A 111,248-nucleotide genomic window follows, 5' to 3' on the forward strand; every position below is an offset into this window, starting at 1 on the left:
TTGAAAATGGCGCCGCCGGACTCGGCCTTCCACTCCCAGACCTTGTCGATGAACTGTTCGCGGGTGAGATCGCGGCGATGTATCTGCTTTTCCATCAGCTGGCGTTCGACCACCATCTGCGTGGCGATGCCGGCATGATCCATGCCGGGCTGCCACAGCACGTTTTTGCCGCGCATGCGCTCGAAGCGCACGAGTATGTCCTGCAGCGTGTTGTTGAGTGCATGGCCCATATGCAGCGAGCCGGTGACGTTGGGCGGCGGGATGACGATGGCGAAGGCCTCCGCCCCCTCCTCGGCGCCGGCGCCGGCGCGAAATGCGTCCGCCTCTTCCCAGATTTTGGCGATCCTGGGCTCGACGGTCTTGGCGTCGTAGGTCTTCTCAAGCATAGGAAAATGGTCCGCGCGGTCGGGAGTTTTGCTGACCCGGTGTAAATCGGAAGGTTTTGGCCAAGTCAACCGCGAGGGCTGCCTCAGTCCTTCAACGCAAATAGGCGGGGCCTTGGTCATTTCAACGGGAAGGCCATGCCTGCACCTTCATCGTCAGCGATCCCGACGGGAAGCTGATCGCATTCGCGACATCAGCCGGACGCTGGCCTGCAGCGAGAAAGCGCAGCCCGAAGGCGGCGCTTTAATCCGGAACGGGCTGTGGTGATGCCTATTGCGCGCCGCGCGCGACGCGCTCGATTTCTTCGCGTACCAGGCGCTCGACCAGCGTCGGCAGGTTGTTGTCCAGCCAGTCCTGCAACATCGGCCGCAGCATCTCCTCGGCCATCTCGTCGAAGGTCTTCTTGCTGCGGCTGGCGAAGGCGTCGGAGAGTTCGCCGAAGGCCGCTGCGACCTGCCGTCCCGTATGTTCCGAAACGATCGCCGGCCGAACCGGAGTTGCGTCGGCCGGGCGCGCGTGCTCGCTGCGCGAAGGATGAGCCTCGAAAGCCGGCTCGGCAGCGAGATCGTCTTCGAAAGCCTCGACCTCCGCGATTGCTGCCTGCCGATTTTCAGTCTCTGGCTGCCTGATCTCCGGCTGCCGTACTGTCTCAGCCGGTTTTGTCTGATTGCCAACCGCCGCGATTTCGCGGCGCCAATCCGTGACGATCGAGTCGGTGGTTTCCGCCTTTGCCCGCACTGCAGCTTCTGCCCTGACGGCGGGAGCAGGCTCGCTGGCTATCCTGGCGCTCACTTCCGCCAGGGTCATCGGAGCATGCGCGGGTGGCGCGGCGGTCGTGGCATTTGCCGCAATGGCAGGCTTCACTGGCGACGGCTCGGAGCGCGGCTCCAGCCGCGCAACCACCGGCTCGGCCAGTTGGGCCTGCACCTCAGCCAGCGTCACCGGCTTCTTGCTTTCGGTCGAGCTGTGCAATTCGCTGCGGAAGGCCTCGACATCCGAAATAGGCCCGGCGGCCACAAGATCCTGGCGCAACTCATCGGCGTCGCCCGGCAGCTTGCGGCCGGTGTCGCTGTCTTCGATGATCCTCCTGATGGAAGCCAGTATTTCTTCCATGGAAGGTTCGCGCTGTGCGCTGCTTGCCGTCGCCATCGTCACATCCGCCGCCCCCGCGCATGATCTCGAAAATCGATCTTCGATTTTCGAAGAGGATCAGGCGCAAAATCAAAGTTTCTACAGCGTCCTTTGCGCATCATCGGACGCGTGGCGCTGTAGTGACCCGTTCCTGGCTTCCTGTCCGGCAAAGCCGGATACGAATCATGGCGACAGCGTAGCCGACGGATCGCCATCCGAGAATCCCCAATCTCGGGAGACGCCGGATTTCAACAATTTAGGCTAAAAAAGACAAACGCCGCGCATCCATGGGAAGCGCGGCGTGAAATGCTTTCAACCCTGGCGGGATTTGAGCCGCTCGGGTGGGCTCAACGACCGTCCGGCGTACGCAGCCCGATCCACTTGTCCTTGACGGCTCTGTAGTGCTCTTCAGGCTTGTACTTCACCACATTCAACGCCAGGCGATCGGCCGACAGGCGGCCCATGGCCGACAGGATGGCGTAGCTCGCTACAACCACATCGCGCTCGGAGCTGGCGAGGTCGATCTTTGCCGAGATGACGGCGTTCTGGGCGTTCAACACGTCGAGCGTGGTGCGCTGTCCGACATTGCGCTCCTCGATGACGCCGTTGAGCGCCAATTGTGCGGCCGCGATCACCTGCCGGTTGGCGTCGACGCTTTCCCGCGCTGCGATGTATTGCGTCCATGCCGAGGTCACGGCCTGGCGCACCGAGTCACGGCTGACATCCACCTCGATGCGAGCTTGGCTGAGCGATTCCTTCGACTGACGAACGAGTGCGGAGGTGCGGCCGCCCGAATAGATCGGAACGGTCAGCGTCGCGCCGACGGTGGCCGCATTGGAGTCGCCGTCCGAATTCCCCGCGCCAGGTACGGTATTTTGATAGGCATGGGAAAGGCCGGCACTGGCAGTCAACTGCGGCAGCAACGCACCTTCCTGCGTCTTTACATCAAATCCCGCTGCATCGACGGAATGTAGGGCGGCCAGGATGGCCGGATGCTCGTTCGATGCAATACCGATCGCCGCCTCGAGACTCCTCGGCAACAGCTTCGCCAACGGCGACGCGGCCTTGAGCTTGCCCGGTTCGTCACCGACGATCTGATGATAGGTTGCCGCACTGGCCAGAGCCTGCGCACGGGCGGCACTCAACTGCGCCACCGCGGCCGAACGCGACGCGTCGGCCTGCGCCACATCGGTGCGCGTGCCCTCGCCGACCTCGAAGCGCGAGCGTGCCGCGCGTGCTTGCTCGGTCAGGAACTGAAGGTTCTGTTCGGTTAGCACCGCCACCTGGCGGTCGCGAATCACGTCCATATAGGCGCTCGCCGCGTTGAACAGCGTGTTCTCTTCGGTGTTGCGCAGGCCCTCGACCGAGGCCCTCACCTGTGCAGCGGCCGACGCGACTCTGTTCTTGGTCTGGAAGCCGTCGAACAGCGTCTGGTCAATCCGAACGCCGAAGCTGCCGGTGGTCAATGCCAGGCTCGCGTTCCTGCCGTTTAGGTGCCTGGAGGTGTAATCGATATCGGCCGAACCAGTGATCACCGGGCGATAGCCCGACTTGGCGATCGCCACGCCCTCATCGGTGACGCGCACGCCGGCACGGGCCGAATTCAGCGAGGAATTGTTCTGGTAGGCCTTGGAAAGCGCGCCGAGAATGGTTTCCGCCGAGGCGGCTATCGGCGAAAGCGCTGTCGCGGAAATGAGGACGGTAACAAACAGACTCTTGGCTAAGGACGGCACTTTATATCCCTCATTCGTTTTGCACGGGAACTACGCCACGCCAGCCCATCCCTAGGGATCGGCCAGCGCCGCGTCGATGTATCGTTCCCCCGCTGACAGCCTCCCGAACCCCGGTTAACCAATCAGCAACGATTGTTCAATCGCAAGCCAACATGACAGAGTCTTTGCTGCAAGGCAAAATCACTTAGAACTCGAAGGCATGAATGCGTTCAAATCCGGGTAGTGGCTTAATTGCCGCATTAAATGCCCGTCTTCCGGTTACAACCCCCCCTGCATTGAAAAAGAGCCGGGCTACGCCCGCATTGCCCTGCCCTTCCACAGCCACCAGCCGGCCGCCTTCGGCTAGCTGGTCAAGCAGCGCCGCAGGCACTTTCTCGACGCTGCCGCCGATGAGAATCACATTGTAGGGCGCCTTGGCGGCATGACCTTGCGGCAGTGGGCCGGTGACCACGGTGACGTTATCGCAGCCCTGCGCCGAAAGCGCCGCTTTGGCTGCTTCCGCCAGTGTGGTATCGCTTTCCAGCGCCACGACGGATTTGGCCAGCCTGGACAGCAGCGCCGCGGAATAACCGGTGCCGCAGCCGACATCGAGCACCGAATCGCCGGCGTCGATCTCGGCCAACTGCAAAAGCTTGGCCAGTGGCGACGGCTCCATGAGGTAGCGCGCACCGCTGCCATCGGCGCCGTCGGAGATGCGGATATCCTCGTCGATATAGGCGAGAGCCTGTTGGTCGGCCCCGACAAAGGCCTCGCGCGGCACGGCAAGCATGGCATCGAGCAATGCTGCGTCGGTCACATCGGTGGTGCGGACCTGGCCGTCGACCATCTTGACGCGAAGTTCGGAGAAATCAGCGCTCATGTCCTAACCAATCCGTCAAAAGCCAATGCGCTGAAATGCGCTTGTCGCGCCGACACTGCGGCGCATTCGACCTGAACTCAAGCCCCCGGCATGCGGGAGGTGAAGCGACTGGAGGCCTCGCCCGGAATCGAACCGGGGTGCAAGGATTTGCAGTCCTCTGCGTAACCACTCCGCCACGAGGCCTCATCGCTCCCGGCGAGCGAACTCAATATGGTGGCAGCGAAAGGTCGTCAAGCGTCCGCGCGGCATTCCGGCGCGCTTTCCTCATCAGCCTCCGCAACGTGGTTCCCGAGCGGTTTCAGCGCTTGGCGCACCGGCATATTGGCCGCTCGTCAAGCGTGCTGCGCGACCGGCGAAACTCGAACCCGCAGCTTTACGCAGCGGGAGCAAACCGGCTTCGCCGCATAATCGCACGCGGCTGGCACCGGCGGCTGCCGTTCTCGAGGGATCTTCGAGGGGGAAATCTGCGAGGGGCTGGAAAGCGAAGCGGCCGCTGAACCGGAACCCCGCACCATCGCTTTCAATTTGGCCGGCGACGCCGTTCCCACCAGACGACGAACCGGCGCCGCAGTCGGCGCACCGCGGCAAATTCGTAGGAAAGCACCAAAAGGCCGAGCGGAATCATCCAGAAGCCGAGAATCGGCAGGAAACCGAGAAGGCCGAAAAACACCAGCACGATACCGATGGCGATCCTCAGCCCGCGCGAGCGCGGCATGGTGAACTCGCGCCCGAACACCGAGATTTTCCGCGCCGGTGCCTGGTTTTCGTCTGCTGCAGTCATGTCGAAAGTCGATCCGGTTGCCTTCGATAAAGCCATATGCGCTAAAGGCTGCAATCGCCTTTCAGGTTCCGCCGACCAAGGTCCGACGGCGCCCAAGACGGCTCATATGTGGTGTCATCCGGCGATTGCCAGAAACCATTGGGTGAAAATGCGCTAAAAAATGCGAAATGCTTCTTTGCAAAGCCGAAAAGGGTTTGCTATAGGCTGCGCCACTCACATGAGAGCCTCTATTCCCCGGTAGCTCAGTGGTAGAGCAACCGGCTGTTAACCGGTTGGTCGCTGGTTCGAATCCGGCCCGGGGAGCCAATCTTCTCAAAGACTTAGTGATATTCGAGGCTCGGCAGATTTGCCGATTAAAGCGTCAGGGCAACGCCTGGGGCAACAACTCAATGCCTGTCCGCCGGGCAGAGGCCAATGACCGGTCATGTCTCAGAAGAATTCGGGCTCATTTATGCCGTTGCGGTCTGAGGCAATGCTGGCCGAGATCGGGAGAATTCTGGCGCTTTGGTCCTATGTTGAACAAAAGTTCGATTTGTTGGTCATGAGCGAGGGCGTGTTCAAAGGCGTGAGCTCGGGCAAGGTCGACGACCGGGTGTCCACAGCGATGAGGACCCGCATAGAAGACAAGGTGCGGGACGTTCGTGCCGCCTTGTCGCGGGGAAATCAAAGCGCGGGCTAACCGTCAGCATGGTCGAACGCACCTTTCAAATGATGAGCGATCTCAAAGAAACGCGCGACATGCTGGCGCATGGAGTTTTGAATTTTTCCCTGTCAGCAAACGGGCCAGTGGCGGACCGGATGCAAGTGCTGCACATGAGATTTAAGACACCCAAAAACATTCTAAATCCCGTCGAGAAAGAAATCGGCCTGGAGGCGCTTCGCAAAACCTCTGCCGAATTAGAGATACTTTTTTGGGCGTTTTTCGATCTCCACATGGGAACGAAGCCATTTGAAAAAGGCTCAGCATCATACGACGCAAGTCGGTCGCCACCCTCTACTCGCCCCAAGTAAAAGCCCGCCACCGTGCCAGCGGGCCCATATAAGCAGGGTGCTTAATTTCAGGCGCTTTCGCGCGCGCGTCCGCCACCTTCACCGCCGCCCCATATGAAGCCGGGCCAGTCACAGTCTACCGCGTCTTGCTCAAGCTCGTTACCGTCGTGCGGCTCGTCGTTGATGTCGCCGCCGTGCTCGTTCTCCTCCTCGCGCTCGCCGTCCTGGGCGTGCAATTCCAATTGGCTGCCATATCCCATCCGAGGCTTTCCTCGAGATCAGGATCCGGGCTCATGGCGTCGAGCAGGTCGATCAGTCGCTCTATCGTGGTTGCTATCCCCAGGCGGTCGTTTTCCGCCACGGTGAGGAAGATTGCCCCGTCTTCACGGCGCATTTCAGGTTGATGGATGGTCATGATGTAGGCTCTCTGGTTTCGGCTTCTCACGGCCGGTTGCCAGTGGACAGCACTGGCGCCGGGAGGGTGAGAACATGGCCAGAGACCATGCGCGAACGGCCTTTCCCTTTCGGGTCTTGTATAGCCGCCGCTCTCCCGGCATAGTGCTGCCGTTCGCTCCGACGGCTAAGTCGGCTCGTTCTACCCGTTGGCAATATCGATCCTTGGAGGGATCGCCCCGCCAACGCTCTGGGTGCAGATGGCCCGGCAGGGCCATTCGCGGGAGTTCTCACGCTCCGCCGGTGATGATGCGCCGACACCTTTAAAAACTCAAGCACACCCTTGCGGGGGCGAAGCTTGCGCGCGATGCTTCAGCCATGAAAGCGATGCTTTGTTTGTTGGTGATGGGTGCGACGATCTGCACCGCGGGCGCCGAAACTACTAAGCGGGAGGCGTTCGAAGCCTGCCTTGGCGCCGGGATCGACCGGTTCAAAGGCCTCTGCGAGCCGGCCGACCTACTGGCCAGGGCAATCCTCTTCGAGTGCAACCCGCAACTCACCGACCTCCTGATATCGATGCCGCTGGGGCCTAGCAATGATAGAGTCGCTTTGGCAGAGAAGCACCGGCGGGACAAAACCGAAGAGGTCTTAACCCTCTTGCTAGAGCACCGGCTACAACATCCCTGTCGGTAGCAACAGTCCGCGAAAAGGGGAATTATCCCATGGTCGATGATGTATATCTGCAAGCCTACCGAGACGGCGGCTTGAATGCCGTCAACGATCTTCTCAAGGAGCATTTCCCGACCGACCGCGATCGGGTGATGGTCATGGAGGGTCTTCAGGACACCGGCTATTGGGCGATCACCTGGCATGAGAAGAAACACCCGAACGGCGGAATGTACCGCGATTTCGGACGTGTGAAGGCGTACCTCGGCGACGGGGACGAATAGGATTATCCGGCCGCTTCATGCCCTTTGGCGCCGGCTCCTATCGGCCGATATGCCTTCGCAATTGCCTTAAAGGGGCAGTCCAACGCCAACTCTTCGAGCGCTTGAGCGCCTCCATCTCCATCTTCATAGCGTCCCTTTCAATCGCGAGAGCCTGTACTTCTACCGCAAGCGCCTCGGCTCGGCCGTCATCTGGGGCAGCGGGGGGAGGAGGTGGTGTGGGCGGCGAGTCGGGTGTAGCCAGGTTTTCGAGACGGTCGAGCGCAAGTCGGTTCACGGCGTCGGCTGCGGCTTCCCGAATGAGCGCGGTCCAGCCATCGGGATCGACACACATGATGTCCCAGAAGACCTTTTGTTCCAGGTGTCCTGTCGGAATGGCGACCCGTAGCGGCGCCGGAAACCAGATCGACGTCTCACACGCTTTGATGAAGCCCGTCAGCCTCGCGAATCCGGAGTCTCTGAGGTTTTTCCACTTAGCGGAGAAATGCAGGCACGTAGGAAGGCGAAGGTAGCGCACGGCGGCGAAGCCCTTTGTGAGCACGATCCGACGCCAGATCTCCCAGTCTCCCGCCCCGTTCACATCTTCTGGCCACACCGTCCGCTCTGCAAGAGCGCTGGCGCGATATACGACGCCTGAGGCCGCTATCGTGTTCCCTCTCGCCATGAATTGGCGCCGCTCTTCGGGAAAAAACAGGTTGGTAAGATCAGGACCGCAAATGCCGTCGGTCGAGACCCAGAGGACCTGGCCGTAGACAAGTGCCACCGACGGATCGACGAACTGGCCGCGCATGAGTGCAAGATGATCCGGCATCATCAGGTCATCGTCGGCGGCGAAGGCTATCAATTCCCCGCGTGACGATCGAAGCGCCAGATTTCGATTGGCATAGCCAAAGTGAGGCGCCTTGGGGAAATCAAACCAACGAATGCGCGGGTCGGAAAAGCTTTTCACGACCGCTTCGGTCTCCGGTGCTGCACCGTCGCCAACGACCAGAAGCTCGAACGATTGCTCCGTCTGCGCCAGCACCGACTGGATCGCATAGGCAAGAGAGTCGGGACGATTATGGGTCGGCATCAGAACGCTGAAGAGCGGCGGAGCGTCGTCTACCATCCCTTGAGGCCGCCAAAGTCGACCGGGATCAAATCGGTATCCAGCGGCAGCCGGTATTTGTCGGGATTGGCGTGGTCATATTGCATTGTAGGAAAATTGATTGCTCTAACGTCCCTCGCGCCGATGTTGTGGTCCGCGTGCCAGACGAATCTGGGGATGTTCATCAGGCGTGGTCGGGCTGAAGACAGAACAATCCGAAATACCTGTCCGCAGGTGCTCGACTCGGGCCTTGGGTCATACAGGACGACCTCCATCTCGCCATCGACAACGAAGTATCGATCCTCGTGAAGCTTATGCAGCGCCCAACCCTTCACCGTTCTCGGTCGTATGGTAAACATGTAGCAAAAAACAAGCGGATCGGGATGCCAATTCCAGCGAGGGTCGTAGACCTCGGTGACGCTTCCCCTGTCGTCGAGGTGAGCGGTCATGTCGTGAAACGTCACGCCGTCGGGGACCTTGCCGATCGGCTCGCCGGATCGAACCGTCTCCTGATCCTTCTGGGCCCCTGCCAATGTCTTATCGAGAATGCTCTGCGTCATAGGACTCATCCAATCTAACTAGCTTTGGCAGCGCTCCTCATGCCCTTCTTTTAACTGTCTTTCAACGGCAGCGTGGAAGGCCACGCAATCAAAGAGGACGGCACTGTAGCCAATTTCTCCGATTGGAGAGTGGAGCGGAACTGCCGTTTGACTTTCGGTTCGACGACATCACCCGGCTGCGCCAACCGCTACCGGCGTCTTGCTATACCGCAAGCGCAAGGCCCTTGCGCTTGCGGTAGCCGTCATAAACACGCTGGGTCACGCCCTTCATGGTCGGGCCGTCGGCAGGATGGTTGGAGTAGCCGCGTTCGTGCACCAGCACGAGGTCAAGGCTTTGCTTCTCGCTAGAAACAGCCATGCGAGTTCCTTTCCGCCAACTGGCGGGCTGGACGAAGCGCGCGCGAGCAAATATCAGACGGCCGGGCGGGGTATTACTTTGCGGAGGAAAGAGAAATATCGACAAAACCAGCATGTCGATAATTGAAATCGGGCCGTTCTTCAGCCCGATCGCTCCGAGGGCGGACGGCTGGGATACGACAATAGTGGACTTCCAGGACGGCGATGCTTTGCGCGAGATGGCCCGTGGTCACACGGCCGAAGTCATCCGCAACAAGGTTGACGAGATTGAAAATGTCGACATCGTCTGGACCGGCCAGCCCTTGGACGAAGCCGCCCTGGCCGTCCGGTCGGATGGTTTTGATTGCCTCATCGCCAGCCACGTGATCGAGCATACGCCGGACCTTATTCGCTTCCTGCAGCAATGCTCCCGCCTGTTGAAGCCGGACGGCATCATTTCGCTGGCCGTTCCCGATATGCGAAAATGCTTCGACCTGCTCAAGTCTCCCACCAGCCTGCGCGAAATTCTCACCGCCTACCGGGAAGGCCGCATCAGGCATTCACCGGAAGCGCTGTTTGAGGGGCGATGCTCGGCGGCGACACGCGGCGGAAAGTCGGCGTGGATCAAAGGCGATCACTCGCCGCTCGGCTACGCCCACAGCCTTGAAGCGGCATGGACGGAATATCAGGGCGACCTTAAAGGCGACATGTCCGACAGCAGGCCCTATGTCGACAACCACGCATGGTTCTTCACGCCGGCGATGTTCGAGCTGGCGATTTTCGAGTTGAACGCGCTCAAGCTTGTCAACTTTAAGATCGCCTTTCATCGAAGAGAATATCGGTTCGGAGTTCGTGGTGCAGCTGCGCCGCAGCGACACCCATGCGGCGCTTTCCAACGACGCCCTAAACGCCGTCCGCATCAAGCTCGCTCTGCGGCATCACGCGCAATTCGATGCCGAAGTCGGGCCGGATTATCGCGAAATCCAGCCGGTGAAGATCGAGCGGGAAATCGTCAAGGTGCCGGCCGCCAGAGACACCATCCCCACGCGGGAACTGCTTAGCCTGCTGGCAACACGCATCCGGCGCAGGGTCGGCCTGGACTAGTTGATCAGGCCGTGCGTCCGCAGAGCGTCTTCTAGCGTCTATTTCGGGTTCATCGGGAACCAGGCGTCGAGGTTTTCCCCGGCTGCCTTGCAAACCGGATGGCACGTTCCGGGTTCTCCCGGATCGCCTTCGAAATCGCGTCGACGCTTCGAATTTTGCCCTTCACTGGGGTCAGTGTGTCAGCACCGCCGAGCGCCTGGGCGAACATGTCGACAAGCTCCTGCCGGCGGCGCCACTCGCGCGTGCGGCGGTCCAGCATGCCTTGAGCAAGGCCGCCATACTTGCGGGCGATGTCAGGCGCTTGAGCGGGGTTGATGGCTAGCACTTTCGTTGCCTTTGCCTTGCCCCAGATGAATTATCGACGCAGACGATGCGGCAAGAATGGCTGGTTTGCAAGGGTTTCACGCGTGCGAACAACCGGTTTGAAGCCGGATGGGCGCTAGTGTGCGCTCTTTTCTGACGCTTAGCAGCGGGTGAGAAAAAGTCGCGTTCCGAGCAGGAGCATTGGGCGGTTTTCTCAGAACTCAGTTTCAATGCAAACAGGGGCAATGAGGAGCCTCGCGCGCGCGGCGTTTAGCGCTGACAGGAAGACGCGGGGCCTGAGGCCCCACACCCCCACTCGTTCCGCTTCGCGGACGGTTATGCTGCCGTTGGCGGCGGCGCTCCATGATTGGGCATGGAATGGTCGATAGTGCTGGCAACGGCTGCCGAGTATCGACGGATTTCCATATCGACTTGGCGGCAGGGAATACCGACAGCGCGAAGCTGGGCTCGCAGGCCTTTGACGTGCTCGCTCCAGAACTTGCGGCCGGCGATATAGTGGAGGGTGCAGAGTTCGTGGGCGGTGGCGCGGATAAGGACGGCGCGGCGATCGGCGGGGAATGCCACTATCTGGCCGGTCTTCCTTGCTGGCTGCTTGAAAAGGTCGAGTTGTGTCATGCGTCACCCGAGCAAGATGGCTGTATTAGCGGGACCACTGTGGTCTCGCCTGCGGAGGGGTGCGGGAAAGGTCCATGCGGGACCACTGTGGTCCAGGAGACCAGCGCCGGCATGCGGGACCACTGTGGTCCTCATGGCTCCTCACCTCTCGCTGTAAACTTTGGATTGAAGGGCGTCGGCAGCGCCAACCGAAGCGTCCGCACTTCGTTGATGCCACCACCCGGGATTTTGTGCCGCCACCGGCTCACGATGAACAGGCCGAGCCGCTCGTACAGGCCTATCTCGCGGGATGTCGTTTTGATTGAGCAGCCTCCTCCCATCTTGGCAAATTCGAAATTCGTGCCGCTGATGGTCCCGGCCTTCATGTTGAGGTGCTGTCGGACGAAGGCCAGCAACCGAAAGCTGATGTTCTCGGCGTGAACGATTTGCAGGGCGCAGTGGTGCCAGTCGGCGAAAGCCTCCTCGCATTCCTTGAACGTGGATCCCCACCTCATGTGGATGGCAGCGCTGCGCTGGATCTTCTTCCGCTAGCCGGTCCACCGCGGATTGCTGGCGTCGGCGCCGGGGATGAATGGGCTGGGCTGGACGGTCACGCATCCCCCCTCGGGGCCGGCAAGGCTGCAGTGATCAACTGCCGCTCGCGTGCCTGTATATCGCGGTCTTCATGGAACTGGTGAACGTCGAACAGGTCGATGATATGTGACCGCAAGATATGAGCGATGTTGTCGGGCGACAGCGCCTCGAGTTGGCATGTCTCACCCTCCCATCGCGCGGTGCGGCTGTCGGTCTTCTTGGGCGGCGGTAGGCAGCGAATAGCGAAACATTTGGTCAGCAGTCAGGGCGATGCGCTTGAGGTCGACTGTCACAGATTTGCCGCTCGGGTCATAGTCGCCCAGGTGCAGGATCACCGTCGGCTTTGCGATCTCGCATATTCGATCGGCCAGATCCTTCTTCGCGGTGAGACTGTCGAAGCCGCCTGAGGAATACGCTTGCACCGAGAATTCTCGGCTGACCTTGAAGAGCTGCGACAGCATGCCGCCGGCCTTGCACCAGACCTCGACGTGGAGGTTTTGATTGGCGAGCATGTTCCGATGGTAGTTTTCGCCGAGCACCGCACATGGCGCAGGAAATGGTTCTGGTCGTCAAAATGGTCCATGCGGTGCGTGACCACGCCATCGTCGCGGATCGCATTGAACGGGATCACCCGGCCGCGGCGCGCGTTGCCGATATGGTCGATCAGCTTCGAGTAAAACGACTCATCCTTCGGATAACCGTAGGCGCCGACCAGCCGATAAAAGACATGGCGGATCGTGAGCGGCCAGTGTTCCCGGTATTCGGTGAGAACCATGTCGACCGCATCGAGCAGCGCCAGCGTCTTGGTCTGCGGCTGGTAGTTGGCGATGTAGCCCTTCGGTCGGCCAGTTTTACGGCTAGGCGTAATTTCGCTCATGTGGCGCGGGCCCGCCGCAGGTTCGCTTCCCTGATCGCTTCGATCGCTTCAGCAGCGGTCAGGCCGAACGCCTGCTTCAGGTGGGGGATAATTGGCCGGCTGATGCGCTCCCGGCTGCCAGATCGCAGCCAGGCTGCAGCCTCATCGATAGCGGCGCTATGTTCGTGATCAGTGGTCATTAGGCCACCGCGTCTCGCTGGTCGACGCGGGCCTTCACCCAAGCATCTAACTCAGCCTCGACAAAGGCGCGCCGACGGGGCGAAAGGAACACCGGCTTAGGAAACCGGTGCTCCTTGATCATGCGGTCGATGTAATTTCGAGAGTACACGATCCCCTTGGAGGGGAGTTCACTGAAGGCGATAAGAGTTTGCATTGGAGTGCCTTACGTTGCTTACGAAGGCCTCCTAAGATATGCATTTTCTTCCGGACGGATACACCTAAATGTAGTGTTTCTTGGCGTTTAAATTGACGCGTCGTATTAGGCCTGGCCGACGGTGGCAAACGTCAGTGCTGACTCTCTTTGATCTTTTTCCGATATGCGATCACCTGCTTCTCGATAGTCTCTCGCTCCATCGGAGTGCCAAGGACCATCGACACGCCAGCCTCTATGAATTCATAGCGGGGCTGCCGGTGCTGGCCGATATTCTGATGTCCGATTGGGGAATTTTCATCGCTTGGCACCATAGCCGCACAAAACCCTGTACCGTCGCAATCCTCTCACGATGTTCGTTGGTCACCCGTCGGCCCTCAAGATAGCTGCGGTGCACACTGTCAAAAAGCTCGGCAAGATGTGCATGGACGCGCTTGGCGACGTCGATATCAGCTTGGGAAAACTCCGGCGGCATCAGAGCCGAAGCCAGTTCCTCGTCTGAATTGAGATGCCGAACGGGCATCTCGTCCCAAACTCCCTGATTGGTCACGACCTCAGGGTTGAGCCGGGGGGAGGTCATCCCGTCCGCCCACACGTCGAGGAGCCTGTCCGTCGTGATAATCGCTTCGCGATATTCAGCGAATCGGGAAGTGCGCTCGGCCACAAGTTTGGGGTCGAGACGTTCCGCCAATTCCTCGTAGCGGAAAACAATGTCCTGCAGACGCACCAGCAACCAGTCATCGTCGGGAGGGATGAAACCGCTTGAGGCAAGCAGTTCTGACAGCTTGTCGACCTGGCGCTGCGAAATGGTCGTGCCGGAAATCACACCCTTGATCGTCATTTGCCCACCTTCATAGCAACGACATTGCTGGCCGTCTCGCGGCCCGTCAGCGCCAGAAGGGCGCCCTCCCAACGCGTCAGGGCGTCTCGCTTCACCTTGAGGCGGTCAGACTGGTTGTACGTCCTGACGAGCGCCGTAGGCACATGCCCGATGACAGCCTCGGCAACCTCGTCCATCACGTCGAGCTCGGACAGCCGGGTGCGAACCGTCCGGCGGATGTCATGATTGACCCACGCCGGCAGCTTGGCCTCTTGATCGTCTTTCCGAAGCGCTGCGAGCATGGCGGCGTCAATCCGAAGCTTGACCTTATGGCCGATCGTCACCGGTCCCGCGCCGTCGAGAGAACAAAGCTTCTTCGGTGAGAGGCACAACGTGATCGCGGCCGGACTTGAAGCGCGCCGCCGGCACAGTCAGCGTCTTGCGGTCCACGTCGACTTCGGACCAAGACGCCTGGGCGATATCGTTGAGGCGCTGGCCGGTCAGCAGCAGCAGCCGATAGACGGCGCTGTAGACGTCGCCAGCGGCCGTGGCAGTCCAGAGCGCCCCAATCTCAGCATCGGTCAGGACGCGGTCCCTTGATCCCTTCTCGCCGATGGTGGTGCGCACCTTCTTTGCCCGGAAGGGTGAGGCGGTGATCAGGTCGTCATCGACACACCAGCCGAAGAACGTCCCGATCTTCTGGGCGATGTTGAGCGCCTGCCGCTGCGCGCCGCGCGCATAGATCGGTTCGACCACTTCCATGATGTCGGCATTGGTGAGGGTGGCGACGTCCCTGCCCTTCCACTTCGGCAGGCATTCCCGGTTGAGGTCGCGCTCGTCCTCGTCGGCCTTGCGGATGCCATCGCGGCGCCGGGCTTTGATGAACCGTTCAAGGATGGTTTCGAAAGACCGGTCACGGCTCTCTGTCGCTGCCCTCGCCGCCGCCTGCCGCTCCTCGTCAGCCTGGACCTTCGGGTCAATGCCGCGATCAATGAGCGCTGCCCACTGCCTCGCCTTGGTGCGTGCCGCTTCAAGCGACATGACGTCGTACTCTCCCAGCGCGCGGCGGCTGGCTGAGTTGCAACACCGAAACGGGCGATGTAGACAAAGCTGACTTGTCCGGCCTTAAGCTTTGAACCGTTGGACGGCTCCTTGTCGGTTACGCGGACGCCCATGCTCGGGACTTGGGCATCCATGATCACGTATCGCTTGCCAGGAGCAGCCGGCTTCAAAGCCTTCAGGCGGTTGTCGGTCAGGTTCTCGCGGGGCATTAGGGCTCTCCGGGGCAACGTCGGGGCAACAGGATGCAACTGCTGCCTATGTTGCCCTGTGTGCTCTAATGTGCAACAGGAAAGCTGAAACCGTTATGAAACAAGGGGTTTTTCAGGAGTGGAACAACCGGTATATGGCGCTGGTGGGCTATCCCGAGAGCGGCTGTTAACCGGTTGGTCTCTGGTTCGAATCCGGCCCCGGGAGCCACCGCCTTTTCTAAGCCGTGGTGCGATCTTGTACACTACAGCGCCATTGTCCGTGCACGTCGGTCCGCTTCGGTTCTGCCAGAACGGCTGGTAAACAGCTACGAAGCCGATCGAAGGCAGTTTTGTGGGCATCGCGCCCCTGCCCTCGCTCGAGGCAGCCTGATAACGCCCGATATCATCTATGAAAATACCAAATCGGGAGGACGTTGGTGCAAACCAAGAAGATCATCAATGACGGCAACCGCGCCGTCGACGAGATGCTGGAAGGCATCCTGGCAGCGCATCCCCGCCACCTTAAAGCCGTTGACGGCAGCCCGCGCTCGATCATCGCCCGCGATGGACCGCGCCAAGGCAAGGTAGGCCTCGTCATTGGTGGCGGCTCGGGCCACGAGCCGAGTTTTCTCGGCTTCGTCGGCAAGGGGCTGGCCGACGCGGCGGCCATCGGCAATGTCTTCGCCTCTCCGCCGCCCGACCCGATCCTCGAATGCGCCAAGGCGGCGAGCGGCGGCGCCGGTGTGCTGTTCATGTACGGCAACTATGCCGGCGACGTCATGAATTTCGACATGGCGGCCGAAATGGCAGCAATGGACGACATCGAGGTGCGCACGGTGCTGAGCACGGACGACGTCGCTTCCGCGCCCGTTGGCGACAGGCACAAGCGGCGCGGTGTCGCCGGCAACTTCTTCATCTTCAAGGCGGCAGGCGCTGCCTGCGACCGGATGTTGTCTTTCGATGAATGCGAACGCATTGCCGGGAAGGCCAACGACCACACATTCACCATGGGCGTCGCATTGGCGCCCTGTTCGTTGCCACAAACCCGCCGGCCGAATTTCGAAATCGGACCCGACGAGATGGAGATCGGCATGGGCATCCATGGTGAACCCGGCATCGCACGCGGAAAACTCAAAACGGCCGACGAGATCACTGACGAAATGCTGGACAGGATTCTGGCCGAGATGGCGCCGGCACGCGGCGAGAAGGTCGCCGTGCTGGTCAATTCGCTGGGTTCGACACCGCTGATGGAACTCTACATCATGAACCGGCGCGTGAAGCAGCGGCTTGACGATATCGGTGTATCCATTCACGCAAGCTGGGTCGGCAATTACTGCACCTCGCTCGAAATGGCCGGCGCTTCGATTACGCTGCACCACCTCGACGACGAGTTGCAAACGATGCTCGACCACCCTTGCGACTGCGCCATGTTTCGCGCCGGGTAAACTTGGCGAACGGCAAGGAACCAGAGATGACGACAATCGACACCACGCGCCTTGCCGCGATGTTCGCGGCCATCGCCGACGCTATGTCAGCCGACCGGGACCGGTTGTGCGCGCTCGACGGGGTGATCGGCGATGCCGACCACGGCATTGCGATGGAGCTTGGATTTTCCGCGGCACGCGATGCGGTGGCCGCATTGGATACCGGCACCACCGATCCGACCATCTTGCTGAACGCGGCGGCGAAGTCGTTCCTCAACGCCGTCGGCGCCTCCTCGGGCCCGCTCTATGCCACTGCGTTCATGCGCGGCGCGGCCGCCGTCAAGGGCAAGGCGACGCTCGACGACTCCGACGCGGTCGCTATGTTCCAAGCGATGGCCAGAGGCATTCAGGATCGCGGCAAGGCCGAGCCTGGTGAAAAGACGATGATCGATGCGTGGGCGCCGGCCGCGACGGCTGCGGGCGAGGCCCTGGCCGCCGGCAAGGGGCTGGCCGGCAGCCTCGCGGCTGCAGCCGAGGCGGCAAAGGCCGGCGCGGAGGCGACCAAGACGATGATCGCCACCAAGGGCCGGGCCTCCCGCCTCGGCGAACGCTCGCTTGGCCACATGGATCCAGGCGCGGCGTCCGCCGTAACCGTCATCGAGGCGATGCGGATCGCCTTGACCGGCTAGGTCGGGAGCGAATCCTCAGCGCTTCGCGTCGAGCTTGTCGACAGCCTGCACATTGGCGGCAGAGGGACCGTTCGGATCGAACTCCGAGGCCAGCCAGGCGTCGGCGATCGATTTGGCCAGTTCGGGGCCGATGACGCGCGCACCCATGGTGATGATCTGGGCATTGTTGGATTTCGCAGCGCGTTCCGCCGAATAGGTGTCGTGGGTTAGCGCGGCACGGATTCCGGGCACCTTGTTGGCCGAGATGCTGACGCCGATGCCGGTGCCGCAAAACAGGATGGCGCGGTCGTAATTGCCGTCGACAATTTCGTGGCCGACCGCAGCGGCAATATCGGCGTAGAATCCGGCCTGGCTGAGATCGACGACCTGCAGTTCTGGCTTGGTGGCGAGATGCTTGGCGATGACATCGAGCAGCGGCTTGCCGGCGCTGTCGGCTCCGAGTGCGATCTTCATGGCAATTAACTCCTTCGTTTTCGTGGTCAGCGCGCGATGGCGGCCGACGCCTTTTTGAGAATGTCGATATAGCCTTCCGCTTGCCATGCCGAGCGGCCGATGAACAGCCCATCGATATGCGGCTGGCCAATCAGTTCGGCCGCGTTGCCGGGATTGACGCTGCCGCCGTAGAGCACAAGCGGGGCGGTCGGCAACCGGGTTGCTGCGATCTGCTTGATCAGCGCCTGCTGCTTGTCGGCATAGTCGGCGCTGGCCGGAATGCCTTTCTCGCCGATCGCCCACACCGGTTCATAGGCAAAGAGTATCTCTGCCGACAACTCATTGTTTGCGAGACCCTGCAGCGCGCCCAAAACCTGCGCGGTCAGAATTGTGTCGGCGCGGCCGCCCTCGCGCTCCGCCAGCGTCTCGCCGACACAAATCAAGGGTACGAAGCCGTGCTTGACTGCCGCTGCGGTTTTCAGTCCCACGGTCTTGTCCGTTTCGCCAAAATGCTCACGACGCTCGCTATGGCCGAGTTCGATCAGGTCGAGCCCGCAATCCCTCAGCATCACCGGCGAAATCTCGCCCGTCCAGGCACCGGCATCGGCCCAATGCATGTTCTGGGCGCCAACCTTGACGCGGGTGTTGGCGAGCGCCGCCTTGACCTGCCGCACCGCGGTGAAGGGCGGAATGACGAAAGGCTGTATCGCCGGATCGAAGCCGGGCACGAAGGCAGCCAATGCCTCGGCGAACTGCAGCGCCTCCGCCAGCGTCTTGTTCATTTTCCAGCTCGTGCCGACCCAATATGGGGCCATTCTTCTCTCCTTCGATCCGAAATTCTGATGCGTGTTTCCGGCCAGCGCGCCGGCCTACGGGCCGGCGCTTTCCCTCAAGCGCGAGGCTTGAGACTGTCGCGGCCGCTGTCGATGTAAGGCGCCCAGAAATCCACCGACTCGCGGATCATGGCAATAACTTGATGATCGACCGGTTCCCTCTCCCGGAAGGAAAGTTCAAGGCAGATCTCATTGTCGGTTCCGCCACCCACCCGCACGGCGTCGAGCAGCTTCTGCGGGAGGATGCGGCCATCCTTGTTGTAGGCGGCGGTGAACGGCCAGTGTCCGCCCTTGTTCATCGACGACTGCTTGATGTGGATGATCGGCGATTGCAACGGGAACGCTTTCGCCCAGGCATAGGGATCAGTGTCGTCAGGATTGGGCGAGGTCACGTCGCCATGGTCGATGTCGACCATCATCTGCATCGGGATCGGCAGCTTGGCCGCATCGATGGCGCCCTGCAATTCGACGCAGCTTTCGATCGTGTGGCCAAACTCGCGGCCGACCGACATCGGTTCCCAGAAAAGGTAGGTCAGGCCCGCCGCCTTGGCGTGCTCGGCCACTTCGCGCCAGCATTCGAGCGCGATGTCGAGAAGCGCCGCGCGCCGCTGCGGATCGTCAAAATCCTTGTAGGTGAATATGGCGAACTGCGTGCCCATGCCCGACGCGCCGAGTTCGGCGGAGATGTCGGCGAAGGTCTTGAACCAATCGACATAATAGCGGCGCACATCCGCGTCCGGATGGCCGAAATGATTGAGCCGGCCATAGGGACCGGTCATACCCGAAGTGATCCGCACGCCGGTTCGCGCCAGGGCGCTGTTGAACAGGCGAACGAACTTGGCGATCGTTGCCGCCGGCCAGCCCGGATTGACGAATTCATGCGTCAGCTGCACGTCGCGGATGCCGATGCCATAGGCAATGGCGTCGATCAGATCGTCGGGATCGGCGAAGCGATTGACCAGCGGGTTGGTGTTCAGCGAAAGCGTGAAGGCCATCAGTTCACCGCCTCCATTGTCTTTGTGCACCAGTCTTCGAATGTTTTCCGCTCGGCCGCATTGATATGCAGCCCGTGTTTGGTCCGGCGTTCGAGAACGTCGGCGGCGGTCATCGCCCATTCGGTCTCGAACAGGAAGACAGCTTCGAGCTCATAGAAATCCGGGCCGAAACGCCGGCCGAGATCGGCTTCGCCTTTTACGCCTTTCAGCAAGGCGCGCGTGCGCGTGCCATAGCTGCGGGCATAGTGCTTCACCAGCGACGGGCTAAGCCACGAAAACTCGGCATGCAGATCGCCCAGGAACTGCTCGAAATCCGCATTCGGCAGGTCGCCTCCCGGCAGGGGAATTTTGGCCGTCCAGGCCTTCTTCATGGTCGGAAAGAAGGGCTGGATCTTTTCCAGCGCATGTTCGGACAGTTTGCGGAAGGTGGTGATCTTGCCGCCGAACACAGAAAGCAGCGGCGCGCCACCGTTCGGGGCGTCGAGTTCGAAGATGTAGTCGCGCGTCACCGCGCTTGGATTGTCGGCATTGTCGTCATAGAGCGGACGCACGCCCGAGAAGCTGTAGACCACGTCTTGCGCGGTGAGCTGTCGCTTGAAGTAGCGATTGACCACCTTGATCAGATAATCGATTTCGCTGGCCTCGGCCGCCACTTCTTCGGGCCGGCCCTCGTAGGGAATGTCCGTCGTGCCGATCAGCGCCAGATCGTTCTCATACGGGTTGACGAAGATCACCCGCTTGTCATTGTTCTGGATCAGATAGGCTTGCCGTCCATCCCAGAATTTCGGCACGACGATATGGCTGCCTTTCACCAGGCGAACGTTGCGGGCGGAATTCTGCCCGGCCACGCGGCTGACGATGTCATTCACCCACGGCCCGGCCGCGTTGACCAGCCCGCGTGCGCGGACCCTCGTCACAGCACCGGTGCGGCCATCCTGCATGTCGATCGACCACAGGCCGCCTTCGCGCCTGGCGGCAATACAGGCCGTGCGCGTGAAGACTTTTGCGCCACGCTGACTGGCGTCGAGCGCATTGAGCAACACCAGCCGTGCATCATCGACCCAGCAGTCCGAATATTCGAAGCCTCGTTTGAATTCATCCTTGATCGGCGCTCCTTCCGGCGCGGTTCTCAAATTCAGCGTCCTCGTTCCCGGCAGGCGCTTGCGGCCGCCAAGATGGTCGTAGAGAAACAGCCCGAGCCGGACCAGCCATGCCGGCCTGTCTTCGGGGCTGTGCGGCAGCACGAAGCGCATCGGCCAGATGATGTGCGGCGCCGCCTCAAGCAGCACCTCGCGCTCGATCAGCGCCTCGCGCACCAGCCGGAACTCGTAGTACTCGAGATAGCGCAGGCCCCCATGCACCAGCTTGCCGGAACGCGAGCTGGTGCCTTGCGCCAGATCGTCCTTCTCGCACAGGATGACCGACAGCCCGCGACCCGCGGCATCGCGCGCTATGCCGGCGCCGTTGACGCCACCGCCGATCACGAAGAGATCGACAATATCCGTTTCATCGCTCAAGACTTAGCTCCTGTGCGGTGCGCCATGCCTTTCCACACCGGCCGCAGCGCCTGGCGCGCCGCGACGAAGGATGGAAACAGCGCATCGTAGGTTTGGGAAAGCGCCTCGTCATAGGAGTCGCATTCGCCCAGAAGCGGCGTCACCCATTCGGTGCAGCAATCATCCATCGAGCGATAAAAGCCGAGCCCGACCGCGGCCATCATCGCCGCACCCGCGGCACCTGCTTCTTGGCGGCTGCTGGTTCTGACCTGCGCGCGGGTTGCCGCGGCGATAATACGGCGCAGCGACGGACTGCGCGCCGCGCCGCCGGACAGGCGGATCTCGCTGGGCATGCTGCCCATGGCCTGGTAGCAATCGCGGGCCGCGAAGGCCAATCCCTCGAGAACGGCGCGCGCCAGATCGCCAAAACCGTGCTTGACCGAGAGGCCGATGAAGCCCGCGCGTGCGTCGGGGTCAACGAACGGTCCGCGTTCGCCGGCGAGCGAGATATAGGGCTGATAGACCAGCGATCCCGGCTCCGATCCTTCGACCCAGACATCGAGCGCTTTCAGCAATTCGTCGCGCGAAGGCTTGGCGCCGCTGGCGGTCAGCACGTCGCGTGCCAGGCCAAGCAGCCAGTCGATGTTGAGCGTCGCCGCCATGTTGGATTGCAGCTGCGCATAGGCGCCAGGAACCGGCATGGCGATCGTGTAGCCTGATGCATTGTCGTTGAGGACGACATCGTCGGCTGTGCGCGCCAGGCGTGTGTGGATGCCGGTCGAGCCGATGACCGTGCAGCCGACATTGCCGCTTGGATCATAGAGGCCGGCGCCAAGCGCGGTGCTGACCATGTCGACGTAGCCCAGCACCACCGGCGTGCCCTCAAGCAGGCCGGTCTCATTTGCTGCCGACGCAGAAAGCGGATGATGGTCGGTCGTGCCTTCGAGCATGGGCGGCAGTAGGCGGCGGTGCGACGTCAGATCGAGAATGTCGAGCACCTCGTCGGAATAGCTGCGCGCGCGGAAATCGCCGAAGGTGAAGGTGCCTTCCGAGGGATCGGTGGCGCGCTCGCCGGTCATCTTGAAATAGAGCCAATCCTTGCAGTGAAAGGCAGTGGCGGCGCGCTCCAAAATTTCCGGGCTGTTCCGTTTTATCCAGCTGAGCTGAGCGCCCTGCTGGCAGGCGTTGAGCCCGGTGCCGGTGATCGCGAACCGCGTGCGATCCCGGGGATCGCCGCGCATCTCGTCCACCAGATGTCCGGCGCGCGCATCGAGCCAGAGCCAGGCGCGCCCGACCGGCATGCCGTCGCCATCGATCAGCCAGGTGCCGTCGCCCTGCCCGGTGACCGCGACGGCCGCGGTTCGCCGCGCGAGGTCTGGAATTTTCGTCGCCAGATCGAGAACGGTCAGCACCATGTCGCGCCAGGTCTGATTAAGGTCCTGCTCGGCGCCGCCGCCTTCCAGCGTGACGAAGCTGTTGGTCACCGACGCCATGGCAAGCTGCCGCCCCGACAGATCGAAAGCGACCGATTTGATCACGGACGTTCCCGCGTCGATCCCGATCAGCAGGTCTTTCATGCCGCACGTTCCGGATGGTTATGAAGGCAATTCACAAGGAGCAGTCTTTATTGTCTGGAGCCGTGGAAGAGCCAGGGAGTGTCCGCAAAGGACACCCCCTGAGCACGTTTTATTCCGACAGCACGAAGGGTGCGGTGTACTTGTCCACATTGTCCTTGGTGATGAGCAGGCAATCGAACAGCTGCTTCTCGCTGGTGGCGCCGGTAGCGCCCGACTTGATGAACGAGTCGGCCTGCTGCACAGCCTTGGCCGAGAAGATGGCCACCGGCTGAAGCACGGTGTACTGCAGTTCGCCGGACTTGATGGCCGCAACCGCATCCGGGGAACCGTCAAAGCCGCCGACCTTGATGCCGGCGAGCTTGCCGGCTTCCTTCAGCGCCGCAACCGCGCCAAGCGCCATTTCGTCGTTGCCGCTGATCACCGCGATGATGTCGGGATTGGCCTGCAGCATGCTCTGCATCTTGTCGTGTCCCTGGGTACGATCCCAGTTGGCGACCTGCGAAGCGGCCTTTTCGAGATCCGGATACTGGCTCAGCACAGTCGCGTAGCCGTTCGAGCGCGTGGCGGCGTTGTTGTCCGAGGGGGCGCCGAGCAGTTCGACATACTTGCCCTTTTCACCGACCGCCTGCACCCACTGCTGGGCGCCGAGAGCCGCACCCTGGGCGTTGTTGGAGACGAGCTGTCCCTTGGCAAGACCTTCCTGGTTGATCTCGGCATTGACGAGGAAAACCGGGATGTTGGCGGCAATCGCCTTCTTCACCGCGCCGACCGAACCATCGGCATTGGCCGGGTCGAGGATGATCGCCACCGACTTGTTGGTGATGGCGGTGTCGATCAGATTGCTTTCGGTATTGGTGTCGCCCTTGTGGGCGGCGACATTGGCCGTATAGCCAAGCTTTTCGGCTTCGGCCTTGGCAACGTTGCCTTCGGTCAGCCAGTAGGGGTTGGCCGGATCGTTGACGATGATCGAGATCAGGCCCGCGGCCGATGCGGCTGCGCTAAACCCGACCACCATCGCGGCGGCAAGCAAACTTCTAAGCACGATTTTCATGTACATTCCTCCAATGATTTTACGCGGTCTTGCTGCCAGTCAGCTGGCAGTCTTCCCTTGGGCAGGATTGGCCGGTTCGGCCTTCCCCCGTTTCTGAGAAGTCGGTTGGCCGCCCGTCGAAGCTGGAAGCTTGCTACGGCGGCGATACTGAACGGCATTGAGGAGCACGGCGAGCACGATGACGGCGCCGGTGAACACTGTCTGCCAGTAGGATGAGATGCCGATGATCACCAGACCGTCGGACAGGAAGCCGATGACGAAGGCTCCGAGCAGGGTGCCGCGAATGTTGCCGCGCCCGCCGGTGAGTGCGGCCCCGCCGATGACGACGGCGGCGATGGCCGTCAGTTCGTAAGTGGTGCCAGCGGTCGGTCCGGCCGAGGTCAACTGCGAGGACAGGATCAGGCCGGCAATGGCGGCACAGATGCCTGAAAGCACATAGACCGAAATCTGCACAGTCTTGACCGGAACGCCGGACAGTTCGGCGGCGCGCTCATTGCCGCCCGAGGCGTAGAGCCAGCGCCCGAACGCGGTGCGGTTCAACACGATGCTGCCGATCAGCGCGATGACCGCCAGCACCACCACGCCGGTCGGCACGCCGAACAGACGGTTGAAGCCAAGCGCGTCGAAACCGGTGTTGCCCAACTCCGGCTTGCCGCCGAGATTGTTGTAGGTCAGGCCGCTGGTCATCAGCAGTGCCAGGCCGCGCGCCATGTACATGACGCCGAGCGTGGCGACAAAGGCCGGAACCTTGAACCGCGCGATCAGCACGCCGTTGATCAGCCCGACAGCGGCGCCCAGCATGCAGGCCAGCACCGCGACCACCCAGACCGGCGGATAGAGAACGACGCCGAGCCAGGTCAGCGTCACGCCTTGCATCAGAAAACCGGCGACGACGCCGGCAAGCCCGAGCGTCGACCCCACCGACAGGTCGATGCCGCCATTGAGGATGACGAGCAGCATGCCGATGGCGAGAATCCCGAAGATGGCGACATGCGAGGCCATGGTCAGGAAATTCGCCACCGAGAGGTAATAGGGCGACAGGATCGAGAAGACGACAATGATGACGATCAGGGCAAAGAAGGCCCGGCCTTCGAGCAGCAGCTTGGCCACGTCGAAGCCCTCGCCGCCCGCATTGGGGCTGGACTGTTTGCTGGCCTGGCTGACATCGCTCATGGGTCGGGGCTCCGAAATTCTATGGTCAGGCGACCACGGCTTCGCCGGAGGCGGCCATGATCTGCTCTTTGGTGGCGTTGGCGCCGAATTCGGCTGAAATCTTGCCGCGCCGCATCACGACGATGCGATGGGCGATGCTGAGGCACTCATTGACCTCCGAAGTCGAGAAGACGACCGCCAAGCCTTGCGCGGCGCGCTCGCTGAGCAAGCGAAAGACTTCGGCCTTGGCGCCGACATCGATGCCGCGGCTCGGCTCGTCGAGAAGGATGACCTTGGGATCTGTCGTCAGCATCTTGCCGATGACGACCTTCTGCTGGTTGCCGCCCGACAGCGACCCGATCATGGCGTTGCCGCCCGCGGTCTTGATGGTCACCTTGCGGATCGAATCGTCGATCAGTGCGCGTTCCCTCGGCCGGGAGAGGAACAGGCCTTTCGCGAACGCCTCGATGCTGGCAAGCGACAGATTGCGGCCGACGGTCATGGTCTGAACCAGGCCATCGCGCTGGCGATCCTCGGGGACCAGAACCAGACCTCGGGCGATGCGCTGGGCAATGGTCAGCCCCGAAACGTCCTCACCCTCCAGCAGCGCCCGCCCGCCCGCCATGGGCACACGGCCGGCGACGGCCTCCAGCAATTCCGTGCGGCCCGCGCCCATCAGCCCATAGATGCAGACGATCTCGCCCGCTTTGACATCCAGCGACAGATGATCGACGACGTAGCCTGAACCCGAAGCGTCGGTGACGCTGACATCCTCGATCGAAAGCGCCACCGCGCCGAACTCGTGGCCGGTCGGCGGCGAGCCGAGATCGAAATTCTCGCCCACCATGTTGCGGACGATCCATTCGAGGTCGATGTCCTTGGCCTCGGCCGTTGCCGTGATCGCCCCGTCACGCAGCACGACGGCGTAGTCGGTGATCTGCAGCGCCTCTTCGAGGTGATGCGAGATGTAGACGATGGAGACACCGCGGCTGGTCAGATCGCGGATCACCTTGAACAGCACCTCCACCTCGGTCGCACTGAGTGCGGAGGTCGGCTCGTCCATGATCAGGATGCGGGAATCGACCGACAGCGCGCGTGCGATCTCGACGATCTGTTGCTGCCCCAGGCGCAGGTCCTCGACCAGGGTCATCGGATCGATGTCTTCTTCGAGGTCAGCCATCAGCGCCCGCGCCTGGCGCGCCTCCTCGGCGAAGTCGAGGCCGGTTCTGGTGCGCAGTTCGCGGCCCATGAAGATGTTGTCGCGAACGCTCAGATTCGGCGCCAGGCTGAGCTCCTGGTGGATGATCGAAATGCCGCGATCGCGCGCGTCCGAAGACGAGGCAAAGCTGACGAGATTGCCGTCGAGCACGATGTCGCCGGATGTCGGCGTCACCACGCCGGACAGGATCTTCATCAGCGTCGATTTGCCGGCGCCATTCTCTCCGAACAGGGTGGTGACCTTGCCGCGATGGATGTCGAAGTTGACGCCCTTGAGCGCGTGGACGCCGCCATACGACATGACGACATTGCGCGCCGAAAGCACGGCATCGCCAGTCGCGGGTTCTGTGCCGGCAGTCATTGTCATTTGACGTCCAGCCTCACCGGTGTGACCAGCCAGCTCTTCGGATTGACCAGCTTGAAGACGCCGACCACCGCTATTGTCTTGCCGGTCAAGGCACTGGTATCGACTTTCGCCAGCACCTCCTTCTTCATCTCGTTGTTCAGCGCCGAGCCGGCGTCCTGATACTCGATCTGGTTGGTGAACTGACCAAAGGTGATCTTGCCGGTGGCGTCGCGAAGCTCGGTTCCGTTGATCGCCGGCCCAGTCTGTACGCGGACGGTCAACGTGTCCGGCAAACCGTCGACGGCGACCTTGTAGATGCCCGATTTTCCCTCGCCGACGACGCCGGTGAACTTGACCGAGATGACCGGTCCGACTCCCGCCGGCACGCCATATTCCTTTTCGGCCGTCGCCCTGTCCTTGGCGATCGCCGTCGCCACCGTCGCGGCGTCGGCGGCACGCGCTTCGACATCGGCTTGCACCTTGGGGAATTCAGATTTGCCGTAGTCGGCGGCCGAAAACACGGCGTTGCGAACATCGCCGGCAGAGCCGATCTTGATCACCTTGGTGTCGAGCGCCATGGCGCCGAGCAGAACCAGAGCCGCGGCGCTGGCAAGGACCCGGCGCAGGTTGGGCGAAGCTTGCCGGGCGGTGGCAGCCTTCGCGCTCATGATGCAACCACCAGCGATTTTCCGTTGTCACGCATTCGAAGTTCCTCCGTTCACGCGGCGCTTCGCGGCCCCGGCTGCGTCGTCGAGCTCGACCAGCGCGCGGGCCGTGCATTCGTCGGTGATCAGGCCGCTGAGATAACGGCTTTCGAGTACTGCCTTGATGGCGCGCACCTTCACCTTGCCGCCGGCGACGGCAACGATCCTGCGGCCCTTCAACTGATCGCGCGGAAGCGCCAGTATTCTTTCCGACAGGGCCGTTTCGACCGGACGCCCCTTGTCGTCGAAGAAATGCGCCAGCAATTCACCGACGCCGCCGTCCCGCTTGACCTCATCGATTTCGGAAGGCTCGATCATGCCGGTGGCGACCAGCGACGCCTCCCGCTCGGCCGTGCCTATTCCGACGAACATCAGGTCGGACCGGCTGGCGAGAGCGAACACATCGCTGATGCCGCGTTGGCCAAGCAGCACTTCACGGTCCTCGGCGGTATTGGCGACAAAAGGCACCGGCATGACAAAGGCCTGCGCGCCTGTCCGCTCTGCCAGGCGATGCATGACGTCGTGCGGGTTGGCGGCGAATTTGCGCGTCACGCCGCCAAGCAGCGAGACGAAACGGATGTGAGCAGCAGTTGCGCGCGTCAGATATTCGACGCTGGCGGCAAGCGTGCGGCCATGGCCGACGCCGATCAGCATGTCTTCGCCGCGATCGATTTCGCGCTTCAGGAACTGGGCGCCTGCAATGCCCAGCCCCTTCAGCGGCAGTTCGTCCTGATCGAGATCGGGAACCACCTCGCAATAGTGGAGCCCATAGGCGGCGATCAGGCGCTGTTCCAGGTCGACGCATTCGGCGACGTCGCCGTCGATGAAGACCCTGACCAGACCTTCCTGGTTGGCCTTGGTGATCAGCCTATGCGCCTTTAGGCTGGTCAGGCCAAGCCGCTTGGCCACCTGGGCCTGGGTCAGACCACCGGCATAGTGCAGCCAGGCCGCGCGCGTGGCGAGGCTGGACTCATGGTCGCGGTTTGCGCTTCCGCCCGAATTCAAGCCATCCCCTCCCCAGGTGATAATATTATCTTTGTGTGCAAAAATTTTCATACCTTTGCATCGCTGTCAATCCTCCGCAGATGGTTGCCTCAGCCGATGTTCGGCAGCCAACGCGGGCCTATTAGAAGCTAAGCATATAATCCGACCATACGGCAGTGTTAATTTAACGTCAATTTGTGTTACCTCATCCAGGTGACGGCATGAACCCGTAGGGCGCGGCAAAATCCCAATCCGGGTGCAAAATGGGAAGGTTGATGCACACGGCGCAACAAGGGCAAATCGATCGGATTGCCTCAGGAAAAGCTAAGGTGTCGGCGATGGAGCGATCAGTCCAGCCGCATCAGGTTCCTGCCCTCGAGCTCGACAACAGCGGCTTCGACCTCCCGCGCCAGGCGCTCGGTGCTCCACCCCAACGCCCGCCCGGCGATCGCGGCAATCTCCTGCAGGTCGCGGCTCGTCAACGAGCCGCCTATCGCCAACGTGCTGCGGCGCATAACGACATCGGCCAGATGTTCGACGAATTCGTTGCGCACGATGTAGTCGATTTCCGCCTTGCCGTAGCCGTCCGAGTCCGGCAGACGACCCTCATCATCCGACCCATGCCTGGCGATCTCAACGGCTCTGGTCCCGTAGCGCGACAGCAATTGATCAAGGCGCCCTTCCCCGGCGCCTGTTGCCTGCTGTGCCTCGGCCAGCCAGTCCGCGCGGGCCGTGGCGTTGGCCGGGAAATCCCTCCCGCCGCCGATCGGCATGGCTCGCGTCGTCACCTTGCGGCTGCGCTGCAAGCGCTTGAGTACGGTATCAGTGACTTCCTCGGCAAAGCCGCGGAACGTCGTCCATTTGCCGCCGACCAGCGAAATGACTGCAAAGGGCCTGTTGCCGTCCGGCTCGGCAACGGGCGCCGAATGATCGCGGCTGATCAGTCCGGGCGTCGCTGCTTCAGACGTCGGCAGCGGCCGGATGCCGCTATAGGCGTAGACGATCTGGTCGCGCTCGAACGCCATGCCCGGCAGCAGCGTTCGCACGCTGTCGAGCAGATAGTCGACTTCTTCGGGTTCGCAGCGGACCGCGTCCGGATTGTCGGCCTTGATGTCGGTCGAGCCGACCAGCGCCAGGCCGAGATAGTCGTAGACCAGGCAGATGCGGCCGTCATCGGCCTCGAAATAGAGCATGCGCCCGGCGAGGCTTTTGACCAGTTCGTCATGCCTTAACAGGATATGCGAGCCCTTGGTGCCGCCGATCATCTTCGATGGAGCACCAAGCAGCGCGTTGACGTCGTCGATCCACGGACCGGCGGCGTTCACCACCAGCTTCGGCCGCACCGAAAAGGCCGCGCCGTTTTCCGGCTGGAATGTGAGCACGCCATTGGCTGAAGCCGCCAGTGTCGTGTAGTTGGCACCGGCAGACGCCGCGTGAGCCTGCAAGCCGTCGAGGATCAGTTCCAGCACCAGCCTTTCCGGGTGACTTATCTTGGCGTCGTAGTAGGTGCCGGTGGCGACGATCGCCGGATTGAGCGCCGGCATCTCAACAAGCGCCTGCCGCCGCCCGACCATGCGGTGGCGCGGCATGACCTGGTTTCGTGAACCGTAGAAATCGTAGATCATCAAGCCGATCTTGATCAGTATGGCGCCGCGGCTGCGCGGCGCGCTGGTCGAGCCGAACAGCGTTCGCAACGCCGCGAGCATGCCCTTGCTCCACGAGAAGATCGGGATGACGGTCGGCAGCGGGCTGACATAGTGCGGCGCGTTTTGAAGAAGCAGATTGCGTTCGAGCGTCGACTGCGCCACCAGCCCGAACTCGCCGGTCTCGAGATATTTCAACCCACCGTGGATGAGCCTCGACGGCGCGGCACTGGTGCCCGAGCCGAAATCCGCCTTTTCGACGATCAGGCAGCTGACACCTTGCGCGCACAGATCGCGAAACAGCCCAGCCCCGTTGATGCCGGCGCCAAGAATGACGACGTCGACTTCGCCGGTCCCGGCCATCGCGGCGAGACGCCCGGCGGGATTGTCCGCCCCGGCTCCATCTGCTGGGTTCATGGCGCCTTCGTCTTGACGATGCGCAACTTCACCCCCGCCCGTTCGAGGCTCTGCGCCTGCGCATCGCCCAGGCCCTCGGTCACCAGCACGGCGTCGAAACTGGTCAGATCGTCGAAGACATGCAGCGCGATCCGGTCGAATTTTGCGTGGTCGACCAAAAGGATGCGCTTCACGGAGGCGGTCATCATCGCCTGCTTGACCCGCACGACATTCGGATCCTGGATGAAAGCCGTGGTTCCGGTGACGGCCGAAGCCGAACAGATCAGCACATTGGCGCGCAACTGCGCCACGGCGTTCTCGCAGACGATGCCGATATAGGCATTGTAGGTGCCGTGATACTGGCCGCCGAGGCAGATGAAATCGATATCGTCGACATTGATCAATTGGCCCGCCGTCGAGACGCTGTTGGAAATGACGGTCAGCGGCTTGACGTCGAGCAGCAGCGTCGCGACCGCGTTTGCCGTCGATGAATCGTCCAGCATCACCACCTGGCCGGCCTCGATATAATCCAGTGCCGCCCGCGCCAGTGCATCCTTCTCGGCTCGATTGACGGTCACCCGGTAGCGGAAAGCGCTCTCGTAGAGGCCGGAAGGCTGGACCGTCACCGCACCGTGCAGCTTGCGCAGCACGCCCTGCTGCGCCAGCCGGTCGATATGCCGGTGGATGGTCATGCGCGACACGCCGAAATGCTCGACCAGATCATCGATGCGCACCTGGCCGAGCTTGATCACATAATCGGCGATCTCTTCGCGTCGTTCGTCGGCCTTGATCATGCGTTTACCCCCGCCAGCCTTTCGATATCAGGCCAATGCCACTTCAACTGCTCGGCTATGCGGCAGTAGAGCGAAAACCGCTCATTGAACACAGCACTGGAGGCGGGCACGGTTTGGTACGTCCGCGCCGTCATGCCGATCTGCCTGGCGCCCTCTTGCGGCGTCTTGAACAAGCCGACCGCAGCACCTGCGCAAAGCGCGGCACCGAGGGCCGCGGTCTCATCCGTCGAGGTGACGGTGACCGGGGCGTTCAGCACGTCGGCAAACATCTGGACGAAAGCAGGATTACGCGAGCCGCCCCCGGTCAGGCGGATCTCGCTGACGGCAAAGCCGTCGCGCAAGGCCTCGACATGGGTGCGGTGATTGAAGGCGATGCCTTCCAGAACCGCCTTCAGCATGTCGCCGCGATTGTGCCAGCCATGCAGGCCGACAAAGCTGCCGCTGGCCAAATCGCCATAGGGAGAGCCGAACAGATAGGGATGAAACAGGATGGTCGAAGGCTTCTTCAACGCCGCGTCGATCTCTCCCGCCAGCAATTCGTGGAGGGAGCCGCCATCCGTCCTGTCCTGCTCCGCGCGGCAAAACGTGTCGAGAAACCAGTCGTAGTTCGCGGTCGAGGCCGGCGAGATCGACATGTTGTTCCAACGGCCCGCGTCGATGGCGTTGCGGCAGAACCAACGCCGGTCGACGCGCGGTTGCGAAGAGACGACTTCATTGATGGAATAGGTGCCGGCGACGATGGCGAGCACGCCGTCTTCATGGCCGCCCATGCCAAGCGCCGAGGCGGCCACGTCGTGCAGGCCGCAGGCGACCGGTGTTCCCTTGCGAAGGCCGGTCCTTTCGGCGGCATCGGCTGTGACTTGACCGGCGATGTCAGCGGAATGCGCCACCGGCGGCAGCGCGTCGAACAGATCCTCCAACCCGAAGATGCGCAGCGCTTCAGGCGCATAGGCTTGCGTGCGAAAATCCGTGAATGAAGTGCTGGCCTCCGTGCGGTCGGTCCCGATCGTGCCGGTCAGGCAAAAGCGCAGCCAGTCCTTGCAGGCCAGCACATGGCCGATGCGGCCATAGCGATCAGGATCGTTCTGCTTAAGCCACGCCAGCAGCGCCGACGGCGCCGAAACATGCGGCGTCTGGCCCGTCGTCGCCAGCGCATCGGTGAAAACGGTACCGGCGGACCACCTTTCGACAATGTCGCCGGCGCGGCTGTCGAGCGACAGGATGCCTGATCCCAAAGGCTGACGATCATGATCGAGCAGATAGAGACCATCGCCATGCGCGGTCGCCGCCACCGCCTTGATGTCTTCCGCCGGCCTGCCGGAGAGCGCGATCGCCTCCTTGATGGCGTCGGCTGTTGCTTGCCACAGGCCTGACATGTCGCGCTCCACCCAGCGCGCGTGGGGCATCGATTGCGGCACCCGGCGACGCGCCACGGACAATTGCGTGCCGTCGGCATCGAAGATGACCGCCTTGGTGACCGTGAGGCCGTTATCGATTCCGAGCAGGCTGGGCATGATCACCGCCTCTTTCAGCATTGGCGATTGCTACAGGGCGATCCTGCAGTCTGATGCAAGGGCGAAACACATGGCGACAACCCCGATTGAGCAAGGGGGACAAACGGCAAAAGCACCTCGCCGCAACAAAGAACTCATATCTTTATGTGAATTTAACGTCAACATACGCGACAAAAAGGCTTCGGATGGATCTCGCGGTTGCCGGAGCGACGCGTTGTCAGCTGCTAAGGCCGTCGCGGATGGCGCTGAAATAGCGGTCGGTTCCGACCTGCCCGCCCTTGAGTGCCACCTCCAGCCCATCGATCGCCTTGACGCGCGAGTGAGCGACGCAAAGCGGCGAGCCCGGCGACGCCGGCAGCGGCATCCGCACGGTCAGCGCATCGACACCCATCTGGCCGAGCGCGTGGCTCGACGTGTCGCCGCCGGCAACGACCACGCGCTGCAACTTCTGCTCGATGGTCAGCGCGCGAAGCAGTTCGCCGAGGCCCCGCCCGAGCTTGTGGCGGGCGCCTTCCTGGCGGTCGATTTCGCCCCCCCTATCGGCCGCGGGTCCAAGGGCCGTGTAGAGAACGACGCTGCGCCCGGCTTCCAGACTGGCGCGACCGGCTGCCGTCGCGCGTGCGATCGCATCTCCGGAAGCTTCGGAGATCAGTTCGACGGGATCGACCTCGATGCCATCGAAGCCGTCGGTCAAAGCGTGCCGGATCTGTCGTTCGGTCGTCGGCGAACAACTGCCCGAGACGACCGCGATCCGGTCGGCGGCACCTGGCGGCGAAAATCCTGGCTCAGCTCTGACTGTCCCACTCGACACCCATTCGGCCAGCAGCGCATATTGGATTCCGGACGAGCCGACGACGAACGAACCGCCCGGCTTGCGGGCGCGCCATATCCCCTTGCCGGCAAGCGCCTGCGTCTCGAGGCTGTCGACATCGACAAGTACGATGTCGGTGCCCTCAGCGAGCAAGCGGTCGAAGGCTTCCGAGCGCGACACCGACTGCAACGTCGCGAGATCGACCAGCCCCGATGTGAGCTCCGTCTGCCGCGACAGATGGATCAGCAGGTCGGATTCATCCATCGGCGTCGTCGGGTGGCGGCTCATCACCGGATGGCGGTCGATGCGGAAATACTTTTCACGATAGGCCGCGAACAAATGACCGAAGGCGGTGTAACGCTTGAGCTGCGGCGCCCCAACCAGCAGCGGCACGCTGTCCTGAGCGAAAACCGAGCGGCCGATCTCGATGGCGCGACCGATGCTGCCGATGGTCGGGCTGGAATCGAAGGTCGAGCAGACCTTGTAGTGACAGATCGCGGCATTCAGCGTCTTCAGCCAGGCGAAGGCATCGCTCAGATGCGTGTCCATCCATTGTGGCGTCTCGCTGCGGCTGGTGCCGGCCAATCCAATGGCGCGGCAGTGGCTGAACTGCGCAAGCATGGCCGCGTCCGGCTGGCTCATAAATAGCACGGTCGGCACGCCGCCGAGTTCGAGCGCTTCCATGACGTCGGTCGAGCCGGTGAGGTCGTCGCCATAATAGCTGAGAAGCAGGTCTTGCATTGCTTCAGGCCGCTTTGCCGTCGCCGAATTTTTCGATCGACCGCGCCAGCTCCGGATGGCTCAAGGCGAAATCCGCCAGCGGAATGCCGTCGGCCGCCGCCTGCCAGGCTTGCTGCACGGCACGCACCCCGGCGCCCGGTCCATCCGGATGGCTGACGATGCCGCCGCCGCACAGATAGAGCAGATCGACCGTCCGGCCGGTCCGTTCATAGGTCTCGGGCGCTTGCCCGCCCCATTGGCCGGAGCCCGCCACAGGCAAGGCGCAATCCTCGGGCGCAAAAATCGGCGTCGTCACCGCCTTGAAGGACTCGACGAAAGACGCGTCCGGCTCCCAGTATTTCGATTGGATGCCGTTGATCTGGAACTGGTCGACGCCGAGCAGCCGCCAGAACTGTTGCCAGACCTTGAAGTTCATACCGAGGCCAGGATGGCGGGTGAGGATGTCCCAGCCGTTGCGATGAGCGTGAAGCACCAGGCTGGAGCGTTTTCTCAAAAAAGCCAGGCCACCGAAACCGACGGAGTTGATGTTGACCACCGCGCAATTTCCGCCGGCCTTGGCCACCAGATCGTGATTGCGCATCATCTCGTCCGGGTCGGCATGCGAGATGCCGAAGGCATACATCACCTTCTTGCCGGTCCTCTGCTCGTGGTCGAGGATCAGCGGCATGATTGCCTTTACCCGCTCCGCCAGCGGCGAATAGGCTGGGCTCATCAGCTTCTCATCGTCCTTGATGAAATCGACACCGGCGGCGATCAGCTCGCCCACCATCGCGGCGGTCTCGGGGGGCCGCAGCCCCAGCGCCGGCTTGACGATGGTGCCGATGATCGGCCGATCCGTGACACCTGTCAGCCTGCGGCTGCCGGCGACGCCGAATTGCGGACCTGGATGCGCGCCGCGGAATTGCTCCGGCAGCTTCATGTCGACAACGCGAATGCCGGTTAGGCCCTTGATCGAATAGGCGCCGCCGATGGCAATGGTCATCAGAGCCGACAGGTCGTGGCCGATGGCATCGAATGGAAAGGCGATGTCGACATCCGCGCGCTTGAACGGCCCGTTACCGGCCTCGGGAATGGAGGGGCGAAGTGCGTCCGGCAGGTGCCGAATGGCCAGGACACGCGCGGCCACCCGGGCTTTCAGTTCCTCGGTCTCGCCGGGCAGCGCGACGAAGGTTCCAGTCGACTGGTCGCTGGCGATCTTGGCTGCCAGCGTCTCGATGCTGCCTGATGTCTCGATGCGGTAGGTGAGCGTGATCATGGTTCGTTGTCTGAGGCCGCAGGGGGTTCGAAAAGAGTTCCTTGATCGTCGGATTCTGGTATAATGAGTACATAAGCTTTGCAAGCAATATCCTGTCTGGCGGCTATGGGCGATCGGGGCGACAGCCATTCCGGGAACAGCTGCGGCAGTGCTAGATAGACACAGGTCAAGGGAGTGATTCGCGACGATGAACCGTTCGGAGCCGATCGTCCGGCGCAAACTTTCCGACGAAGTGTTTTTGCGGCTGAAGCGCCTGATCACCAGCGGAGAATTGACGCCGGGCGACGACATGCCGTCGGAGCGCGAGTTGATGGAGCGCTTCGAGGTCGGCCGTCCCGCGATCCGCGAGGCGATGCAGGCGCTGAGCAATATGGGCCTCGTCGCGATCTCGCATGGGGAACGCGCCAAGGTGCTGCAACTGACCGCGAAGTCGATCATCAAGCAGGTCGATGGCGCAGCCAAGATCATCCTGTCGTCGTCGAAGGACACGCTGGAACACCTGAAAACCGCGCGCATCTTCTTCGAGCGCGGCATGGTCAGGGAAGCCGCCGAAAACGCCACCGCCGAGGACGTTCAGCGGCTACGCGCCACCGTTGCCGAACAGCGCGGTTTTCGCGGCGATTCCGAGGCCTTTATCTCCGCCGACATGAAGTTTCATACCCAGATCGCGGCGATCTCCAGCAACCCGATCTATGTCGCCGTGAGCGAAGCGATGCTCGGTTGGCTGAAGGAATATCACACCGAAATGCTGATCTGGACCGGCAAGGAACAGTTCACGCTGACCGAGCATGAAGAGATCATCGGCCGCATCGAGAAGAAGGATGCCGACGGCGCCGAGAAGGCGATGATCAAGCATCTCGAGCGCTCGCGCGCGCTTTATGTGATGAACTCCGGCAACTGATTCAGCCGATCCGCGTGATCGCGTAAGGGGTCATCACCAGTTGGCCTCGGCCAAACGCTGAGATGTCGACCGTCACGTCGTTCGCCGTCAGGTTCGCCAGCCACGCCACGGTCTTGCCCGAAGCGGAGCGGCCGGCCAGCGCCAGCACCTTCGTCTGATCGCTCGTCCTTGCCGCCACATGCGCAAGGCCGGCCAGTTCGCAAAGCCCCTTGATGGCACCGAAGATCGGCCGAGGCGATCCTTCCGCGACGGGTTCGCCGGATGCTGCGAGCACGCCGAAGGGCCCGGCGAAGCCGGACAGCGTGAGCAGTTCCAGCCCAGCCGGCGCCACGCGCGCGGCATAGCCGATCGCCCATGCGGCTGCGAAGAGGCCGGCATGGCGAGGGTCGCGATCGGCCATGGCGATGCGCTGTCCCCCGGGATTGCCCTTGGTCGCGCCGCCATAGGGGTTCTGGCGCATGGCGATCGTCGACGGACCGATGCGGTAAGGCTTTGCCCCGAAGATCGCCCGCGCCGACGCGGTGATGAAGGGCAGCGCCTCCAGTGACTGCATGACGCTGAGATCGTCGGCGGCGTGCACGATCGGGCACGTGCAGTGGGTGACGAAATCGAGCAGGCCCCCCGGCACGCGCTTGCGGTTGAGCTCGGTGAAATAGCTGAACATGCCGCCACCAAGCCGGATATCGGGAAAGGCGCGCCGCGCCGCGTCATAGACGTCTTCGAGCGGCGGACAGTCCGGCCACGCACTGCCCGGCGGTGTCGACTGCCGGTCAACCGAAGGCGAGACGGCAATGGCCGAAAGCTTCAACCCGGCTTGACGCACCATGTCGGCAACGCCTGACAGCTCGGCATCGAGGTCGCCCGCGCAGGCAACGACGCATTCCAGCGTCGTCTGCACCGGATAGGCGGCGGTGAGCCTTGCATAAGACTGCAATGCTTCGAGACCGTGGCCGCGCGTCGGATCGTAGTGGAAGACAAGTTGCTGCGGGCCGAGCTCGGTCAATGTCGAAAGATTTGCGAGCGCTGCTTCGACCTCATCCGGGTAGATGATCACGCCGAGATCCGGCAGCCTCTGCCCGGTCTCGCCGAGTTCGACGCTGACCGGTTCGGCGGCAGATGCTGCGGCCGGCATTCCCCCCTCGCCGGTGATGCGAAGGCTGACCGTCTGGCTTACAGTTTGGCCGGCCGGCAGCACATAGGGCCAAGGCAGCGCCAGTGGCCGCACATAGGTCTTGTAGGACGCGTCCGACCAGTTGCGCTGGTCCTCCATCTCGAAAGTGTCGCCCTCCATCCGGCATTCGGCAGTGATGCCCGGCCGGACCTCATGGGTGATCGCGCGCAAATCCTTGAAAGGCTGCCAGGGATCGATCAACAGCGGCAGTTTCGTCGCCACCACGCTGCCGTCGGTATGCTCGACCGTGACCGGGCTGCCGGCGAGGCCGGCGATCGGATGCAGGACGCAAAAACCGCAGCGATTGGTCTCGAAATCGCTTTCAGGGACCGCGCTGACGTCGAACACTAGGTGACCGTTGGCGGAGCCCTTGATCGTAGCGCGAAAGTCGAGCCGGCTTCCGCCCGGTGCTAAGCAAGTTGCGGAGTAGCTGACGGAGAAGCTGTCGGCGTCCTGATCGACGGCAAGGTCCGTCAGCGCCGGTTCATAGGTGCCCCAGTAGCGGTCGCGCACGATGTAGGCGATGGCGCGCAGCACTTCGATGCCGCCGTAACGGATGGTGCGCAGGCTGCCGTTGACAAAGTCGGCGCTGAGCAAGCCCGCACTCAGCCTAACCGGCTCGGCCTCGACCACGCGTGTGCCGTATAGGAGGAAGGCGTCGGCTGTCATGTCAGCAAGCCATCCAGGTGGACAGGTTCGTGGCTCGCGGCGCCCAGATAGGCCGCCTCGACCAGCGCGAATGTCTTGAGATTGTCGGCGCCCGAGGTCGCCGGCTCGGTTCCCTTTGCCAGGCAGTCGACCCAGTGCTGCTGGATGGCGACGACGCTCTCCTGGATGTTGTGCCATGGGCGCGATGCCCAGGCGAGTACGGGCGGCGAAACGTCGGTGATCTTCGTGCCGCTCCTGCCGGTGACGGTGAGCCGATATCCCTGCGCCAAGCGGATCGTGCCGTCGCTGCCGTCGATCTCGATCAGCGTTTCGGGAAACGGTTCGGTGGCGAGCTTCGTCGCGTAGCTACAGTCGACCACTGACGTCGCCCCGCTCTTGTGGTCCATCAGCATCGTCGCGACATCTTCGCCCGCGATGCCGGGGTTGATGCGCGCGGTTCGCGTCGTGATCGTCGACACGTCGCCCAGTAGAAAACGGGCGATGTCGAGACTGTGGATACCGAGGTCCTCGATGATGAAGCGCTTTCCCTTGGCGAGATAGGGCTGGCCGGAAAACACGTCATAGGCAGAGCGGAAGGAGATGCGCCCGAAGAACGGCGTGCCGATCTCGCCGCTGTCGAGCACGGCACGCACCGCCTGGATCGCCGACTGCCAGCGAAAATTCTCATGCACCATCAGCGGTACGCCGGCTTCCACGCAGGCCCTCACCATCGCCTTGGCGTCGGCAAGCGTCGGCGCGAACGGCTTTTGGCAAATCACCGGCACACGGTGCAGCGCCGCCATCTCGACCAGCGGACGATGGCTGGGAACGGTAGTGGCGATATCGACGAAGTCGAGGCTTTCGCTTGCAAACATCTCTGCCGCGTCGGTGTAGCGCTTCGCAATGCCGAACTGGTCGCCGATGATGCGCAGCCGCTCCGGGTCGCGGTCGCAAATGGCGACCATCGCGGCGCCTTCAATGTCGCGCCAGGCATGCATCTGGTTGATGGCAAAGAAGCCGCAGCCGATGAGCCCTCCCCGCAACTCCGCCATGCTCAGCCTGCCTTTGCCATCTGCATCAACGTCACCCGGCTCTGCAGCCGGCGCTGCGCCTGGTCGACGACGACGGCGACGATGATGACAAGGCCCTTGATCACCATCTGCCAGAAGGAACTCACGCCCATCATCACCAACCCGTCCGAAAGAATGCCGATGACGAAGGCGCCGACAATGGTGCCGCCGATCGTGCCGCGCCCACCTGACATCGAGGTGCCGCCGAGCACTGCCGCCGCGATGGCGTTGAGCTCGAAACTTTCGCCCGTTGCCGGGTGCGAGGCCATCAGTTCGGACGAGATGATCAAACCGACGATCGCCGCGCAAAAGCCGGAGAACATGTAGACGAACATTTTCACCACGTTGACACGAACGCCCGAAATTCGCGACGCCCGTTCATTGCCGCCGACGGCGAAGATGTGGCGGCCGAGCGGCGTGTATTTGGCGAGATATGCCGCCGCCAGCGCAACGACGATCAGGATCCAGATCGCCACCGGCAGGCCGAGCAGCCGCCCGGCGCCGAGGAAACCAAACCCGGTGGTGCCAAGCTCCGGCTTGCCGACGAGGTTGGGGAAGGTGCGGCCGTCCGACGACAGCAACGCCAGGCCCCGCGCGACATAGAGCACGCCGAGCGTGGCGATGAACGGCGCGACATTCAACCTGGTGATCAGCAATCCGTTGACGGCGCCGATCAATATGCCGACCGCCAGCGTGATCAGGGCGATCTCGACGACATTGAAATAGATTGTGTAGCCGAATTGCAGGTCGATTCCGTTCAGCACGAGGTAGCCGGCGACCATGCCGCACAGGCCGACGATCGAGCCGACCGACAGGTCGATGCCGCCGGTGATGATGACGAAGGTCATGCCCATAGCGAGGAAGGCGTTCAGCGCCACATGTTTCGACATCAGGATCAGGTTGGCGGTCGACAGGAAATTCGGCGCCGCGATCGAGAAGAAGATCAAGACGGCGATCAGCGCGATGAAGGTCCTCGCCTTCATCAGCGTCAGCAGCAGCGAGCCGCTCGAAACGGAGGAGACAGCCGCCTTGGCCGGGATGTCAGTCATGGGTTCTCCGTGTGCGGGGCCGGTCCGTGGCCAAGTGCCGAGGCGGCGACAAGGGCTGCCTCCGTCGCCTCGGCGCGATCGAACATGCCGGTCAGTTTTCCATTGCTCATCACCGCGATCCGGTCGGACAGCGCCATCACCTCATCGAGATCGGAGGTGGCGAACAGAATACCGAGCCCATCGCGCGACAGTTTGCGCATGGTGCGGAAGACGTCGGCCTTGGCGCCGACATCGATGCCGCGGCTGGGCTCGTCCATCAGCAGCACCTTCGGCCCGGTGAGCAGCGCCTTGCCGATTACCACCTTTTGCTGGTTGCCGCCCGACAGCGATGAGACCTCCTGCGCCGGGTCGGCGACCTTGATCGCCAGTTCCCGCACCATCTGCGTCACCGCCTGCTTCTCTTGGCCGCCGCGAATGTGAAACAGGCGGACAAAACGCGACAGGCTGGCCAGTGTCAGATTGCTGGCGACGGAGAGGATCGACACCAGCCCTTCGCGTTGGCGGTCTTCGGGGATCAGCGCCAGCCCGCGCCGGATACGCCGCGTCGTGTCGCGCTCCTTGACCTTTTTGCCGGCGATGAAGATCGCGCCGGTAGCCTGGCCATGGCGGCCCATGATGCAGTCGAACAGCTCGCTCCGCCCGGCGCCCATCAGGCCGTATATGCCGAGGATCTCGCCGGCGCGCAGCGACAGCGAGACGTGATCGACCGCCAGTCCGCCGGTCGCGCGCGGCAGGCAGATGTCCTCGGCGCGGAATATCTCTCCGCCGGGAACATGGCCGTCGGCCTTGGCGAAATCCTTGGCGTCGGAGCCGATCATCTGCCGCACGATCCACCGCGTGTCGACGTTTTTCATCTCTTCCTGGCCGGTGATGTGTCCATCGCGCAGCACCGTGATGTAGTCGCCAATGCGGATCAGCTCTTCCAGCCGGTGCGAGATGTAGACGATCGCCACGCCGCGCGCCTTGAGGTCGGCGATCACCTTGAACAGGATCTCGACTTCCGCCGCACTGAGCGCCGAGGTCGGCTCGTCCATGATCAGGATGCGCGCATCGAGCGAAACCGCCTTGGCGATCTCGACCAGCTGCTGCTGGCCGATGCGCAGATCCTCGACCAGCATGTCGGGCCTTATCCCGGCCTGCAGGCGTTCGAGAAATTGCGCCGCGCGACGCTCCTGCTCCTTGCGGTCGATCTTGCGGAACCGGTTGGTGATCTCGCGCGTGGCGAAGATGTTCTCGGCGACGGTCATATTGCCAAACAGGTTCAGCTCCTGGAACACCATGCCAATGCCGCGGTTCACCGCATCGCCCGATGACGAGAAGGAGACCTCCTCCCCTTCCAGGAGGATCCGGCCAAGCGTCGGCTGTTCGACGCCGGCGATGATCTTCATCAGCGTCGATTTGCCGGCGCCGTTTTCGCCGACCAGCACATTGACCGCGCCCTTGCGCACCTCGAAATTCGCGCGCTTGACCGCGACGGTGCCTGAATACACCTTGGAGACGTCCTCCAGTTTCAGGATGACATCGTGAGCAACCGCAGCGCTCATGGCTTCGGCCCGATTTCTGCCTCCGCCGGCGTCACCAGCGGCAGGTCCTGGCCGTTTTCGAGCGTATAGGCGCCGAGGACCTTGGCGGTCCGGCCCTCCAAGGCGTCACGCGGCAGTTTGGCAAGCACGGCCTTGACGGCATAGGCGTTGAACGCCTTGCCGAACTGGGCGAAGTCGATCTGGTTGGTAAAATCGTTGAACTGGATGAAATCGAGGCTGTCGCGCAGCGCGGTTCCGCGCATGGCCGGTCCGATCTGTACCCGCGCATCGGCCTTGCCGTCGCCGTCCACATCGATATCCATGGTCGCGGCCCGCGACTGCGTGTTGGCTGCGATGATCTTGCCCTCGACGCGAACCGCGAAGGTCCAGGGCGAATTCGCCTGCTTGTTCGGATTGCCATATTTGGCGCCGGCGGAAGCAGGATCGGTTTTCGCCAGAGCGTGGACCTGGGCAAACGGCCCGGCTTTCTGCTGGAGGTAAGGTACGACCTTCGCGGCCCAGATCTCCTCGACCATCCTGTCAGGATTGAAGCCGTTGCCGCTATCCCCCGAGGGAGTCGGCAAAATCTTACATGCGGTCAGGCTGATGCCGAGTATCACGGCAAGGATCGGCCAGGTCGGCTTGTTGTTCAGCATGATGGCTTGTTGAGCATGGTGATCAGTACCCACGGAAAATGGCGACGAGGGACGACCCTTGGGTCGCCCCTCGCTGTTCATGTCACGCCGGCTCAGTTGGTCAGCGCAAACGTTTCCAGCTTGGCAGCATTGTCGCCATTGACCAGGACGCAGTCCATCAACTGCTTTTCCTTGGCCGGCGACTTCTTGTTCTTGATGAAGTCGTTGGCCTGCTCGACCGCCATCTGCGCCTGCGCATAGGCCGGCTGCAGGACGGTTGCCTTGATGCCGCCCGCGGTGATGGAGTCGCGCACGTCATTGGATCCGTCGAAGCCGACGACGATGACGTCCTTGCGGTTTGCCGCGACCAGCGCCGCATAGGCGCCCATCGCCATCGTGTCATTGCCGGAGATGACGCCCTTGATATCCGGGTTGGCCTGCAGGATCGATTCCATCTTGGAATAGGCTTCCGTCTGGCTCCAGTTTGCCGATTGCTGGGCGACCATCTTCAGATCCGGATAATCGTCGATGACGTCATGATAGCCCTTCGAGCGAATGCCGGCATTGGTGTCGGATTCCTTGCCGACCAGTTCGACGAAATTGCCCTTCTCGCCCATCAGCTTGACGAACTCCTGCGCGCCGAGCTGGGCGCCCTGGTAGTTGTTGGAGACGATCTGCGCCACGGCGACGCCGGTGGCATTGATCTCGCGATCGATCAGGAACGACGGAACACCGGCGTCCTTGGCCTTCTGCACGGCAGCGACGGTGGCGTCGGCGCCGGCATTGTCGAGGATGATCGCCTTGGCGCCGCGACCGATCGCCGTGTCGATCAATTCGGACTGCTTGTTGGCGTCGTCATCATGGACGAGCACAAGCGCTTCGTAGCCGAGTTCCTTGGCCTTGGCTTCGGCGCCGACGGCTTCCGCCTTGAAGAACGGATTGTCGTGCGAGGGCGTGATGATGGCAATGAGCTCGGCCGCATAGGCGGGCGCCGCCGTGCCAAGCGCCAGCATGCCGGCAAAAGCCGCAAGTGTCATTCTGCGTGTGAGTTTCATGATGTCCTCCCGTTTGAAAAATTGCCTTGATCAATCAAGGCCTCTGCACTCGAATTCGTCGCGCAACGCGGGCCGCCGATCGGTTCAGGCTGAATGCCGGTGCCGGCTTCTCAAACGATCGCTGCTCCCCCGCCGTCCCTCCACTCGCCCAGGCTTCGTACTTCCCGCGAACCCTTGTCCAAGCCATCAACAGCTAAGCCAACTGGTATGATGAGTCAATCACTAATTGAGGTGACATGTGCCACTGAGCAAAAACATGTGGCTGTCATGGCGGGTGTGTCGAGCGATCGAGGCACTCCGGCCAGCGCCTGACTCGGCCTGCCTCAGGTAATGCGCCGAATGCTCGCGGCGATCTCTTCCGGCTCGAACACCCGCTTCCAGTCGTCGCGCATCAGCACCGGCTTGCCGAACTCGATCGCCTTGTTGCAAGCGTCGGAAAACACACCCTTGGTCTCGCCGAAAATGACGGCGCCGAGCACGTTCATGTGGCCGAGCAGGAAATCGAGCGCCGCCTGTTGGTCGACGCCACGCGCGACGACCTCGTCGACGGCTTCCTTCATGACGACAAGCAGTGATGCGCACACCGTCTCCGATAGACCGGGCTCCAGCAGCGCCATCTGCTCGACGGTGACACGGTGCGAGCGCATGACCGGCGCCCAGATGATTTTCGCGACCGCCTCGCCCTTGGCGTAATCCGCTTCCGGTCCCTGCATCAGCGCGCTGACCATATGCTGCTTGGCCTTGACGCCACCAAAATAGTCCTTCTTGGCCGCCATGTCGGTCTCGTCGTTGAAGATCGGCGGATGACAGGGATGGGTGACGAAATAGGTCAGGTCCGGCCGGTTGGGCAGATGGCCGGCGAAGGGTGCGGCCGCATCGAGCACTATCACCATTGTGCCTGGCGCCAGTTTGCTCTCGATATCAGCCGCCACCTTGCCGATATGCGTGTCGGGAACGGCCAGGATGACAATATCCGCCCCGTCGAGCGCCGCATCGGCACTGACCGCGTCGAAGCCCAGTCCGGTCTTCAGCCGCTCGCGGCCGGCCTCGCTGACCTCGACATGGCGTACCGTGTAGGGCGATCCGCGAAAATTGGTCGACAGGCGGTAACCCATTTTGCCGCCGGCACCGAACAGCGCAATCGTCGTCATCTATCCTTACTCCCGCATTAAACGACGGCCGCGCCGATCGTCATGTTATTAACTGGTATAATCACCTTACCACGAATTGAGGAGTTGAACAGGGCTTTGATGAGCGGCTATACGGGCCCGTTTGGCATTCCACTCGCACTTGGCGGGCCTATAGCTGCCTGGGTCCCTGGTCTTCTCAGCCCGAAAACTAGCCCTGCGCTGCGACTCCTGGTAGCGCCTTCAGGATCCAGTCACGCGCCGGCGCCCTTCTTCAACCAGGTGAAACCGGTAGCGATCGCGTATGAACTCGTTGAAAAATTGCCCCTTCGAGAAGGCGGCGCGGAACGCCGCATAGGTCTCGGGCTCGACCTCTTCATAGTCGTAGCGGGCTCCGCTCGGGACGAACCAGACCGAGAGGATTTTCGTCGACGGGTCGTAGTGGGTGTTGCGAATGGCAGTGGACGGCATGTCGAAAATCCTGCTTCGTCCCCAAATCTTTCGCCCCAAATCCTGCTTCGAACATGCGTAATGCCGCAACGATGCGGAGGTTCCGAGAGGGAGGCGCACCACAACGCCGACAATCTTGCCCGGGCGGCGAGGCTTCCTATCTCTCCGTCAGATGGCACAGACGAAATCCAGCACAACAGCATATGCCAGCCAGGGCGATCTCTTCGGCGCGGCCGACGCGTTGCCGGAAGGATTTTCTTACCGGCCTAGCCTGATCACAACGGACGAAGAGGCGGAACTGGTCCGTCACCTCAATGAACTGTCCTTCAAGCCGTTCGATTTCCATGGCCATATTGCCAACCGGCTGGTCGCCGGCTTCGGCTGGCGCTACGACTACGACCGGCGCCAGGTCGTCGAAGCGCCGCCCATCCCGAAATTCCTGCTGCCGCTTCGCGACAAGGTCGCGGATTTTGCCGGCAGGCAGGCCACGGAATTCGCCCAAGTGCTCATCAACGAGTATCGGCCGGGCGCGGGCATAGGTTGGCATCGCGACAAGCCGCATTTCGATCTCGTCGCCGGCGTCTCGCTGCTGGCGTCCTGCAGCTTTCGGCTGCGCCGCAAAAACGGCTCGAAATGGAATCGCGAGACGATTGAGGTTCAGCCGAGATCTGTCTATCTCATGAATGGCCCAGCGCGCCACGAATGGGAGCACAGCATTCCGCCGGTCGCCGGGCACCGCTATTCGATCACGCTGCGCACTCTTAAATAGGCGATACTCCAAGCCACGCAGCAGCCGCTCTGGAAGGCCGAGCGCAGTTGTGCTTCGATTGCATATGAGCGTGGATCGCAGCAGAGTTTTGGTTACCCGCGTGGCGCTCTTTCTGTGGGCATGCCTGTCCTGCGTTCTGGCTCTGCAGTGGCTCGTCGACCTTGGCATGGTCGGCTTTCCCGACGGATACATAACGCCCTATGCCCGAGCAACGAGCACGCTGTTGCATGTCCTTGTCTGGGCATGCCTGGCTCAAAGTCTCTACTTCGCTTGCCGAGCCTTGTTTGGCAAACGCTTCGAGCCTGCTCCTCTCTTCCTGCAAATCCTGATCGCCGCCGCACTGACTGTCGTGCCGGCATTCATCGTAAAACACTGTCCGCGGTCTCAGGTATGCAGCAACATCTATGAAGCGCTCACGAATACGATGATGGACGACGGCACCGGCGGATGACGTTGTGTCTCCAGTAACTGACGAGAGTTAGAACTTTGGCGTCGCGCCGCGCGGTGGCGGTAAAACCTGGAGGAACCATGCGAAAGATCCTGGCATCGATGCTGCTGTTCGCGGCAGCGCTATCGGCAAACCCCGCTCGGGCGCTGGACAGTACCATCCCGCCGGTTGTCGTCACACCGCTTGCCGATCGCAGCCAGACGGCGTCCGGCCAGCCGATCGTGCTGCCGCAGAAAAATGTCCAGGTCCTGGTTTCAACCTATGACATTGCGGTCGGTGCCACTCTGCCGGTGCACAAGCACCCGTTTGCCCGCTACGCCTATGTCGAAGCCGGGACACTCAAAGTGACGAATGTCGAGACCGGCAACAGCAACACCTACAAGACGGGCGATTTCATCATCGAGATGATCGGCCAGTGGCACCAGGCCACCAACATCGGCGACGGCCCGGTCAAGCTGCTGGTCATCGACCAGGTCGAACAAGGCGCCAAGAACACGGTGCTGCGCCAGTAATTGCGGATCGGCCGGGTTGCCGGGCTGGCCCAAGCAGCGACTGGCTGTTCCGGCTTCCCCACCAACCGAGCCGATGCTAGGGCTGGCCGTCATGCAATCATGAAGGATCGCCCCTTGGCCGGAAATGCTCGCCCCCTGATCGAAATCTGCGTCGAAGGCATCGATGGACTGCTGGCTGCGCAGGCCGCCGGCGCCGACCGGGTCGAGCTCTGCGCCAGCCTGGTCGAAGGCGGCATCACGCCCAGCCTCGGCACGGTGCGCGCCGCACTCGAGAGCGCGACAATTCCCTTCCATGTCATCGTGCGGCCGCGCGGCGGCGATTTCCTCTACAGCGAGGCCGAATACAGCTCGATGCTCGCCGATGTCGCAGCGCTTCGTGACCTCGGCGTCGCCGGCGTCGTTGTCGGTTGCCTCAATGCCGACGGCACCATCGATGAAACCCGCATGGGCGCGCTGGTCCATGCCGCCGGTCCGCTCGCCGTCACCTGCCACCGCGCCTTCGACATGACCCGCGACCCGGCCGAGGCGCTGGAAGCGCTGATCCGCTGCAAGGTCGGCCGCGTGCTGACCAGCGGCCAGAGGGACACCGCGGTGGAAGGCGCCGGCCTGTTGGCGGATCTCGTCCGCCAGGCCGACGGCCGCATCATCATCCTCGGCTGCGGCGCGCTGGACCCCGAAAACATCGCCGGGGTGCTGGCATCAACCGGGCTGACGGAACTGCATTTCGCCGCGCTCAAGGACGTACCGAGCGCCATGGCCTACCGCAACCCGCAAGTCGGCATGGGCGGCGGCGATCTGGACCGCGAATACCGCACCACAGTCACCGATGGGGCGCTGGTTGCCGCGACGATTGCGGCGGCCAGAGCATGATGAGCGAAGCCGTGACTGGGCCGTCGCCGATCAGCCGTGTCTCGCCTCAGGACGAAGCGGCCATCCTCGCACTCAACAATGAGCACGCCGCCGAACTGTCATGGCTCGAGCCCGAACGGCTGTCTTTCCTGCTTGGCGAAGCGTTTTACGTCAGGCGCATCGGCACGCTCGAAGCCTTCATCATGACCTTCGACCAGAATGCGGCCTACGACAGCCCGAATTTCCTCTGGTTCCGCGAGCGCTATCCACGCTTCGTCTATGTCGACCGCGTCGTCGTCGCGGCGCAAGCGCGCGGCCGCGGCCATGCCCGCCGGCTCTACGAGGATCTGTTCGGGGAAGTCGCACGCGCGGGCCACAGCATCGTCACCTGCGAGGTCAATGTCGAACCGCCCAATCCGGCTTCGGACGCCTTCCATGCGGCGCTTGGCTTTGCCGAGGTCGGTGACGCGGTGATCCATGGCGGCAAGAAGGCGGTGCGCTACTACCTCAAGGAGATCGCCGGCTGATGGGTCGCCGGCTGATGATCGGCAAGCAGATCGCCACGGCGGCATAAGATTAGGAGTCCGTAGCCCTCACCAATTCCGGTTCAGCCAGGCCCGCGCGGGCTTCTCGACCAGATAGTAGCTGCATAATGCACAGGCGAAGACAGCCGCCAGCATCGGGATCGGCGCACTGCCCTGCTCGGCGACGAATTTGTAGAAGGGCTGTTGCCAGAGATAGAGCGAGTACGACCACAGCCCGATCATCACCATCGGCCTGGATGAAAGCAGGCCGGTCAGATGCCAGTTGCTGGTGTCCAGCGTATTGACGGCAAGCGCCAGCAAGGGCACCGCCAGGAGATAGTGGACCGGCGTCGGCACCGGATCGAGGAACAGCAGAATGGCGGCGGCCGCCGACACCAGACTGACATAGGGACCCTTCAGGAATGCCGGCAGCCGGTCATCGTGCCTGAGCAGGCAGATCGATGCCGACAGCAGGATCGAGGCGATATGCACGTCGGTGCGCCAATAGCTGTGCTCGTAATCCATGCCGAGCACCCAGTACGAAATGGCGCCATTGGCCATCGCCAGCAGCGACAGCGTCACCAGCAGCCGCACGACATTGCCCCGCCCGGTCACCGCCACGCTGATCAGCGCCAGGATGATGTAGGCGTGCTCTTCCACGCATAGCGACCAGATGTGGTCGAGCGCGCCGGCGCGGGTGATGAGAATTCCGGCATAGTTGTAGGTGAATGTCAGCGCCGTCAGCGCCGCCTTCCATTTGAAGGCGATAAAGGTGCCGGAGAGCCCGATCATGGCTGATGTCACGAACACCAGCAGCGCGGGATAGATGCGCGAAAAGCGGCGCTTGAAGAATTTTTTCAGCGGAAAGCGTTCGATGAACAGTATCTCGCCCATCAGCCGGCCTGAGAGCACGAAGAAGAACTCGACGCCGAGCACGCCGAGATTGATCCCGGGAACGGGGAAGAAATGGCCGATCAGCACCAGTGCGATCGAAAGCCCGCGCCAGCCATCGAGATAGGCCAGTCTTGCTCTGGCTGCTTTGTCGGCTGTGGCCCGCGGCAGGGCAACAGACGCTGCGGAGATGTCGGCCATGCCGATCCTCTACGACGCAAGATCTTGGCGCAGCTCACACCGCCGCGCGCAGAATCCACCCCGTGTTCCGCCTAGCTATACATATTGCAGTGCAATATCAGATTGTGCAAGTGCGAGAATGGGGCTGGGCAGTCCCTTGGGAAGTATGCGCCTGTTCTTGCACGGGAATTACCTAAACAACGGATTTGCGCGTGGCAGCGAACCCGCAAGGACTGGGCAGTTACAGCCCGCCGCAGACGAACAAAGGGGCCGCGATGGCCCCTTTCCTTGTCAGTAGCTTTATGATGTCAAGCGTTGGCGGCGTTCACCGCGCGCTTGGCCATCACGGCGATCAAATTGGCGCGGTATTCGGCCGAAGCGTGGAGGTCGGTCATCAAATTCTTCGCCGGCACTTTCACGCCGTCGAGCGCCGATGCGGCAAAATTCTTCGCCAGTGCTGCTTCGATCTCCTTCGAGCGGAACACACCGTCATCGCCGGCGCCGGTAACGGCAACGCTGACCCCGTCCTTGCCCTTTGCCACGAACACGCCGACGATCGCATAGCGCGAGGCCGGGTTGCGGAATTTTTCGTAAGCAGCCTTGGCCGGCGCGGTAAAACTCACCGAGGTGATGATCTCGCCTTCTTTCAGCGCCGTTTCGAACAGCCCGGTGAAGAATTTCGCGGCTGAAATCTCGCGCTTGTTGGTGACGATGGTGGCGCCCAGCGCCAAGAGCGCCGCCGGATAATCGGCGGCTGGGTCGTTGTTGGCGACCGAGCCGCCGATCGTGCCCTTGTGGCGCACCGCCGGATCGCCAATCAGCGACGCAAGGTGGGCAAGCGCCGGACAGGCCTTCCGCAGCTTCTCGTCATTGGCGACGTCGTAATGGGTTGTGGCGGCGCCGATGGTGACGGTCTTGCCCGACACCTTGACGCCTTGCAGCTCCTTGATCCGCGACAGGTCGATCAGGTCGGACGGTGCGGCGAGCCGCGTCTTCATCGCCGGGATCAGCGTCATGCCGCCTGACAAAAGCCTGGCGTCGCCGCTCTTCACCAGCTTGGCGGCGTCGGCGACCGAGGCGGCGCGGTGGTAGTTGACTGCGTACATGTGATCCTCCCCTGAAGTGGTTAGGCAGTAGTGAGTAGGGAATAGGGACGCTGTCATCTCCGGCGATGCCCATTCCCTACTCACTACTCCCTACTCACTCATTTCTTCGCCCGTATCGCCGCCCACACCGTCGACGGCGAGGCCGGCATGGCGATGTCCACAATCCCCAAAGCGTCGGTGATGGCGTTGATGACCGCTGGCGGCGAGCCGATGGCGCCGGCCTCGCCACAGCCCTTGATGCCGAGCGGATTGCTCGGACACGGCGTGTTCGAGGTCGACACCTTGAATGACGGCAGGTCGTCCGCGCGCGGCATGGTGTAGTCCATGTAGCTCGCCGTCAGCAGCTGCCCGCTATCGTCATAGTGCGCGCCTTCCAGCAGCGCCTGGCCGATGCCCTGGGCGATGCCGCCATGCACCTGACCCTCGACGATCATCGGGTTGATGATGTTGCCGAAATCGTCCGCCGCGACGAACTGGACGATCTCGGTCGTGCCGGTTTCCGGATCGATCTCGACCTCGCAGATGTAGCAGCCCGCCGGGAAAGTGAAGTTCGCCGGATCGTAGAAGGCTGTTTCCTTCAGTCCCGGCTCCATGCCTGCCGGCAGATTGTGAGCGGTGTAGGCGGCAAGCGCCACCTGGAACCAGGGCAGGCTCTTGTCGGTGCCGGCAACCTTGACCTCGCCATTCTCGATGACGATGTCGCCCTCGTCGGCCTCGAGCAGATGGGCGGCGATTTTCTTGGCCTTGGCCTCGACCTTGTCGAGCGCCTTGGCAATTGCCGACATCCCGACCGCGCCCGAGCGCGAGCCGTAGGTGCCCATACCCATCTGCACCTTGTCGGTATCTCCATGGACGATCGAGACCGAGTCCAGTGGCACGCCAAAACGCTGGTTGACGAGTTGCGCGAAGGTCGTCTCATGGCCCTGGCCGTGGCTGTGCGAGCCGGTCAGCACCTCGATCGTGCCGACGGCATTGACCCGCACTTCGGCGGATTCCCACAGACCGACGCCGGCGCCGAGCGAACCGACCGCCGCCGACGGCGCGATGCCGCAGGCCTCGATATAGCAGCTCATGCCGATGCCGCGCAGTCTGCCCTGGCTGCCGGCCGCCGCTTTGCGCTTGGCAAAGCCGGCATAGTCGGACGCCTGTGTCGCCGCATCGAGTGAAGCTCCATAGTCGCCGGCGTCATAGTTCATGATGACCGGCGTCTGATGCGGAAACTCGGTGATGAAATTGGCGCGCCGCAACTCCGCCGGCGAGACCCCAAGTTCACGCGCGGCCGTCTCCATTGTCCGTTCGAGCAGATACGTGGCTTCCGGCCGCCCTGCCCCGCGATAGGCGTCGACGGGTGCCGTGTTGGTGTAGACGGTGCGCACATTGGCGTGGATCGTCGGGATGTTGTACTGGCCCGACAGCAGCGTCGCGTAGAGATAGGTCGGCACGCAAGACGAGAACAGCGACATGTAGGCGCCGAGATTGGCGATGGTGTCTACCTTGAAGCCGGTGATCTTGTTGTTCTTGTCGAACGCCATTTCGACTGTCGAGACATGGTCGCGGCCATGCGCGTCGGTGAGAAAGCTTTCGGTACGGTCGGCAACCCATTTGACCGGGACGCCGGTCTTCTTCGACGCCCAAAGGCAGACGATCTCTTCGGGATAGATGTAGATCTTCGAGCCGAAGCCGCCGCCGACATCGGGCGCAATGACGCGCAGCTTGTTTTCCGGAGCGACATTGTAGAAGGCGCTCATCACTAGCCGCGCGACATGCGGGTTCTGCGACGTCGTCCAGCAGGTAAAATGGTCCTCGGCCTTGTCGTAATGGCCAAGGGCCGCGCGCGGCTCCATGGCGTTGGGAACCAGCCGGTTGTTGACGATCTTCATGCGGGTGACATGGGCCGCCGCCTGGATCGCCGCGTCGGTCGCCTTGGCGTCGCCGATCTCCCAGTCGAAGATCAGATTGTCCTCGGCATCGGCATGGACCTGCGGCGCACCTTTTTGCAGCGCCTTGGTGGCATCGACCACCGCCTTCAATTCCTTGTAGGTGATCTCGACCGCTTCGGCCGCGTCGCGGGCCTGGCCCTTGGTTTCCGCCACCACGATGACGACCGCATCGCCGACATAGCGCACCTTGTCGACCGCCAGCGGCGACCACGCGCCCATCTTCATCGGCGAGCCGTCCTTGGAATGGATCATCCAGCCGCAGATCAGGTTGCCGATGCCGTCGGCCTTGAGCTCCTTGCCGGTCAAGACGCCGATGACGCCGGGCATCGCCTGCGCTCGTCTGACGTCGATCTTCCTGATCTGAGCATGCGCGTGCGGGCTGCGCACGAAAGCGGCATGCTTCATGCCGGGAACCACCATGTCGTCGACATAGCGGCCGGCGCCGGTGATGAAGCGTTTGTCTTCCTTGCGCACGACCCGAGCGCCGATACCTTCAATGCCCATAGGAATTCCTCCGGAATAGCGAATAGTGAGTGGCGAATAGTGATTAGTGAGTAGGGAATTGTGCTCGGAGCGGTTCGGCTAAACCGACTACTCGCTACTCCCTATTCGCTACTCGCTTCTTTCTTACGCTGCCTGTTTCGCCCTGCCCTTCGGCACCTTCGCCATAGTCTGCGATGCGGCGAGGATCGCCTTGACGATGTTGTGGTAGCCGGTGCAGCGGCAGATGTTGCCTTCGAGCTCGGCGCGCACCGTCGCCTCATCGAGGCCTTCGGGATGGCGCGCGATCATGTCGGTCGCGGTCATGATCATGCCCGGCGTGCAGAAGCCACATTGCAGCCCATGATGTTCCTTGAACGCGGCCTGCATCGGATGCAGGTCGCCGCCATTGGCAAGCCCTTCGATCGTCACCACGGTCGACCCGGAGGCCTGCACGGCCAGCATCGAACAGGACTTCACCGCCTTGCCGTCGACATGCACGACGCAGGCGCCGCATTGAGAGGTGTCACAACCGACATGCGTTCCGGTGAGACCAAGATTTTCGCGCAGGAAATGAACCAGAAGCGTTCGGTCCTCGGCAGCGCCGCTGATCCGTTTTCCGTTCACGACAAACGAAACGTCCGACATGCATCCTCCCTGGGTATGACCTTGGTAGTCATGCTGCCGATGCGGCTTTGGCGCTCGGCCATGCGCTATTGGTACACTGCACAAAGCGCAAAAAACACACGGCGCTCATTGTACTTTCGGTCATGGAGAAAACGAAAATCATGGGCCTGTCCGCCCCATTGCCAAAGAGCGAATAGGGGGCAACAATGCCCTCGACGCCAGCTCGCCGAGAGACATAAAACGGGCGCGCGCAGGAAGCGTCGGAGGATATCGGGAGGAAGCCTCTGGCCAGTTCACGGACGAGCTATGCATCCGGTCTGTCGGCGCTCACCACCGACGAGCCCGACGCCGATGCATTCGCCCTGGCGGTCGCTGTCGAGGCCGCAGCCATCGATGCCGGCTTTGCCCTGCTGTTCTTCTCCCAGAGCTTGTTTGACGCGAGCGTCCTTTCGCAAGGGCTGAAGACCCACGCACCGACGCTGGCCTACGCCGCCTGCTCGACCGCCGGCGAGATCACCCCCCAGGGCCTGGAGGAAGGCCATGTGCTGGCGCTGCTCTTTCCCTCCGCGTCGTTTTCGGCGGTCAGCACCATGGTCGACAATCTCTCCTCGTCGGGAATGGACAGGATCACTGATGAAGTCGAGGGCTTGCGGCGCCTGCTGCGCGGACGCACCGGCAGTTGCCATGCCAAAAGCACCTTCGCGCTCTGCTTCATCGACGGCCTGTCCTTTGCCGAGGAAGCTGTAACCTCGGCCATCCATTGGGGGCTGGACGACATCCCGCTGATCGGCGGTTCGGCGGGCGACGATTTGAAATTCGAAACCACCAGGCTGATTTCGAACGGCAAGGTTGCGTCCGACAGCGCCATCATTGTGCTGATCGCCACCGAGATCCCGTTCCATGTCTTCAAGACCGACAATTTCATCCCAACCGACGAGAAGCTGGTGGTGACGGCATCCGATCCGGACCACCGCACCGTGCGCGAATTCAACGCCACCAACGCGGCTGAGGAATATGCAGCCTCGGTCGGCATCGTTGCGCAGAACCTGACGCCGATGAGCTTCGCCTCGCACCCGGTGGTGGTGAAAGTGGGCGGCGAATATTACTGCCGCTCGATCCAGAAGATGCATGCCGACGGTTCCCTGTCTTTCTTTTGCGCCATAGACGACGGCGTCGTGCTGTCCATCGCCCAGCCCAAGGACATGGTGGAATCCACGCGCGCCGCACTGCGCGACGTCGAGCAACGGCTCGGCGGCATCGACATGATCCTCGGCTTCGATTGCGTGCTGCGCCGGCTCGACGCCCGCAACCGCCAGGTGTTCCGCGACATTTCGGAGCTCTACCGGGTCAACAATGTCATCGGCTTCGGCACCTATGGCGAACAGTACCGTTCGATGCATCTGAACCAAACCTTCACCGGCATCGCCTTCGGCGAACGCCAGGCGGCGGAATAGCGCATGCCGCTAAGGGACATCAACGACGTCGACAGGCTGAAGAAGATCAACGCCGCTCTGGTCAGCCGCGTCGAGCGCTCGATGGACCAGCAGGGCAACGCCTTCTCGCTGTTCCAGACCGCAATTTCACTGGAAAACCGCGTGCGCATGCGCACCGAGGAACTGCACTCGACCTTGCGCCGGCTGGAACAGTCGAACATCGACCTCAGCGCCGCCAAGGAAAACGCCGAACTGGCAAACCTGTCCAAGACCAGGTTCCTGGCCGCCGCCAGCCATGACGTGCTGCAGCCGCTGAACGCCGCCCACCTCTCCGTCTCGGCGCTGGCCGAAGTGCAGACCAGCGACGAGGGCAAGAAACTTGTCCGTCAGGTCGAGCGCTCGCTGGAGACCATGGAAGACCTGTTGCGCACGCTGCTCGACATTTCCAAGCTCGATGCCGGCGTGGTCCAGCCCGACATCGGCGATGTCAATCTGGAGACGCTGTTTTCCTCGCTGCGATCGGATTTCCTGCCCGTGGCCGAGATGAAGGGGCTGGCGCTGAAGTTCCGCCCGGTCAGCGCCGTGGTGCGTTCGGACCGCACGCTCTTGCGCCGCATCCTGCAAAACATCCTGTCCAATGCGCTGCGCTATACCCCTTCGGGCGGCGTGCTTGTCGGCACAAGGCATCGCGGCGATAGCATCCGCATCGATGTCGCCGACACCGGCTGCGGCATTCCCGACGACCAGCGCGAGGCGGTGTTCGAGGAGTTCCATCGCGGCTCCGCCATTCCAGCCGACACCGGAATCTCCGGCGGCGGGCTGGGCCTGGGCCTTGCCATCGTGCGGCGCATGGCCGCCGCGCTCGGTCATCCCGTGACGTTCTCCTCGAGGGTTGGGCGCGGCACCATCTTCCACATCGACGTGCCGGTCGGCATCGGCGCCAGCGCCGACGCCATCGCCAGCCTTGCCGAAATGGAGCGGCCGCGCGGCTACGGCCTGTTCGGCACCAAGGTGCTGCTGGTCGAAAACGACGCCGACGTGCTGCAGGCAATGACGTTCCTGCTCGAGCGCTGGCAGTGCCTGGTGCGCGCCGCGACCTCGACCGAGGCTGCGGTCAGCCTGCTTGGCGACACCGACTGGGTGCCCGACATCGTCATTGCCGACCAGCATCTCGACGACGGCGACCTCGGCACCGCAACAATAGCCGAAGTGCGCGATTATCTCGGCCGCGCCGTGCCGGCGTTGATTGTCACCGCCGACGGATCGGAGGCCGTCGCCAAAGCCGCCCGCGCCGCCGGCATCGAACTGATGCGCAAGCCGCTGAAACCGGCGCAGCTAAGGGCGCTGCTGGCGCATTTGCTGGCTTGAGCCCCATACCCTCCCCTCGATGGGGAGGGTCGGCGCGCAGCGCCGGGGCGGGGTGTAGCGCCAAGCTCCCCCACCCCGCTCCGCTTCGCGGATCGACCCTCCCCACAAGGGGGAGGGTAAAGATCAAAACCCCGCCTGATCCCTGAACAACTCCGCATTGTCCAGCTTCGACACCTCGATCACCGCTTGCGTGCGGCTGTAGACGTTTAGTTTGCGCAGGATCTCCGAGACGTGCGCCTTCACCGTGGTCTCGCCGACCTGCAGCTCGTAGGCGATCTGCTTGTTGAGCAGGCCCTGGCGCAGCATCTGCAGCACGCGCAGCTGCTGCGGCGTCAGTTTGGCCAGCCGCTGCACCATATCGGCGCGGTCGGCGCTGTCGGCGTCGGGCGGCTGTCCCTCATATGTCTCCGGCACATAGATCGCGCCCTCCATCACCGAGCGGATTGCGGCCGCAAGATCGCTCTTGCGCGCCGATTTCGGGATGAAGCCGGCTGCACCATAGGAAAGCGCCTCGGAGATGATCTTCGGCTCCTCATAGCCCGAGACGACGACCACCGGCAGCCGGGGATGGCGGGTCCTGAGCTGCAGCAGCCCATCGAAGCCATGGACATCGGGCATGTTGAGATCGAGCAGCGCCAGATCGAACGGTTTTATCCCACCCAGGAGATCGAGCGCCTCGGCGATCGAGCGCGCCTCCACGGTGTCGACTTCCGGATAGGCCATCTGCACGGCGCTGTGCAGCGCCTCGCGAAACAGCGGATGGTCGTCGATGATCAGAAACCGGGCGCGATCGTTGATTGCGGTCATGGTGTTCGTTTCAGTTCTCCGTGGGCACGATACTCCCGCTGGTATGGCCAGCTTATTGGCAAATAGTCTATCGCCATCTTAACCCCCGGAGGCGAAGCCGACTTTATCCGACAATCAAGGCGCAGCCGATGCTTTTGCTGGCGCTGACGCCTTGCCCGGCCGTCCAAATCGGTCGAATGTGCCGGCAACAACCCAGGCAGAGACCCCGCATGACAGACTTCGTCCTTCCCTTGCCCGCAACACCATCGGTCGCCATACAAGGCTCTGCCGAGCGCTTTGCGGTGCGCCGCATCTTCTGCGTCGGCCGCAACTACGCCGCGCACGCCCGCGAACTCGGCAATGACGAGCGCGACCCGCCCTTCTTCTTCACCAAGCCGGCCGATGCGGTGGTCGATAGCGGCACCACGGTCCCCTACCCGCCTTTGACCAAAAACCTGCACCATGAGATCGAGCTGGTGGCGGCGATCGGCAAGGCCGGCTTCCGCATCCCCCGCGCTGAAGCCCTCGAGCATGTCTGGGGCTACGGCGTCGGCATCGACCTCACCCGCCGCGACCTGCAGGACGAGGCCAAGAAAGCGGCGCGGCCCTGGGACTGGTCGAAGGCCTTCGACCGATCGGCGCCCTGCGGCCCGTTGGTATCAGCCGCCAAATCCGGCCACACGCAAAAGGGCCGCATTTGGCTCGCCGTCGACGGCACGGTGAAACAGGAGGGCGACCTCGCCGAACTGATCTGGCCGATCGCCGATATCGTTTCGATCTGCAGCAGTGCGGTTGTACTACAACCGGGCGACCTGATCTTCACCGGCACGCCGGCCGGCGTCGGCGCGGTGGCGCCGGGTCAGACGATGACCGGCGGTGTCGACGGCATCGGCACCATCGAGATCACTGTCGGCCAAGATTCGATCGGCCAAAATTCCACCGACAAACCGTGATCCAATGAGCGACCTCGTCCTCCACAACTACTACCGCTCCTCCACCTCCTACCGCGTGCGCATCGCGCTCGAGATGAAGGGGCTGGGCTACGACTACGTGCCGCATCATCTGCGGCATGGCGACCATCTGGAGCCGGCCTATCGCGCGGTCAATCCGCAGGGGCTGGTGCCGGCGCTGATCCTGGGCGACGGCACGCTTTTGACGCAGTCGCTGGCAATCATCGAATATCTCGACGAGACCCACCCCGAACCGTCGCTGCTGCCGAAGGACGCGCTCGGCCGGGCGCGCGTGCGAATGCTGGCGCAGATGATCGCCTGCGACATCCACCCGGTGAACAATCTGCGCGTGCTGACCTCGCTGCGCACTTTGTTCGGCGCCGGCGACCAGGATGTCATCCACTGGTTTCGCCACTGGGTGAACGAAGGGTTCCAGCCGCTTGAAAAGATTCTGGCTTCATCGGATGAGACCGGCACATTTTGCCATGGCGACGCACCGGGCCTCGCCGACATCTGCCTGGTCGCCCAGATCGCCAGCAACGCCCGCTTCGGCGTCGACCTGACACCCTACCCCGAGATCTCGCGCATCCACGCCGCCTGCATGGCGCTGCCGGCCTTTCAGAAGGCGGCGCCGGAGAATCAGATAGATGCCGAATAGGCTCACAATGCCGGAGCAGAGCACGGGGAGTTGCCGATGAAAGCCGTCGTCTTCGAAAAATTCGGTGAGACGCCGAGAATCCTGACCGTGCCGGATCCGAAACCGGCTGCCGACGGCGTCGTCATCAAGGTCGAGGCGACCGGGCTCTGCCGCAGCGACTGGCATGGCTGGATGGGCCATGACGATGGCATCACACTGCCGCATGTGCCGGGCCATGAACTGGCCGGCATCGTCGTCGCCGTCGGCAAGCAGGTGACCCGCTGGAAGGCTGGCGAACACGTCACCGTGCCGTTTTGCGTCGGCTGCGGCCGCTGTTTCGAATGCAATTCGGGCAATCATCAGGTCTGCGAGCACCAGACGCAGCCGGGTTTCACCGCCTGGGGATCGTTTGCCGAATATGTCGCCATCGAGCATGCCGACACCAATCTCGTACGCCTGCCCGAGGAGATGGAGTTCGCCACCGCCGCCAGCCTCGGCTGCCGCTTCGTCACCTCGTTTCGCGCCATTGTCGACCAGGGCCGGGTGACGCCGGGGGAATGGGTGGCGGTGCATGGCTGCGGCGGCGTCGGCCTGTCGGCGATCATGATCGCCAGTTCCATGGGCGCCAATGTCATCGCCATCGACCTCACCGACGAGAAACTGGACTTCGCCAAAAAGATCGGCGCCGTGGCGACCATCAACGCCGCGACCACGCCGAACGTGGTCAAGGCGGTCAAGCAAATCACCAATGGCGGCGCGCATATGTCGATGGACGCGCTCGGCCACCCCACGACATCCTTCAACTCGATTGCCAATCTGCGCCGGCGCGGCCGCCACGTGCAGGTCGGCCTGATGCTGGGCGAACATGCCCGCCCGCAAGTGCCGATGGACAAGGTGATCGCCTTCGAGCTCGAAATCCTCGGCAGCCACGGCATGCAGGCCTACCGCTACCCCGCCATGATGGAGATGATCCGCACCGGCAAGCTCAAGCCCGAACTGCTGGTCGGCAAGAAGATCAGCCTTGATGAGGCGCCTGCGGCGCTGATGGCGATGGGCGGGTTCGAGGGGATTGGCATTGGGGTGGTGACGAAGTTCTAGGGCGGAGTCGCCCTCCACCACCAAACTCCTAGCGCGCAAATTTCTTCGCCCCGAACACGCAGGCCACCACGCCGAGCGTGACGACAATCATCAGCGGGCTGACCTGTTCGTGCAGCAGCGTCGCTGCCAGCGCCAGGCCGAAAAAGGGCTGCAGTAGCTGCAACTGCCCGACGGCAGCGATGCCGCCTTGGGCGAGGCCGCGGTACCAGAACACGAAGCCGATCAGCATGCTGAACAGCGAGACATAGGCGAGACCCGCCCAGGCGCCGGAGCCGACGCCGGCGAAGGACGACGGCAGCGTCGCAAAGGTCAGCACCAGCATGATCGGCAGCGAGATCGCCAGCGCCCAGCAGATCACCTGCCAGCCGCCCAGCCTGCGCGACAATGCCGCCCCCTCGGCATAGCCCAGCCCGCAGACGATGATGGCAGCCAGCATCAAGCCGTCGCCGATCGGTGATGCTGTTACGCCTTGGGAGAAGGCAAAACCGCCGACAAGCGCGCTGCCGATGCAGGAGAACAGCCAGAAGGCCGGGCGCGGACGCTCGCCACCGCGCAGCACGCCGAAGATCGCGGTGGCCAGCGGCAGCAGGCCGACGAAGATGATGGAGTGGGCGGAGGTGACGTGCTTAAGCGCCAGCGCTGTCAGCAAGGGAAAGCCGACAACCACGCCAAGCGCCACGATGACCAGCGACAGAAAATCGCTGCGCTCCGGGCGCTTCTGCCGAAAAAGCATCAGCATGGCGAGACCGAGCAGTCCGGCAATCGCGGCGCGGGCCGAGGTCAGGAATATCGGATCGAAATCGGCCACGGCCACGCGCGTCGCCGGAAGCGAGCCTGAGAAGATCAACACGCCGATGAATCCGTTCATCCAGCCGCTCGCGGTCTTGTCCATTCCAGGCTCCATTGCTTTCGCCCTCTATTGGGCAAGTGCCTATGGTGCAGCCAGAGACAATGCAGTACAATTCCGCAAAAATGTAATGGCTATCAGAGCAATACAGATGACCGAACTCATTTCGGAAACCGGCAATGCGCACCCTCCTGTCGCGACCACGCTTGTGGAAACTGTCATGGCGACCATCCGCCAGCGGATATCGGCGCGCAGCCTGACGCCGGGCGCGCGGCTGCCTTCGATCCGCGCCTTCGCCAAGGCCATGCGGGTGTCGAAATCCACCGTCGTCGAAGCTTATGAACGGCTTGCCGCCGAAGGCGCGATTCGCTCCCGGCCGGGTTCGGGTTTTTATGCCGCCGGATCGCTGGCGCCACTGTCGCTGGCCGAGATTGGACCCCGGCTCGATCGCGCCATCGATCCGCTGTGGGTCTCGCGCCAGTCGCTGGAAGCCGGCGACGAGATGCTGAAACCAGGCTGCGGCTGGATGCCGGCCTCGTGGATGCCGCAATCGGCCTTGCGCCGGGCGCTGCGCACCGTGGCGCGCGCCGACGATGTCGACCTAGCCGATTACGGCACGCCGCTCGGCCTGCCGCCGCTCAGGCAATTGCTCGCGCGGCGCATGGCCGGCCACGGCATCGAGGTCTCGCCCGAACAGATCATGCTGACCGAATCGGGCACGCAGGCCATCGATCTTCTGTGCCGCTTCCTGATCGAACCCGGCGATACCGTGCTGGTCGACGACCCCTGCTATTTCAATTTCCACGCACTGCTGCGCGCCCACCGCGCCAAGGTCGTCAGCGTGCCCTACACGCCATCGGGGCCGGACATCGAGATGTTCGCGCAGGCGCTCGCCGAGCACAGGCCGCGCCTCTACATCACCAATTCCGCCATCCACAACCCGACCGGCGCGATCCTGTCGCCGGTCACCGCGCACCGGCTGCTGAAACTCGCCGACCAGTCGGACCTGACCATCATCGAGGACGATATCTTCGCCGATTTCGAGCACAGCCCAGCGCCTCGGCTGGCGGCGTTCGACGGCCTCAACCGCGTCGTCCATATCGGCAGCTTCTCCAAGACGCTGTCGGCCTCGGTGCGCTGCGGCTTCATCGCGGCACCGCGCGACTGGATCGAACAGCTCACCGACCTCAAGATCGCCACCACCTTCGGCGGGGGCAGGCTGGCGGCCGAACTGGTGCTGACGCTGCTTAGGGATGGCAGCTACCGCAAGCACATGGATCTGCTGCGCGCGCGCCTTTCCCGCGCCATGGGCGAGACGAGCGCGCGCCTGAAGGCGATCGGCATCGCGCCCTGGATCGACCAGCCCGCCGGACTGTTCCTGTGGTGCGGCCTGCCCGATGGCGTGGACGCAGCCGAAATCGCCCGCCGCGCGCTGGCCGACAACATCGTATTGGCGCCCGGCAACGCATTCAGCCTGTCGGGAACCGCCAGCCGCTTCCTGCGCTTCAACGTTGCCCAGTGCCAGGACGAGCGGATTTTCAGGGTGCTCAAGGGGGCAATGGCGCGCTGAGGGCTCAGCGGGAGGCCGCGCAGACCTCCCGAACGCAATCTCGCAGCCAGCGTTGCGCCGGATCGGCATCGAGCCGTGGATGCCAGAGCATCGAGATGGTGACCTCGACCGTGGCGACCGGCAGCAGAAAGCTGACCATGCCGGCGCGTGCGCCTTGCGTGTGCCGTTCGGGCACGCTGGCAATAAGGTCCGAAGCGCGCGCCATGGAGAGTGCAGCCGAAAAGCCGGAGACCATGCACGCCACGGTTCGCTGCAGGCCGAGCAGCGCCAAAGTCTGATCGATCGGCCCTCTTTCCCGACCCCGCCGTGAAACGCTGATGTGGCGGCCGGCCGCGTAGCGTTCAGGCGTTACCGCGCCTTCACTCAAAGGGTGGCCGGCTCGCACAGCACCGACGAAGCGGTCGCGAAACAGCGCCTGTATCAGCACTTCAGGTCCGGCCTCGCCGGCAACGCCGATTTCGAGGTCGATGTCCGCGTCGCGCAGCGAGGCGACATCCTTGTCGGATTTGGGCCTAAAGCGCAGCCGCGCGCCCGGCGCCTCGGCCTGGATGCGGGCGACAAGACGCGGCCCGAATTCCTCGACGAACCCTTCATTGGTGCGCAGCGTGAAGATCTGGTTCAGCTTTGCCAGATCGAGCAGCCTGGCGGGACGCAATAGCGTTTCCGCATCGTGGACGACACGGCCGGCCTGCTGCCGCAATGCCTCCGCGCGCGGCGTCGGGACCAGGCCGCGGCCGGCGCGGACCAGCAGCGGATCGCCGGTCGCTTCCCGCAGCCGCGCCAGCGTGCGGCTCATCGCCGAAGGGCTGAGCCGCAGCCGGGTTGCCGCGCGAGCCACGCTACCTTCGGTCAGCAGGACGTCGAGAGCGAACAGCAGATTGAGATCTGGCGATGCCATCGGCGGATTGTAGCACATGCCATGGCGTTTGGTGCACGAATAAGATGCAAATGATGCGCCTTCCGCCATTCCATCCTGACGACTAGATCTCCGACAGGTCCGGTTGCGGGACTGACAAGGAGGAAATCGCCATGGCAATTGCCGAGCAGAACGAGTGCGCATCGGCGCCGCACAACACCCGGTCCGCAGGCCTGGCCCACTCTCCTGTCTTGGCATTGGCCAGCCTGTCGCTCGCCACGCTGCTGTCGTCGCTTGGAACCAGCATTGCCAGCGTCGGACTGCCTTCCCTCATGCAGGCGTTCGGTGCGCCGTTCCAGTCCGTGCAATGGGTGGTTCTCGCCTATCTGCTCGCCATCACGGCCCTGATCGTCAGCGCCGGTCGGCTGGCCGATATGCTCGGCCGCCGGCCGTTGCTGCTCGGCGGCATCGCGCTGTTCACACTGGCTTCGGTGCTCTGCGGCCTGGCGCCGACGCTCTGGCTGCTGATTGCGGCGCGCGCCGTGCAAGGGCTGGGTGCCGCGCTGATGATGGCGTTGACGCTGGCCTTTGTCGCGGAGACCGTGACCAAGGAGAGAACCGGCAGCGCCATGGGCCTGCTCGGCGCCATGTCGGCGATCCGCACGACGCTCGGACCCTCGCTCGGCGGCTTGCTGATCGCCGGCTTCGGCTGGCGGGCGATCTTCCTCGTCAATGTGCCGCTCGGCCTCCTGACCTTTGCCCTCGCCTCGCTGGCCCTGCCTGCCCGCGACAAGACTGCGGAAGCAGCTCAAAACAGCTTCGATGCGATCGGGACGGTCTTGCTGGCCCTGACGCTGGCCGCCTATGCATTGGCCATGACGCTCGGCCGCGGCCATTTCGGCGCCCTCAACACCGGCCTGCTGGTTGCCGCCGGCATCGGCGTCGTTCTGTTCGGCGTCGCGCAGAAGAGGGCGAAGAATCCCTTGATCCGGCTTGCCCGGTTGTACGACATCCGGCTCAGCGCCAGCCTCGCCACGAACCTCGTTGTCGCCACAGTGATGATGGCGACCCTGGTGGTCGCTCCATTCTATCTGTCGCGAGCGCTGGGGCTCGATGCTGCGATGGTCGGCGTGGTCCTGTCGACAGGTCCGCTGGTCTCCGCGCTCTCGGCGCTCGTCGCCGGCCGCCTCACCGATCGCTTCGGCGCGCACAGGATGATGGTCGTCGGACTGTTCAGTCTTGCCGTCGGAACCTCATTGTTGTCGCTCGCCGCAACAAAACTCGGCATTGCCAGCTATATCGTGCCGATCGCCGTCACCTGCTTCGGGTACGCCCTGTTCCAGACATCCAACAATGCCGCCGTCATGAGCGGTGTCGCTGCCGGCGAGCGCGGCGTGGTGTCCGGCCTGCTCAATCTGTCGCGCAATCTCGGCCTGATCACCGGCGCATCGCTTATGGGCGCCATTTTTGCGGCTGCCTCGACGGGAGAACGGCAAAGCCAGGACATGCTGACCTCAGCGGCAGCCGCGCGCGGCATGCAGGTTACCTTTCAGACGGCAACGGTCCTGGCGGTGGCTGCGCTGTTGCTGGCACTGCTCTCGACCCGCGCCGGCGGCAGGCTATCGGTGCGGCAACAGCCATCATGACCGAAGATAGGGAGCTTACGCTCCCGCCCGCTTGCGCCGCTCATAAAGCATGACCAGCGTTTCGGCGGTCAGCGCCGGCCTCTGTTCGCCCTCGATCTCGACCGTATTGGCGGCCTTCATCAGATACTGGCCCGGCCCCTTGTCCTCCACCGACAACAGCGTCGTGCGCAGCCGGATGCGTGCGCCGACCCTGACGGGCGCCAGGAACCGCACCTTGTCGAAGCCGTAATTGAAGGCGGCTTGCGTGTTTTCGGGGACGATGCCCATGCCCAGCGCCAGCGCGCCGATGATCGACAGCGTCAGATAGCCATGCGCGATCGTGGTGCGAAATGGGCTCTGCCGCTTCGCCCGCTCCGGATCGACGTGGATCCACTGATGGTCGCCTGTGCATTCGGCAAACTGGTTGATGCGGTTCTGGTCGACGGTCGTCCATTCCGACACGCCGAGCTCCTGCCCGGCCATCGCCCTTAACTGCTCGAAGGTCGGCGGCGTTTTCGGCCGTAGTTCCGTCATTCCTGCTTTCCCGGTGGCTCCCAGTGCCTCGGACCACGAACGGACGGCTCCTGTCAATTCGCCCGTTGCGATTCCGTTCCGCCATTTTCCGCCAAACAGCGTCCCTCGTCCATGCTCATGCGCCGCAACCGGCCACTCCTCTCATGGTTGCGTTGAGAGTCACTTCTTGTCATAGCCCGAGCGGATTTCCTCCATCGCTTCCTTGATGCGGCTGCGCAGGATTTCGATCGATTCGGTGCCGGATTTCTTGACCAGCTCGGCCACTTCGCCGGCATTTTTCAGGGCGGCTTCGAAGGATTTCCTGGCGAACTCCGCCTGTTTTGTCATCAGTTCCTGGGGATTGCCCGGCGCCTTGTAGCTCTGCGCCATGTCGCTGACTTCACGCAGCGTGTCCTGCAGCATCTCGCGCTGTCTGGACAACAATGAGGTCGCGCCGGCAGCTCCCGCCCGCGCGGATCTTTCCAGCGCCTCGAGGTTCTTGCGGTGATGCGCGAGGATCGCCTCGACATTCGGCACCTTCAGGTCACGGCCGAACCGGCTGAACATGTCAAGGAACGAATCGGAGTCGGGTTGTTTGGCCATTGCTCGTGCTCCCCAGTGTCGCAAATGCTGAACCCTGTTCTGGACAATAGCACTCGCGCGCCGTGTGTCCATTCGGACGCCCAAGCAATTCAGCGGCAATGCAGCATCAGCCAGCGAGAAACAGCCTCTCCGCCGTGTAGAGCACGAGACCGGCCAGGCCGCCAATAATCATGCCATTGAAGCGGATATATTGCAGGTCCCTGCCGATGTTCATCTCGATCAGCCTCGTCAGCTGGGCAAGGTCCCAGCGCTTGACCTGGTCGGCGATGAACGTCGACACACCGCTCTTCTGGCTCTCGACGAATGACGACAGCGCCACGACAAAGCCCTGGTTCATGTCGGCCCTGATCTGCGGATCGCCTGAGAGATGGCGGCCGACCTCGACGAACATGTTGGCGAGATGCGCGCGAACAATCGAATTCTCCGCCTTGGCGTCCTGTTCGATGAACACGCTGAGGCTCTGCCACATGTCGCCGGCGAGCGACTTCACTTCCGGCCGCGCCAGGAAATCGCGCTTCAGCTTCTCGGCCCGTTTGGCGTATTGCTTCGAGGTTCTGAGCCGCTCGATGAAGCTGTGCGCGAAACGGTCGAATTCGGCGCGCATCGGATGGTCGGGGTCGGCCCGCACCTCGTCAAGCAGCGAACCGGCGGAAGCGACGATCTTCTTCAGCAGATAGGCGTCGGCTCTGAACAGGTTGAACAGCGACGGCAATTCCTCGCGGATTTTCTCGCGCATGGTCGCCAGCGCCTCTTCATCGTTCAGGAACCGGCCGATCACCCTGGTGAATTCGTCGAAGAGTTTCTGGTGGCGGCGGTCGTCGGTCAGTGCCGACAGCAATTCGGCCGCGAGCGGCGCCAGCGGCACCTTGTCGATCTGCTCCAGCATGCGGCTGGTGACGAAGCCGCGCAGGCCGGATTGCTCGATCGCCGCAAGCGTCTGCGGGACCAGCCGTACGACGAAGCGTGACAGGCCGGCAGAGCGTTCGGCGTCAGTCAGCCAGTCGGCGACGAGTGCTGCAAAATCGACCTCGGCCAGCTTTTCCCGCACCGGCTCCGGCGCCAGAAAATTGACCTCGATGAAGCGGCCCAGATTATCGGCGATGCGGTTCTGGTTCGCTGGGATGATGGCGGTGTGCGGGATCGGCAGGCCCAGCGGCCGCTTGAACAGCGCCACCACCGCGTACCAGTCGGCCAGGCCGCCAATGGTCGCCGCCTCGGCGAAGGCCGCCACGAAGCCCAGCCACGGATACTTGGCCTCGGACGATTTGGCCACGGCAAAAACCACGACGCAAAGCACCAGCGCAGCCGTGGCGAGGAACTTTGTCCGCCGCAACGCGAAAAGCTTGGCGCCCGTCTCGGCATCAAAACCGCCAGGCGCCAGGGACGAAGCCGATTGGGACATGATACGCCGCTCCTCATCGATCTCTTGGCTATCTGGCATGGGCTATTTAGGGGGTGTTTGGGCCCGTAGCATGATCGGATGGGCCGATTTCGTTCGGGAATTGCCGGTTTCGCACGCAAAGTTGACAAGAATGTTCATCTATCATGCAATCCCAGTCTGGAATTGTTCCAAGGTATAGGCCATATTCCGATCAGGCCAGTGTGGGCGAATTCGAAACTCCGGGTGAGAAAGCCGCACCAGCACAATCTAAAATCTGGTGCAGTTCCAGCGCGCCAGCACTCGGGTGAGGAATTAAATGCGGCTGACGCGCCAGACCAACTACGCCATGCGCATCCTGATGTATTGCGCCGCCAACAACGATCGCCTGAGCCGCATCCCCGAGATTGCGGCCGCCTATTCGGTGTCGGAGCTTTTCCTGTTCAAGATCCTGCAGCCGCTGGTCGAGCATGGCCTGGTCGAGACGGTGCGCGGCAGGAATGGCGGCGTGAGGATCGGCCGCCCCGCCGAGCAGATCAGCCTGTTCGACGTCGTACGGGTGACCGAAGAGAGCTTCGCCATGGCCGAGTGCTTCGAAAACGACGCCGCCGAATGCCCGCTGGTCGACAGCTGCCAGCTGAATTCGGCGCTGCGCGAGGCGCTCAACGCCTTCTTTGCCGTGCTTTCCCGTTACACTATCGCCGATATGGTGGCGGCGCGCCCGAATGTGCGTCATTTGCTCGGCATCGACATGCTGGTCCAGCGAGCTCCGGCCGCCTGAGTTTCTAGTGCATGTCGCTCAAAAGTGGCCCCGGTTTTGAGACAACGACATGCATAAAGACAAAGACCTAAAGCGCGTCGCCTGAGTCCGTTCAAACGCGACGCGCTTTTAGGCGGCTGACTGCGGCAAGACGAACGGCATGTTCGCCGCCGGCAACACACCGACCCTTAGCCGACAATCGAACACCTTTTCGATCAGATCGTCGCTCAGCACCTCCTGCGGTGAACCGTCGGCGGCGAGCCGGCCGCGATGCATCACGAAAATCCGGTCGGCATACATGGCCGTCAGATTGAGGTCGTGCAGGACGGCGATCACACCGCCGCCGCGCCGGGCGAAATCGCGGGCGATGTTCATGATGATCAGCTGGTGCTTGATATCGAGGCTGGAGACCGGCTCGTCGAGATAGAGATAGCGCGGCTTGCCGTCCAGCACCGGCGCCCAGACCTGGCACAGCACGCGCGCCAGCTGCACACGCTGTTGTTCGCCGCCCGAAAGCTCCTGATAGAACCGGCCGGCAAAGCCGTCGAGGTCGACCCGCGCCAGCGCCCGCTCGGGCAGACGATCATCTTCGCCCGGCAGAACGCCGGAACGGCCGCCGATAAGGCCGAGCCTGACCACTTCGTGCACGGTGAAGGGAAAGGACAGCGTCTCGGCCTGCGGCAGCACGGCACGCACGGTGGCGGCCTCCACCGGCTTCATCGCCGTGAGATCGCGCCCGTTGACAGCCACTGTCCCCGCAAACGCCAGATCGCCCGACAACGCCTTCAAGAAAGTCGTCTTGCCCGAGCCGTTCGGTCCGACGATGGCGGCGATCTCGCCCGGCCGTGCGACAAAATCGACATTAGCGACGATGCGTTTGCCGCCCATCGCCACCGAGACATCGCGTGCTTCGATCATGCCGCCTCACAAGTCGATTACGCCGCGCTTGCGCAGCAGGATCCAGAGGAAGAACGGTGCGCCGGCGATCGCCGTGACGATGCCGATCGGCAGTTCGGCCGGCGCCACGATGACGCGGGCGACGGCATCGGCAATCAGCAGCATCGAGGCGCCGAGCAGCGCCGAAGCCGGCAAGAGATAGCGATTGTCCGGACCGATCAGCAGCCGCAGCAGATGCGGCACGACGATGCCGACAAAACCGATGCCTCCGCTGACTGCGACAGAGGCGCCGACCGCTGCCGAGACGCCGACGATCGCGGTGTATTTCAGCCGCTGTACCGGGATGCCGAGATGTCCGGCCGTCGCCTCGCCGAGCGCCAGGGCGTTGAGGCCTTTGGCCAGGAACGGCATTGCCGCAAGCGGCAGCACGATGATCGGCCCGACGGAAGCGATCTTCGGCCAGGTCGCGCCGCCAAGCGAGCCCAGCTGCCAGAAGGTCAGGTCGCGCAACTGCCGGTCGTCGGCCATGAAAATCAGGATACCGGTCAGCGCCATGGCAAGGGCTGCCAGCGCAATGCCGGCAAGCAGCATGGTGGCGACCGAGGTCTGTCCCTGCCGCGTGGCGACACGGTAGAGTACCAGCGTCACCGCAAGGCCACCGCAAAAGGCGGCCAACGGCAAGGCCAAACTGCCGAGCGCCAGAGTGAGCGGCGCCAGCCATGTTGTGCCGAGCACGATGACGGCGACGGCGCCGAGGCTGGAACCGGCTGAAACGCCGATCAGGCCGGGATCGGCGAGCGGATTGCGAAACAGGCCCTGCATGACCGCGCCCGATACGGCCAGCGCCGCACCGATCAGCACGCCGAGCAGCACGCGCGGCATGCGGATGTCGTAGACGATCAGCCGGTCGCGGGCGCCAAGCGCGGCGTCGGCCGGCACGGCGCCGGTTAGCCAGTCACGAATGACATCGACGGCCGATGCATCGGAAGCGCCCGACCTCACAGACAGGAACAGCGAAAGGGCAAGGGCTACGCACAGGAGCAAAATAACCAGGCGCGCGCGCCCGGAACGATCGCCCTCGGCCATCTTGCCCGCCGCGCCGGCGATCGACTGATCCACCATCGGCTCAGTCCGTGACCTGGCTGCCATAGAGCGAGGCGGCCAGATCGTGGATGGCATCGGAGGTGCGCGGCCCGAAGCCGAGCAGATAGCTGCCATCCATCAGGATCAGTTTGCGGCCTTCACCCGCCGGCGTCGAGGTGATCGACGGGATGGCGAACAGCTCGGCCTCCGCAATCGGCGGGCCGGCATTCTTCATGGCCAGGATCACGTCCGGCCTGGCGGTTACGATGGCCTCGTCGGACATCTGCTTGTAGCCGGAAAAACCTTCGACGGCGTTGACCGCACCGGCGAGCTTGATGATGCCGTCGCCGGCGGTGTCGGTGCCGGCGGCCAGGATCTTGCCGCCCTGGATCGACAGCACGAACAGGATGCGCTTGCGCTGCTTGATCGACGCCGTCTGCTTCTCGGCCGCCTTCAGCTTGGCATCGGTCTCGGCTATCAGCGTCTCGGCCTTGGCGTCGACACCGAGCGCCTTGCCGACGATGCGGATCTTTTCCAGGATGCCGTCATGGCTGTAGTGCTCGGGCACGTCGATGAACGGAACGCTCGACTTTTTCAGCACATCGACCGCTTCCTTCGGCCCACTGCCATGCAGCGCCAGAATGCCCGAAGGATTGACCGACAACACGCCTTCCGGCGACAGCTGGCGCATATAGCCGACGTCGGGCAGCGCGACCGCGGCGGCGGGGTAGCGGCTGGTCGAATCGCGGGCGACGAGATGACCTTCCTCGCCAAGCGCGTAGATGATCTCGGTGATCGAACCGCCGATCGCCACGATCCGCGACGTGTCGGCAAACACGGCCACGTTCTCGCTGGCCGGCACTGGGGCGGCAATAAACAGCGACAGGCCCATGGCCGCGGCAAGCGTCCTGAACAGTGAAATCATCGTCGTTTCCTCAGGCTGCGGGCGGGCTTGGAATGCGCGGCAAGTTCTCGGCAAGGAACCGCCAGTCGTCGCGCTCGCCCTCGCCTTCATGGCGCTTGCCGAAGAACTGGATGATCATCTTGCCGTCGGCGCCATAGGCTTCGAGCGAGGTGACATGACCGTCCTTGGTCGGTTTGCGCACCGCCCACACCTCCTGGATGTGGTCGGTGCGCAGATGCAGGTGGAACGTCTCGTCCATCACGTTGATCCACGGCCCCATCGGCCTGATCGACTTGACGGGACCGGAATGGATCTGGATGCAGCCTCCGTTTCCGACAAAACACATGATCGGCATGCCGTCGGCGGCGGCATGGTGGAACATGGCGCCGATGGCGTCATTGTCGAGCAGCCAGGCATAGTCCTGGCCGACCGTGCGCACGGCCTGGCGGCGGGTAAGCTTCAGCGTTTTCAACATGCCAAAGAACTGATGCACGTCGGTCAGCCGGCTCCAGCGGTCGCGCAGATCATCGATGTCTGCGGCAATGCCCGACGTCTCCGCGTCGTCGTCGGCCAGGCCTGCGATAGACACAGTCGCCTCCTGGTTCGGCGATTCGAGTGCGGCCACGAGCTTCTGGTAGGCATAGAGATTGGACGCCGGCCGCAGATGCACCTTGTGCACCGCATCGCCGGCCGCGTCGAAGAATTGCAGGCTGCGGCGGATGTCGCCACCGTCGCGCTTTTCCACGGCAAAGCCATGCGCCCAGACCTTTGGAAAGATACGCAGGTCGATGTTTTCGCCCAGCACCATGGCATTGTGCGCGCCTGTGACAACCTTGTCGTAGACGCCGATCTTCTCGTGCACCGCGCTTTCGTTGCGGGTCAGCGCCATCACCTCGCCGACGGCGTCGAGGCCGGTCAGCAGATCGTTGACCCTAGGCTCGACGCGCACGACACCGTCGCCGCAATGCGCGGCGACCAGTTCGGCTTCGGAAATACCGAGCTCGGCGGCAAGATCGCGCTCCCGCGCTTTCGGATTGTCTGCCCGCGCTCGCCGGATTTCATGCGGGGCGGGTTTTACGCGCTGGTCCATGTCCTGCTTACCTGTCCTGCCTGGCGTTTTGGCCTGCCTGGCTGTTTCGTCACTTGTTGAGGATGAGCTTGCCCTGGCGGGTGATCTTCAGCCGATAGAGCGCGCCATGGTGCTCGATGCCGATCTCGTGCTCGCCCTGGAACAGCGTGTTGGAGGACAGCGTCCGCACCGCCAGCGGCACCCGGTCGAAGCGGGTCGGCCTCTCCTCGGAACGGCGGACGCGGTAACGGAAGTCGTTGGGATTGTGGGTGTTCATCTCTTTCGATCCCTTTCCTGTGCCGGGCAACTGGCTAGGCGTTGCAAAAATGCCGATTCATTTCTTGACTCGAATAATCATGTTTATTAGTCAGTGCAATACCGGACAAAATGAGTCAACATTTAAGACGCCGGACAGAATGAAAAATGCCAGCGAGCACCAAGCCAGCCAGCATCGAACCTGGAATTTTGGAGTTGGGGCATGGGCTTGGGAAATTGTGGACGACTGGGTCTGGCGAACGCCGATCCGGTGCATCGGCCTATGGCAAAGGCAATGGCAGCATTGCTTGCGGGGGCAGCGACGATCGCGCTGCTGACATCGCCGGCCAGCGCTCAGCCGGCCGCTGACCAGGCCGACCAGACCAGGAAAACCGAGGACACCAAGCCGGCGCCCGCCGGCGCGACCCTGCTGGACAAGATCCTCGTCATCAGCCGCACCGGCGAGACGGCAATCGAATCGCTGGCCTCGGCCAGCCATGTTGACCAGGAACAGCTCGACCGCCGCATGGCGACGACGCCGAACGAAATGCTGCTCGGTGTGCCTGGTGTCGCCGTGCAGGCCGATGCGCGACGCGTCAGCTCCAGCATCAACATCCGCGGCCTGCAGGATTTCGGTCGCGTCGCAGTCATCGTCGACGGTGCCAGGCAGAATTTCCAGCGCTCAGACCACGGCACGCAGTCGACCTTCTATGTCGATGCCGAGCTCATCAAATCCGTTGACGTCATTCGCGGACCGACCGCCAACACCTACGGCTCCGGCGCCATTGGCGGCGTCGTCTTCTTCGACACCAAGGATGCGGTGGATTTCCTCAGACCGGGCGAAACCTGGGCCGGCTCCGTCACCGGGCGCTATGAAAGCAACGGCAAGGGCTGGACCGCCAGCGCCAGCGGCGCCTACAAATTCAACGACGATTTGGATGTGCTGGGCAACATCGTCTACCGCGACTACGGCGACTACAAGAATGGCAGCGGCGACACCGTCGCCGGTACCGGTTTCGACGTGCTGAGCGGCCTGCTCAAGACGACAATCCGCCCGAGCGAGAACAGCGAATTGAAGCTCGGCTGGGTCGGCTCGAGCGACGGCTGGACGGAAACCAGCGGCGGCGTGCCGGCCAACGACGTCGACCTGAAGTCGAACACCTTCACCGCCCGCTACAACATCACTGACGACGCCAAGAGCTGGCTCGACCTCCACATCAACGCCTCCTACAACAAGACCAATCTCGACCTCACCACGCTGGTCCCGCAGAACCGCTTCGATCCGTCGACCGGCCTTCCCGTGCTGCTGCCCGTCGGTTCGACCTCGACCTTCGACGTTGGCACGGCCGGCGTCGACATCTGGAACACGTCGCGCTTCGAAACAGCCGGTGTTGCGCACGAATTGACCTATGGCGGCGACTGGGTGGGTGACGATGTCGAGACCGGCGGCACCGCCGGCGGCGACAGCTTCTACACCCCATCGGGCAAGCGTAGTGTTTCGGGCGCCTACATCCAGGACAAGCTCACCTGGGACTGGCTCGAGGTCATTGCCGGGCTGCGTTACGACAATTACAGCCTCGAAGACAGCACCCACGAAACGTCAGGTGATCGTCTGTCGCCGCGCATCACCGTTGGTGTCACGCCCTTCGAAAGCGCCAGCCTGGCGGGCCTGCAGTTCTATGGCACCTATGCGGAAGGCTACCGCTCGCCGTCGCTGACCGAAACGCTGATCAGCGGCAACCATCCGGCAGGCGTCACCTTCCCGTTCCTGCCCAATCCGAACCTGCGGCCCGAAACCGGCAAGACCACCGAATTCGGCGTCAACTACAAGCTGAACGACCTTGTCGAAGCCGGCGACGCGTTCCGGCTCAAGGCCGCCTACTTCCACAACGATGTCGACGACTACATCGAAGGCGTCACGTTGTCGGCATTCGACCCGACCAGCGGCTGCCCGTTCGGCCCCGGCATCCCAATATGCTTCCAGTACCAGAACGTCGCCCAGGCCGAGATAAACGGCTTCGAACTGGAAAGCGTCTACGATGCCGGCTGGGGCTATGCGGGCCTCTCAGCCTCGATCATCAACGGCCACACCTTCTCCGATGAAGGCGAGCGGGCCGACCTTGCCACCATCCCGTCCTCGCAGGTCACCGGGCAGCTCGGCTTCCGCTTCCTTCAGGACAAGCTGACCGTCGGCGGCGAGGTCCAGTACAACGGCAAGCCGAAGGGCAACCCCGTGGCCAAGGATTATACTCTGGTCAACGCCTTCGCCAGTTACCAGGCCACCGACAATCTGAAGGTGGACTTCCGCGCCGACAATTTGTTCGACGTCAAATACACCAACCCGCTGAACGGCGGTACCACCGCCGTCATCTATGAACCCGGCATCACGCTGAAGCTGGCCGCAACCATGCGCTTTGGAGGCTGACACCCATGACAAGTTTGACGGCATCGCTTCGCCTCCTGACCTCGACGCTGGCGATGTCGCTTGGCTTGATGCCGGCGTGGGCTCAGTCCGCGTCGGCTCCGCAACTCAGCCTCGAGCTCAATGCCGCGCAGCCCTCCGAAAAGGGTTGCCGGCTGACCTTCGTCGTCAACAATGCGCTCGGCGCCGATCTTTCCAAGGCGGCATTCGAAATCGCGCTGTTCAACGAGGCCGGCATTGTCGACCGCCTGAGCGTGCTCGACTTCAAGGACCTGCCGGCCGGCAAGACCAAGGTGACCCGCTTCGACCTCGCCGGCACCGACTGCACCAAACTCAGCCGCGTGCTGATCAACAGCGCCACCGAATGCGCCGGCGTCGAACCGGGCGCCTGCATGCGCGGCCTGAAGACGCAGACCAAGACCGGTATCGCATTCGGCGTCTGAGGTGGGCCTGCATCCCGCCTTCCTGCACGACAATGCGACACGACCCGTCGCAGCTCCGCCGTCATGGCCGGCAACCGATCTTGATTTGACAATCCCGCCGCGCTCGCGGCAGGTCTCGCCGCGAACCATGCAGGACATCACCCCCCTCCCCGACGCCGGCAACGAACCGGCGATAACGATGGACGAGCTCGCACAGCCGGCAGCCGCGGACCGCAAATGGACTGTGGCGATCGTCGCGTCCTGCCTGCTCCATGCCGCTGCCGCAGCGGCGTTCTTCATCGGACCCGCAGGGCCATTCGATTCCAGTAACGCGATACAATCCGAAGGCACCGACCAATCGGGCGCCGAGGTGGTCGGCAGCGCCTTGGACAGCCAGGCTCCCGACGCGGTCGATGTTACCGTGGTAACCGATCCGCAGCCGGCCAAGCCCGAGGCCGTTCGACCCGTGCCGCCGACCGAGGCGCCTCAACCGGTAAAGGAGCCGGCGGCGCCCAAGCCTGCGCCGGAAGCCGCCGAACAGGCGACCGCCGCGCCAGATACACTGACGGCCGCCATCCCGAATGATCAAACTGTCGCCCCAAGCGCTGAGACGTCGACTCCGCCAGGGGTTCAAACGCAAAGTTCAGAGGCACCGCCCGCCGACGAGCCCGCCGTTGATTTGCCTGCTGCCAAACCACCAGTCCCGAGCCCGCGGCCGACCCCTCCAGCCGGATCTGGAGATACCCGCGGTGCGGCAGATGGCGAAGAACGCGACGCACCGGCGGTTGCCAGCAAGGGTAAAAACCAGGACGCGGCTGGCAATGCGATGGAATCTCGTTACGGCGGTGAAATTCAAAAGAAGCTTGTCCGCGCCAACCGCCACGTTTCGAAGGCGGTTCAAGCCAAGGCTCGCAACAATGCCAGGGTCTATTTCGTCGTCATGGCCGACGGCAGCGTCAGCGACTTGCAGCTTGTCGAAAGTTCAGGGTCTGCCGAGCTAGACCAATTCGCTTTGAAACTGGTGCGCCAGCAAGCCCCGTTCCCGCCCATTCCACCTGAGACCGGATTATCAAGTTGGGTGTTCAGGGCGCGGATCGGTCCGTTTTAACCAGCTCGTAGACCTTCGCCAAATCGTCCATCAATTCAAGAGGAAGCCCAATGTACATCGCCATGAACCGCTTCAAGGTCCAGAACGGCTCGGAGACCGCCTTCGAGGATGTCTGGAAGAACCGCGATTCGAGCCTCTCGGAGATGAAAGGCTTCAGGGAATTCCACTTGCTGCGCGGCCCGGTCAACGAGGCCGAGGGTTACACGCTGTTTGCCTCGCACACGGTGTGGGCAAGCCATGAGGATTTCGCCGCCTGGACCAAATCCGAGAATTTTCGCGCCGCCCATCGCAACACCGGCACCTCGAAGGTGCATTATCTCGGCCATCCGCAGTTCGAAGGCTTTTCGGTCGTCGAAGGGGCCTGATTGAGATTTCACCCGTCGACGAGATCTGACGACGGGCAGATGCCGTCAGGTTCCGGTTGAATTCCGGCCGCCCAGTCGCCGAAGCCACTGGGCAATGTGCAGGCGCAGCCGCCGCCAGGGCTGTCCGCGTGTCAGGTAGCGCGCCAACCGCGGATCACCGGCCAGCTCCGGGAACTGGCGCACATGCTGCGTCAGGAATGCAGGTATGAAATTGCGCCCGTTGAGATCGCTGAGCCAGGCAGAATTCGCCAGCAAATAGTCTGCGGCATCCGCCGCCAACACGCTCCTGTAGCTCCTGTATGCAGGCGTTTGCCGCACATTGCCGCCGGCAAAGGCAGTTCCGGTGGACAGGTTGGAGCCATGCAGGCGATAGAGGCCGAGACCTTCTGACAGGATGAGGCTGCCGCCGGCCTGGTGCGCGAGTGTCGCCGTCAGATAATCCGTCCCGACCTTGGCCTTGAACGGGAAGGACAATACCGGTTCCAGCGCGCCACGCCGGTACATGATCGCCGAGCATTGCGACCACAGCCAGCCCGTCACCGCAGGTGCGAAATAGGTTACCGGATGCTCCGATGCGTAGGCGATCCCAGGCGCCATGCCGGCAAGCCGGCCACCGGGCGCGATGGCGACGCCGCTGCGATCCGCTCCGGAGCGCGGTTTGCGCAAGGCAAGGAAGGTGCCGCCCAGCAACGTGCCGTCGCCATCGACAAGGAACACATCGGAACTCGAGAGAGCGGCCGAATGCGTCGTGTTGAGATGGGCGGACAGATGCGCGAGGAGAAAATCTGGCAGCCACACGTCATCGGCGTCGAGAAACGCGACGAAGGGCGCGTCGGTTGCGGCAAAGCCGTCGCGGAATCCCGCGGTCTGGCCGCCATTCTCCGTGCGCGCCAACAGGCGCAGGCGCGGATCGTCTATATCCCTTAGAAGCTGTCGGACATGGTCGGCCGAGCCGTCCGTCGAGGCATCGTCGACGATGACGCATTCCCAATTCCGGTAGGTCTGCGCAAGCACCGAGCGGATCGCCTGTTCGACGTACGGCCGATAGTTGAAGCAGGTGATGACCACCGCCACGCGCGGCAGCTCAAACGGTCCGGACGTGTCTTCCATCTGTTCAGCTGCCCGCTCGAGTTGCTCTCTGTCCCTTGCGCATACCCTTGCAACCCGACGCAGGCAAGCGAGCCGCGAAAGCCCCCTAGGCCGCCGCGAGCAGGCTGGCATCGCCGCCGGCAGCCGTGGTGTCGACGCAGACAGCGCGTTCATGCGCATAGGCCGCCGGGTTGAGCACCTCGCTGACCAGCGGCACGATCGGCCCGCTGCGGTCGGCAATGACCTTGCGCACGATACGGGCCGCCTCGGGCCTGCCCGAGAAGGCGACGACATCGACGCGCAGCGAACGCGCTTCGACTGGGTCTGGCCGACCGTCTATGGCCGCCAGCGGCAACCCCTTGCCGGTCAGCGCCGACAGTGCTGCCGGCGCGCCCGGCGCCACGGCCAGCACCGCATTGCCGGCGGCCAGCGCCTGGATCGTCTGGGCAAGCAGCGTTTCGGCGTCCGGACCGAGGCACAGCACCCGGCCGCGCGGCGACAGCGACAGCGTGTTGGCCTCGCCGGTCGGTCCGGGCAGGTCGACCTGGCCGAAATCGATGGCGGCTGCAGCGCCGATCGCTGCAGCGCCCTTGCCGCGCAGATGCTTTCTCAAGATGGCGATGCGGTCCGGCCGTGTCGACCAGCCGCCAAGCGTCGGATCGGGCAGATTGTCGGCCAATTCGGTCGCCGTCACCTTGTGGCCCTCGGCAATCTCCGTGCCCGCCTCCGGCCCCTTGCGGAACCGCCGGAGATAATGCGGCCCGCCGGCCTTCGGCCCGGTGCCCGAAAGCCCCTCGCCGCCAAAGGGCTGCGAGCCGACGACGGCGCCGATCTGGTTGCGGTTGACATAGATGTTGCCGGCATGGATGCCGTCGACGAAATGCTGGACGCGGCCTTCGATGCGGGTGTGCAGGCCGAAGGTCAGGCCATAGCCCTTGCGGTTGATGGCGGCGATGACGGCGTCGATCCCGTCGGCGTCGAAGCTGGCGACATGCAGCACCGGACCGAACACTTCGCGCTCCATCTCCTCGATGCCCTTGACCCGGAACACATGCGGCGCAACGAAGCGGCCGTCCTTCGGTGCTTCGAGCTTGGCAATCAACCGGCCCTGCAGCCCCATCTTGGTGCAATACTCGCTGATCGATTCCTGCGCCTCGTCATCGATGACCGGCCCGACATCGGTCGAAATCTGCCAGGGATCGCCGATGGTGAGCGCTTCCATGGCGCCCTTCAGCATCTCCAGCATCTTCTTCTCGACATCCTTTTGCACGTAGAGCACGCGAAGCGCCGAACAGCGCTGGCCTGCACTCTGGAAAGCCGATGCCAGTATGTCGCGCACCGCCTGTTCGGGCAGTGCGGTGGAATCGACGATCATGGCGTTGAGACCGCCGGTCTCGGCGATCAGCATGGCGTCCGGCGCGGCCGTCTCGGCCAGTTGCTTCTCGATCAGCTTTGCAACCTCGGTCGAGCCGGTGAAGCAGACGCCGGCAATGCGCGGATCCGCAGTTAGCGGTCCGCCGACCGCCGGACCGTCGCCCGGCAGAAGCTGGATGACATCTTCCGGAACGCCGGCCTCGCGCAGCAGCTCGACGGCGCGGAAGGCGATCAGCGGCGTCTGTTCGGCTGGCTTGGCGATGACCGAATTGCCGGTGACGAGCGCTGCCGCGATCTGGCCGGTGAAGATGGCGAGCGGGAAATTCCACGGCGAAATGCACACGATCGCGCCGCGCGCCTCGCTGCCCGCTTCGTTGTTGGCCGCTTCGGCAGCGTAGTAGCGCAGGAAGTCGACGGCTTCGCGCACTTCAGCCACGCCGTCGGCCAGCGACTTGCCGGCTTCCCTTGTAGCCAGCGCGAAAAACTCGACCGCATTGGCCTCATAGAGGTCGGCGGCGCGGTTGAGGATGGCGGCGCGCTCAGCGACGGGGCGTTTTGCCCAGGCCGGCTGCGCCTCCACCGCGAAGCGCACCGCGGTCGCTACCTGCTTGGCAGCGGCTTCAGCGACCGTGCCGACGATCTCGGCAGGCTTTGCCGGATTGACCACCGGGCGCTGCTTGCCGTAGCCGGCGGCGCGCGTGATCGGCTTGGCATGCCAGCGCTCGTGCCCGGCAAAGGCCGCCTTGGCCTTGTCGATCGCCGCCAGCGTCACCGGGTCGGTGATGTCGAATCCCTTCGAATTGCGCCGCCCAGTGCCGAAGATCGTCGCCGGACGAGCGATTGCCGGATTGGCGGCGGAGCCCTGGCTCTCGACCGTCTCGAGCGGATCGCGCGCAATATCCTCCGGCTCGACATCCTCATCGGTGAGCTGATGAACGAAGGAGGAGTTGGCGCCATTCTCCAGCAGACGTCGCACCAGATAAGCCAAGAGGTCGGAGTGCGCGCCGACCGGCGCATAGATGCGGCACCGCGTGCCTTCGGCCTGGCGCACCGTCTCATGCAGCGCCTCGCCCATGCCGTGCAGGCGCTGGAATTCGAAAGCGTCACGGTTGTCAGCCATCGACAGGACGGCAGCGACTGTATGGGCGTTGTGCGTGGCGAATTGCGGATAGATGCGGTCGGTCATCGACAGCAACTTTTTGGCGCAGGCCATGTAGGAAACATCGGTGTTGGCCTTGCGGGTGAAGACGGGGTAGCCGGAAAGCCCGAGCGTCTGTGCCCGCTTGATCTCGGTGTCCCAATAGGCGCCCTTGACCAGCCGCACCATGATGTTGCGGTCGTACTTTTCCGCCAGCGCATAGAGCCAGTCGATGGTGAAGGCCGCGCGCGGGCCGTAGGCCTGGACGACGACGCCAAAGCCATTCCAGCCGGCAAGCTCCGGCTCGGACAACACACGCTCGATCACATCGAGCGACAGGTCGAGCCGGTCGGCCTCCTCGGCGTCGATGTTGAGGCCCATGCGCGAATGGCGTGCGGCCAGCGCCAGCGACAGCAGCCGCTCGGCCATCACCGGCAGCATCTTTTCCTTCTGTGCCTCTTCGTAGCGCGGATGCAGCGCCGACAGTTTGACCGAGATGCCGTGGTTCTGGCGGATATCGGGACCGTTGGAGCCCGAATCCAGCGAGGAGATCGCGTCGGCATAGGCCTTGAGGTAGCGCAGCGCATCGGCCTCGGTGCGGGCGGCCTCGCCCAGCATGTCGAAGGAATAGAGATAACCTTTCTGGATCATCGACTTGCCGCGCTTGACGGCTTCCGCAATGGTGCGGCCGAGCACGAACTGCTCGCCCATTTCGCGCATGGCGGCGGCGACCGCTTTGCGGATCACCGGTTCGCCCAGCCGGCGAACCATCGAGCGCAGCGTGCCTTCGATACCGCCCTCGCCCTCATCGAGCACACGGCCGGTCAGCATCAGCGCCCAGGTCGAGGCGTTGACGAAGATCGAGCTCGAACCGCCCGAATGCGCCGACCAGTCATGCGGTGCGATCTTGTCGGCGATCAGGTCGTCCATGGTCTCGGTGTCAGGCACGCGCAGCAGTGCCTCGGCCAGGCACATCAGCGCCACGCCTTCCTTGGTGGAGAGGCCGTAGGCCGAGAGAAAAACCTCCATCAGCCGCGGGTCGGACGAGCCGCGCACCGCGCGCACCAGATCCGCGGCACGGGCCGAGACGGCTTTGCGGTCATCGGCCGAAAGTTCTGCCGCCGCAGCTAGCCGCTTCACAGCCGCGTCTTCGTCGGGCAGGTAGTTGGCGCGGATCTGCTGGCGGATGGTGTCGAGCGGCATGGCGGTCCCTGCGGAGCAAGCATCTGGGAGCGGGCCGGCGGTCGCCGGACCGAATGGCCCAAGCTAGCACAGAGCCGCATTTTCGGCCGGTCCAAAGAAATCGACATGGCAGGCCGAGCGGTCTATCATGCGGCTAAATTGTTATCAGATGGACTGTGATATCCGTGACAGGAGACCAATTGGACCGCATCGACAGAAACATCCTGTCGGCGCTGGCGCGCGACGGGCGGCTGTCCATGTCGGAACTGGCCGGCAAGGTCGGCCTGTCGAAGACGCCGGTGCAGGCGCGGGTGAAGCGCCTGGAGAAGGACGGCTATATCAGGGGCTATCAGGCGATCATCGACCGCGAGCGCATGGGCGAAGGTCATGTCGCCTTCGTCCAGGTCAAATTGTCGGACACACGCTCGGCCGCGCTCGATGCTTTCAATCGCGCGGTGCAGGCCGTGCCGGAGATCGAGCAGTGCCACATGATGGCGTCGAGCTTCGATTATCTTCTGAAGGTCCGCACCACGGACATCGCCGCCTATCGCCGTGTCCTCGGCGAGCGCATCTCGGCATTGCCGCATGTTGCGCAGACTTCAACCTTCGTGGCCATGGAGACGGTGAAGGATCGCTGACTCTTCAGTCCGACAGCGTCTTCAAAAACGCCACCAGCGCCGCGCGTTCGCGATCCGACAGTTGCAACGGGTGCACTTCGGAGGTGCCTTCAACGGCCGCCTCCGCCTTCGCGTAGTGCGCCACCACCTCCTCCAGCGAGGAAAACTGTCCGGCATGCATATAGGGCGGCCGCGTTGCCGCGCCCCGCAACGACGGCGTCTTGTAGGCGCGCATCAGTTCGGGTGCTGCCTTGACGATGAAGCGCAGCTCGCCGCAGGCGCCGGCGTCGCCATCGCGGAAGGCGCCGAAGCAGTTGAATGGGTCGGCCTGAACCTGGGCCACCGCATCGAAACGGCCGCGATCCAATGGCAAATCCCTGACCGGCGGCACGCCGGTGTTGTGGAAAGCGTTGTCGGTGAAGCGCGGGCCGTTATGGCAGGTGACGCAATTGGCCTTGCCGATGAACAGTTTCAGCCCGAGCATCTCCTCCGGCGAAAAGGCATCGTCAGCTTTCGGCTTGGCGCCTGACGCAAGATCGATGGCAAAGCGGTCAAAGCGCGTCTGTGCCGGTTCGACCGACCGTTCGAAGGCGGCGATCGCCTTGCCGATGTTGGAAAAGACGCGGTTGACGTCGTCCATTTGGGCCGCGGTCATTGCCTTCCATGCCGCCTGCTCGGCCTCATTGCCGAGCGGGCTGGCGTTGGCCGGCACGGCGGAAAGATCTGGCAGTGGCCCGAAGATGCGCTCATAGCGCTCGCCGAACCGCTTCTGGATGTAATGCGCGAAGGCGGCGCGGTTCCCCGCCTGCTCAAGCGGGTTTTCCAGCGGCGTCAGCGCCTGCGCCCACAGGCTGTCGCGCCGTCCATCCCAGAAGAACCACGGATTGCGGGCGATGCCGGCCAGCGGCATCGAGCGCCTGTTGGTGCGGCCGACACCGACGGATTGCGGCAGGTCATCCTGGAACTGCCGGTCGATCTTGTGGCAGGTCGAGCAGGATACGTTACCGTCGCGGCTCATCCCCTGATCGAAGAACAGAGTGGAGCCCAGGGCGGCGGCGGCCGGCACGTCGGCGAAGCGGTTGGTCGTGTCGGGTTTGAGCGCCGGCAAGGTGTTCAGCGCCAGCGAAGCGATGGTCTTCTTCTCGGCATCGGAAAAATCCGGTTTGCCGCAGCCGGCAACGAGCACGACCGCCGCCAATGCCAGAAGGCGCAACAGGCCGTTCATCCGCTCACAGCACCACGTTGAAGACGACCGTGTCGGAACCGGCCGCCGCCGAAATGGCGAAGCGCAACTGCCACACGCCGCTCATGGTGAATTTCAGCCCCTCGATCCTGTAGCGCCCCTCGCCAAGATAATCGGTCGCCTGCGGACTGGTCGGCAAGCCGTGATTGTGCTGCGGCATGCCACCGGACACCGAGATCGCCGCACCTTCCACGGAATCGCCGTTGACCGTCTTCAGGGTCAGCAACCAGGATTGCAGTTCGCCTTGCCGGATAACGCCGCGTTCCGGCTGAATGCTGGCGACAAACAAGCCGTTCGCCGTCTTCTTCGAGCGCGAAATATCCGGGCCCGGCGCCGACTGCGGCGCGGTCAGATAGACGATCGCCAATATGCCAGCCAGCGAGGCGGCCAGTCCAACGCCCGCAAGAAGATAACGCCATATCGATGCCAAACCGGTTCCTCTTCTGGGCATAACGTCTCGGGAAGCAATTCGCGTCCCCGCTTCTGTGGGAAAACGCTTCTGGCGCAAAAAACCGCCGCCGCCAAGCATGGCGCTGCCGGCCGCAAAAAGCTACAGCAGCGAACTGATCCGGAGACAGATACATGGCAGCAGACGGCGTCGCTTCGATCGGTGAATGCATGCTCGAACTGTCCGGCCAGGCCGGGCCGAACTGGCGCATGGGCTTTGCCGGCGACACGTTCAACACGCTGTGGGCGCTGCATGCGCTGAGCGGCGAGCGGCCGGCGACCTACGTCTCCGCCTTCGGCGACGATCCCTTCTCGCAGGGCCAGATTTCGTTCTTCGCCGAAAACGGCATCGACATCGGCGCCAGCCCGGTCATCCCAGGCGCGCGGCCCGGCCTCTACGCCATCACCTTGACCGGCGCCGAACGCGCCTTCACCTATTGGCGCAGCGACGCGGCGGCCAGGCGGCTTGCCTCGGACCCGGCCGCCTTGGCAAAAAGCCTTGAAAACCGGGCGCTTGTGTATTTTTCCGGAATCACCTTGGCAATTCTGGATGCCAGCGCGCGCAAGACGTTGCTGGCAGAAGTGGCCAAAGCGCGCGCTGCCGGTTCGCTCGTCGCCTTCGACCCCAACTACCGGCCGCGCCTGTGGCAGAGCCGCGAGGAGGCGCAAGCCGCGATCCTCGACGCGCTTGCCGTCGCCGACATCGCGCTGCCGACCTTTCCCGACGAGCAGATGCTGTTTGGCGACTCGGCACCGCAAGCGACCGCCGAGCGGTTCGGAAAACTGGTCGGCGAAGTCGTCGTCAAGAATGGCGAGGAACCCGCGCTGATCGCCACTGGCGGAGCCCTGCAGCCGGTTCCGGCCCAGCATGTCGCCACCCCGGTCGACACCACCGGCGCCGGCGATTCCTTCAATGGCAGCTATCTCGCCGCCCGGCTTGCCGGCCATGCCCCGGCGGATGCCGTGCAGCGCGCGCATCGCGTCGCCGCCGCTGTCGTGCAGGTGCGAGGCGCGCTGGCGCCGTTCGAGGTTCTAAGAATCGCTTTCGAGGGCTAAGGCCTTAGGGAAGCCTGAAACGATATTCCGTCACCTGATGATAGATCTGTCCCGGCCATAGGGTGGCCTGTGGGAAATAGGGCCGGTTCGGCGCGTCGGGCCAGGTCTGCGCTTCCAGGCAAAAGCCGGAAAACGCCTTGTAGCGCCGTCCGTCCAGGCCGCCCGAGGTCGGCGCGACATACTGGCCGGTATAAAGCTGCAGGCCGGGCTCTGTGGTCCAGACTTCCATCTCGACGCCGGAATTGGCGCCTTGCGCCCACGCCACCTGGTGAAGCGGGCCCCGGGCTGACGCCAGGCAGAAATTGACGTCGTAGGGAAGCTGCTCGCCTTCCGTTTCCATGCGCAGCAGCCGCGCCTGGCGGAAGTCGAAGGGCGTGCCGTCGACAGGTTTGACCACGCCGGTCGGGATCATCTCGCCATCGACCGGCGTATAGGCGCCGGCATTCAGCATCAGCCGGTGGTCGAGAATGTCACCGGCGCCGCCATCGTCGAGATTGAAATAGGAATGCTGCGCCAGATTGCACAGCGTCGGCTCCTCGCAGGTGGCGGTCAGCTCCATCGAGAGCGTGCCGGGAATCTTCAGCCGGTAGGTGCAGGTGACGTCGAGCGCGCCGGGAAAGCCCATCGTGCCCTCGGGATCGTGCAGGGTCAGGGTGACAAAATCCCGGCCGTGCAGCGAAACCGTCCACGGCCGATGGAAGAAGCCCTCCGAGCCGCCATGCAGCGTGTGCTTGCCGAGGAAATTGCGCTCAGTCTGGTAGCGCTGGCCGGCAATGGTGAAGCGGCCGTCGCGGATGCGGTTGGCATAGCGGCCGACGACCGCGCCGAAGAAGGCCCGGTCGGTCTCGTAAGGTTCGAAGCGGTCGTAGCCCAGCACCAGCGGCGCGTCGTGACCGGCGAGCCGCAGATCCTGGATGATTGCGCCGAGCCCGATGATGTTGGCGCTGACGCCGCCGCCCCGGATGGTGAAACGGCGAACGGGTTCGCCTGCCTGCGTCGTGCCGAAGACTTCGCCGTCCTTCATCGCTATGTCCAAATGCTAATTCGTCGATCTATCGACTTAGAGCAATTCCAGGAAAAGTGTGAAACGGTTTTCCGTCCGGAATTGCAAAAAACAAAGAACTGGAGCGGTTCGGCGTTTCCGTGAAACGCTGAACCGCTCCAGTCCGGCTGAATGTCGTCTGGCAAGGGCCGGCCCGGGCCTGCCCTGCCCGTCAATGATTTAGAGGCCGAGACCCCCGATGCAGACATATTTGGTGTCGAGGTAATCCTCGATGCCCTGGTGTCCGCCTTCCTTGCCGAGGCCCGATTCCTTGACGCCGCCGAACGGCGCTTCCGGCGTGGTGATCAGGCCTTCATTGACGCCGACCATGCCGTATTTCAGGCCTTCCATGACCCGGAAGGCGCGGCCGAGGTCGCCGGTGTAGAAATAGGCGGCAAGGCCGAACTCGGTGTCGTTGGCAAGCGCAATGGCTTCCTCTTCGGTCTCGAACTTGAATACCGGGGCGATCGGGCCAAAAATCTCTTCCTTCATGAAGCGCATGTCAGGCTTCGCATCGGCGATGACGGTCGGCTGGAAGAATGAGCCGCCAAGCGCGTGGCGCTTGCCGCCGGCAACGACCTTGCCACCCTTCGACGTGGCGTCGGCGATGAATTCCTCGACCTTCTCGACCGCCTTCGCGTCGATAAGCGGTCCCTGCTGCACGCCCTCTTCCAGGCCCGAGCCAACTTTCAGCGCATTGCTCGCGGTAGCCAGCTTCTCGACAAACTTGTCGTAGATGCCGGCCTGCACCAGGAAGCGGTTGGTGCACACGCAGGTCTGGCCGGAATTGCGGTATTTGGCGGTGATGGCGCCGGCGACGGCGCGATCGAGGTCGGCATCGTCGAAGACCAGGAACGGCGCATTGCCGCCGAGTTCCATCGAGACCTTCTTGACGGTGACGGACGACTTCTGGATCAGCAGCTTGCCGATCTCGGTCGAGCCGGTGAAGGTGATCTTCGACACCAGCGGATTGGCGCAGATCTCGTCGCCGATTTCGCCGGCAGCACCCGTCAGGATGTTGATGACGCCCTTTGGGAAGCCGACCTCCTCGGCGAGCGCGCCCCATGCAAGGCCGGAATACGGCGTCTGCGAGGCCGGCTTGACCACGGCGGTGCAGCCGGCGGCAAGCGCGGGACCAAGCTTGCGGGCAAGCATCGAGGAGGGGAAATTCCACGGCGTGATGGCGGCAATGACGCCGACCGGCTCCTTGGTCACCAGGATGCGGCGATCGCCCCATGGTGATGGCACGACATCGCCATAGGTGCGGCGGCCTTCCTCGGCAAACCACATGATGTAGGCGGCAGCCGAACCGATCTCGCCCTTGGATTCGGCGAGCGACTTGCCCTGCTCGATGGTGAGCAGTTCGGCCAGCACATCCTGATTGTCCATCATCGCGTCATGCAGCTTGCGCAACAGCTTCGAGCGCTCCAGCGCGGTCGTCTTGCGCCAGGTCTTGAAGGCTTCGCTTGCGGCTTCGATGGCGCGGCGGGTTTCCGCCTTGCCCGACTTCGGCACGGTGCCGATCTTGAGACCGGTGGCCGGGTTGTTGACGTCGACCGTCTGGCCGCTGTCGGCCTGCACCCATTCGCCATTGATGAGATTGGCCTGGCGCATGAAATGGCTGGTTTTCTGCAGCATGGTCTAGCCTCCGTTCGGCGCACTGACGGGCCGGTCTGTGGATGTCTTCGATGAGCGCGCGCAATGGCCTGGATGCCCGACACGCTGAGCCACTGCTCTTTACCTAGGGCAAGCTCGGCAAGCAATTGCAAGATGGCATATAGGCTTTGGGCCAGCCAAACGCCAGAGAAAATTCACATGTAAATTAGTTTGGGCCCCAGCCTTGCCAAAGACCAGCCTTGCCAAAGACAGCCTTACAAAAGACCAAGCCTACCCAAAGACATGAACCACCACCGTCAGCCAAAAGGCGGTTGTAACAACCGCGCTTGCCGTGGCGATGGTCATCTGGTTCGACGCCAGCGCCTGGCCGGTGTTGAACTGCACGGCGATGAGATAGGAATTGATGCCGGACGGCAGCGCCGCCACCACGACCGCCACTTTGGCCGTCAAGGGCGGCAGGCCAAACAGCCAGACCAGGCCGAGCACCAGCGCCGGCATCAGGAACAGTTTCAGCGTCGACAGCGCCAGCGCCGGTCGGATGTTACCGGAAATGCCGAAACGGCGCAGGCTGAGCCCCATGGCGAACAGCGCCACCGGCCCGGCGGTGTTAGCCAGCGCATCGGCCAGTCGCATGGCAAGGTTCGGCAGCGGCGCGCCGGTGAGGCGCCATGCCAGCCCGGCCAGGATGCCGATGATCAACGGATTGGTGAACAGTCTTCTCAGAAAGCTCTGGATTATGCGCAGCGGGTGTACGGGCTCGCTGCCGCCGCGGCCAAATATCTCGAACATGATGATCGAAGCCATCATCATGGTCGGCAGATGCACGGAAACGAGCAGCGACAGCACTTCGAATCCGCTGGACCCGAATACGCCGAGAACGAAGGGAATGCCCAGCAACACCACATTCGAGAAGGATGACGACACTCCACCGACGATGCCGGTGCGCGCGTCCCGCCCAAAGATCCGTGTCGTCACCAGATGGCCGGCGGCCCATGTCATTGCAACCGCCGCGAAATAAGCACCCCACAGCGACCAGGGCGCCACGCCGTGGAAATCGGAATTCACCATCGTCCGAAACAGCAGCAGCGGCATCGCGACGTTGATGGCGAATTCGGAGATGCCGTCCCCGCTGGCCGGTTTCAGATAGCCGGTGAGCCCCGTGACATAGCCGAGCGCGACGAGGCTGAAGACGAAAAGAACGGTTTCGGTGAGCGGAGACATTTTTCAGGGATAGGCGAGCCCGGATTCCAGCGCAATCGCCATGATCTTCAGAAACCGCTCCTCGATCCGCCCGGCGCCTGAATTTGATCATGGTCGGGTGGCAGCGCTATACAGGCTTGGGATCATCAGGGCGGACACACAGAGAATGGTTGCGACGCCGAAACAGCGTCATTTCAGACAGGCGTGGCTGACGGCTTTCGTCGCCGGGCTGTTTTGCCTTGCCGCGACGGTGCTTGCGGTTGCGGAGACCAAGAGCCTCAAGGGCGTGGCGCTGATCATCGGCCAGTCGAAATACGAACACATCGCAGCCCTTGCCAACCCGGCCAACGACGCCCGCGACATGGCCAAGATGCTGACCGATCTCGGCTTCGACGCCCGCAACGTCACCGATCGCGATGCCGCCAAGCTGAAGCGCGATCTCGATCGGTTTGTCGAGGATGCCGACGGCGCCGACGTCGCCTTCATCTATTATTCCGGTCACGGCATCGAGGCGGGCGGCGAGAACTATCTGGTGCCGGTCGACGCCGACGTCTCGTCGCTGAAAAATGCCGGTGAGGCGCTGGTGCCGATTTCAGCCGTCATGGACGAGCTGAAAAAGACCGTGCCGGTGACGATCGTGCTGCTTGACGCCTGCCGCACCAACCCGTTTCCGCCGGACGCGGTCGTGCGACGCGGGCCGACGGCTTCCGCCGAGCCTGTCGGCGCCGGCGGGCTGGAACCGGTGCGCGGCGCAAAAGCCCTCGCCGATGCCTCATTGGATGATGCCAGCCTGGGAACTGTGGTCGGCTTCGCCGCCGAGCCGGGCCGACCCGCACTTGATGGCGCCGCCGGCGAAAACAGCCCCTACGCCGCCGCCCTGCTGCGCCACCTCACCGCGATGAAAGGCACGGAATTCGGCTCGGTCATGCGCATGGTCACCGAGGAGGTCTATCTCGACACCAAGGCAAAGCAGCGCCCCTGGGTCAGCGAGAGTCTGCGTCGCCTGCTCTATTTCGGCGTCGCGCCGCCGGAACCGACCGGCGACGACGGGCTGATCACCGGTGAGCGGCGGCAATTGCTGCTGACCATTTCCGACCTGCCCGATCCCAAACGGGCTCAGGTGGAGTTGGCTTCTCTGCAGGACGGCGTGCCCCTTGACGCGCTCTACGGCGTGCTCAAGGCGCTCGGCACGGAAAAGATCCCTGAGGATCCCAACGACCTGCAGAAGGTGCTGGACAGCCAGGCCGAGCGTCTGAAGAAGATGATGGCCGAGCGCGCCGCATTACGCACCGACGATCCCGAGATCAGTCGCCTGGTCGCATCCGCCGACAAGGCCATAGGCCAGGGCGCCATGGTGACGGCGCGCAAATTCCTCGACGACGCGGTCGGCCGGATCGAGGAAAACAGCGGTGCGGTCGACGAGGCCGAGGACCTGCTCCGGCAAAAGCGCATCGCCGACGCCGCCATCTATGCCAAACGCGCCGACGCCGCCGCGCTGGTCTTCGACTACAAATCCGCCGCCAACGACTATGCCAAGGCGTATTCGTTGGTCGAGAAGTGGGACGAAAAGCTGCGCTGGAACTACAAGAACCAGGAGGCCGAGGCGCTGAACGCTCATGGCTACGCCACCGGCGACCTCGATGCGCTGCAGCACTCCATCGAGGCCTATCGCACCATCTTGAACTTCATCCCCAACGGCGAACAGAATCGCGACTGGGCAATCACCCGCAACAACATGGCGGTGGTGCTGCAGACCATTGGAGAGCGCGAAACCGAGACTGCGCATCTCGAAGAAGCAGCGGTGATTTTCCGCGATTCGCTGGTGGTGTTCGAGCGCGAGAAGGACGACCGCAACTGGGCCGCGGCGCAGAACAACCTGGCCAACGTGCTTCTGAAGATCGGCGAACGCGAGAGCGACCCGAAGCGTCTCAATGAAGCGGTGGCGGCGACGCGCGCCACCCTTGAGAAGCGTCCGCGCGACAAGCTGCCGTTGGACTGGGCCGGTTCGCAGAACAATCTAGGCCTCGCGCTCTATGCACTCTCCGAGCGTGAGCCTGCCGGCGAGCATCTCACCCAGGCGGAAGCAGCCTACCGGCTGGCGCTTGAGGAATACACACGCGAGAAAGCACCAGTGGAATGGGCGATGGTCGAGAACAATCTCGGCAACACGCTTGTAACGCTTGGCATCCAGCTCAACGACAAGGCGAAGATCAACGAGGCGGCCGACGCGTTTCGCGCCGCGCTGGAAGTGCGAACCCGCGAAACTTTCCCGGTGTCCTGGGCGACCAGCCGCCTCAACCTGGGCAATGCGCTGAGCGGTATCGCCCGCTTCGATATGGGCACGGCTACGCTCGAAGAAGCTGCAGCTGCCTATAACGACGCTCTGACGGTGTTTACCCGCAAGCGCTTCCCGATGGACTGGGCGTCAGCCCAGAACAATCTTGGATCGATCTATCAGACCCTTGGTCAGCGCACCCGTGGTGCGGCCAAGCTGGAACAGTCGGCGGCAGCCTTCCAGGCGGCACGGCAGGTCTATGTCAGGCGGAAGTTCCCGCAGGACTGGGCGATGAGCTACTACAATCTCGGCAACACGCTGCAGCTTCTCGGCGGCGTCACCGACAAGCCCGAGCATTACAGCGAGGCGGTCGACGCCTACGGCAATGCGTTGCGCGAGTACAAGCGCGAGACCAACCCGCGGCAATGGGCAATGGCCCAGGCCGGCCTGGGCTCGACGCTGCACTGGTTGAGCATGAGCAATGGCGATGCCAAGACGCTGCAGGATTCGATTGCGGCGCGGCGGGCAGCGCTCGAAATACTCACCATCGAGGCCGCGCCGGTCGACTGGGCCAACGCTCAAAATGGCATCGGTATGAGCCTGCTCAATCTCGGCAATCTCCAGCGGACCGACAAATATCTCAACGACGCCGAAGCGGCGTTCACGGCGGCGCTGAAGGTGTTTACGCGCGAAAGTCAGCCGCTGCAGTGGGCCTTCGAGCAGAACAATATCGGCGACGTCCACTGGAACCGCGCCAGCTATGGCGCGGGCAAGCCGGAATATCTCAAGGCGATCGAATTCTTCGAGAACGCCAAGCAGGGCTTCACCGAAGCCGGCTACACGATCCCTATCCCGCTCACCGATCAGAAGATCGAGCTGGCGAAGAAGCAAATGGCGAAAATGTGAAGCGAACCGAGGGTTCGCCTTTCGCTTGTCTTTGTGCCGGCTTTCCGATCCCTATATCAGAATGACCGGAGCGGCATCCGGCTCCCGGAAAGGTTTCGATGATTCGATTTGTGCTGTCGCTGTTCCTGCTTGCTGTTCCCGCCGTCGCCCACGCGACCGACGCCGGCTGGGCGCTGCTGCGTGACGGCGGCCATGTCGTGCTGCTTCGCCACGCACTGGTCACCGGCACCACCGACCCCGCCAATTTCGTCATCGACAACTGCGCCACCCAGGTCAACCTATCGGCGCGCGGCAAGCAGCAGGCGAGCAAGATCGGCGCGCTGTTCGGCGCCCGCGCCGCCCCCATCGAGCGGGTGCTGTCCAGCCGCTATTGCCGCTGCCTCGACACTGCCCGCATCGCCTTCGAAGCGGAGCCGGAGCTCTTTGCGCCGCTCGACCTCCTGAGGAGCGATCCGACCGAGAAGGCCGCGCAGCTCGACGCGGTGATGAAGGAAATCCGCGCCTACACCGGTTCCGACAATCTGGTCATGGTCACGCATCTCGAAAACATCGTCGCGCTGACCGGCGTCTCGCCGCGCGAGGGCGAAGCGGTGGTGGTCGAGCCGCAGGGCGATGGCTTGCGCGTGCTCGGCCGCGTCACGTTCTGAGAAAGCCAGTGGTCAAGCTCCGTGAAAACTAAGCTGACGTGACGTCAACTGGGAGGGCCGCCGGCTTGTCGGGCGGCCCTTCTTGTCTTCACGGGAGGGCCATCCCATCTGCGCCCGGCGCATCAGGCCTTTTCCTGCCGGAAAAAACCGATTAGACAGCGCCCAAACCAGATGCGGACAGATTCCGCCCGCAACCGAAGGAAGAGCCCTTGTCCACCACGTTCGACAAAGTCGCCAAGATCATTGCCGACACCAGCGAGATCGATATCGACACCATCACTCCCGAGAGCCACACGATCGACGATCTCGGCATCGACAGTCTCGATTTCCTCGATATCGTCTTTGCCATCGACAAGGAATTCGGCATCAAGGTGCCGCTGGAAAAGTGGACCCAGGAAGTCAATGACGGCAAGGCTTCGACCGACGATTACTTCGTCATGAAGAACCTGTGCGCCAAGATCGACGCGCTGGTCGCCGCCAAGACCGCCTGATATCGGCTGGCGCGCGGCCTTGACGGGCTGCGCCGCCTGACCCACAAAGCCGCTCATGAGCAGCCCTCGCGACGTCGTCATCACCGGTATCGGCCTTGTCTCCTCGCTGGGAGAGGGTCCGGATACCCACTGGCAGAAGCTGGCGCAGCCGGGCCTGCAGCCGGTGCTCGAATCCGCGCGCTTTGCGCCCTACACCGTGCATCCCCTGCCGGAGATCGACTGGAACCTGCAGATCGCCAAGCGCGGCGACCAGCGGCAGATGGAAACATGGCAGAGGCTGGGCACCTATGCCGCCGGCATGGCGCTGGATGACGCCGGCATCAAGGGCAATGACGATCTCTGCACGACGATGGACATGGTGGTGGCCGCCGGCGGCGGCGAGCGGGACGAGGCGGTCGATGCCGCCATCCTCGCAGCGTCCGAGAGCCGCAACGACCGCGACGTGCTGCTCAACGAGAAACTGACCACCGAATTGCGGCCGACGCTTTTCCTGGCCCAGCTCTCCAATCTGCTCGCCGGCAACATCTCCATCGTCCACAAGGTGACGGGATCGTCGAGGACCTTCATGGGCGAGGAAGGTGCCGGCGTCGCCGCCGTCGAGACCGCCGCCGCGCGCATCCGCTCCGGACAGTCGACGCACATACTGGTCGGCGGCGCCTTCCAGACCGAACATTCCGACATGCTGCTCGGTTATGAGCTGGCCGGTTATCTGCATCGCGGCCCATGGAAGCCGGTCTGGCAGAGACAGGGCGCCGAGGGCGGCGGCCTAGTCTCCGGCTCCGGCGGCGCGTTCCTGGTGCTGGAGCAGCGCGAACACGCGCAAAGCCGCGGCCGCAAAATCTATGCCGAGCTCGGACCGGTCGTCTCAGGCCGCGCCCGGCGTTCGCGCGGCGAGCTTGACGCCGAGATCGCGACACTGCTCAAACAGGCAACTCTCCCGAACGGCAAGTTGCTGGCCCTGTCGGGCGCATCCGGGGCGCATACCGCAACGTCAGCCGAAAAGGCAGCGCTGGATGCCAATCCGGCGATATCGGCGCGCGGCTTCGCGACGCTGACCGGGCATATGAAGGAAGCGCAGTTTCCATTCGCGGTCGCCCTCGCCGCCCTGGCCGTCGACCGCAAGGCCGCCTACCCCGTTTTCGACGCCGCGGCCGAGAAGCCGTTCGAAGGCATTCCCGAAACCGTGCTCGCAACGGCAATCGGCTATCACCAATTCGAGGGCATGGCGCTGGTCAACGCTGCTTGATGCAGCGCTGCGCGACCATGCTGCAAAGTTAAGAGGTTCCGGATGGCCAATCTCAGAGATCACATGGGCAGGCCGATCGTCGCCGTCACCGGCATCGGCGTGGTAACCTCGCTCGGCATCGGCAAGGCAGACAATTGGGCGGCACTGACCTCCGGCAAATCGGGCATCCACCCGATCACCCGCTTTCCCGTCGACCACCTCAACACCCGCATCTCCGGTATGGTCGATTTCCTCGACTCAAGCTCGAAAGGCGCCAGCCTGCTGACCTACGAACTGGCCGAAACCGCCGCGAATGAGGCGGTGGCCGAATCCGGCCTCGATTCCTCTGATTTCGGTGGCCCGCTCTTCCTCGCCTCGCCGCCGGTCGAACTCGACTGGCACGACCGCTTCGCGCTCTACAATTCCGACGGCAAAGGCGCCGGCGCCGAAAGGCTGCTCAGGGTGGCGCGCGGGCTGAAGGAAACAGATACGTTCGCAAGCACGCAGTTCGGCGCGATCGCCGACCGGCTGGCCGACCGCTTTGGCACGCGCGGCCTGCCGATCACGCTGTCGACGGCCTGCGCTTCGGGCGCCACCGCCATCCAGCTCGGGGTCGAGGCGATCCGCCGCGGCGAATGCGACCGGGCGCTGTCCATCGGCGCCGACGGTTCGGCAACCGCCGAGGCGCTGATCCGCTTTTCGTTGCTCTCGGCGCTGTCGACCCACAATGACATCCCGGAAAAGGCGTCAAAACCCTTCTCCAAGGACCGCGACGGCTTTGTGCTGGCCGAAGGCTCCGGCGCTCTGGTGCTGGAATCGCTTGAGGCGGCCCTTGCACGGGGCGCAAGCGTTCTCGGCATCCTGCGCGGCTGCGGTGAAAAGGCCGACGATTTCCATCGCACCCGTTCCAAGCCCGACGGTTCCCCGGCGATCGCAGCAGTGCGCGCCGCTCTTGCCGATGCCGGCTTGAGCAAGGACGAGATCGACTACGTCAACGCTCACGGCACCTCGACGCCGGAAAACGACAAGATGGAGCATCTGTCGCTGTCGACCGTGTTCGGCGATCGCATCGGCTCGATGCCGGTCTCGTCCAACAAGTCGATGATCGGCCACACGCTGTCGGCGGCGGGTGCTGTCGAAGCGGCGTTTTCGCTGATGACCATGCGCGAAAGCGTCATTCCGCCGACCATCAACTACGACAATCCCGACCCGGCGATCGTGCTCGACGTGGTGCCCAACAAGAAGCGCAATGCCGAAGTCGGCACCGTGCTGTCGAACTCGTTCGGCTTCGGCGGCCAGAACACTTGCCTTGTCATGGCGCGGGAACCGGTCTAAGCGACCTTTTTCAGCCAGACTGAACTGACAGGCTCCATGCGCGCACTGCAACTTATCGAGGACCGCCGTCTTGAAACGGTGGACCTGCCGCCCCCGCCGCCCCCCACATTGGGCGAAGTCACGCTGCGCATCAAGGCGGTGGCGCTGAACCATATCGACGTCTGGGGCTGGCGTGGCATGGCCTTCGCCAAGCGTAAGCTGCCGCTGGTCGTCGGCGCCGAAGCCTCCGGCGAGGTCGAAGCTGTCGGCCCCGGCGTCTCCAGCCTGCTGCCCGGACAATTGGTGTCGATCTACGGCGCGCGCACCTGCGGCCTTTGCCGCGCCTGCCGCGAAGGCCGTGACAATCTCTGCGAACATGTCTCGGGCGTCCACGGCTTCCATCTCGACGGCTTTGCGCAGGAGAAGATCAACCTGCCGGCGCGCCTGCTGGTCCCGGCCCCTCCAGGCGTGACCGATGTCGGCGCTGCCGTCGCCCCTGTCACCTTCGGCACCGTCGAGCACATGCTGTTCGACAATGCCAAGCTGCAGCCCGGCGAAACCATCCTCATCCATGCCGGCGGCTCCGGCATCGGCTCGGCGGCGATCCAGCTGGCCAAGCGCATGGGTTGCACCATCATCACCACGGTCGGTTCCAACGACAAGATCGACAAGGCCAAGGCGCTCGGCGCCGACCATGTCATCAACTACCGCGACGACCGTTTCGAAGGGGTCGTGCGCAAGCTCACCAGGAAGAAGGGCGTCGACGTTGTCTTCGAACATGTCGGCGCCGACACCTTTGCCGCCTCGATGCTGTGCCTCAAGCGCGGCGGCCGCCTCGTTACCTGCGGCTCGACCTCGGGCGTGTCGACCCAGATCAATCTGATGCAGCTGTTCCAGCAGCAGCTGAAGCTGCTCGGGTCCTTCGGCTGCCGCATGGAGAACATGGCCAACGCCATGCAGAAGATGGCGGCGGGACAGGTAGCACCTGTCATCGACACCGAGGTCGGCTTCGACGGCATCGACGCCGCGCTGAAGCGCATGGAAGGCCGCGACGTGTTCGGCAAGATCATCCTGCGCGTTTCCTAGGCTATGGCCGGCTCGGTGTTCAAGAAAGCCCGCCGGGACTTCATGTTCCGCTATGGCCGAAGACTGCGCCAGATGGAGCACTGGCTGGTGGCGCGCGTGGCGATGACGATCATATCGCTGCTGCGCCTCTTGCCCGCGGACAGGGCGCTCAATTTCGCCGACCGGGCGGCCCGGCGCATCGGTCCGCGGGTCGGGCGCCACCGTGTCGCCATCAACAATCTGCGCCTTGCCTATCCCGAAAAGAGCGATGTCGAGATCGAGGCCATCGCCTCCGACATGTGGGGCAACATGGCCCGGCTCGCCGCCGAATACATCTTTCTTGACGCGCTCTTCGATTATGATCCGAATGCAGCGAGGCCCGGCCGCGTCGAAGTCGGCGGCGCCGATCATTTCCATCAGATAGCTGGCGAGGACAAACCGCATATCCTGTTCACCGGCCATCTCGGCAATTTCGAACTGCTGCCGGTCGCGGCCGCGACGTTCGGCATGAAGATCACGGCGCTGTTTCGTCCGCCGAACAATCCTTACCTCGCCGATTATATCCATTCGACGCGGCGTTCGAGCATGGGCGCCTTGCTGCCGTCTTCGACCGGCGCCTCCTTCGCGCTGGCGTCGATTCTGGAGAAAGGCGGCAATATCGGCGTGCTGGTCGACCAGAAATTCTCCAGCGGACTGGAGACAATCTTCTTTAACCGCCCATGCCAGAGCAATCCGGTTCTGGGCATGCTCGCCCGTCACTATGATTGCGACGTCTATCCGGCGCGATGTGTGCGGCTGCCTGGCAACCGCTTCCGCCTCGAGATCGAGGACAAACTGACCTTGCCGCGCAATGAAAGCGGCAGCGTCGATGTCGCGGCCACCACCCAACTGCTCGCCAACGTGGTCGAGCGCTGGGTGCGCGAGGATCCGGGACAGTGGATGTGGTTCCACAAAAGGTGGGAAATCTCAGGCCGGCGTCGCCGCCGGCGCGGACAGGCCAACGCCACCGGCCAGGGGCAGCGTCAATCTTAAGTCGTCGAAAGCCTCAGTTCGTCACAACGATCCGCGTATTGCCGAAGCCGACTTCGCGCACCATCGCATAGAACATCGCGGCATTGGCGGTGTGCAGCCGCACGCAGCCATGCGATGCCGGACGCCCTAGCTGCCTGACCGCGCCGGTGCCGTGGATGGCGTAGCCGCCATGGAAGAACACCGAGTAAGGCATTGGCGACATGTGGTATTTCTTCGAATACCACATCCGCGCCGTGCGTTGCGGCCGATAGGTGCCACGCGGCGTGAAATAGCCACTGCGGGCGGTCGACACGCTCCAGCGATAAAGCACCTGGCCGTATTGGCTGACGGTCATGGTCTGCGACGAGACGTCGATGCTAGCCACCAGCGAGGCAGCCCTGCTTTCGATGGACGTGCCGAACAGCATCGCAGCAAAAGCAGCTGCCATGAGAACAATTTTAGTCATGAGATCAAACCCCTTTGATGCCCCTTGCCTGCTCTGTCATCACGGTGTTTTTCATCTTCTTAACGACAGGTGAGTGATCTAACACACAGTCCTTGATAAATTCGCCAATCTAAAGCAGCGAATTTGAACGATTTTCCCGCCATAGTTGCCGCTGCGACACGAAGTTTCGGCGCCAGTGGCGCGATGCTTGCAAAACCACCCCCTTGCCTGCTCAAATCCGGGAATGAACGAACGACTCTTCAAAGCGATAGACGCCCGTGTTGATGACTTGGTCGCACTGACCGCCGACCTGATCCGCTTCCCGACCATCAACCCGCCTGGCGAAGCCTATCGCCCCTGCGTCGAATATATAGGTGCGCGCCTAGGCAGGCTTGGCTTCGAAACCGAATTCATCCGCGCCGAAGGCACGCCCGGCGATACCGACCGCTATCCCCGCGTCAATGTCGTCGCCCGCTTCGACGGCCGCTCGCCTGGGGCCTGCGTCCATTTCAACTCGCACATCGATGTGGTCGAAGCCGGCGAGGGCTGGAGCGTCGATCCCTTTGCCGGCGTGGTGAAGGACGGCAAGGTCTACGGGCGCGGCGCCTGCGACATGAAAGGGGGCATGGCCGCCTCGATCATCGCGGCGGAAGCCTTCATGGAGGTATTCCCCGACTTTCCTGGCGCCATCGAAATCTCCGGCACCGTCGATGAAGAGTCCGGCGGCTTCGGCGGCGTCGCCCATCTGGCGAAGCTTGGCTATTTCTCGAAACCCAAGGTCGACCACGTCATCATCCCCGAGCCGCTGAACAAGGACCGCATCTGTCTTGGCCATCGCGGCGTCTGGTGGGCGGAGATCGAGACCAAGGGCGAGATCGCGCATGGCTCGATGCCGTTCCTCGGCGACAATGCCGTGCGCCACATGGGCGCCGTGCTGCAGGCCTTCGAGGATGAACTGTTTCCGGCGCTCGACCGCAAGGTGACGCGCATGCCTGTCGTGCCCGAAGGCGCAAAGCGCTCGACCATGAACATCAACTCGATCCATGGCGGCCAGACTGAGGATTTCCGCCCCGGCCTGCCCTCACCCAACGTGCCCGACGCCTGCCGGCTGACCATCGATCGCCGCTTCCTGCTCGAGGAGGACCTTGCCACGGTCAAGAGCGAGGTGACCGATATGCTCGACCGGCTGAAGCGCGAGCGCAAAAAGTTCGACTACGAGATTCGCGACCTGATGGAGGTGCTGCCGCTGATGACCGAGCGCGATGCGCCGGTGGTCAAGGCGGTGGCGCAAGGCATCATGGCGATCTTCGACCGCGAGCCGGAATATGTCATTTCACCAGGCACTTACGACCAGAAGCACATCGCCCGCGTCGGCCACATCTATGATTGCATCGCCTATGGCCCGGGCATTTTGGACCTCGCCCACCGGCCCGACGAATGGGTCGGCATCTCTGATATGGTGGAGTCGGCCAAGGTGATGGCGATCGGGCTGAATGTGCTGCTTAGGGGCACGGCCGCGGACTGAACCATCGACTTCGCTGAAAAAACATTCCTCCCCGCGCCGCTGCAGAGCACGAAACGCAATTTACTCCACCTCGAAATCACGCTTCTATCGCACCAGGGTTCGAGCATTTGGGAGTTGCACGATGAAATTGTGGAAAACCATTCTTGCCGCCACGGTGCTGGCACTGGCCGGCAGTCAGGCATTTGCCGCACGCACCGACCTGGTGATCGGCATTCCGCTCGAGCCGCCGCATCTCGATCCGACCGCCGGTGCTGCCGCGGCGATCGACGAAGTGCTCTACGCCAACGTCTTCGAGGGCCTGACCCGCATCGGCCCGAATGGCGAAGTGCTGCCCGACCTCGCCGAGAGCTGGGCCATTTCCGACGATGGCAAGGTCTACACCTTCAAGCTGCGCACCGGCGTCAAATTCCATGACGGCAGCGATTTCGACGCCGGCGACGTGAAGTTCTCGCTCGACCGCGCCCGCGCCGACAATTCCGTAAACGCGCAAAAGGCCCTGTTCGCCGCCATCGATACGGTCGAAGTCGTCGATCCGACGACGGTCAAGGTGACGCTGAAGAACCCGCAGGGGTCGTTCCTCTACAATATGGGCTGGGGCGACGCGGTGATCGTGGCGCCCGAGAGCGCAGACACCAACAAGGAAAAGCCCATCGGCACCGGCCCGTTCAAATTCCAGAGCTGGGCCAAGGGCTCGTCGATCACGCTGGTGAAATCGGACACTTACTGGGGCGCCCCGGTATCCCTCGACAAGGCCGAGTTCCGCATCGTTCCCGACGCTGCTGCCGCCGTGCCGGCGCTGCTCTCCGGCGACATCCAGGCTTTCCCTTTCTTCGATCCCGACAGCGTCGCGCAGGTCAAGGACGATCCGCGCTTCAAGGTGGTGATCGGCTCGACCGAGGGTGAGACCATTCTGGCGATCAACAACAAGAAGCCGCCTTTCGACAAGCTCGAGGTGCGGCAGGCGATTGCCTTCGCGCTCGACCGCAAGGCGATCATCGACGGCGCCTCGGCCGGCCTCGGCGTGCCGATCGGCTCGCACATGTCGCCCGCCAGCAAGGCCTATGTCGACCTCACCGGCCTCTACCCGCACAATGTCGACAAGGCCAAGGAGTTGCTGAAGCAGGCCGGCCTTGAAAACGGCATCAAGGCGACGCTGAAACTGCCGCCGCCTTCCTACGCACGGCTTGGCGGCGAGATCATCGCCTCGCAGCTGCGCGACGTCGGCATCGACCTCGAAATCATTCCGGTCGAATGGGCGCAGTGGCTGGACCAGGTGTTCACCAAGAAGGATTACGACCTGACCATCGTCTCCCACACCGAGCCCAACGACATCGATATCTACTCGCGCAAGGATTATTACTTCAACTACGACAATCCGGCCTTCGACAAGATCATCGCCGAGCTGAACCTCACCTCCGACGACGCCAAGCGCAACACGCTGCTCGGCGAGGCCCAGAAGATCCTGGCCGACGACGCCGTGGTGGGGTTCCTCTATGAACTGCCGAAGGTCGGCGTCTGGGACGCCAAGCTGCAGGGCCTGTGGGAAAACGCGCCGATCCAGGCGAATGACCTGACCAAGGTGAAGTGGGCGGATTGAGGCGGCGGGCCAAAGGGCGGCGTTTGCGCTCCGTCACACCCCCCTCTGCCCTGCCGGGCATCTCCCCCGCAAGGGGGGAGATTGGGCTCTCATCTCCGCTTTCGCCTATCGCGAACGTTGAACGCTGGTCGACGACACGGAAACTGCTGATCTCCCCCCTTGCGGGGGAGATGTCCGGCAGGACAGAGGGGGGTGGGCGGGAACTCGATTTTCAGGGCGCAGGCGCACCGGGCGTCCCGCCACCATGACCGCCTACCTCCTCAAACGCCTCGCCATCGCTATCGCAACGCTGATTCTGGCGTCGATGGTCGTCTTCGCCGTGCTCGAAGTCCTGCCCGGCGATCCGGCGCGGCTGATGCTTGGCCTCAACGCCAGCGCCGAGCAGGTCGAACTCCTGCGCAACCAGATGGGCCTCAACGCGCCGCTTCTCCTGCGCTACCTCCACTGGGTCGGCGGTCTGCTCAGCCTCGATTTCGGCCGCTCCTACACTTATTCGGTGCCGGTCATCGACCTTGTCCGCGAGCGCATGGCGGTTTCCCTGCCGCTGGCGCTGATCGCGCTGGCGCTGTCCACCATCATTGCCATTCCGGTCGGGCTCTATTCCGCCAGTCGGCGCGGCCGCGCCGGTGACACGATTGCCATGGGTGCCGCGCAGCTCGGCGTCGCGGTGCCGAACTTCTGGTTCGCGCTGATGCTGATCTACCTCTTTGCCGTCTGGTTGCGGCTGGTGCCGGCCGGCGGCTTTCCCGGCTGGAGCGCCGGCGCCTGGCCGGCGCTGAAATCGCTGCTGCTGCCGGCCATCGCCCTCGCTCTGCCGCAGGCCGCGATCCTGGCGCGCGTTGCCCGCTCCGCGCTGCTCGAGGTGCTGAACGAGGATTATATCCGCACCGCCCGCGCCAAGGGCCTGCCCTATCGCGCCGTACTATGGCGGCACGCGCTGCGCAACGCGATGATCCCGGTTCTGACCATTCTGGGCCTGCAATTCGCCTTCCTGCTCGCCGGCACCATCATCATCGAGAACGTCTTTTATCTGCCTGGTCTGGGACGGCTGGTGTTCCAGGCGATCACTCAGCGCGACCTGATCGTGGTGGAAAGCATCGTCATGCTGCTGGTCGTCGCCGTCATTGCCGTTAACCTCGTCGTCGACGTCTCCTATGCCATCGTCGATCCGCGCCTTCGAGGCCGGCAATGACGCTGCACATCGACATCCCCGAGGAGACGTTGGGCAGCATTCTGGCCAAGGCCTTCCGCAACCGCTCCTTCCTCATCGGCTTCGCCATCACGGTGCTGGTGGCTGCAATAGCGGTCATCTCCTACGTCTGGACGCCCTACGACGTGACCAAACTGGTGATCTCGGACAAGACGCTGGCGCCCTCTGCGGCGCACTGGTTCGGCACCGATCATTTCGGCCGCGACATCCTGTCGATGATCATGGTCGGCGCCCGCAACTCGATTGCCGTGGCGCTGGTCGCGGTCGGCATCGGCATGGGCGTCGGCGTGCCGCTCGGCGCCTTTGCCGCGGCGCGCGGCGGGTTGGTCGACGAGGCGCTGATGCGGCTGAACGACCTCGTCTTCGCCTTCCCGGCGCTGCTGTCGGCGATCATGATCACCGCCATCTTCGGACCGGGCGCAATCAACGCCATCATCGCCATCGGCATCTTCAACATCCCGGTGTTTGCGCGCGTCGCCCGCGCCGGCGCGCTGGCGATCTGGCCGCGCGAATTCATCCTAGCCGCCCGCGCCGCCGGCAAGAGCAAAGCGCAGATTACAACCGAGCACGTGCTGCCCAACATCGCCACGCTGCTTCTGGTGCAAGGCACCATCCAGTTCGCGCTTGGCATTTTGGCCGAAGCCGGCCTCTCCTATGTCGGCCTCGGCGCACAGCCGCCAATGCCGAGCTGGGGCCGCATGCTGTTCGACGCGCAGACGCGCATGGTGGTGGCGCCTTGGATGGCGATCTTCCCCGGCATGGCCATCGTCATCACCGTGCTTGGGCTCAATCTGCTCGGTGACGGCATCGCCGACATACTCGACCCGAAATCGCGGCGGCAGCGATGAGCCTGCTGCAGATCGAGAACCTGTCGCTGGCGATCGGCGACACGTCGATCCTCAAAGGGGTCGACCTCTCCGTCGCGCCCCGCGAGGTGATGGGCCTGGTCGGCGAATCCGGTTCCGGCAAATCGATGACGGCGCTGACCATCATGCAGCTTCTGCCGCATGCGGCGCGCGCCACCGGCCGCGTGACCTTCGACGGCATCGATATTCTGGCCGCAACCGAGGACCAGATGTGCGCGCTGCGTGGGGACGACATCGGCATGGTGTTCCAGGAGCCGATGACGGCGCTCAACCCCGTCAAGACCATCGGCGAGCAGGTCGCCGAAGGCATACGCTGGCACACTAGGGCAAGCCGTGCCGACGCCGAAGACCGCGCGCGCAAAATGCTCGACCGCGTTGGCCTGCCGGAGGCCAAATTCCCGCTGTCGCGCTATCCGCACGAACTGTCGGGCGGCCAGCGCCAGCGCGTCGTCATCGCCATTGCCTGTGCATTGAAACCCAAGCTGCTCATCGCCGACGAACCGACCACGGCGCTCGACGTGGTGCTGCAGGCGCAGATCCTCGACCTCTTGCGCGGCCTTGTCAGCGAAAACCGCATGGGCCTGCTTCTGATCTCGCACGACCTCGCTGTCGTCACCGAAATGGCCGACCGCATCACCATTCTGCGCCATGGCGAGGTGATGGAAGCCGGCGACACCGCACGCACGCTGTCGGAACAGCTGCATCCCTACACGCGCCAGCTGGCGCTGGCCTCCATGCACGTGCCCGCGCGCGCCAAGGTTCACGCCACCGGCCAGGGCAAACCGCTGCTTGAGGTCGAAGGCGTGACCCGCGACTATCCCGGGCGGCGTACATCCCTGTTCAAACCCGCTCCCCCGATCCGCGCTGTCGACGACGTCTCCTTGTCGCTGGCGCCGGGCCAATCGGTGGCGCTGGTCGGCCGCTCCGGCTGCGGCAAGTCAACGCTTGCCCGCATGATCCTGGCGCTCGACAAATCGACATCGGGAACGATCCGCTTTCGCGGCGAGACCATCACCGGCAAAAGCGAGGCGGAGCTCAAAGCCGCGCGGCGCGACATGCAGGTGGTGTTCCAGGATCCCTACGGCTCTTTCGACCCGCGCCAGAAGGTCGTAAAACTGGTCGCCGAGCCGCTGCATGTACTGGAGACGAAGCCGACACCGGCCGAGCGGCGCGAGATGGTGGCGCATGCGCTGCACGAGGTCGGCCTCGGCACCAGCGACATGGACAAATATCCGCATGAGTTTTCCGGCGGCCAGCGCCAGCGCCTGTCGATCGCCCGCGCCATCATCACCAGGCCGAAGCTGGTCGTCGCCGACGAGCCGGTCTCGGCGCTCGACGTCTCGATCCGCGCCCAGATCCTCGATCTGTTCGCAGAGCTCAACCAGAAGCTCGGCATTGGCTATCTCTTCATCACTCACGATTTGACCGTCGCCCGCGCCATCACCGATGAGGTGCTGGTCATGCATGACGGCAGGATCGTCGAGCGCGGCAAGACCGGCGACGTGCTCGATCATCCGCAGTCGGAGGCGGCCAGGGCGCTGGTCGCGGCTGCGCCCGATCTGCATCGGGCGATCGCTCACCGTATGCAGGAACAGGGGTGAGTGACCGGTTCGCGCAGCGAATTCATCGTGCCAGTGGCACGATGAAAGGTCACGAACGCTGGGACGCTGCGAAGCAGCGGGGACCCGGCCGGGCGGCCGTTGCCCCTGGTCTGCCTCACTCCTCCGGCTTCACCACATCGACCGGGCTGATGTCGAGCAAATCGAGCGTGCGGCGCAACAGCCGCACTTCGCTCTCGGCCAGTTTGGAATCGGCTTTGGCGATCTCCGCCATGTGGAGCGCCAGCAACTTGCGCCGTTCGACATCGAGATCGCGGAACAGCGCCATGGCTTGCGAACCGTTGGTCTCGTAGCCGAAATCATTGAGATATTCGATGACCGCGTCGATGCTGGTTTCCGGGATGCCGAAGGCGTCCTTGCAGATGCGCCGGAAGGCGACCATTTCGCTCTCCGAAACCGAGCCGTCGGCCAGGATCATGCGAAACAGCATCAAGAGTTCCGCCGACAGCACGGGGTCGTCGGCAACCTTGCGCACGCCGGGGTCACCATCGAAGATCGAGCGTATCTGGTCGAGCAATGCCATCGCCAACAGTGTCCCTTTCCCGAGCCCGCCCAGCGCACATGACCCAAAACTGCGCAGCGGTACTGAGATAATGACATGCACCACAGGAAATCCAAGCGCAACGCGCTTGGATGGACGTAGCGCGGAATCGGCCTTGCGCAAACCGGATGGCCATGAGAAGGCGCGGCACCACCTTTCCCGCCGGAATGTTCAGAAAATCCCGATGCTCGACCTCGCTACCCAGACCGTCATCATGCTTGCCTTCGCCGCCTTTGCAGCCGGCTTTGTCGATTCGATAGCCGGCGGCGGCGGGCTGATCACCATCCCGGCCCTGCTGCTTGCCGGCTTCCCGCCCGTCGCAGCACTTGGAACCAACAAGCTGCAGGGCATTTTCGGCACCGCTTCGGCGACCATCCACTACGCCATGAATGGCCATGTCGATCTGCGCCGACAGCTGCCATCGGCGCTTCTGGCCCTTGCCGGCAGTGCCGTCGGCGCCTTGCTGGCGGCATTCGTGCCGGGTGATCTCCTGCGGGCGCTGCTGCCGCTGCTTTTAATCGCCATCGCGATCTACTTCGCCGTGAAACCCAACATGAACGATGTCGACCGCGCCGAGCGCCTGTCGCCCTTCCTGTTGGGGCTGGTCATCGCCCCTTTGGTCGGCTTCTATGACGGGCTGTTCGGGCCGGGAGCCGGCTCCTTCTACATGCTGGCCTTCGTCAGCCTCGCCGGCTTCGGCGTGCTCAAGGCCACGGCACACACCAAGCTGCTCAATTTCGCCTCCAACATTGGCGGCTTCATCGTCTTTGCCGTCGCCGGCGTCGTCTGCTGGAAGATCGGGCTGATGATGGGCGTCGCCCAGTTCCTCGGCGCCCGGCTCGGCGCCAGCCTTGCCATCCGCATCGGCGCCCGGCTGATCAAGCCGCTGCTGGTGATCATCTGCCTGGCTCTGGCGGTGAAGCTGCTGGCCGACCCGGCGAACCCATTGCGCCAGCTGATTGGTGTATAAGCCTCACGCCTGATAGAGTGCCGTTGTACGAATCATGTTGGAGGGACCACACATGAATCTTAGTGCACCCACTCAGCTTGTTTTCATCATATCCCTTGTCATCGCCATCATCGGCGTGCTCGCCGCGCTTGGCGTTCTTGCGTTCATTCCTCTGGCTGCGGTGTGGATTGTCCTCATCGCATACATCGTGCTTGCCGCCGCCTGCCTGATGCGCGGCGCCTAGGCGCCCGCGACTTCTGCAATTCGAAGCGCCCGGTCAAAAGCCGGGCGCTTTTGCTTTGGATGCATGGTCCGTTAGGCTCTTCCGCGCGGAGGATGACCATGTCCGGCGAGACGGAGCGCCACGATCAACAGCACCGCCCGGTAGCCGACCGGTTCGAGATGGTGCGGCGCGCGCCGGGCCTGCGGCTGCAGAACGCGGTCACCGACATTTGTGGCTATCGCGAAACGGCGCCCGGCCATTTTCGCAATGTCGAATACGCCTCGCTCACCGTCCCGCTGGTGATCAGTTTCGCAGAATCCTTCGCCATCGGCCTTGGTCCTTCAGCGCCGCGTCGAAGGTCGGCGAAAGCGCCCGAACTTCGACATCCACGGAGTGGAAACGAAGCGGACGCGCAGACCCGAGGATGGCGAAACGGTGGACGGTCCTACCTTGCTAACCCAAAAATCGCATCGCACTCAAGATGGCGCTCCAGCTCGGTGGCGATCTCGTCCAGCGCTTTTTCCACGTCCGCGCGATAGTCGATGCCGCCGCCTTTCACGCCGAGGCTTTCCAGGAATCTCGCCCGGAAAGCGTCGGCGGAAAACAGGCCGTGCAGATAGGTGCCAAAAACCTTGCCGTCGGCGGAAATCGCACCGTCGTCGATGCCGTTGATCACAGCCGACGGCCGCGCCATGTCCGGCCCGGTGGTGCGGCCGAGATGAATTTCGTAGCCCTCGAGCGCCAGGCCGAACGGCACTGAGCGGGCGCTGACATTGCGCACCGTCTTTTCCGGTTCCATTACCGTCTCGATGTCGAGCAGGCCGAGTCCCTCGGCCTCGGTGACACTGCCCTCGATGCCATCGGGATCGCGCACCAGGCGGCCGAGCATCTGGAAACCGCCGCAGATACCGACGACATGGCCGCCGCGTTTGCGGTGCGCGAGGAGATCGCGATCCCAGCCATTCTCGCGGAACTTCATGAGATCGCCGATCGTCGATTTGGAACCGGGAATGACCACCAGGCCGGCATTCTCCGGCAAGCGCTGCCCCGGCGGCACGAACACCACTTCGACCTGCGGTTCGGCCTTGAGCGGATCGAGATCGTCGAAATTGGCGATGCGCGACAGCATCGGCACGGCGACCTTCAACGCCCGCTTCTCGCCCGACGTCAGGCGTTCGAGCACGACCGAATCCTCGGACGGCAATCGCGCCGCCGCCTTCAGCCACGGCACGACGCCAAAGCAGCGCCAACCGGTGAAGCTTTCGATCGACCGGATGCCGTCGTCGAACAGCGAGACATCGCCGCGGAACTTATTGATGAGGTAGCCGACGATCATGCGCCTGTCTGCCTCCGGCAGGATCAGATGCGTGCCGGCGACCGAAGCGATGACGCCACCGCGGTCGATGTCGCCGACCAGAATCACCGGCACGTCGGCGCGTGTGGCAAAGCCCATATTGGCGATGTCGCGGCTGCGCAGGTTGATTTCGGCCGGCGATCCGGCGCCCTCGACGATGACCAGATCGGCGCCCTCACCGACCTTCGTCCAGGACTCCAGCACGGCGTCCATCAGCCCCGCTTTCATTGTCTGGTAGTCGCGCGCTCGCGCCTCGCCGAACACCTTGCCCTGCACGATCACCTGCGAACCGATGTCGCTCTGGGGTTTGAGCAGCACCGGATTCATATGCACGGTCGGCTGAACACCACACGCCAGCGCTTGCAGCCATTGCCCACGGCCAATCTCGCCGCCGCCGGGGCGGTCGTCGCCCGGAATGTCGGCGACGGCGGCATTGTTCGACATGTTCTGCGGCTTGAACGGCCTGACTTTCAGCCCGCGATTCCTGGCCGCGCGGCAGAGCCCCGCCACCAGCACCGTCTTGCCGACATCCGAACCCGTGCCTTGCAGCATGATCGCCTTGGCCATGCTCAGCCCCTGCCCTGCGCGCCGGAAACGGTCGATTTCTGCGCCAGCGGCCCGCCGCGCCAGATGTAGAGCGCCAGCAACGCTTCGCTGCCAGTGCGCATGGCATGGCTGACATTGGAGGCGTGATGGATAATTTCGCCCGCCTGGCGGGTGTGAAAGCCGCCTTCGCCCATGCGCCACTCGGTGCCGCCGGTCAGCGGAATGTAGATCTCCTCGGCAATGTGATGATGGTCGGGATAGGTGATGCCGGGCCCCAGGATCAGCAATCCGGCCGCGACCTCTTCATTGGCGAAATGGCCGCGCGTGCCAAACACCTCCAGCCAGCCGTATTTTTGCAAGAACGCTTCACCAAAATCGCTCGCGTTGTAGGTCTGCCCCCAGCACAGATCGTCACGACGCTCCGCCAGCAGTTGCACCAGGGGCTGCGGGTCCGGCGGCGCCAGTTCGACAATGCGGTCGAGCAGACCAAGGCAAGGCAGCGGATGCGCTTCGAGCACGCGCGCCGTCATATTCCAGCCGATCCGGGTCACGGCGTCCCGCACCAGCGCGTTGTCCACGCCCCGGAGATAGGCATGGAAGCGGTCGAGCAATTCGTCGAAATATGTCGGCACGCAATGCTCCGTTGATCCATTCATGCACAGCGGCTGCGCGGCGAGCCGGGTTGCGCGGCGGCATCATTGGTCTAGATTGAGCGGCGCGCAAAGCCAAAAACAACAGGCCAGCAAGCCAACTCCAGCTGGGGAACACAGGGAGCACGCCATGGACGCCGCGGTCGATGCGAGCACCAGCCAGTTCGAGCTCAACGAGGAACAGCGCGCCATCCAGGAGATGGCACAGGCCTTCGCCGCCGATCGCGTTGCGCCCAATGCGCTCGAATGGGACCGGGCAAGACACTTTCCCGCCGATGTAATCCGCGAGACCGGCCCGCTCGGCCTCGGCGGCATCTATGTCAGGGACGATGTCGGCGGCTCGGCGCTCGGCCGGCTCGACGCCGTGCTGATCTTCGAGGCACTGTCGCACGCCGATCCGGCGTTTTCCTCCTTCATCTCGATCCACAATATGGCGGCGTCGATGATCGACCGCTTCGGCGACGACGAGCAGCGCCAACGCTTCCTGCCGAAGCTGACCTCGATGGAATGGCTGGCGAGCTACTGCCTTACCGAGCCGGGTTCAGGTTCGGATGCCGCGGCGCTGAAGACGCGCGCGGTGAAGAACGGCAACGACTATGTGCTTAACGGCGCCAAGCAGTTCATCTCCGGGGCCGGCGACAGCGACCTCTATGTTGTCATGGCGCGCACCGGCGCCGACGGGCCGAAGGGCATTTCCACCTTCGTCGTGCCGAAGGATGCGCCCGGCCTCTCCTTCGGCGCCAACGAGCACAAGATGGGCTGGCACATGCAGTCGACCCGCCAGGTGATCTTCGAGGACTGCAAGGTGCCGGCTGCAAACCTGCTGTCGGGGGAAGGCGCAGGTTTCGGCATCGCCATGGCCGGCCTTGACGGCGGCCGCCTCAACATCGCTGCCTGTTCGCTCGGCGGCGCGCAATCTGCGCTCGACAAGGCGCTGTCCTATACCGCCGAGCGCAAGGCTTTCGGCTCGAAGATCAACCAGTTCCAGGCGCTGCAGTTCCGGCTGGCCGACATGGAGACCGAATTGCAGGCAGCGCGGATCTTTCTCTACGCCGCCGCCTCGAAACTCGACCGCAAGGCGTCGGATGCCGGCAAATGGTCGGCCATGGCCAAGCGCTTCGTCACCGACATCGGCTTCAACGTCGCCAACGAGGCGCTGCAGCTGCATGGCGGCTACGGCTATCTCCATGATTACGGCATCGAAAAACTGGTGCGCGACCTGCGCGTCCACCAGATCCTCGAAGGCACCAACGAGATCATGCGCGTGATCATCGCGCGGGCGTTGATTGGACGCTGACGGCAACAATTCAGGAGAGATTGATGACCACCATCGCCTTCATTGGTCTCGGAAATATGGGCAACCCGATGGCTGCCAATCTCGTCAAGGCGGGGCACGCGGTGCACGGCTTTGACCTGATGCCGGAAAACCTCACCGTCGCCCGCGAGCATGGCGTCATTGTCATGGCGAATGCCGTGGCGGCGGTGAAGGACGCCGATGTCGTGATCACCATGCTTCCCGCCGGCAAGCACGTGCTCTCGGTCTACGAGGACATCGCACCCAAGGCCAAACCAGGCGCCCTGTTTATTGATTCCTCGACCATCGATGTCGAGTCGGCCCGCAAGGCGCATGCCGTAGCAAGGAAGCACGGGCTGCATTCGATCGACGCCCCCGTCTCCGGCGGCACCGGCGGTGCTGCTGCGGGAACGCTAACCTTCATGGCCGGCGGCGCCAAGGATGCCTTCGCCAAGGCCGAACCGGTCCTGAAGCCGATGGCAGGCCGCATCGTCCATTGCGGCGACGACGGCGCCGGTCAGGCAGCCAAAATCTGCAACAACATGATGCTCGGCATTTCGATGATCGGCGTCGCAGAGGCCTTCGTGCTGGCCGAAAAGCTCGGCCTCTCGCATCAGGCCCTGTTCGACGTTGCCTCGACCTCGTCGGGCCAGTGCTGGTCGCTGACCACCTATTGCCCGGTGCCGGGTCCCGTGCCGGCCTCACCCGCCAACCGCGACTACAAACCGGGCTTTGCCGCAGCACTCATGCTGAAGGACCTGAAACTGGCGCAGGAGGCGGCCCAAAGCGCCGGCGCGGTGACGCCAATGGGGGCCGAAGCGGCCCAGCTTTATGCGCTGTTCAACGCCCAGGGAAATGGCGGATCGGATTTTTCCGGCATCATAAATTTCCTTCGCGGCAGTTCTCTATAAGTTTCGATTTGGCAGCGCTTTTCTCGATTTTTATTGCACGGAAAAATTGCAAATTTAGATTTGCTTAAGCTCTCGATAACCCGGCGGTAACGATGTGCCTATATAACGGATGGCGAGGCGGACATATCGCATCCGCCCGGCGCTCCGGATCAGGTCTCGCGTACCGGAGCCCGTAAGTTTCGCAAGTGTATTGTTGGCGAAATGCCATGCGTATCTGGCAAAGCCGCGTTCCGATGGAGCGCGGTTTTTGCGTTTTGCAGTCGTATACTGTTCGGTCTGAATTATGTGCCGATTACAGCGTTCGGAATTGCCTGATGGTCTTCATTGACCAGCACGATCGGTGCGCTGACCCCTTCGACCCTGACGATAAGCAGGCGCACAGTCCGGGCGCCCTGATTGCAAGGCGTCCGGCTGTCGTTCCATCTACTTCTTGCGCAAATCCGCTTGCGCCAGATCCAGCGCTTTGGCGATGCGATCGCAAGCCAT

Annotated in this window: 112 protein-coding genes, 2 tRNA genes and 1 pseudogene (2 of these 115 cut by a window edge); 47 read left to right on the plus strand and 68 right to left on the minus strand. The window is 63.2% G+C overall.

The features are described from left to right. Together NLY37_RS11155 and NLY37_RS11160 are read right to left on the minus strand one after the other, a co-directional pair. On the minus strand, positions 1-386 hold the 5' portion of the coding sequence (locus NLY37_RS11155; RefSeq protein ID WP_023741512.1) for a valine--tRNA ligase. 2,398 nt of this gene lie to the left of the window's left edge; 386 of the gene's 2,784 nt are visible here — the first part of the coding sequence; it begins with the start codon at positions 384-386; its stop codon lies off the left edge, out of view. A gap of 268 nt (positions 387-654) precedes the next feature. After that, positions 655-1,533: a PopZ family protein gene (locus NLY37_RS11160; protein ID WP_023741513.1), complete on the minus strand. Its 879-nt coding sequence runs from the start codon at positions 1,531-1,533 to the stop codon at positions 655-657. Here NLY37_RS11160 and NLY37_RS11165 point away from each other — a divergent pair. Next, a complete protein-coding gene (locus NLY37_RS11165; RefSeq protein ID WP_198024943.1) occupies positions 1,475-1,780 on the plus strand; it encodes a hypothetical protein in 306 nt (101 codons plus the stop codon). The two genes, NLY37_RS11160 and NLY37_RS11165, sit on opposite strands and share 59 nt — an antisense overlap. Before the next feature lie 82 nt (positions 1,781-1,862). Here NLY37_RS11165 and NLY37_RS11170 read toward each other — a convergent pair whose 3' ends face one another. From NLY37_RS11170 to NLY37_RS11185, 4 genes are all read right to left on the minus strand, one after another. Next, positions 1,863-3,248 carry a TolC family outer membrane protein gene (locus tag NLY37_RS11170; protein ID WP_023667706.1) on the minus strand — a complete coding sequence of 462 codons (1,386 nt, stop codon included), beginning with the start codon at positions 3,246-3,248 and terminating at the stop codon, positions 1,863-1,865. A 184-nt stretch (positions 3,249-3,432) separates the two neighbouring features. Beyond that, positions 3,433-4,107, minus strand: a complete 675-nt coding sequence (locus NLY37_RS11175) for a protein-L-isoaspartate O-methyltransferase family protein (protein WP_023714408.1) — start codon at positions 4,105-4,107, stop codon at positions 3,433-3,435. Positions 4,108-4,216: 109 nt separating this feature from the next. Next, positions 4,217-4,290 (minus strand) — tRNA-Cys (locus NLY37_RS11180). Positions 4,291-4,627: 337 nt separating this feature from the next. Continuing rightward, a complete protein-coding gene (locus tag NLY37_RS11185) occupies positions 4,628-4,888 on the minus strand; it encodes a PGPGW domain-containing protein (RefSeq protein WP_027050334.1) in 261 nt (86 codons plus the stop codon). Between the two features lie 231 nt (positions 4,889-5,119). Here NLY37_RS11185 and NLY37_RS11190 point away from each other — a divergent pair. The 3 genes from NLY37_RS11190 to NLY37_RS11200 all read left to right on the plus strand — a co-directional run bounded on the left by NLY37_RS11190 (position 5,120) and on the right by NLY37_RS11200 (position 5,899). After that, positions 5,120-5,194: transfer RNA gene (locus tag NLY37_RS11190), tRNA-Asn, on the plus strand. 118 nt (positions 5,195-5,312) lie between these two features. Next, positions 5,313-5,567: a hypothetical protein gene (locus tag NLY37_RS11195; RefSeq protein ID WP_023681666.1), complete on the plus strand. Its 255-nt coding sequence runs from the start codon at positions 5,313-5,315 to the stop codon at positions 5,565-5,567. 8 nt (positions 5,568-5,575) lie between these two features. Continuing rightward, a complete protein-coding gene (locus tag NLY37_RS11200; RefSeq protein WP_023681667.1) occupies positions 5,576-5,899 on the plus strand; it encodes a hypothetical protein in 324 nt (107 codons plus the stop codon). A 47-nt stretch (positions 5,900-5,946) separates the two neighbouring features. On the opposite strand, the gene NLY37_RS11205 is transcribed toward NLY37_RS11200, so the two are convergent. Further along, positions 5,947-6,138 carry a hypothetical protein gene (locus tag NLY37_RS11205; protein ID WP_023681668.1) on the minus strand — a complete coding sequence of 64 codons (192 nt, stop codon included), beginning with the start codon at positions 6,136-6,138 and terminating at the stop codon, positions 5,947-5,949. A 511-nt stretch (positions 6,139-6,649) separates the two neighbouring features. Between NLY37_RS11205 and NLY37_RS11210 the strand changes: the two genes are divergently transcribed. Beyond that, positions 6,650-6,964: a hypothetical protein gene (locus tag NLY37_RS11210; protein ID WP_023681669.1), complete on the plus strand. Its 315-nt coding sequence runs from the start codon at positions 6,650-6,652 to the stop codon at positions 6,962-6,964. A 29-nt stretch (positions 6,965-6,993) separates the two neighbouring features. Further along, positions 6,994-7,221, plus strand: a complete 228-nt coding sequence (locus NLY37_RS11215) for a hypothetical protein (RefSeq protein WP_023681670.1) — start codon at positions 6,994-6,996, stop codon at positions 7,219-7,221. Positions 7,222-7,258: 37 nt separating this feature from the next. Here the strand turns inward: NLY37_RS11215 and NLY37_RS11220 are convergent, their stop codons facing one another. From NLY37_RS11220 to NLY37_RS11230, 3 genes are all read right to left on the minus strand, one after another. Further along, entirely contained in the window at positions 7,259-8,326 is a 1,068-nt protein-coding gene (locus NLY37_RS11220) for a glycosyltransferase family 2 protein (protein WP_023681671.1), read from the minus strand. Next, a complete protein-coding gene (locus NLY37_RS11225) occupies positions 8,320-8,865 on the minus strand; it encodes a cupin domain-containing protein (RefSeq protein WP_023681672.1) in 546 nt (181 codons plus the stop codon). The genes NLY37_RS11220 and NLY37_RS11225 overlap by 7 nt, the downstream gene beginning before the upstream one ends. Before the next feature lie 202 nt (positions 8,866-9,067). Continuing rightward, positions 9,068-9,223, minus strand: coding sequence for a glycosyl hydrolase 108 family protein (locus NLY37_RS11230; protein WP_023681673.1), 156 nt, complete (start codon positions 9,221-9,223; stop codon positions 9,068-9,070). Here NLY37_RS11230 and NLY37_RS11235 point away from each other — a divergent pair. Beyond that, positions 9,222-10,262, plus strand: coding sequence for a class I SAM-dependent methyltransferase (locus tag NLY37_RS11235; RefSeq protein WP_084558939.1), 1,041 nt, complete (start codon positions 9,222-9,224; stop codon positions 10,260-10,262). The two genes, NLY37_RS11230 and NLY37_RS11235, sit on opposite strands and share 2 nt — an antisense overlap. A 92-nt stretch (positions 10,263-10,354) precedes the next feature. Here NLY37_RS11235 and NLY37_RS11240 read toward each other — a convergent pair whose 3' ends face one another. The 4 genes from NLY37_RS11240 to NLY37_RS11255 all read right to left on the minus strand — a co-directional run bounded on the left by NLY37_RS11240 (position 10,355) and on the right by NLY37_RS11255 (position 12,329). Continuing rightward, a complete protein-coding gene (locus NLY37_RS11240; protein ID WP_023681676.1) occupies positions 10,355-10,630 on the minus strand; it encodes a hypothetical protein in 276 nt (91 codons plus the stop codon). 314 nt (positions 10,631-10,944) lie between these two features. Continuing rightward, positions 10,945-11,244, minus strand: coding sequence for a DUF6074 family protein (locus tag NLY37_RS11245; RefSeq protein ID WP_023681677.1), 300 nt, complete (start codon positions 11,242-11,244; stop codon positions 10,945-10,947). A gap of 131 nt (positions 11,245-11,375) precedes the next feature. After that, complete coding sequence (locus NLY37_RS11250; protein ID WP_023681678.1) at positions 11,376-11,738, minus strand: hypothetical protein; 363 nt, start codon at positions 11,736-11,738, stop codon at positions 11,376-11,378. 261 nt (positions 11,739-11,999) lie between these two features. Beyond that, positions 12,000-12,329, minus strand: a complete 330-nt coding sequence (locus NLY37_RS11255; protein WP_023714407.1) for a hypothetical protein — start codon at positions 12,327-12,329, stop codon at positions 12,000-12,002. Positions 12,330-12,361: 32 nt separating this feature from the next. Between NLY37_RS11255 and NLY37_RS11260 the strand changes: the two genes are divergently transcribed. Beyond that, complete coding sequence (locus NLY37_RS11260; RefSeq protein ID WP_023741515.1) at positions 12,362-12,862, plus strand: hypothetical protein; 501 nt, start codon at positions 12,362-12,364, stop codon at positions 12,860-12,862. 10 nt (positions 12,863-12,872) lie between these two features. Here NLY37_RS11260 and NLY37_RS30775 read toward each other — a convergent pair whose 3' ends face one another. From NLY37_RS30775 to NLY37_RS11275, 4 genes are all read right to left on the minus strand, one after another. Then, entirely contained in the window at positions 12,873-13,067 is a 195-nt protein-coding gene (locus NLY37_RS30775) for a helix-turn-helix transcriptional regulator (RefSeq protein WP_023681681.1), read from the minus strand. A gap of 232 nt (positions 13,068-13,299) precedes the next feature. Beyond that, positions 13,300-13,905, minus strand: a complete 606-nt coding sequence (locus tag NLY37_RS11265; RefSeq protein WP_023714406.1) for a hypothetical protein — start codon at positions 13,903-13,905, stop codon at positions 13,300-13,302. After that, positions 13,902-14,228 carry a site-specific integrase gene (locus tag NLY37_RS11270; protein ID WP_023681683.1) on the minus strand — a complete coding sequence of 109 codons (327 nt, stop codon included), beginning with the start codon at positions 14,226-14,228 and terminating at the stop codon, positions 13,902-13,904. Before NLY37_RS11270 ends, NLY37_RS11265 begins: the two co-directional genes overlap by 4 nt. Beyond that, complete coding sequence (locus tag NLY37_RS11275; RefSeq protein WP_280938688.1) at positions 14,212-14,943, minus strand: tyrosine-type recombinase/integrase; 732 nt, start codon at positions 14,941-14,943, stop codon at positions 14,212-14,214. The genes NLY37_RS11270 and NLY37_RS11275 overlap by 17 nt, the downstream gene beginning before the upstream one ends. Before the next feature lie 628 nt (positions 14,944-15,571). Here NLY37_RS11275 and NLY37_RS11280 point away from each other — a divergent pair. Both NLY37_RS11280 and dhaL read left to right on the plus strand, forming a co-directional pair. After that, on the plus strand, positions 15,572-16,579 hold the full coding sequence (locus NLY37_RS11280; protein WP_023667709.1) for a dihydroxyacetone kinase subunit DhaK: 1,008 nt from the start codon (positions 15,572-15,574) through the stop codon (positions 16,577-16,579). A 26-nt stretch (positions 16,580-16,605) separates the two neighbouring features. Then, on the plus strand, positions 16,606-17,247 hold the full coding sequence (dhaL, locus tag NLY37_RS11285) for a dihydroxyacetone kinase subunit DhaL (protein ID WP_023681685.1): 642 nt from the start codon (positions 16,606-16,608) through the stop codon (positions 17,245-17,247). A gap of 15 nt (positions 17,248-17,262) precedes the next feature. On the opposite strand, the gene derI is transcribed toward dhaL, so the two are convergent. From derI to oiaX, 15 genes are all read right to left on the minus strand, one after another. Next, positions 17,263-17,700 (minus strand): D-erythrulose-4-phosphate isomerase, encoded by a 438-nt coding sequence (derI, locus tag NLY37_RS11290; protein WP_023672592.1) that lies wholly within the window; start codon positions 17,698-17,700, stop codon positions 17,263-17,265. Between the two features lie 26 nt (positions 17,701-17,726). Continuing rightward, the gene (locus tag NLY37_RS11295) at positions 17,727-18,494 is read right to left on the minus strand and encodes a triose-phosphate isomerase (protein ID WP_023681686.1); all 768 of its coding nucleotides are present in this window, start codon (positions 18,492-18,494) and stop codon (positions 17,727-17,729) included. Positions 18,495-18,568: 74 nt separating this feature from the next. After that, positions 18,569-19,507 carry a sugar phosphate isomerase/epimerase family protein gene (locus NLY37_RS11300; protein ID WP_023681687.1) on the minus strand — a complete coding sequence of 313 codons (939 nt, stop codon included), beginning with the start codon at positions 19,505-19,507 and terminating at the stop codon, positions 18,569-18,571. Continuing rightward, entirely contained in the window at positions 19,507-21,024 is a 1,518-nt protein-coding gene (locus NLY37_RS11305; RefSeq protein ID WP_023741516.1) for a glycerol-3-phosphate dehydrogenase, read from the minus strand. Before NLY37_RS11305 ends, NLY37_RS11300 begins: the two co-directional genes overlap by 1 nt. After that, positions 21,021-22,580: an FGGY-family carbohydrate kinase gene (locus NLY37_RS11310; protein ID WP_023741517.1), complete on the minus strand. Its 1,560-nt coding sequence runs from the start codon at positions 22,578-22,580 to the stop codon at positions 21,021-21,023. Before NLY37_RS11310 ends, NLY37_RS11305 begins: the two co-directional genes overlap by 4 nt. Positions 22,581-22,689: 109 nt before the next feature. Then, the gene (locus tag NLY37_RS11315; protein ID WP_081725422.1) at positions 22,690-23,631 is read right to left on the minus strand and encodes a D-ribose ABC transporter substrate-binding protein; all 942 of its coding nucleotides are present in this window, start codon (positions 23,629-23,631) and stop codon (positions 22,690-22,692) included. Between the two features lie 39 nt (positions 23,632-23,670). Then, on the minus strand, positions 23,671-24,804 hold the full coding sequence (locus NLY37_RS11320) for an ABC transporter permease (protein ID WP_023681691.1): 1,134 nt from the start codon (positions 24,802-24,804) through the stop codon (positions 23,671-23,673). Positions 24,805-24,829: 25 nt separating this feature from the next. Continuing rightward, entirely contained in the window at positions 24,830-26,368 is a 1,539-nt protein-coding gene (locus NLY37_RS11325) for a sugar ABC transporter ATP-binding protein (RefSeq protein ID WP_023741518.1), read from the minus strand. Continuing rightward, the gene (locus tag NLY37_RS11330; RefSeq protein ID WP_023691086.1) at positions 26,365-27,015 is read right to left on the minus strand and encodes a DUF2291 domain-containing protein; all 651 of its coding nucleotides are present in this window, start codon (positions 27,013-27,015) and stop codon (positions 26,365-26,367) included. Before NLY37_RS11330 ends, NLY37_RS11325 begins: the two co-directional genes overlap by 4 nt. 27 nt (positions 27,016-27,042) lie before the next feature. Then, the gene (locus NLY37_RS11335) at positions 27,043-28,107 is read right to left on the minus strand and encodes a sugar-binding transcriptional regulator (RefSeq protein ID WP_245270874.1); all 1,065 of its coding nucleotides are present in this window, start codon (positions 28,105-28,107) and stop codon (positions 27,043-27,045) included. Positions 28,108-28,382: 275 nt separating this feature from the next. Continuing rightward, entirely contained in the window at positions 28,383-30,095 is a 1,713-nt protein-coding gene (locus NLY37_RS11340; protein WP_023741520.1) for a glycerol-3-phosphate dehydrogenase/oxidase, read from the minus strand. Beyond that, entirely contained in the window at positions 30,092-30,868 is a 777-nt protein-coding gene (locus tag NLY37_RS11345) for a DeoR/GlpR family DNA-binding transcription regulator (protein WP_031194761.1), read from the minus strand. The genes NLY37_RS11340 and NLY37_RS11345 overlap by 4 nt, the downstream gene beginning before the upstream one ends. Then, a complete protein-coding gene (locus NLY37_RS11350) occupies positions 30,865-32,382 on the minus strand; it encodes an FGGY-family carbohydrate kinase (protein WP_023741521.1) in 1,518 nt (505 codons plus the stop codon). Before NLY37_RS11350 ends, NLY37_RS11345 begins: the two co-directional genes overlap by 4 nt. 217 nt (positions 32,383-32,599) lie before the next feature. Beyond that, positions 32,600-33,934, minus strand: a complete 1,335-nt coding sequence (locus NLY37_RS11355) for a four-carbon acid sugar kinase family protein (protein WP_023741522.1) — start codon at positions 33,932-33,934, stop codon at positions 32,600-32,602. A 4-nt stretch (positions 33,935-33,938) separates the two neighbouring features. After that, entirely contained in the window at positions 33,939-35,189 is a 1,251-nt protein-coding gene (gene oiaX / locus NLY37_RS11360; protein ID WP_023741523.1) for a 3-oxo-isoapionate-4-phosphate decarboxylase OiaX, read from the minus strand. A gap of 187 nt (positions 35,190-35,376) precedes the next feature. On the opposite strand from oiaX, the gene NLY37_RS11365 reads away from it, so the two are divergent. Beyond that, positions 35,377-36,090: a transcriptional regulator NanR gene (locus NLY37_RS11365; RefSeq protein ID WP_023741524.1), complete on the plus strand. Its 714-nt coding sequence runs from the start codon at positions 35,377-35,379 to the stop codon at positions 36,088-36,090. A gap of 1 nt (position 36,091) precedes the next feature. On the opposite strand, the gene apnL is transcribed toward NLY37_RS11365, so the two are convergent. From apnL to NLY37_RS11405, 8 genes are all read right to left on the minus strand, one after another. Beyond that, positions 36,092-37,930 carry a D-apionate lactonase gene (gene apnL / locus NLY37_RS11370; RefSeq protein WP_023741525.1) on the minus strand — a complete coding sequence of 613 codons (1,839 nt, stop codon included), beginning with the start codon at positions 37,928-37,930 and terminating at the stop codon, positions 36,092-36,094. Continuing rightward, complete coding sequence (locus NLY37_RS11375; protein ID WP_023681700.1) at positions 37,927-38,961, minus strand: Gfo/Idh/MocA family protein; 1,035 nt, start codon at positions 38,959-38,961, stop codon at positions 37,927-37,929. Before NLY37_RS11375 ends, apnL begins: the two co-directional genes overlap by 4 nt. Before the next feature lie 2 nt (positions 38,962-38,963). Then, positions 38,964-40,028 (minus strand): ABC transporter permease, encoded by a 1,065-nt coding sequence (locus NLY37_RS11380; protein WP_023741526.1) that lies wholly within the window; start codon positions 40,026-40,028, stop codon positions 38,964-38,966. After that, positions 40,025-41,572 carry a sugar ABC transporter ATP-binding protein gene (locus NLY37_RS11385; RefSeq protein ID WP_023741527.1) on the minus strand — a complete coding sequence of 516 codons (1,548 nt, stop codon included), beginning with the start codon at positions 41,570-41,572 and terminating at the stop codon, positions 40,025-40,027. The genes NLY37_RS11380 and NLY37_RS11385 overlap by 4 nt, the downstream gene beginning before the upstream one ends. Further along, positions 41,569-42,207 carry a DUF2291 family protein gene (locus NLY37_RS11390; RefSeq protein WP_023741528.1) on the minus strand — a complete coding sequence of 213 codons (639 nt, stop codon included), beginning with the start codon at positions 42,205-42,207 and terminating at the stop codon, positions 41,569-41,571. Before NLY37_RS11390 ends, NLY37_RS11385 begins: the two co-directional genes overlap by 4 nt. A 92-nt stretch (positions 42,208-42,299) precedes the next feature. Beyond that, a complete protein-coding gene (locus NLY37_RS11395; protein ID WP_023741529.1) occupies positions 42,300-43,241 on the minus strand; it encodes a D-ribose ABC transporter substrate-binding protein in 942 nt (313 codons plus the stop codon). 323 nt (positions 43,242-43,564) lie between these two features. Continuing rightward, positions 43,565-44,392 (minus strand): phosphogluconate dehydrogenase C-terminal domain-containing protein, encoded by an 828-nt coding sequence (locus NLY37_RS11400; RefSeq protein WP_023688186.1) that lies wholly within the window; start codon positions 44,390-44,392, stop codon positions 43,565-43,567. A gap of 219 nt (positions 44,393-44,611) precedes the next feature. Then, on the minus strand, positions 44,612-44,839 hold the full coding sequence (locus tag NLY37_RS11405; protein WP_023681706.1) for a KTSC domain-containing protein: 228 nt from the start codon (positions 44,837-44,839) through the stop codon (positions 44,612-44,614). Positions 44,840-44,990: 151 nt separating this feature from the next. Here NLY37_RS11405 and NLY37_RS11410 point away from each other — a divergent pair, with 151 nt between their 5' ends. From NLY37_RS11410 to NLY37_RS11430, 5 genes are all read left to right on the plus strand, one after another. Then, complete coding sequence (locus NLY37_RS11410) at positions 44,991-45,587, plus strand: alpha-ketoglutarate-dependent dioxygenase AlkB (RefSeq protein WP_031246096.1); 597 nt, start codon at positions 44,991-44,993, stop codon at positions 45,585-45,587. Between the two features lie 64 nt (positions 45,588-45,651). Beyond that, positions 45,652-46,038, plus strand: coding sequence for a hypothetical protein (locus tag NLY37_RS11415; RefSeq protein ID WP_023691071.1), 387 nt, complete (start codon positions 45,652-45,654; stop codon positions 46,036-46,038). Between the two features lie 77 nt (positions 46,039-46,115). Continuing rightward, positions 46,116-46,547: a cupin domain-containing protein gene (locus tag NLY37_RS11420; protein ID WP_023681708.1), complete on the plus strand. Its 432-nt coding sequence runs from the start codon at positions 46,116-46,118 to the stop codon at positions 46,545-46,547. A gap of 99 nt (positions 46,548-46,646) precedes the next feature. After that, positions 46,647-47,417, plus strand: a complete 771-nt coding sequence (locus NLY37_RS11425; protein WP_031246097.1) for a copper homeostasis protein CutC — start codon at positions 46,647-46,649, stop codon at positions 47,415-47,417. Further along, positions 47,417-47,923 (plus strand): GNAT family N-acetyltransferase, encoded by a 507-nt coding sequence (locus NLY37_RS11430; RefSeq protein WP_023741532.1) that lies wholly within the window; start codon positions 47,417-47,419, stop codon positions 47,921-47,923. The genes NLY37_RS11425 and NLY37_RS11430 overlap by 1 nt, the downstream gene beginning before the upstream one ends. Before the next feature lie 66 nt (positions 47,924-47,989). Here the strand turns inward: NLY37_RS11430 and NLY37_RS11435 are convergent, their stop codons facing one another. From NLY37_RS11435 to NLY37_RS11450, 4 genes are all read right to left on the minus strand, one after another. Further along, positions 47,990-49,012, minus strand: coding sequence for an acyltransferase family protein (locus NLY37_RS11435; RefSeq protein ID WP_023741533.1), 1,023 nt, complete (start codon positions 49,010-49,012; stop codon positions 47,990-47,992). 287 nt (positions 49,013-49,299) lie between these two features. Then, the gene (locus tag NLY37_RS11440; RefSeq protein WP_023710724.1) at positions 49,300-50,097 is read right to left on the minus strand and encodes an FAD binding domain-containing protein; all 798 of its coding nucleotides are present in this window, start codon (positions 50,095-50,097) and stop codon (positions 49,300-49,302) included. 98 nt (positions 50,098-50,195) lie between these two features. After that, entirely contained in the window at positions 50,196-52,541 is a 2,346-nt protein-coding gene (locus tag NLY37_RS11445) for a xanthine dehydrogenase family protein molybdopterin-binding subunit (RefSeq protein ID WP_023741534.1), read from the minus strand. Between the two features lie 123 nt (positions 52,542-52,664). After that, positions 52,665-53,165 (minus strand): (2Fe-2S)-binding protein, encoded by a 501-nt coding sequence (locus NLY37_RS11450; protein WP_023681712.1) that lies wholly within the window; start codon positions 53,163-53,165, stop codon positions 52,665-52,667. Positions 53,166-53,428: 263 nt separating this feature from the next. Here NLY37_RS11450 and NLY37_RS11455 point away from each other — a divergent pair, with 263 nt between their 5' ends. Then, the gene (locus NLY37_RS11455) at positions 53,429-54,598 is read left to right on the plus strand and encodes an FIST N-terminal domain-containing protein (protein ID WP_502882109.1); all 1,170 of its coding nucleotides are present in this window, start codon (positions 53,429-53,431) and stop codon (positions 54,596-54,598) included. 3 nt (positions 54,599-54,601) lie between these two features. Next, complete coding sequence (locus NLY37_RS11460) at positions 54,602-55,945, plus strand: ATP-binding response regulator (protein WP_023741535.1); 1,344 nt, start codon at positions 54,602-54,604, stop codon at positions 55,943-55,945. A gap of 123 nt (positions 55,946-56,068) precedes the next feature. Here NLY37_RS11460 and NLY37_RS11465 read toward each other — a convergent pair whose 3' ends face one another. Next, complete coding sequence (locus tag NLY37_RS11465) at positions 56,069-56,752, minus strand: response regulator (protein ID WP_023672627.1); 684 nt, start codon at positions 56,750-56,752, stop codon at positions 56,069-56,071. A gap of 209 nt (positions 56,753-56,961) precedes the next feature. Here NLY37_RS11465 and NLY37_RS11470 point away from each other — a divergent pair, with 209 nt between their 5' ends. From NLY37_RS11470 to NLY37_RS11480, 3 genes are read left to right on the plus strand one after another with little or no spacing between them, the layout of a single operon-like run. Continuing rightward, complete coding sequence (locus tag NLY37_RS11470; RefSeq protein ID WP_023741536.1) at positions 56,962-57,684, plus strand: fumarylacetoacetate hydrolase family protein; 723 nt, start codon at positions 56,962-56,964, stop codon at positions 57,682-57,684. Between the two features lie 4 nt (positions 57,685-57,688). Then, positions 57,689-58,339, plus strand: a complete 651-nt coding sequence (gene maiA / locus NLY37_RS11475) for a maleylacetoacetate isomerase (protein ID WP_023672629.1) — start codon at positions 57,689-57,691, stop codon at positions 58,337-58,339. Between the two features lie 36 nt (positions 58,340-58,375). Then, positions 58,376-59,416 carry a zinc-dependent alcohol dehydrogenase family protein gene (locus NLY37_RS11480; protein ID WP_023741537.1) on the plus strand — a complete coding sequence of 347 codons (1,041 nt, stop codon included), beginning with the start codon at positions 58,376-58,378 and terminating at the stop codon, positions 59,414-59,416. A 28-nt stretch (positions 59,417-59,444) separates the two neighbouring features. Here the strand turns inward: NLY37_RS11480 and NLY37_RS11485 are convergent, their stop codons facing one another. Then, positions 59,445-60,308, minus strand: a complete 864-nt coding sequence (locus NLY37_RS11485) for a DMT family transporter (protein WP_023741538.1) — start codon at positions 60,306-60,308, stop codon at positions 59,445-59,447. 106 nt (positions 60,309-60,414) lie between these two features. Here NLY37_RS11485 and NLY37_RS11490 point away from each other — a divergent pair, with 106 nt between their 5' ends. Continuing rightward, entirely contained in the window at positions 60,415-61,833 is a 1,419-nt protein-coding gene (locus tag NLY37_RS11490) for an aminotransferase-like domain-containing protein (protein ID WP_023741539.1), read from the plus strand. 4 nt (positions 61,834-61,837) lie between these two features. On the opposite strand, the gene NLY37_RS11495 is transcribed toward NLY37_RS11490, so the two are convergent. Further along, positions 61,838-62,731, minus strand: a complete 894-nt coding sequence (locus NLY37_RS11495; RefSeq protein ID WP_023688168.1) for a LysR family transcriptional regulator — start codon at positions 62,729-62,731, stop codon at positions 61,838-61,840. Positions 62,732-62,862: 131 nt separating this feature from the next. Here NLY37_RS11495 and NLY37_RS11500 point away from each other — a divergent pair, with 131 nt between their 5' ends. Next, the gene (locus NLY37_RS11500; protein ID WP_023741540.1) at positions 62,863-64,335 is read left to right on the plus strand and encodes an MFS transporter; all 1,473 of its coding nucleotides are present in this window, start codon (positions 62,863-62,865) and stop codon (positions 64,333-64,335) included. Between the two features lie 15 nt (positions 64,336-64,350). On the opposite strand, the gene NLY37_RS11505 is transcribed toward NLY37_RS11500, so the two are convergent. The 3 genes from NLY37_RS11505 to NLY37_RS11515 form a co-directional block, all read right to left on the minus strand. Next, positions 64,351-64,848 carry a MaoC family dehydratase gene (locus NLY37_RS11505; protein ID WP_023681725.1) on the minus strand — a complete coding sequence of 166 codons (498 nt, stop codon included), beginning with the start codon at positions 64,846-64,848 and terminating at the stop codon, positions 64,351-64,353. Positions 64,849-65,007: 159 nt separating this feature from the next. Next, a complete protein-coding gene (locus tag NLY37_RS11510) occupies positions 65,008-65,430 on the minus strand; it encodes a phasin family protein (RefSeq protein WP_023672638.1) in 423 nt (140 codons plus the stop codon). A gap of 106 nt (positions 65,431-65,536) precedes the next feature. Continuing rightward, the gene (locus NLY37_RS11515) at positions 65,537-66,832 is read right to left on the minus strand and encodes a DUF445 domain-containing protein (protein ID WP_023741541.1); all 1,296 of its coding nucleotides are present in this window, start codon (positions 66,830-66,832) and stop codon (positions 65,537-65,539) included. Between the two features lie 295 nt (positions 66,833-67,127). On the opposite strand from NLY37_RS11515, the gene rirA reads away from it, so the two are divergent. Further along, a complete protein-coding gene (gene rirA, locus NLY37_RS11520; RefSeq protein WP_023672640.1) occupies positions 67,128-67,589 on the plus strand; it encodes an iron-responsive transcriptional regulator RirA in 462 nt (153 codons plus the stop codon). A gap of 108 nt (positions 67,590-67,697) precedes the next feature. On the opposite strand, the gene NLY37_RS11525 is transcribed toward rirA, so the two are convergent. From NLY37_RS11525 to hemP, 5 genes are read right to left on the minus strand one after another with little or no spacing between them, the layout of a single operon-like run. After that, positions 67,698-68,486: a heme ABC transporter ATP-binding protein gene (locus NLY37_RS11525; RefSeq protein ID WP_023741542.1), complete on the minus strand. Its 789-nt coding sequence runs from the start codon at positions 68,484-68,486 to the stop codon at positions 67,698-67,700. 6 nt (positions 68,487-68,492) lie between these two features. Next, positions 68,493-69,587: a FecCD family ABC transporter permease gene (locus NLY37_RS11530; RefSeq protein ID WP_023741543.1), complete on the minus strand. Its 1,095-nt coding sequence runs from the start codon at positions 69,585-69,587 to the stop codon at positions 68,493-68,495. Positions 69,588-69,591: 4 nt separating this feature from the next. Beyond that, the gene (locus NLY37_RS11535; protein WP_023741544.1) at positions 69,592-70,473 is read right to left on the minus strand and encodes a heme/hemin ABC transporter substrate-binding protein; all 882 of its coding nucleotides are present in this window, start codon (positions 70,471-70,473) and stop codon (positions 69,592-69,594) included. A gap of 10 nt (positions 70,474-70,483) precedes the next feature. Beyond that, complete coding sequence (locus NLY37_RS11540; RefSeq protein ID WP_023741545.1) at positions 70,484-71,542, minus strand: hemin-degrading factor; 1,059 nt, start codon at positions 71,540-71,542, stop codon at positions 70,484-70,486. 49 nt (positions 71,543-71,591) lie between these two features. Continuing rightward, positions 71,592-71,798 carry a hemin uptake protein HemP gene (gene hemP / locus NLY37_RS11545; protein ID WP_023741546.1) on the minus strand — a complete coding sequence of 69 codons (207 nt, stop codon included), beginning with the start codon at positions 71,796-71,798 and terminating at the stop codon, positions 71,592-71,594. A 273-nt stretch (positions 71,799-72,071) separates the two neighbouring features. Between hemP and NLY37_RS11550 the strand changes: the two genes are divergently transcribed. The 4 genes from NLY37_RS11550 to hmuQ all read left to right on the plus strand — a co-directional run bounded on the left by NLY37_RS11550 (position 72,072) and on the right by hmuQ (position 76,093). Then, entirely contained in the window at positions 72,072-74,201 is a 2,130-nt protein-coding gene (locus NLY37_RS11550; protein WP_031246100.1) for a TonB-dependent hemoglobin/transferrin/lactoferrin family receptor, read from the plus strand. A 5-nt stretch (positions 74,202-74,206) separates the two neighbouring features. Further along, entirely contained in the window at positions 74,207-74,641 is a 435-nt protein-coding gene (locus NLY37_RS11555) for a hypothetical protein (protein WP_023673858.1), read from the plus strand. A gap of 127 nt (positions 74,642-74,768) precedes the next feature. Beyond that, the gene (locus NLY37_RS11560; RefSeq protein ID WP_023741548.1) at positions 74,769-75,728 is read left to right on the plus strand and encodes an energy transducer TonB family protein; all 960 of its coding nucleotides are present in this window, start codon (positions 74,769-74,771) and stop codon (positions 75,726-75,728) included. Between the two features lie 50 nt (positions 75,729-75,778). Then, positions 75,779-76,093: a heme-degrading protein HmuQ gene (gene hmuQ / locus NLY37_RS11565; protein ID WP_023741549.1), complete on the plus strand. Its 315-nt coding sequence runs from the start codon at positions 75,779-75,781 to the stop codon at positions 76,091-76,093. Between the two features lie 45 nt (positions 76,094-76,138). Here hmuQ and NLY37_RS11570 read toward each other — a convergent pair whose 3' ends face one another. Both NLY37_RS11570 and putA read right to left on the minus strand, forming a co-directional pair. After that, positions 76,139-77,203, minus strand: coding sequence for a glycosyltransferase (locus NLY37_RS11570; RefSeq protein ID WP_023741550.1), 1,065 nt, complete (start codon positions 77,201-77,203; stop codon positions 76,139-76,141). A gap of 85 nt (positions 77,204-77,288) precedes the next feature. Continuing rightward, complete coding sequence (gene putA / locus NLY37_RS11575) at positions 77,289-80,897, minus strand: bifunctional proline dehydrogenase/L-glutamate gamma-semialdehyde dehydrogenase PutA (RefSeq protein ID WP_023741551.1); 3,609 nt, start codon at positions 80,895-80,897, stop codon at positions 77,289-77,291. Between the two features lie 164 nt (positions 80,898-81,061). On the opposite strand from putA, the gene NLY37_RS11580 reads away from it, so the two are divergent. After that, the gene (locus tag NLY37_RS11580; protein WP_023688158.1) at positions 81,062-81,514 is read left to right on the plus strand and encodes an Lrp/AsnC family transcriptional regulator; all 453 of its coding nucleotides are present in this window, start codon (positions 81,062-81,064) and stop codon (positions 81,512-81,514) included. A 4-nt stretch (positions 81,515-81,518) separates the two neighbouring features. Here the strand turns inward: NLY37_RS11580 and NLY37_RS11585 are convergent, their stop codons facing one another. Both NLY37_RS11585 and NLY37_RS11590 read right to left on the minus strand, forming a co-directional pair. After that, positions 81,519-82,718 carry a cytochrome-c peroxidase gene (locus NLY37_RS11585; protein ID WP_023741552.1) on the minus strand — a complete coding sequence of 400 codons (1,200 nt, stop codon included), beginning with the start codon at positions 82,716-82,718 and terminating at the stop codon, positions 81,519-81,521. A gap of 4 nt (positions 82,719-82,722) precedes the next feature. Continuing rightward, positions 82,723-83,166: a FixH family protein gene (locus NLY37_RS11590; protein ID WP_023741553.1), complete on the minus strand. Its 444-nt coding sequence runs from the start codon at positions 83,164-83,166 to the stop codon at positions 82,723-82,725. A 152-nt stretch (positions 83,167-83,318) separates the two neighbouring features. Between NLY37_RS11590 and NLY37_RS11595 the strand changes: the two genes are divergently transcribed. Next, a complete protein-coding gene (locus NLY37_RS11595; RefSeq protein ID WP_023741554.1) occupies positions 83,319-84,239 on the plus strand; it encodes a sugar kinase in 921 nt (306 codons plus the stop codon). Positions 84,240-84,243: 4 nt separating this feature from the next. On the opposite strand, the gene NLY37_RS11600 is transcribed toward NLY37_RS11595, so the two are convergent. The 3 genes from NLY37_RS11600 to NLY37_RS11610 form a co-directional block, all read right to left on the minus strand. Continuing rightward, the gene (locus NLY37_RS11600; protein ID WP_023741555.1) at positions 84,244-85,269 is read right to left on the minus strand and encodes an aldose epimerase family protein; all 1,026 of its coding nucleotides are present in this window, start codon (positions 85,267-85,269) and stop codon (positions 84,244-84,246) included. Between the two features lie 192 nt (positions 85,270-85,461). Next, positions 85,462-86,919, minus strand: a complete 1,458-nt coding sequence (locus NLY37_RS11605) for an NAD-dependent succinate-semialdehyde dehydrogenase (protein WP_023741556.1) — start codon at positions 86,917-86,919, stop codon at positions 85,462-85,464. 249 nt (positions 86,920-87,168) lie between these two features. Continuing rightward, positions 87,169-88,119 (minus strand): AEC family transporter, encoded by a 951-nt coding sequence (locus tag NLY37_RS11610; protein WP_023681741.1) that lies wholly within the window; start codon positions 88,117-88,119, stop codon positions 87,169-87,171. A 145-nt stretch (positions 88,120-88,264) separates the two neighbouring features. On the opposite strand from NLY37_RS11610, the gene NLY37_RS11615 reads away from it, so the two are divergent. From NLY37_RS11615 to NLY37_RS11645, 7 genes are all read left to right on the plus strand, one after another. Beyond that, a complete protein-coding gene (locus tag NLY37_RS11615) occupies positions 88,265-91,279 on the plus strand; it encodes a caspase family protein (RefSeq protein WP_023741557.1) in 3,015 nt (1,004 codons plus the stop codon). Between the two features lie 98 nt (positions 91,280-91,377). Beyond that, positions 91,378-91,926 carry a histidine phosphatase family protein gene (locus NLY37_RS11620; protein ID WP_023670442.1) on the plus strand — a complete coding sequence of 183 codons (549 nt, stop codon included), beginning with the start codon at positions 91,378-91,380 and terminating at the stop codon, positions 91,924-91,926. A 209-nt stretch (positions 91,927-92,135) separates the two neighbouring features. Continuing rightward, the gene (locus NLY37_RS11625) at positions 92,136-92,417 is read left to right on the plus strand and encodes an acyl carrier protein (protein ID WP_010909964.1); all 282 of its coding nucleotides are present in this window, start codon (positions 92,136-92,138) and stop codon (positions 92,415-92,417) included. Between the two features lie 55 nt (positions 92,418-92,472). Further along, a complete protein-coding gene (locus tag NLY37_RS11630) occupies positions 92,473-93,663 on the plus strand; it encodes a beta-ketoacyl-ACP synthase (protein ID WP_023741558.1) in 1,191 nt (396 codons plus the stop codon). A 42-nt stretch (positions 93,664-93,705) separates the two neighbouring features. Continuing rightward, complete coding sequence (locus NLY37_RS11635) at positions 93,706-94,977, plus strand: beta-ketoacyl-ACP synthase (RefSeq protein WP_023706061.1); 1,272 nt, start codon at positions 93,706-93,708, stop codon at positions 94,975-94,977. A gap of 36 nt (positions 94,978-95,013) precedes the next feature. After that, entirely contained in the window at positions 95,014-96,042 is a 1,029-nt protein-coding gene (locus tag NLY37_RS11640; protein ID WP_023706062.1) for a zinc-binding dehydrogenase, read from the plus strand. A 3-nt stretch (positions 96,043-96,045) separates the two neighbouring features. Then, entirely contained in the window at positions 96,046-97,053 is a 1,008-nt protein-coding gene (locus tag NLY37_RS11645) for a lipid A biosynthesis lauroyl acyltransferase (protein WP_031246103.1), read from the plus strand. Between the two features lie 13 nt (positions 97,054-97,066). Here the strand turns inward: NLY37_RS11645 and NLY37_RS11650 are convergent, their stop codons facing one another. Next, on the minus strand, positions 97,067-97,498 hold the full coding sequence (locus NLY37_RS11650) for a L,D-transpeptidase (protein WP_023681747.1): 432 nt from the start codon (positions 97,496-97,498) through the stop codon (positions 97,067-97,069). A 223-nt stretch (positions 97,499-97,721) separates the two neighbouring features. On the opposite strand from NLY37_RS11650, the gene NLY37_RS11655 reads away from it, so the two are divergent. From NLY37_RS11655 to NLY37_RS11675, 5 genes are all read left to right on the plus strand, one after another. Next, positions 97,722-99,002 carry an acetylornithine deacetylase/succinyl-diaminopimelate desuccinylase family protein gene (locus NLY37_RS11655; RefSeq protein WP_023741560.1) on the plus strand — a complete coding sequence of 427 codons (1,281 nt, stop codon included), beginning with the start codon at positions 97,722-97,724 and terminating at the stop codon, positions 99,000-99,002. Positions 99,003-99,123: 121 nt separating this feature from the next. Beyond that, positions 99,124-100,599, plus strand: a complete 1,476-nt coding sequence (locus NLY37_RS11660; protein WP_023741561.1) for an ABC transporter substrate-binding protein — start codon at positions 99,124-99,126, stop codon at positions 100,597-100,599. A 244-nt stretch (positions 100,600-100,843) separates the two neighbouring features. Further along, complete coding sequence (locus tag NLY37_RS11665) at positions 100,844-101,791, plus strand: ABC transporter permease (protein ID WP_023741562.1); 948 nt, start codon at positions 100,844-100,846, stop codon at positions 101,789-101,791. Further along, entirely contained in the window at positions 101,788-102,657 is an 870-nt protein-coding gene (locus NLY37_RS11670; protein WP_023741563.1) for an ABC transporter permease, read from the plus strand. Before NLY37_RS11665 ends, NLY37_RS11670 begins: the two co-directional genes overlap by 4 nt. After that, positions 102,654-104,276 carry an ABC transporter ATP-binding protein gene (locus NLY37_RS11675; RefSeq protein WP_023741564.1) on the plus strand — a complete coding sequence of 541 codons (1,623 nt, stop codon included), beginning with the start codon at positions 102,654-102,656 and terminating at the stop codon, positions 104,274-104,276. The genes NLY37_RS11670 and NLY37_RS11675 overlap by 4 nt, the downstream gene beginning before the upstream one ends. Before the next feature lie 115 nt (positions 104,277-104,391). On the opposite strand, the gene NLY37_RS11680 is transcribed toward NLY37_RS11675, so the two are convergent. Further along, positions 104,392-104,823 (minus strand): TerB family tellurite resistance protein, encoded by a 432-nt coding sequence (locus tag NLY37_RS11680; RefSeq protein WP_023691035.1) that lies wholly within the window; start codon positions 104,821-104,823, stop codon positions 104,392-104,394. 196 nt (positions 104,824-105,019) lie between these two features. On the opposite strand from NLY37_RS11680, the gene NLY37_RS11685 reads away from it, so the two are divergent. The 3 genes and pseudogenes from NLY37_RS11685 to NLY37_RS11695 all read left to right on the plus strand — a co-directional run. Further along, positions 105,020-105,805: a TSUP family transporter gene (locus NLY37_RS11685; protein ID WP_023741565.1), complete on the plus strand. Its 786-nt coding sequence runs from the start codon at positions 105,020-105,022 to the stop codon at positions 105,803-105,805. Positions 105,806-105,857: 52 nt separating this feature from the next. Continuing rightward, positions 105,858-106,028, plus strand: a complete 171-nt coding sequence (locus NLY37_RS11690) for a hypothetical protein (RefSeq protein ID WP_023670429.1) — start codon at positions 105,858-105,860, stop codon at positions 106,026-106,028. A 98-nt stretch (positions 106,029-106,126) separates the two neighbouring features. Continuing rightward, positions 106,127-106,345, plus strand: a pseudogene (locus NLY37_RS11695) (AraC family transcriptional regulator); the annotation flags it as partial. A 107-nt stretch (positions 106,346-106,452) separates the two neighbouring features. Here the strand turns inward: NLY37_RS11695 and NLY37_RS11700 are convergent. Then, positions 106,453-107,928, minus strand: coding sequence for a cobyric acid synthase (locus tag NLY37_RS11700; RefSeq protein ID WP_286442409.1), 1,476 nt, complete (start codon positions 107,926-107,928; stop codon positions 106,453-106,455). Positions 107,929-107,930: 2 nt separating this feature from the next. After that, the gene (locus NLY37_RS11705; protein ID WP_023670427.1) at positions 107,931-108,539 is read right to left on the minus strand and encodes a dimethylsulfonioproprionate lyase family protein; all 609 of its coding nucleotides are present in this window, start codon (positions 108,537-108,539) and stop codon (positions 107,931-107,933) included. Positions 108,540-108,687: 148 nt separating this feature from the next. Here NLY37_RS11705 and NLY37_RS11710 point away from each other — a divergent pair, with 148 nt between their 5' ends. Together NLY37_RS11710 and mmsB are read left to right on the plus strand one after the other, a co-directional pair. Next, entirely contained in the window at positions 108,688-109,854 is a 1,167-nt protein-coding gene (locus NLY37_RS11710; protein WP_023741567.1) for an isobutyryl-CoA dehydrogenase, read from the plus strand. A 23-nt stretch (positions 109,855-109,877) separates the two neighbouring features. Continuing rightward, the gene (mmsB, locus tag NLY37_RS11715; protein WP_023691030.1) at positions 109,878-110,762 is read left to right on the plus strand and encodes a 3-hydroxyisobutyrate dehydrogenase; all 885 of its coding nucleotides are present in this window, start codon (positions 109,878-109,880) and stop codon (positions 110,760-110,762) included. A 423-nt stretch (positions 110,763-111,185) separates the two neighbouring features. Here mmsB and NLY37_RS11720 read toward each other — a convergent pair whose 3' ends face one another. Then, positions 111,186-111,248, minus strand: the end of a protein-coding gene (locus tag NLY37_RS11720; protein ID WP_023739079.1) for an aspartate aminotransferase family protein. 1,317 nt of this gene lie beyond the right edge of the window; the window shows 63 of its 1,380 coding nt (coding positions 1,318-1,380); its start codon lies beyond the right edge, outside the window — the gene reads right to left on this strand; it ends in the stop codon at positions 111,186-111,188.

It is taken from the genome of Mesorhizobium sp. C395A, assembly GCF_030323205.1.
Lineage (GTDB): Bacteria > Pseudomonadota > Alphaproteobacteria > Rhizobiales > Rhizobiaceae > Mesorhizobium.

What these genes read in the sequence shown, in the direction of transcription:
- NLY37_RS11165 (WP_198024943.1), top strand. Translation starts at nt 1,475, where the DNA reads ATGGAAGCCAGTATTTCTTCCATGGAAGGTTCGCGCTGTGCGCTGCTT.
- NLY37_RS11160 (WP_023741513.1), bottom strand. Translation starts at nt 1,533, where the DNA reads ATGGCGACGGCAAGCAGCGCACAGCGCGAACCTTCCATGGAAGAAATA.
- NLY37_RS11175 (WP_023714408.1), bottom strand. Translation starts at nt 4,107, where the DNA reads ATGAGCGCTGATTTCTCCGAACTTCGCGTCAAGATGGTCGACGGCCAG.
- NLY37_RS11185 (WP_027050334.1), bottom strand. Translation starts at nt 4,888, where the DNA reads ATGACTGCAGCAGACGAAAACCAGGCACCGGCGCGGAAAATCTCGGTG.
- NLY37_RS11195 (WP_023681666.1), top strand. Translation starts at nt 5,313, where the DNA reads ATGTCTCAGAAGAATTCGGGCTCATTTATGCCGTTGCGGTCTGAGGCA.
- NLY37_RS11200 (WP_023681667.1), top strand. Translation starts at nt 5,576, where the DNA reads ATGGTCGAACGCACCTTTCAAATGATGAGCGATCTCAAAGAAACGCGC.
- NLY37_RS11205 (WP_023681668.1), bottom strand. Translation starts at nt 6,138, where the DNA reads ATGGGATATGGCAGCCAATTGGAATTGCACGCCCAGGACGGCGAGCGC.
- NLY37_RS11210 (WP_023681669.1), top strand. Translation starts at nt 6,650, where the DNA reads ATGAAAGCGATGCTTTGTTTGTTGGTGATGGGTGCGACGATCTGCACC.
- NLY37_RS11215 (WP_023681670.1), top strand. Translation starts at nt 6,994, where the DNA reads ATGGTCGATGATGTATATCTGCAAGCCTACCGAGACGGCGGCTTGAAT.
- NLY37_RS11220 (WP_023681671.1), bottom strand. Translation starts at nt 8,326, where the DNA reads ATGGTAGACGACGCTCCGCCGCTCTTCAGCGTTCTGATGCCGACCCAT.
- NLY37_RS11225 (WP_023681672.1), bottom strand. Translation starts at nt 8,865, where the DNA reads ATGACGCAGAGCATTCTCGATAAGACATTGGCAGGGGCCCAGAAGGAT.
- NLY37_RS11235 (WP_084558939.1), top strand. Translation starts at nt 9,222, where the DNA reads ATGCGAGTTCCTTTCCGCCAACTGGCGGGCTGGACGAAGCGCGCGCGA.
- NLY37_RS11230 (WP_023681673.1), bottom strand. Translation starts at nt 9,223, where the DNA reads ATGGCTGTTTCTAGCGAGAAGCAAAGCCTTGACCTCGTGCTGGTGCAC.
- NLY37_RS11245 (WP_023681677.1), bottom strand. Translation starts at nt 11,244, where the DNA reads ATGACACAACTCGACCTTTTCAAGCAGCCAGCAAGGAAGACCGGCCAG.
- NLY37_RS11250 (WP_023681678.1), bottom strand. Translation starts at nt 11,738, where the DNA reads ATGAGGTGGGGATCCACGTTCAAGGAATGCGAGGAGGCTTTCGCCGAC.
- NLY37_RS11255 (WP_023714407.1), bottom strand. Translation starts at nt 12,329, where the DNA reads ATGCTCGCCAATCAAAACCTCCACGTCGAGGTCTGGTGCAAGGCCGGC.
- NLY37_RS11260 (WP_023741515.1), top strand. Translation starts at nt 12,362, where the DNA reads ATGGCGCAGGAAATGGTTCTGGTCGTCAAAATGGTCCATGCGGTGCGT.
- NLY37_RS30775 (WP_023681681.1), bottom strand. Translation starts at nt 13,067, where the DNA reads ATGCAAACTCTTATCGCCTTCAGTGAACTCCCCTCCAAGGGGATCGTG.
- NLY37_RS11265 (WP_023714406.1), bottom strand. Translation starts at nt 13,905, where the DNA reads ATGACGATCAAGGGTGTGATTTCCGGCACGACCATTTCGCAGCGCCAG.
- dhaL (WP_023681685.1), top strand. Translation starts at nt 16,606, where the DNA reads ATGACGACAATCGACACCACGCGCCTTGCCGCGATGTTCGCGGCCATC.
- derI (WP_023672592.1), bottom strand. Translation starts at nt 17,700, where the DNA reads ATGAAGATCGCACTCGGAGCCGACAGCGCCGGCAAGCCGCTGCTCGAT.
- NLY37_RS11295 (WP_023681686.1), bottom strand. Translation starts at nt 18,494, where the DNA reads ATGGCCCCATATTGGGTCGGCACGAGCTGGAAAATGAACAAGACGCTG.
- NLY37_RS11300 (WP_023681687.1), bottom strand. Translation starts at nt 19,507, where the DNA reads ATGGCCTTCACGCTTTCGCTGAACACCAACCCGCTGGTCAATCGCTTC.
- NLY37_RS11310 (WP_023741517.1), bottom strand. Translation starts at nt 22,580, where the DNA reads ATGAAAGACCTGCTGATCGGGATCGACGCGGGAACGTCCGTGATCAAA.
- NLY37_RS11315 (WP_081725422.1), bottom strand. Translation starts at nt 23,631, where the DNA reads ATGAAAATCGTGCTTAGAAGTTTGCTTGCCGCCGCGATGGTGGTCGGG.
- NLY37_RS11320 (WP_023681691.1), bottom strand. Translation starts at nt 24,804, where the DNA reads ATGAGCGATGTCAGCCAGGCCAGCAAACAGTCCAGCCCCAATGCGGGC.
- NLY37_RS11325 (WP_023741518.1), bottom strand. Translation starts at nt 26,368, where the DNA reads ATGACAATGACTGCCGGCACAGAACCCGCGACTGGCGATGCCGTGCTT.
- NLY37_RS11330 (WP_023691086.1), bottom strand. Translation starts at nt 27,015, where the DNA reads ATGAGCGCGAAGGCTGCCACCGCCCGGCAAGCTTCGCCCAACCTGCGC.
- NLY37_RS11335 (WP_245270874.1), bottom strand. Translation starts at nt 28,107, where the DNA reads ATGAAAATTTTTGCACACAAAGATAATATTATCACCTGGGGAGGGGAT.
- NLY37_RS11340 (WP_023741520.1), bottom strand. Translation starts at nt 30,095, where the DNA reads ATGAACCCAGCAGATGGAGCCGGGGCGGACAATCCCGCCGGGCGTCTC.
- NLY37_RS11345 (WP_031194761.1), bottom strand. Translation starts at nt 30,868, where the DNA reads ATGATCAAGGCCGACGAACGACGCGAAGAGATCGCCGATTATGTGATC.
- NLY37_RS11350 (WP_023741521.1), bottom strand. Translation starts at nt 32,382, where the DNA reads ATGCCCAGCCTGCTCGGAATCGATAACGGCCTCACGGTCACCAAGGCG.
- NLY37_RS11355 (WP_023741522.1), bottom strand. Translation starts at nt 33,934, where the DNA reads ATGCAAGACCTGCTTCTCAGCTATTATGGCGACGACCTCACCGGCTCG.
- oiaX (WP_023741523.1), bottom strand. Translation starts at nt 35,189, where the DNA reads ATGATCACGCTCACCTACCGCATCGAGACATCAGGCAGCATCGAGACG.
- NLY37_RS11365 (WP_023741524.1), top strand. Translation starts at nt 35,377, where the DNA reads ATGAACCGTTCGGAGCCGATCGTCCGGCGCAAACTTTCCGACGAAGTG.
- apnL (WP_023741525.1), bottom strand. Translation starts at nt 37,930, where the DNA reads ATGACAGCCGACGCCTTCCTCCTATACGGCACACGCGTGGTCGAGGCC.
- NLY37_RS11375 (WP_023681700.1), bottom strand. Translation starts at nt 38,961, where the DNA reads ATGGCGGAGTTGCGGGGAGGGCTCATCGGCTGCGGCTTCTTTGCCATC.
- NLY37_RS11380 (WP_023741526.1), bottom strand. Translation starts at nt 40,028, where the DNA reads ATGACTGACATCCCGGCCAAGGCGGCTGTCTCCTCCGTTTCGAGCGGC.
- NLY37_RS11385 (WP_023741527.1), bottom strand. Translation starts at nt 41,572, where the DNA reads ATGAGCGCTGCGGTTGCTCACGATGTCATCCTGAAACTGGAGGACGTC.
- NLY37_RS11390 (WP_023741528.1), bottom strand. Translation starts at nt 42,207, where the DNA reads ATGCTGAACAACAAGCCGACCTGGCCGATCCTTGCCGTGATACTCGGC.
- NLY37_RS11395 (WP_023741529.1), bottom strand. Translation starts at nt 43,241, where the DNA reads ATGAAACTCACACGCAGAATGACACTTGCGGCTTTTGCCGGCATGCTG.
- NLY37_RS11400 (WP_023688186.1), bottom strand. Translation starts at nt 44,392, where the DNA reads ATGACGACGATTGCGCTGTTCGGTGCCGGCGGCAAAATGGGTTACCGC.
- NLY37_RS11405 (WP_023681706.1), bottom strand. Translation starts at nt 44,839, where the DNA reads ATGCCGTCCACTGCCATTCGCAACACCCACTACGACCCGTCGACGAAA.
- NLY37_RS11410 (WP_031246096.1), top strand. Translation starts at nt 44,991, where the DNA reads ATGGCACAGACGAAATCCAGCACAACAGCATATGCCAGCCAGGGCGAT.
- NLY37_RS11415 (WP_023691071.1), top strand. Translation starts at nt 45,652, where the DNA reads ATGAGCGTGGATCGCAGCAGAGTTTTGGTTACCCGCGTGGCGCTCTTT.
- NLY37_RS11420 (WP_023681708.1), top strand. Translation starts at nt 46,116, where the DNA reads ATGCGAAAGATCCTGGCATCGATGCTGCTGTTCGCGGCAGCGCTATCG.
- NLY37_RS11425 (WP_031246097.1), top strand. Translation starts at nt 46,647, where the DNA reads ATGAAGGATCGCCCCTTGGCCGGAAATGCTCGCCCCCTGATCGAAATC.
- NLY37_RS11430 (WP_023741532.1), top strand. Translation starts at nt 47,417, where the DNA reads ATGAGCGAAGCCGTGACTGGGCCGTCGCCGATCAGCCGTGTCTCGCCT.
- NLY37_RS11435 (WP_023741533.1), bottom strand. Translation starts at nt 49,012, where the DNA reads ATGGCCGACATCTCCGCAGCGTCTGTTGCCCTGCCGCGGGCCACAGCC.
- NLY37_RS11440 (WP_023710724.1), bottom strand. Translation starts at nt 50,097, where the DNA reads ATGTACGCAGTCAACTACCACCGCGCCGCCTCGGTCGCCGACGCCGCC.
- NLY37_RS11445 (WP_023741534.1), bottom strand. Translation starts at nt 52,541, where the DNA reads ATGGGCATTGAAGGTATCGGCGCTCGGGTCGTGCGCAAGGAAGACAAA.
- NLY37_RS11450 (WP_023681712.1), bottom strand. Translation starts at nt 53,165, where the DNA reads ATGTCGGACGTTTCGTTTGTCGTGAACGGAAAACGGATCAGCGGCGCT.
- NLY37_RS11460 (WP_023741535.1), top strand. Translation starts at nt 54,602, where the DNA reads ATGCCGCTAAGGGACATCAACGACGTCGACAGGCTGAAGAAGATCAAC.
- NLY37_RS11465 (WP_023672627.1), bottom strand. Translation starts at nt 56,752, where the DNA reads ATGACCGCAATCAACGATCGCGCCCGGTTTCTGATCATCGACGACCAT.
- NLY37_RS11470 (WP_023741536.1), top strand. Translation starts at nt 56,962, where the DNA reads ATGACAGACTTCGTCCTTCCCTTGCCCGCAACACCATCGGTCGCCATA.
- maiA (WP_023672629.1), top strand. Translation starts at nt 57,689, where the DNA reads ATGAGCGACCTCGTCCTCCACAACTACTACCGCTCCTCCACCTCCTAC.
- NLY37_RS11480 (WP_023741537.1), top strand. Translation starts at nt 58,376, where the DNA reads ATGAAAGCCGTCGTCTTCGAAAAATTCGGTGAGACGCCGAGAATCCTG.
- NLY37_RS11485 (WP_023741538.1), bottom strand. Translation starts at nt 60,308, where the DNA reads ATGGACAAGACCGCGAGCGGCTGGATGAACGGATTCATCGGCGTGTTG.
- NLY37_RS11490 (WP_023741539.1), top strand. Translation starts at nt 60,415, where the DNA reads ATGACCGAACTCATTTCGGAAACCGGCAATGCGCACCCTCCTGTCGCG.
- NLY37_RS11495 (WP_023688168.1), bottom strand. Translation starts at nt 62,731, where the DNA reads ATGGCATCGCCAGATCTCAATCTGCTGTTCGCTCTCGACGTCCTGCTG.
- NLY37_RS11500 (WP_023741540.1), top strand. Translation starts at nt 62,863, where the DNA reads ATGGCAATTGCCGAGCAGAACGAGTGCGCATCGGCGCCGCACAACACC.
- NLY37_RS11505 (WP_023681725.1), bottom strand. Translation starts at nt 64,848, where the DNA reads ATGACGGAACTACGGCCGAAAACGCCGCCGACCTTCGAGCAGTTAAGG.
- NLY37_RS11510 (WP_023672638.1), bottom strand. Translation starts at nt 65,430, where the DNA reads ATGGCCAAACAACCCGACTCCGATTCGTTCCTTGACATGTTCAGCCGG.
- NLY37_RS11515 (WP_023741541.1), bottom strand. Translation starts at nt 66,832, where the DNA reads ATGTCCCAATCGGCTTCGTCCCTGGCGCCTGGCGGTTTTGATGCCGAG.
- rirA (WP_023672640.1), top strand. Translation starts at nt 67,128, where the DNA reads ATGCGGCTGACGCGCCAGACCAACTACGCCATGCGCATCCTGATGTAT.
- NLY37_RS11525 (WP_023741542.1), bottom strand. Translation starts at nt 68,486, where the DNA reads ATGATCGAAGCACGCGATGTCTCGGTGGCGATGGGCGGCAAACGCATC.
- NLY37_RS11530 (WP_023741543.1), bottom strand. Translation starts at nt 69,587, where the DNA reads ATGGTGGATCAGTCGATCGCCGGCGCGGCGGGCAAGATGGCCGAGGGC.
- NLY37_RS11535 (WP_023741544.1), bottom strand. Translation starts at nt 70,473, where the DNA reads ATGATTTCACTGTTCAGGACGCTTGCCGCGGCCATGGGCCTGTCGCTG.
- NLY37_RS11540 (WP_023741545.1), bottom strand. Translation starts at nt 71,542, where the DNA reads ATGGACCAGCGCGTAAAACCCGCCCCGCATGAAATCCGGCGAGCGCGG.
- hemP (WP_023741546.1), bottom strand. Translation starts at nt 71,798, where the DNA reads ATGAACACCCACAATCCCAACGACTTCCGTTACCGCGTCCGCCGTTCC.
- NLY37_RS11550 (WP_031246100.1), top strand. Translation starts at nt 72,072, where the DNA reads ATGGCAGCATTGCTTGCGGGGGCAGCGACGATCGCGCTGCTGACATCG.
- NLY37_RS11555 (WP_023673858.1), top strand. Translation starts at nt 74,207, where the DNA reads ATGACAAGTTTGACGGCATCGCTTCGCCTCCTGACCTCGACGCTGGCG.
- NLY37_RS11560 (WP_023741548.1), top strand. Translation starts at nt 74,769, where the DNA reads ATGCAGGACATCACCCCCCTCCCCGACGCCGGCAACGAACCGGCGATA.
- hmuQ (WP_023741549.1), top strand. Translation starts at nt 75,779, where the DNA reads ATGTACATCGCCATGAACCGCTTCAAGGTCCAGAACGGCTCGGAGACC.
- NLY37_RS11570 (WP_023741550.1), bottom strand. Translation starts at nt 77,203, where the DNA reads ATGGAAGACACGTCCGGACCGTTTGAGCTGCCGCGCGTGGCGGTGGTC.
- putA (WP_023741551.1), bottom strand. Translation starts at nt 80,897, where the DNA reads ATGCCGCTCGACACCATCCGCCAGCAGATCCGCGCCAACTACCTGCCC.
- NLY37_RS11585 (WP_023741552.1), bottom strand. Translation starts at nt 82,718, where the DNA reads ATGAACGGCCTGTTGCGCCTTCTGGCATTGGCGGCGGTCGTGCTCGTT.
- NLY37_RS11595 (WP_023741554.1), top strand. Translation starts at nt 83,319, where the DNA reads ATGGCAGCAGACGGCGTCGCTTCGATCGGTGAATGCATGCTCGAACTG.
- NLY37_RS11605 (WP_023741556.1), bottom strand. Translation starts at nt 86,919, where the DNA reads ATGCTGCAGAAAACCAGCCATTTCATGCGCCAGGCCAATCTCATCAAT.
- NLY37_RS11610 (WP_023681741.1), bottom strand. Translation starts at nt 88,119, where the DNA reads ATGTCTCCGCTCACCGAAACCGTTCTTTTCGTCTTCAGCCTCGTCGCG.
- NLY37_RS11615 (WP_023741557.1), top strand. Translation starts at nt 88,265, where the DNA reads ATGGTTGCGACGCCGAAACAGCGTCATTTCAGACAGGCGTGGCTGACG.
- NLY37_RS11620 (WP_023670442.1), top strand. Translation starts at nt 91,378, where the DNA reads ATGATTCGATTTGTGCTGTCGCTGTTCCTGCTTGCTGTTCCCGCCGTC.
- NLY37_RS11630 (WP_023741558.1), top strand. Translation starts at nt 92,473, where the DNA reads ATGAGCAGCCCTCGCGACGTCGTCATCACCGGTATCGGCCTTGTCTCC.
- NLY37_RS11635 (WP_023706061.1), top strand. Translation starts at nt 93,706, where the DNA reads ATGGCCAATCTCAGAGATCACATGGGCAGGCCGATCGTCGCCGTCACC.
- NLY37_RS11640 (WP_023706062.1), top strand. Translation starts at nt 95,014, where the DNA reads ATGCGCGCACTGCAACTTATCGAGGACCGCCGTCTTGAAACGGTGGAC.
- NLY37_RS11645 (WP_031246103.1), top strand. Translation starts at nt 96,046, where the DNA reads ATGGCCGGCTCGGTGTTCAAGAAAGCCCGCCGGGACTTCATGTTCCGC.
- NLY37_RS11650 (WP_023681747.1), bottom strand. Translation starts at nt 97,498, where the DNA reads ATGACTAAAATTGTTCTCATGGCAGCTGCTTTTGCTGCGATGCTGTTC.
- NLY37_RS11655 (WP_023741560.1), top strand. Translation starts at nt 97,722, where the DNA reads ATGAACGAACGACTCTTCAAAGCGATAGACGCCCGTGTTGATGACTTG.
- NLY37_RS11660 (WP_023741561.1), top strand. Translation starts at nt 99,124, where the DNA reads ATGAAATTGTGGAAAACCATTCTTGCCGCCACGGTGCTGGCACTGGCC.
- NLY37_RS11665 (WP_023741562.1), top strand. Translation starts at nt 100,844, where the DNA reads ATGACCGCCTACCTCCTCAAACGCCTCGCCATCGCTATCGCAACGCTG.
- NLY37_RS11670 (WP_023741563.1), top strand. Translation starts at nt 101,788, where the DNA reads ATGACGCTGCACATCGACATCCCCGAGGAGACGTTGGGCAGCATTCTG.
- NLY37_RS11675 (WP_023741564.1), top strand. Translation starts at nt 102,654, where the DNA reads ATGAGCCTGCTGCAGATCGAGAACCTGTCGCTGGCGATCGGCGACACG.
- NLY37_RS11685 (WP_023741565.1), top strand. Translation starts at nt 105,020, where the DNA reads ATGCTCGACCTCGCTACCCAGACCGTCATCATGCTTGCCTTCGCCGCC.
- NLY37_RS11690 (WP_023670429.1), top strand. Translation starts at nt 105,858, where the DNA reads ATGAATCTTAGTGCACCCACTCAGCTTGTTTTCATCATATCCCTTGTC.
- NLY37_RS11700 (WP_286442409.1), bottom strand. Translation starts at nt 107,928, where the DNA reads ATGGCCAAGGCGATCATGCTGCAAGGCACGGGTTCGGATGTCGGCAAG.
- NLY37_RS11710 (WP_023741567.1), top strand. Translation starts at nt 108,688, where the DNA reads ATGGACGCCGCGGTCGATGCGAGCACCAGCCAGTTCGAGCTCAACGAG.
- mmsB (WP_023691030.1), top strand. Translation starts at nt 109,878, where the DNA reads ATGACCACCATCGCCTTCATTGGTCTCGGAAATATGGGCAACCCGATG.